Below are 115343 nucleotides of genomic sequence, written 5' to 3'. Positions count from 1 at the left end.
TTTTGACTCCTTCCTCTGCAGAAGGCACAACAGAGTTGTTCCACATTAAATATTTTGATGAAGATGCGTATTTGACACAAAGCGGACAGTTGTACATGGAAGCCGCGGCAATGGCGCTGGGCAAAGTGTATTCCTTTGGTCCAACTTTCCGTGCGGAAAAGTCCAAAACACGTCGTCACCTGATTGAGTTCTGGATGATCGAACCTGAGATGGCTTTTGTGGATCATGAAGAATCCTTGCGCGTACAGGAGCAGTTTGTAAGCCATATCGTGCAATCTGTTCTGAAAAATTGTGCGAAGGAGCTTGAAACCATCGGACGCGATGTTTCGAAGCTGGAGCAAATTCAAGGCGAATTCCCACGTATTACGTATGATGAGGCGATTGCCTTCCTTCAAGGTGAAGGTTTCGATATCCCATGGGGGGAAGACTTTGGTGCTCCTCATGAAACGGCGATTGCCGAAAGATATAACAAGCCTGTGTTTATTACACATTGGCCGACACACATTAAGGCATTCTATATGAAACCAGACCCGACCCGTCCAGAGGTTGTTCTGTGTGCCGATATGATCGCTCCTGAAGGCTACGGCGAAATTATCGGGGGTTCCCAACGGATTGATGATCCAGCATTGATGGAAGAACGTTTTAACGAGCATAACTTAGCTCGTGAAGCCTACCAATGGTATATGGATCTGCGCACATATGGTACCGTTCCGCATTCTGGTTTTGGATTGGGCCTGGAGCGTACAGTAGCATGGATTTGTGGACTCGATCATGTACGTGAAACGATTCCGTTCCCACGTATGCTGTATCGTTTGTATCCGTAACCGATGACCGGATCATTCGACAAGACATCAGCGGCAGAATGGGCGGAGGGAGTAGCCTTTGCTATGGAAGCCGGAATGGTCCAGATTCCCTACGCCCTGCTCAAGCATTATCGAACACTTCGGCTGGCAGATGGCGAAATGCTGCTACTGATGCAGTTGCTTGCCTTCAAACAAGCGGAACGTAATGAATTTCCGACATGGGAACAATTGCAGGCCCGTATCGGATGCACTGCGAATGAAATCGCACTCTATTTCAGTAAGCTCATGAAAGAAGGATTTTTGAGAATTGATTCCGTAGAAGACCGCAGTTCATCTGTACAATTCGAACGTTACAATTTGACGGGGCTGTATCGTAAGTTGGCAGAATGTATGATCGCCGAGCGTAACGAGCAGCACGATGAAGATGACATTTTGTTTGCCGGAAAGCCGGATTTACTGAATGGAATATCTGAATCCCCGCTTACAGAAGAACGGAATTTGTTCACGATTTTCGAGAAAGAATTCGGGCGACCATTATCACCGATGGAATACGAGACGATCACCAGCTGGGTGGATCAGGATCGGTATCCCGAGGAGCTTATTTTGCTGGCTTTGAAGGAAGCGGTATTTGCAGGGAAGGTACATTTCCGGTATATAGACCGCATTTTGCTGGAGTGGAGCCGAAACCGTGTCCGTAATGCACAGGATGCCAAAGAATACGCCCAGCGATTCCGTGGTGGCGGACGCAATTAATGTATCGGTCTAAGCCTTTTAGGTAGTAGACTTATATATGAAGGCTGTTACTGCAGATTGGCTATTGTGCAATGAGGACAACATGGAATATCGCCTGTGCGCGTGAGCTAAGCCGAAATGAAGACGAGTAAATAGGCTTTAATGATAGAGGACACACCATTCCGTCAGGAGGGTGTGTCCTTTTTAAATTATTTTTTCGAAATATGCAGGGGAAGGGAATTTCCTGGCGTCTATAGTATTGGGAAGGGGGAGAGCGTCATTGATATAGAGAGAATCATTGAACGAATACGGTCTGGTGACCGGCAGGCGTTCCGTGAGATCGTAGAGCTGTACAGCAAGCATGTATTTCATATCGCCTATTCGGTGCTGCATGACAGCAAGGAAGCAGAAGATGCCGCGCAGGAGGCATTCGTTCAGGTGTACAAGTCTCTCCCCCAGTACCGGAACGAAGGTTTTAAAACGTGGCTGAGCCGAATTGCGCTCCACAAAGCGCTGGATATTAAGCGCAAACAGGACAGACGCCCCGCAGAGCTAATAGACGTCGCACAATCCCTTGTACAGCTCCCTTCCCGGGATGAGGATGTGCTGGCTCGTCTCATCCGCGAGGAGCAAATTAAAGAACTATCGCAAAAAATCGCTCAGTTGCCCCAGCAACATCGGGATATTATTCAAGCCTACTATATGCAGGGCAAAACCTACGACCAAATTGCAGAAGAGACGCAGGTAGCTTTAAAAACGGTAGAGTCGAGACTCTACCGGGCGCGACTATGGATTCGAAACCACTGGAAGGAGGAGGAATGGCAATGACTGACCAACAGGATAAATCGTGGATTGAAGGGAAATCGAATGACTGGCATGCTTACATTGCAGGAACTTGCACGATAGAGGAATCTGCCCGGCTGGAAAGGCTCCTGCTGGAAGACGAACAGGCGCTGATGTTATATCTTGTTGCACTGGAGCAATTGGAGTCAACTATGAAAGATTATTCTGCCTGGATGGATACGGAGCGCTTCACAGATCAGGTAATGGCCGTTCTTCCCGAGCTAGAAGCTGAACCGAGTCAAGTTATGTTCAAAAAACGCCGCTGGTTTGAAAAACCTGTGTTTCACTATGTTGTCGCCGCAAGCCTAACGTTGATCTTGTTGTCCAGTGGAGCCTTTGACAAAATGATGCCGCAAACAGACGGAAAGCCGATTCCTCCAAAAGAACGCGTCTCTTACAGTGAAGAGGTCATGCGAGCTACCACGACCTGGCTCGATAAATTAAAGCCCTAAATCTTCGGATAAAGGGTGAGACGAAAAACTCAAAAACAACAACCTTCGGATGGGGACTTCATTAAAATCCCATAAATAGAAAGGAAGTGTAGCGATGCCTTATACGGAAAGAAGCAAGCTCTTGGCATTTCTATTGAACATCATTCCCGGTGTGGGACACTATTACTGGACCAGAAAAGCCAATGCGTTTGTATACACCATTTTGTTTTTCGGATGTCTGGCGGGAGGATTATTTTTTTCAGTGGTATCAAGAGACGAATTACCTTTATTGGCCAGTATGTTTGTTGCCGCTCTTTTTTGGGGACTGAGTATGCTGCATATTATTATTAGCTTGTTGCGTTATGATCCTCGTGCAGCTGCTGTTCCATATCCCCCTCATGTAGGACCTAATCCATATGGTTATTACTCGCAAAGTGGGCCTTATGGACAGGCTGGTTTAACAGGAGAGGTACCGGAGGAGGCAACACACGCAGATACGGATTCACCGGGGGCAGGAATGGGATATGGCCCAGGCTATAACCATTATCAACAAGGACACTATGGTATGGCAGGATCACCTGCTTTTCAAAAAGGATCGGACAATGAACGATTTTTTACGATTTTGCTGTCGTTCATTCCTGGATTGGGACACCTTCACTTGGGCCTGATGCAGCGTGGTTTGTCTTTTCTGCTATCTTTCTTTGGCTTTGGAGCGATCCTCGTTTTTATTACCAGCATTACAAACGAATCCGGATTTTTGGCGTTTGCGGGCGTGTTACCGATCATTTGGCTGTATTGCATGTTTGATGCGGTGCAGCATGTACATCGCAAACAAGCGGGAGAAATGCTTCAGGACCGTACTTTGTTTGAGGAACTGGAATATGGAAGAGTCGAGGGACGGCGGAGTAAAATGCTGGCTACCATTTTATCGGTATTTCCCGGTGCTGGACATATGTATATCGGTATGCAAAAGCGTGGACTCCAGCTCATGCTTCTGTTTTTAGGAGGCATCTATGTACTGGACGTGCTGCATCTTTCACTTTTTTTGTTCCTGATTCCGGTGGTCTGGTTTTATAGCTTTTTTGATGCGTTGCAGCAAGTAAGCCGTTATGGACGGGAGCCGCTGATCGACAAGCCTGTGATCGGTATGTTTGCACAATATCACCGCTGGGTAGGCTTGGGGTTACTATTGCTAGGAGCCTATTACATCTTAATCAACGTATTAGTTCCTACTTTGGAACGTCTGTTTCCGAATGGAGAGATTTATAATTTGGTTGACATGTATCTACGAACGATTATCGTATCCTTATTGTTGATCGGCGGTGGTATTTGGATGATGATCGGGAATTCCAAATCTAAACGAGTAAAGGAGAAGCAATAGAATGGATACTGAATTTTCAAAGAGTGAGGCTCCCTTTAAGGGAGCCCATCATCCTCAGAGCGATGGAGGAGGCTCCACAGGTATATTGGGTACATCATCTAACAAAAATAATTCCTCTAAAGCGTCAAACGCTCCGGCAGGGGTGTGGAAAGTCGGAAGGCTGTCCATGGGACTTTTCCTCGTCCTGCTGGGGAGCATAACGTTTGCCTCCAAGTTTTGGGGAGCGGGCATACTGGACCAGGCTTTGACCTGGTGGCCTGTCGTTTTTGTTTTGCTAGGTTTGGAAATTTTAATGTATACTGCTTGGAAGGGGACGCGTGAGCGTATTCGTTATGATGTATTCAGTATGTTTATTACGGCGGTATTGGTTTTTTGCTGTATCGGATTTGCCTTGGTCAGTTCATTGGGGATCACTCCGCAAGTCAGAGAAATAATGAGTTCGGTTCAGGAAACAAGGGTTCTCCCAGACTGGCATGAAAAACTGCCTGCCGAAGTGAACAAAGTGATTGTACAGGGAGAAGATCCTTATGCGGTCAAAATTGACGCAACCAGCTCACCGGAAGTGCATGTGTTCGGAAGTTATGTATACACAGGCAAAGAGGACGAAATAAAGGGTCAAGATTTATATCAGACCAAGCAAATCGGCGATACCTTGTATGTATTACTGGGTCAAATTCCGACACGGTTTATGCAGACTCAACAGCAGCTTGATGTTACGATTGCTGTACCTGAGGGAATTACGGTTACTGTGCGCGATAGCCGAGGAAATATAATTGAAAAATAGGGAGATTTTCCGGCTCCAACTTTACATTTTGTATCATTCACGCGATACTTGAAAAGGAAGCCTGAGATGTCATCCATGTCGCTAACTAATGGTGCATTTGCTTATCAGGCGAAACTTGATGGTGTGCAGTCGAATAGCGATTGTGATCGGAAATGAGGGAGAAAAATGATTTCGTTGAATCCTGATACGCTTACAGGGCGTGAAAATTATAAGCTGTTGACCGGAAGTATTATTCCAAGGCCGGTAGCCTTTGTAACGACTTTGAGCAGCGAAGGGGTGCTGAATGGTGCGCCGTTCAGTTATTTTTCTATCGTTGCTTCCGAGCCGCCACTGCTGTCTGTATCCGTACAACGTGTCGATGGAGTATCCAAAGATACAACACGTAATGCGATGGAGCATAAAGCTTTTGTCGTACATATCACAGACGAGGACAATGTGGGAGCGGTGAATGTGACGGCTTCCCGTCTGTCGCCGCAGGAGAGTGAGGTTACACTGGCAGGCCTTACCCCGATAAAAAGTACAAAAATCGCAGTTCCCGGTGTGACAGAAGCGAAAATACGCATGGAATGTATTCTGGAACAGGTGATACCGCTAGGAGGTAAGGAGGACACACCTGCTTGTGATCTGTTAATCGGACGCGTAGTGCAGTATCATTTATCCGAGGAAGCGTACCAAAATACGTATGTGATTGCTAAGGAGTTGCGTCCAGTAAGTCGGTTGGCTGGGAACAATTATGCGAAGCTAGGAGAGCAATTCACGCTGGAGCGTCCCCAATAGGGGGCGCTTTTTTTACAGCACGCCTTAAATTACATCGGAAGGATTCTTATTCATCACATTTCCTTTATGAAGGCAATGTTTAATCTGAATGTTGATATTATTGTGGTGTTTCGAGAGCCAAGTGTTTAAAATGAGTCCCTATTTTGTTGGAGTTCCCTGATGAAAAAACATTTGCCATTGACCATCGTTTAGTTTCCAAATGGAACTTCTTAATGACCTATTTCCATCGTCAATCGATTTAGTACAGTATGTTGAATGTACAAAATCTGACGACAACAACTTTATTTTAAAGTTGGTAATTATAAATGGTATGTAGTTCAAAGGAGCTCTATCATTTAAAAAAATTAATTGCAATGATTTGTCGTATTTTTTACCCGAAGAGCCATATTCAATATAATCATTAGCTAATAGCTTTTCAAAATCTTCTTTTCGATAATGCATTAACTGCTTTTCTAAATTCAATATAATCTCATGTAATTCTTTACTCACCTTATCACCTCAACTAAGATTTTATGTCACCACTAGGATAGGAAACTTTTTTAATAAAAAAGAGAACGTACCGTGCTTTTCGCTCAGGCCCCGTTCTCGATATTCAATAACCGCTTTTACTAATAATGATACACATCTTTGAGACTTATGAGTTTATTTACTTCAAAGTTTTCAGCAGCAGGGAGCGATACGTCGTTTCAAACAAAAATTCAAACGCCTCCAAATGCTTTTTAGCCTCAAATACATCACGGCCCCACGCATAAATGCCGTGGTTACGCAATAAAATTCCAGGCACCTGATCATTCAGTACACCAGACACCAGCCTGGCAATCGAGGCAATATCCGCGTAATTAGGCAGCACAGGAATATCAATCGCAGCATTTTCTTCCCAAATGTTAAAAGCCTTGATCAGCTCAATACCTTGGATAGGTACAGCGCTTTGCTCACCATAATATTCGGAAATCAGATTGTTAAACACGGTATGCACATGAAAAACTGCTCCACAGCCTGTCAGGCGGTAAATTTCGCAATGGATGAGCGTCTCTGCACTTGGCTTGAGGTTTGTGGCTTCTGCTGCTTTTCCGTATTGGTCTACGAACAGAAAATCCTCAGGAGTGCGTTTGGTCTTATCCTTGCCGCTGGCGGTAACTGCAAAATAAAATTGTTCGGGGTGAAAGTCACCGATTCGGATCGACAGATTACCGCTTGTGCCTGGGAACCAGTTGCGAGATGCGAATAGTTCTTTGACATCAGCGAGCTCTTCCAGTGCGCGGCGTTTTTCTTCCAATGAAATGTCTGCCAAGTTAAAACTCATTTACAGCACCCCTTGCTCCTGTTTTTGCTTTAAATCCTCGATAATGTCATCAAATGTTTCAAAGGGTACATGTGGTACGCCAAGTTCTTGACACTTTAAAGTCAGATGCGAACGGGAGTACACAAGATCGGCAATTTTAGCTCCTTCAAAATCGGTCAGACTGTCGCCGATCAAAATCCGTTCATATTGTTCGGGAGAGTATTGACGAATCACAGTCGTTTTACACATGCCGCAGTCATTTGTACACAGCTCCTCACATGGATGCGGCCACGTAATCTGGATGCGCTCCTCGGAAAAATCTGCTTTGTTGCAATAGATGTGGTCGTGTGGAATATCGAATGGTTTTAGCAATGGATCAATAAAAAAATCAATGCCGCCGCTGGTAACGAAAAATTCAATCTGCTGCTCCCGTACATAGTCCAAAAAGCGTGCAAAGCCCTCGCGTATACCAGCTTGTCCAAGTACATATGAGATAATTTCGCCCTTTTGCTCCGAAGGCATCAAGGCGAACATCGCACCTACGCCTTCACGAATGGATGTATGCCCATTTACGATCTGATGCATGATGGGCTCACAGCCTGCAGGCTGAAAATGCTTCATAATGGCGACAATATTATCGCTGTTCGTAATTGTCCCGTCAAAATCGCAAAAAATGACGGGCTTCTTTGCTGTGCTCATCGTTCGCCCCCCCACGTGTCAAGCGCAGATTGCAGCTCGGGGTGAGTACGGGCGTATTCTGCCAGCGGGACATTCTGCTGTACGGCTTCAATCGCCTGCACAAAGGCGCGCCCACCGGCTTCTGTACCTAGCGGATGGCCGTGAATCCCACCCCCGGCGTTGACAACAACGTCAGTACCAAAGTCACGTACAATTAACGGCACGAGGCCCGGGTGAATCCCTGCGGAAGGGACAGGCATGCTGGCCTTCAGCGGTAGATCAGGGGTGATCAGTTCATCGCGGATCGCCATGTTTTCCTCACGCGGCATCGTCACTGAGCCGTAGGGAGAAGGGAAGAGGACGAGGTCAGCGCCAGCCAGCCGCATAAGCTGACCAAGTAGAACGGACGCCGATATACCATAATGTGGCGACGGATAAGCAGCTCCCGCCAACGAAGGATGAGCAGCAATTGGCACCGAGACGGCGGGATCGCTGCTAAGTTCATGCAGCACATCGTAACCGTAGGCCAACACGTTAAACAGTAACGCGTTGGCACCCGCGTCGATGGCCTTGAGAGCTTGCGTCTTAAGCTGCGAGGTCGGCCCCGTTAAATTAGCCGCATACAGCAGCTTTTTACCGGTTTCGCGCTCAGCCGCTTCGGCAGCTTTGATGCAGGCTTCGACACGTTTCTCAATTGGTGTCAGCGCATTTTCAAACAAGATCTCGTCATCCTTGATCAGATCGACACCGCCCAGAGCCTGCCGGGTAAACTGTTCACGAAGTTCGTCCAAATCGAGGCCAATCACAGATTTGAAAATGCTCATGAGTAAGGGACGATCATGCACGCCGAGCTGCTCGCGCAAGCCGCTGATACCGAATTTCGGTCCCGGAAAAGCAGAGCGGAAGGCTTCCGAGAAACCCAGCTTCGTTAGCTTAATTCGGCCGTCCATCGAAATTTTGCCGAAGACTGTGACCAGCAGTGCGGGAATATCCCGGCTGAAGTTGACATCCGGGTAAGCGATGGTCAGGTCGGCGTACCGTTCACCAGGACCTCCATCGTGAATATCCACAGAATGAACCGAGCCAAGATGCTTTTGCATCGCGTCCCGTTTGGCTTGCGGGAGCTCAGTCCAGCTGCCCACCGTCATGCCGATGGCAATAGATTGGGCCTTTTGGTTAAAATCGGCTTTGTCATCGTATACCCGGTAGGTCGCCAAGCAATAGCTCATTCAATTCCCTCCTTGAGTACAGCTCCCATCTCGCGGGATCGTTCAGCGCACCGCTGCACCGCTGCAATCACCGTTTCATAGAAGTCACCTTTGTCCAGCATTTCCAATGCAGCTACTGTAGAGCCATTAGGAGACATGATTTTGTGGCGAAGGGCAGAAGGCTCCTCTCCGGTTTGCTGTACCATGCGTGCCGCTCCAAGCGCGGTTTGCACCGTTAGTTCGTGCGCTTGCTCAGGGGTCAAGCCACCACGAATTCCCCCGGCAATCATGGCTTCCATCAGATAGTAGACATAGGCAGGGCCGCTTCCAGATATCCCGGTCAAAACATCCATTTTTTCTTCCTCTATAACCGTCACCGTACCTACAGATTCGAACATCGTAAGCACATTTTTACGCTGGTTTTCGCTGATCTCTTTGGAAAAGCTAATGCCTGTAGCTCCCAGCCCAATCGAGCTAGATGTATTGGGCATCGTCCGTGCGATCGGCTGCTTGCGACCCAGTAATGTTTGCATCGTACGAATGGACAATCCAGCGATGACCGATATGATCAGCTGCTCATCAGACAGAAGTGGGCCGAGCTGTCCAAGTGCTTGTGCAGCATCCTTGGGCTTCATGGCAAGCACAATGACTGGAGAACGACGCAGAAGCTCGGTTTTGGCGGCATCCTCGGTTTGGTACAAGACTCCATATTGCTTTTGAAGTTCCTCAAGACGAGCCTGATTACTGCGGTTGATAACGGTAATACCACTACGTTTAACGACAGAACGAGCCGTCATTCCACGAATAATAGCCTCTGCCATTGATCCTGCCCCGAAAAACGTAATTTGCTCGTTAATTAAAACTTTCGTTTGTGATTCACACATAGATTCATAACCTCCAAGGATACGGATTGATTTTTGTTATTATTCCCTGATTTGTCCAGTACCGTACACGCGATATTTGGTTGAAGTCAAGGCAGGCAATCCCATTGGACCACGGGCATGTAATTTTTGTGTGCTGATTCCGATCTCGGCACCAAACCCGAACTCAAAGCCATCCGTGAAGCGGGTAGAGGCATTGTGGTACACGGCTGCCGCGTCCACTTCTTGCAGAAAACGCTCGACATGGGCTTGGTCCTCGGTGACAATACACTCAGAATGCATCGTACCGTAACGGGCAATGTGCTCCAGTACTTCGTCCAAATTGTCCACGACCTTGACGTTCATAATGTAATCATTATACTCGGTGCCATAGTCCTCTTCTGTGGCAGGAACAGCCCAAGGAGCCAATTCTCGTGTGCGTGCGCAGCCGCGTAGCTCGACCCCCGCATCACGAAAGCGTTCTGCCAATCCTGTTAAGTGTGCTTTTGCATAATCCGAGTGTACGAGCAGTGTTTCCATCGAGTTACACACGGACGGTCTTTGCACCTTGGCATTCAGTGCAATCGCTTCGGCCATTGCTGCATCCGCTGTAGCGTCCAAAAAGGTATGGCACACACCTGCTCCGGTTTCGATGACAGGTACGGTAGCGTTCTGAACAACATTTTGAATGAGTGAACGCCCGCCACGTGGAATAATTACATCCAGCAAGCCGTTCAAGGTGAGCATTTCGTTGACCGAGGCACGGTCTGAATCTTCAATAAGTTGAAGTGCCTCGCGTGGCACAGCTGTTGCGTCTAGTGCCTGCTGGAGTACTTCGATAATCTTGCGGTTGGAGAAGAGGGCGGCCGAACCACCGCGTAGCACAACCGGATTACCTGTTTTCAAGCACAGGCCCGCGGCATCCACGGTTACATTTGGACGCGCTTCATATATGATGCCGATGACACCCAGCGGCACACGTATCTTCTCAATTCGCAGACCGTTTGGACGTTCAATTTGCTCAAGGGTGTCGCCGACCGGGTCAGGTAGTGCCACAATTTGGCGTAATCCTTCGGCAATTGCCCCGATTCGGTCCTCGGTCAGCGTGAGGCGGTCGAGCAGCGATTCCGATATTCCCAATTCCCGTCCATGTTTCAGGTCATTATGGTTTGCTGCAATCAGCTCTTCAGTATGGTTTACTAGAGCTTCAGCCATAGCAAGCAATGCTTCGTTTTTCTGTGCTGTAGTCAGGCGATTCATGACCCCGGCACTTTTTTTGGCAAGATTCGCTTTGGTTCGTACTTCGCTAAACTGATTCTCCTCGGTTGTAACTGTGTTTGTCGTTAAATCACTCATGTTACGGCCTCCCTACATACATAATGTAATCCATTCATCCCTGTGAATCACCTCAAGCCGGTGAATGGGACCAATTTTGCCCACAACCTCACCGCTCGGTAATCCTTGTACCATTCGAAGCTGTTCATCGTCATAATTGACGATGCCACGTCCTAACACTTTATTTTCCGGTCCGAGCACCTCAACGACATCTCCGGCATGAAAGCTGCCCTCGACACGTCGTACGCCAACCGGAAGTAGACTGTGTCCTCCGTGAACCAGCGCGTCCTCGGCCCCTTCGTCTACATGCACCGCGCCCAGAGGGGTGGACATAAATCCAAGCCATTGTTTTTTCATCGGAAGTGAAGAGAGGTGAGTGTCAAAATATGTTCCCGGTCCGTGTCCTTCAACGGCTGCGTCTAGATCGCCATTCGCGCTTACACGTCCCACATATACAGGCACACCGCCGCGTGTAGCGACTTTGGCAGCTTCGATCTTGGATCGCATGCCGCCAGTACCTACAGACGATCCAGAACCTCCAGCTAATGCATAAATCTCCTCTGTAATTTCTTCGATACGTTCAAAACGTACGGCATTCGGATGCTTGCGCGGATCTGCCGTATATACGCCATCGGTGTCCGTAATGATAATCAGATGCTGAGCTTTGACCAGATTGGCAACCAGCGCGGACAGCATATCGTTATCGCCGAATTTCAATTCGTCAATTGATACCGTGTCATTTTCGTTAAAGATCGGGATAACCTGCTGGCGCAGCAATTCTTCTACGGTCATTCCGGCATTGTTCATCCGTTTGCGGATCAAAAAGTCACTACGGGTAAGCAGAACCTGCGCGATCACTAGGTCAAAATCTTTAAAAGCCTGCTCATAGGCCTGCATGAGAAGAGCTTGGCCAACAGCCGCTGCCGCCTGCTTTTCATGTAGCAGCTTAGGGCGAAACGGGTACCCAATCTCTCTGAATCCGGCGGCTACTGCGCCTGATGTAACCAGCAGCACTTCATAACCTTTTGCACGAAGCAAGCTGATTTCCCGGGCAAAATAAGCGATGGCTTCCCGATTCAAGCCACCTTCCACTCCAGTTAGAGAGCTGCTACCGATTTTAATGACGATACGTGTTGACATGACGTCCACTTCCTTAATTTTACTCTTTTTAATGCAAAAAAACTTCCATCCTTTGTATGCAAAGGACGAAAGTTTGTGCTTCCGCGGTACCACCTTCATTGATGATTCATGATCATCCCACTTGAAACCTGTTAACGGCAGGGGCCGCCTGATTGCGCAGGGCGCTCGGGGATAGGAGTTGGGAGAGAGTCCAGGTAAATTCTTGCAGCCTATCGGAATTTACTCTCTGAACAGGACCGGGTCTCTCTTAATAGTCCCTTCAACGCGCTAAATGATATTGGATACAGAATACCACGAAAAGACCAGGTTTGGCAAAGAAGTTGTAGCTGGAAAATACGGATTAACCAAACAGGTTTAGCTTGCCAATTCGATCAGCCGCCTCGGTCAGTCGAGCTTCTGAGCTCAGCAGCCCCGCTCGCACATATCCTTCGCCGCCACTCCCGAAGCCGATCCCTGGAGCGACAGCCACCTTGGCTTCCCGCAACAACAGATCGGCAAAAGAAGTAGAAGTATAGCCCTGCGGCACAGGCAACCAACTGAAAAAGGAGCCGCTTGGGCGTGTCGCCTTCCAGCCGATTTGCCCAAGTGCATCATAAAAAGCGTTACGGCGCGATTCATAACGGGCAACCAGCTCGCTTACGCAGTTCTGCGAGGCCGTCAAGGCTGTTGCTGCGGCTGCCTGAATGCCGCCAAACAAGCTTACATAAATATGATCCTGCAGCAGGTTAATCATCGAGATGATTTCGGCATTACCGAGCGCGAAACCAACACGCCAGCCCGCCATATTGTACGTTTTGGACAAGGTATAGAACTCAATCCCCACGTCTTTAGCACCCTTAGCCTGTAGGAAGCTTACCGGACGTTCGCCATCAAATCCAATAGCGCCATAGGCAAAATCACTGGCAACCACAATGCCGTTACGTTGCGCGAATTCAACCGTATCCTCGTAAAAGGAAAGTGGAGCAGTAGCCGAGGTAGGATTATTCGGATAGTTAAGGAACATTAGCTTAGCGCGGCGGCGGTCTTCCGCGGAAATGGCTTCATAGTCGGGCAGAAAACGATTCTCTTCCTTTAATGACAGAAAAGACATTTCCGCTTTAGCCAAGGCTACACCTGACCAGTAGTCCGGATAACCGGGATCAGGGACGAGACATACATCACCGGGATTGAGTAGGACTTGTGGGAGCTGAACCAAACCCGTTTTTCCGCCAAACAGGATGGCGACCTCACTTTCAGGATTGAGCGTTACACCGTAATCCTCCTGATAGCGCTGGGCAACGGCTTCCTTGAGAAAGCTATAACCGCGAAATGGCGAATATTTATGATATAGCGGGTTATCTGCTGATTCCTGCAAAGCTTTTACAATATGAGAAGGAGTGGGGGTATCGGGGTTCCCCTGTCCGAGATTAATGACATCATGCCCCGCCGCGATTTCACGGTTTACATTTTGTACAAGTGTGGCAAAAAATTGAGTGGGTAACTGTTTCATGACGTCAGAAGAAGGAATAGAAAAATGAGTCATCCATGTACACGACCTTTTGGAATAGTTTAAGAAATAATCTATCACGATTTTACCGAGCTGTATAGGGGGAATTAAGCTTGCATGGTTGCGTAATCCAGACTGATCGGGCTATGATGGGAGAAAATACCGGACAATGGGTCACGAGAAGCTCCGGCTCACAAGGAGGATGAAGGATTTTGACGTATCAGGAAGCTCAGCCGTTCAGTGTTGCACTCATACAAGCTCACATAGAGATAGGAAATCCCCCGGAAAACCGCAGTCATATCCGAGCTTTAATGGAACAAGCGATGAAAGCCGAACTGAAGCCGGATCTGATTGTCCTGCCAGAAATGTGGAACACAGGCTATGCCTTGGAGCGCATTCATGAGCTGGCGGACGAAGAAGGGACGGAGACTCGGGCATGGATAGCAGCATTTGCCGCCACCCATCAAGTGAATGTAGTAGCAGGGTCAATCGCAGAGAAAAAAAGCGACGGTCATGTGTATAATACGATGCTCGTTTTTGACCGAACAGGTAGAGAGGTTGCTTCGTATTCCAAAATTCATCTATTCCGACTTATGGATGAAGAAAAATATTTGCAGCCTGGCGAAGAAAAGGTTTTATTCGCACTGGATGATGGGATTCAGGCAGGTGCGTCGATCTGCTATGATATCCGGTTTCCTGAACTAGCCCGCAGTTTGGCCCTGTCGGGCGCAAATTTGTTGATCGTACCCGCAGAATGGCCTCATCCTCGGCTGCATCACTGGCGCATCTTGCTGACCGCACGTGCTATAGAAAATCAAATGTATGTCATTGCTTGTAACCGGGTAGGTCGCAGCGGAGATACTGATTTCTTCGGGCATTCGCTTATTATTGATCCATGGGGAGAAATCATTGCTGAGGGCGGAGAGCAGGAGGAGATTCTCACAGGAACGATTGAGTCTGGCTTGGTGCAGGACGTGCGTGGTCGTATTCCGGTGTTTGAAGATCGGCGTCCCTCACTGTATGACCGATAATCAGTGTAGAAAGGAATACTCCATGCTTAAGGAACGCATTGAATTTTTGTGTAAAAAGAAAAACCTGTCCCGTAAAGAGCTGGTAGACGGGCTGGTGACACCTGCACATTTTGCGAATATACTGGCCGACCGTTACCCGTTAGCAGAGGATCTGGCCGAGCAAATTGCTGGGCGTTTAGGTGTAAACCCATCGTACCTCTTACGTGCAGCGGCAGAGGATGAGGAAACGCTGGCTACAGCGGATAAGATTTTTACAGAGCTGTCCAAGCTGGCTAATCCTGCCACGGAAGGCTATGTGGATCAGCTGGAGGATCGCAACGATTCACTGGTAGTGGAAATGACGACTTATTTGATGAAGGCCGTTTATTACCAGCAATTAAATGACCCAACGGCCTATGAATATTTACATCAAACCTATTTGAATTTTTATTTGGAGAAGTTTGGTCGTTCGGATGAGGTGGAGCTGCCCGCACCGCTAAAAAAAGCAATTTTATTTTATAAAATCCAGTATCTCCGCTCTAAAAATCATTATTATGATGTGCTGAATAACGTTACGCAGTTAATCCGATTGGTGGAAGAGGGGACGGAAAACTGGCTCAATGCGCAAAACATTATGATGGAGGCCTGCATTCAGGTTAAGCAATTTGATCAGGCGAAGCAGGTATTCGAGCAGACGATGCGAAGGGTGTATGATGATCGGCTTTTTCACCGTTTGACGGGCCTGTATGTAGCTTACAGCGGATATTGTTTTGCCATGGGTTCTGTACAGGAAGCACTGTTAACGCTGTCTATGGCTGAGGCCAATCTAGTCTATTTGGAAAATGCGGCAGATATGCTCACGACCATCCTGAACAACCGGATTATTATGCTGACATCGATTGGAGAGCTGGACAAGGCATTGGAGGAAGTAGGGCGTTTTGAAGCGCTGGTGAGTCGGGAGCGGGAGGAAATGCAGCAGATGATGCTGCCCGTTACGCTGATATATCGTTGTGAGATTGCGTTTGTGCGGAAAAATTGGGGCCTTCTCTCACAGCATTTGGATCAGCTTCGCCAAACCAATCTGACAACAGATCAGCAAATGGGGCTTGATTTTTATGAAAGCCAGCTTGCGCTTGCTCAGGGAAATCAGGACGCCTTTTGGATGCATGCCTTGCAATGCTTGCCTTATTTTGAAGCTCTTCAGCATCCAGCGCGGCTTGAACAGTTATATGAAACGCTGGCTGTGGTGTCCGAGGACAGTCGTCGTTATAAAGAATCATCTGCGTATTATCGTAAACTGGTCTATCTTTTAAGAAAAAAATAGTCAGAAATCATTCGCTTTTCACAAAACTATCGGATAGATTGTTCGAAAGAATACTCGGAAGTGTGCAAAATTTTGTGCGAACCGTGCCAAAGTTCAAAAATAAACCGACAAAATACAGGTTGAAGCTCCTGTTTTTCCGGTTTTTTTGTATGTGCCAAAACGTATTGTGATGTCAGGAACCGTCTTCTATACTGAATTCATAAGGTACGACAATACAAAATACGAGGTGCAATCACATGATGAACTTTTTCGGTAAAAAGAAAAAACAGCAGGATGCGATAGAACAAGCAGACCAACTGATGAATAAAGGCCTGTCAGGCTTATTTATGAAAGGTCTAGTACCCAAAGAGCATCGGGAACAGATCAACCAAAGCCTAAATTCGGCAAGACAAGCTCAAACAGCGGCTAACGGTGGTTTGGCGATGGCAGCGACTGCGGTTATTATTTCGGTAACAGATACCGGGAAGCTCGTGAATTTTGATCCGATCGTAGTGCTAGTGCTAGATGTGACAGAAATTAACGGCAATCGATACCAAAAAACGTTGGAAACGCTCGTATCCAAGCTGCAAATCCCGCGGCCTGGAGATACGGTGGGTCTGGGAAGCAACCCGAAAAATCCATCAGAGCTGATCTATATGGGTCTGGTGACAGCGTAAAATGAATGAGGTGTTTCACCCTATCTTGCTGACATATATTTTAAACAGATGATTGAAAAGGGGTTTTGAAGGATGAAAGGATTTTTGAGTATGATCGGGGTACTTCTAGTGTTTGGTGTAGGCTTCTCACCATTCTTGGCTAACTACTTATGGAATGATCCATTTTTGATTATGGATGCTCCGTGGTATCGGCCGTTAATTTATACAGGCTTTGCGCTTATATTTCTACCTGGTATTATAGGTGCGTTTTTCGGAGGGGGTAAAGTCAAGAAGGGTGCTCCTGGGGTAGGGATCATTACTAGTGTTCAGCAAACAGGGACTTATGTAAACAATCAGCCGCAGGTAAAACTTGGGTTGACCGTAACCAAACAGGGAGAAGACAAATATGATACTGCTTTGACGACGATTATTCCTTTAACTTCCATGGCTCAATTTCAGCCAGGCTCGATCATTCCACTCGTAATATCGGAGAAAGACAAAAAGAAAGTAGGACTTGACCTGAAAGGGCAGGTGTCGCAGATGGATTTGCAAGCGTTAATGAATGAGCAAATGGTCAAGCAGGGCGTATCGCCCGAGCTGATGGAAATTGCCAAAACCGGTGAGCAGGCATATGCAAAGGTGCTGGATGTTACACCCATGGGTGAAGCGGGATCCGATAAAATTAAGCTTCAATTTACGCTGAGTGTAACGAAAAGCAACGGCGATACCTTTAATGTAACCACGCAAAAGGATGTTTTTTCTTCCCAACTATCCAAGCTGCAGCAAGGAAGCATTATAGAGGTCATTTATTCACCTCAAGATCCTTCGAAATTGGTCTTTAAAACACAAGTGAGTGAAGCCGAGGTACAGCAAGCATTTGGTTCTTCTCGATCATAAAAAAGTTTTTTATGATACCTGTTTCAGATACAGCCTATAGGTGTATTATAATAGTATCCCGACACCAGGAGGTTGATAACGATGGATAACCAAAGTAGATCCGAACTGGCGAATAGGGATGGCCTGTCACGGCCGAGAGGCTTAAATAGACAGGTTGTCGGAAACAACTATGAAATGGGCTATGATCAGGACAAAAGTCCACCACATCTAGGGAGACCCTGATCACAACAAGGCGAGGACAGACACTTTGGGATCACACAGCACATTGGAACTGAGGTAGGACATTCTTGGATACCAAGACTAGAGACCTTAAGGAAAGAAGTGATGCGGGATGGATAAAGTGGAGTTTCCGAGCAAGCGTAGAGTAATCAGGCGAGGCTGACATGAATTTCAAATGAACATGAAATGTGGTTCGTTGAAGACAGATGGAAGCAACATCGCAACAGTGTAATCGAACCCGTGATCTAATTGCAGTATTGAAAGTATAGGGGCGAAGCCCCAGGACCGTCTTCCTCTCTGGCTTGGGCTGGGGAGGAAGACGGTCCTTTTCACGTTCGAGGCTACTTTTGAGAAAGTTGCTCGACCGTTTCTCGGAAGGTATCAATAAAAGCTTCGGCAGCTTTAGACAAATAACGTCCGTTCCGGTAAGCAATGGCCAGGGTACGGCTGGGAGTAGGTTCGGCGAGTGGCAGCAATGCTGGAACAAACTCGCTACTGGCGGCCCGTGCGATAAAACGTGGGACGAGTGTCACGCCCATACCTGTCGCTACGAGCGATTGAAGGGTCTCCATATTAGTGCTTTCAAACACCACATTGGGTTCAAAGCCTGCTTGATGACATAGATCCATCGTCAGCTTGCGAAAGCCTTGCCCTTTTTTCAGGACGACAAAAGGCTCGTCTTTCAGTTCTTCCATATGCACTGGCAGCGGCTGGGTACCATTTTTACGCAGGGCTAGGGGATGACCCGGAGGAACAGCGAGATCAATCCATTCTTCACCGATGGGTACATAAGAAAGTGTAGGTTCTACTAAGGGAAGAGAGAGCAGGCTGAGATCTGTATCGCCACTTGCCGTTTTTTTCTCCAGATTCATGGATGAATCTTCGACTAACACGATTTCAATGTCTGGATGAGCCCTCTTGAATACAGGCAGCACATGCGGCAGCAAATGGGAGCCTGTGATAGGCATACTGCCAACGACGACCTTCCCTTTTCGCAGCTGAGAAATATCGTCCATTTCCTGCCGGAGCTGCTCGACTGCATCAACTATTTTTTTTGCCTTTTCTACAAAGCTTGCTCCTGCATGTGTTAATTCCACCGTGCTGGTGTTGCGTTGAAATAAAAGTACCCCAAGTTCTTTTTCAAGTTTGGACAATTGTTGGCTCAAAGAAGGCTGAGCAATATGCAGTTTTTCTGCTGCGCGTGAGAAGTTTTTTTCCGCTGCAATTTGCAGGGTGTACTGAAGCTGTCTGAATTCCATCGAATTTCATGCTCCTTATCTTATAAACTTTTCCTATTACATCATAGACTGATTATACAATAATAAAATTAAATGCCCAGTCCTGACGAATCTCATGTGTCACAAGTATTATATAGATGAAGCGTTTTGTCACAAATATCGTCTTTTAATATAGATAATGAATTCCTTTAACATTCTCCTGATAAAACATAATTAATCTTAGTTCTGGTTGTACAAAAAAGATCTGGGAGGAAAATGAATGCTAAAATGTTGGGGGCTACATACGAAAAAATCGGTGGCTGCACTCGTAGCGACGATGATGCTAGCAGTAAGCGGTGGGACGGCGATGGCAGTCGAAAAGGACACGTCGATTAAAAACGTAATTATTTTGATTCCAGACGGTATGGCTAATGACGCCACTGCACTGGCTAGATGGTACAAAGGATCCTCCTTAACGTTAGACAGCATGGCAAGCGGCATGGTGCGTACGCATTCTGCGGATGCTCCAATTGCCGATTCTGCTCCAGCGGGTACTGCTTTTGCCACAGGACATAAATCTCATACTGGGTATGTAGGTGTCCTTCCTGATGAAGCGACAATGCCTGGACAACAACCCAATGCAGGGGGTGACGCCAAAAAACCTGTAGCTTCCATTCTTGAGGCTTCCAAGCTGGCAGGAAAATCGACCGGAATTATTGCGACTTCCGAGATTATGCATGCGACACCAGCTGATTTTACCGCACATTATCCTGATCGTAAAAATTATGATGCACTCAGCATGCAGCAAGCCTACAACGGGGTTGACGTAGTGTTAGGTGGAGGCGGCAAGTTTTTGGAGGCAGCAGGGCGTAAAGATGGCCAAGATTTGGTAGCCCAAATTAAAGACCAGGGTTATGACTTTGTCACGACACCTGAAGGGTTGAAAAAATCGACCTCCAGCAAGCTCTGGGGCAGCTTTTCTCCCGAAGCCCTTGCGTATAACCTGGATCGCGATGCATCCAAGGAACCTAGTCTGGCGGAAATGACATCGAAAGCCATTGATGTGTTGTCCAAAAACGATAAAGGCTTCTTCTTAATGGTAGAAGGCAGTAAAGTGGATTGGGCCGCCCATGCAAATGATCCAACCGGAATTATTAGTGACGTGCTTTCATTTGACGATGCGGTGAAAGTGGCTGTGGATTACGCCAAACAAAACCAAAATACTGTCGTCGTAGCAGTGACAGACCACGGAAACGGTGGATTGACGATTGGTAGCAGCGATACAACTAGCAATTATGACAAAACGCCTTTAGCTGCTTTTATAGACCCGCTGAAAAAAGCGAAGCTGACGGGTGAAGGCTTGGAAGCCAAGCTGAATGCAGATCGCAGCAATATTAAAGAGGTGCTTTCCACGTATTTTGGCATCACCGATTTGACAGACGAAGAAGTGAAAACCATTAAAGATGCCAAAGAAGGCAGCATGAACTATGCTGTCGGACCGATCATTAGCAAACGTGCGAATATTGGCTGGACTACAGGCGGACATACAGGAGGCGATGTCGTGTTGTACACGTACGCGCCGAACGGAGACCGTCCATCCGGTGTAATCGACAATACGGATGTAAATAAGTATATGACACGTGTACTTGGACTGGACTTGGATACAGTCAGCAAGCAGCTTTTTGTTCCTGCAAAAGCCGCTTTTGAAGCTAAAGGAGCCAAGTTTACTGCGGATACGAAAGTCATTACAGTGACCAAAGGCAGTAACAAGCTGGAGCTTCCGGTATACAAAAATATTGCTATGCTGAATGGTAAAAATACCACGCTCAACGGTGTAGTTGTATTTAACGGTGTTGATTATTTTGTACCCCAGCAGGCAATTGATTTGATTCAGTAATATGCAGAATCATCGACAAGGGCTGTTTCTTCCATTAGAGGAAGAGACAGCTTTTTTGTGTGTTGAGCTAAATGTGTATTTTTTGAGGCGGAAGTTGAAGAAGGTTTTTATAAAATGGGATTTTTTGTGAAACTAGTCACGTTACATCTTCTTCGATATTGCTAGAATAATACATGTACGGTACAAGCCGCTGATGATGCGAAGTCCGGATGGACGAGGGAAGAAGGGATGAGTCACGGACGAATTATTACTGCGTCTGGCTGACGGCAAGGAATGGACGCATACGGAAATGATGGAGTTGCTGACACGTTTGGATGATGAGCCGACGCTACGGGCTCAACTGAGGCACCTGGCAGCTCGCACCAAATTGGAGCGCTATGGCAAAGGTGTTTTTTTACGGGGATTAATTGAATTCTCCAGTATATGTCGTCAGGACTGCATGTACTGTGGGCTGCGTGCTTCGAATAAACAGGCAGATCGTTACCGTTTGCAGCCGGAAGAAATTCTGGCCTGTTGTGCGGAGGGCTATGAACTCGGCTATCGGACCTTTGTGCTGCAAAGTGGGGAAGATTACTGGTTTACAGCAGCCCGGCTGACGAAATTGATTCGAGAAATTAAAAGCCGTTTCGCGGATGTGGCAGTCACACTGTCCATCGGTGAACGAGATGATGAAACTTATGAGCAATTATACGAGGCGGGCGCGGACCGTTTTTTGCTGCGGCATGAGACAGCTTCCCCCCGTTTGTACGCCAAGCTGCATCCGACGATGACGATGGAAAGCAGGCGCAGCCGTCTGCTGGCTTTGCAACGAATCGGCTTTCAGATCGGGGCCGGATGTATGGTGGGGTTACCAGGACAAACAAATAGTGAATTAGCAGACGATTTGGTCTATCTGCATAGCCTGTCACCAGATATGATCGGGATTGGTCCTTTTTTACCGCATAGCAACACGCCGCTTCGGGATGCCAGTCAGGGGAGCATGGAAAAAGCTCTCGATATTATTTCGTTATCCCGACTGGTTGTTCCAGATGCACTTATTCCGGCGTCCACGGCAATGGGAACGATTCATCCCCAAGGCAGGGAGAAGGCGCTTCAGGCAGGGGCAAATGTGGTGATGCCCAATTTGTCGCCACTGGCGGTGAGGCCTAAGTATGCGATTTATGAGAATAAAATATGTTTGGGAGATGAGTCTGCCCAATGTCGTCATTGCCTGGAACTGCGGATTCGTGGAGCGGGATTTGAAGTCGATATGGGGCGCGGTGATAGTTTGAGGGTGCAACGACAACTTATGAGATAGGAAACTTTGTGAGGCTATGACGGAAACATTGCAGTAACCATAAATAAGGAGATGGGTATACGTGAGTGGAGTACGGGAGAAAGTATCGGCGGATTTTATTAATGAAGCAGAGATTATGGCAGCAGTGGAGCAGGGGAAACAAGAGGCAACAGATCGACACCGTATTTTAGAAATTTTAGAAAAGGGGAGAGCCTGCCGGGGACTGAGTGCGAGTGAAGCGGCGGCTCTTTTACATGTGGATGATCCTGAATTATTGGAAGAGATGTTCAAATCTTCGAGGGCAGTCAAAGAGCAAATTTATGGCAACCGGATTGTGTTGTTCGCCCCTTTATATGTAAGCAACCACTGCGTGAATAACTGCGAATATTGTGGTTATAAACATACCAATGACAGCTTTACTCGTAGCCGTCTGACACCGGAGGAATTGGTGGAGGAGGTTAGAGTGCTTCAAGAACTGGGACACAAGCGACTCGTGCTGGAAGCGGGAGAAGACCCAGTTCATTGTCCCATTGACTATATCGTCGATTGTCTGCGCCAGATCTATGAGGTCAAGGTGGATAACGGCAGCATTCGGCGGATCAATGTGAATATTGCATCCACAACCGAAGAGGACTATCGGAAGCTGGCAGAGGTGGGCATTGGAACGTATATTTTATTTCAGGAAACGTATCATCGTGAAAGCTATCGTAAATTCCACCTGCAGGGACCAAAGCGGGACTTTGATTGGCACACTACGGCAATGGACAGAGCCATGCGTGCGGGTATAGATGATGTGGGGATCGGTGTGTTGTACGGTCTGTATGATTTTCGCTATGAGACCGTAGCGATGCTGAAACATGCCGAGCACTTGGAAGAAGCCTTTGGCTGTGGCCCTCATACGGTTTCAGTTCCACGATTGCGTCCGGCTGAAAATGTAGATCTGGAGCGATATCCGTACCTGGTCAACGATGAGGATTTTATGAAAATTGTATCCGTTCTTCGACTGGCTGTCCCTTATGCTGGAATGATCCTGTCCACGCGCGAGGAGCCGGAATATAGGGACCGCGTCATTGGTCTAGGCGTGTCGCAGATTAGTGCAGGTTCAGCTACAGGCGTAGGGGCATATGCAAAACAGGAAACTGATGATAAGCCTCAATTTGAGGTGGGGGATCATCGCTCACCATCGGAAATTATTAAAAGTCTGTGCCGTGGCGGATATATGCCGAGCTACTGCACAGCTTGCTACCGTGAGGGGCGAACTGGAGATCGTTTCATGGAGCTTGCCAAATCAGGACAAATTCATAATGTATGCCAGCCGAATTCGCTGCTGACCTTCCAAGAATATCTGCTGGATTATGGGGATGAGGAGGCACGTGAACTGGGAGCTGCCGCTCTGCGAGAAAATCTGGAGCGTATACCACGTGAATCGACGCGCCGTTTGACGCTTGACAGACTTGAACGACTGGAAGCAGGCGAACGCGATTTGTATTTTTAGCAATTTATATTATTCGTAGTATCATTTCACGCTATGAAATCTCATGATTTATAATGAACTTGAAAATAAAAAGCAGTCGCGTTGAAATCAGCGCGACTGCTTTTGTGTGTCTGGAAAAAAATATGAATACCGAGATGAGGACTTTTAGGAATAACTGCCGGCCTCTACAGCTTGCTCCCATGCCAGCATAGCAGATGGGAAGCATTCAATAGCACGGGGAAAGACCCCCTGTACATAAGCGATGAAAACACCATAGTTCACAATCGGCACGCCGGCAGCTTTCGTTTCCGACATTCGATGAAGCATCGTACGCCGATTGAGCATGCATGCACCGCAATGAATAACCAGTGCATATTCGCTCAGATCATCAGGGAAGCTGGAGCCGGATGCATGCTCGATGATGAGACGTTTGCCTATCGTTTGGCGGAGCCAGCGGGGAATTTTCACTCGACCAATATCGTCAGATTGGCATTGGTGAGTGCAGGCTTCGGCAATAAGTACACGGTCTCCATCTTTGAGGCGATCAATGGCTCTTGCACCTCGTACCAGTTCGTCCAGATCGCCTTTATGACGGGCAAACAGGATGGAAAAAGAGGTGAGAGGCACATCTTTGGGCGTGTCAGCCGCTACTTTCATAAAAACCTGTGAATCGGTAATGACCAAGCGAGGCTTGCGTCCCAATCTCTCCAGTGTCAATCGTAGTTCATGTTCTTTGGTCACTACGGCGATGGCATCACTCTCTAGTGTATCGCGGATTGTTTGCTGTTGTGGCAGGATCAATCGGCCTTTTGGTGCAGCTTTGTCAATGGGAACGACCAGCACAACAACATCGCCGGGTGACAACAGGTCACCGACGATACGGAAACGATCCTCGTTTTGGGGGAGTGTATTCGTGATAGCCTTTTTCAGTTCCGTGTCTCCCCGGAGCAAAGATGCACTGAAAGGAATCAGGGTGAGATCCAGTTCAGTAGCCAGTTTTGTAGCCGTTTTATCTGATTCTGTAAGGGTATCTATCTTATTCAATACCCCAATAACAGGAATCTTTTTGATACGGAGCTTTTCGAGTAGCTCATGCTCGAATGATCCGACTCCAACGGTGGCGTCGATAACGAGAAGAGCCAGGTCTGTACTATTAAGTATTTCTAGCGTTTTGTTGCGGCGCAGCTCTCCGATCTCACCCTCATCGTCCAGTCCGGCGGTATCTACCAAAACAATGGGACCCGCTGGGAGCAGCTCCATCGGTTTGAAAACGGGGTCCGTGGTCGTTCCTCCTACAGGAGATACCACTGCGACGGGCTGACCAGTCAGGGTGTTCAGAATGCTGGATTTGCCTGCGTTACGGCGACCAAGCAGGACGATATGTGGTCGGTTGCTACGAGGGGTATCATTCATTCCCATGGTGAGTTCCTTCTTCCTGCCCCGGAATTCCGGGCTTGGTTACTGTATAGGGATGGCATAATTGGTCAATCCGCGAACGGGTCAGTAGGCCGCGATCTTCTGCAATATCCTCTGGTGTGCGACCTTGCACAATGGCCGTCGATGCAATGGAGGCAGCCTCATCATAGCCAAGCTCCGCGACCAGCGCAGAAGCCATCACGGCTGAGTTACGTAGATTTGTAATACAGCGTTCTTCACGCACGATCAGGCCACGCACACATCGTTCTTCGAATAGTCGAACCGCTCTGTTCAGAATATGTAGCGATTCCAGCAACGATTCGGCAATCAGCGGCAGGAATGCGTTTAGCTCCAACTGACCCGAGGCAGCGGCCATAGTGATAGCCGCATCTTCGGCTATCACACGCATGGCTGTTAGTCCTGCCATTTCAGCTATTACCGGATTGACCTTGCCAGGCATAATAGAGGATCCGGCCTGAACTGGAGGCAGAGTGTATTCGCCAATACCACCGAAAGGACCAGAGGCCAGTAGGCGAAAATCGCCAGATATTTTGTACAGATTCACGGCGGCTGCTTTGAGTAGACCGGACACCTCCACAAAGACATCCATATTTTGAATCGGATCCATCGGGTGGTCGCTGCGACTCAGTCCAAAGCCGGTCTCATCCGCCAGTTTTTCGACCATCCGATAGCTGTAAGCGCGGGGCGCGTTCATACCTGTGCCAATCGCCGTGCCTCCAATAGGGATTTCCCGCAGCCGCTCTTCGGCCTTATAGAGACGCCAGCGGTCGCGCGCTATAGCCTTTGCATAGGCACCAAAGCCCTGCCCGGCCATCATGGGCAGGGCATCTATTAGCTGAGTGCGGCCTAGCTTGAGTAGGTCGGCATATTCTGTTTCTTTGTGTTGTAAAGCATCCTGTAACGAAGACATTGTGTCACATAAAGGCCGAAGCAGCCGTATCGCTGCAATTCGTAGCGCTGTGGGATAGACATCATTCGTAGACTGACAGCAGTTCACATCATCCAGCGGATGTACAATTTCATACTGCCCTGGTCTGCCTCCTAGCTGTACGATGGCCAAATTAGCAATGACCTCATTTACATTCATATGGGTACTGGTGCCTGCGCCGCCTTGCATAGCATCCACGGTAAACATATGTTGGTGTCTCCCGGCGAGTATTTCATCACAAGCATATACAATGGCAGAGGCCCGTTGGACAGGAAGCCGTTTCTGCTCACCATTCACTTGAGCGGCTACTTTTTTTACCAACACAAGAGCGTGGATCAGGTTTTGGTTCACAGGCCTGCCACTGACCGCAAAATTGTTCATCGCGCGTGCGGTGTGAATACCGTAAAAGGCGTCTGCGGGAATTTCCATCTCTCCTAACGCATCCCGCTCGGTTCGCGTATTTGTAGGTAGAGGGAAACCTTCAGTCATAGACCTGTTGCCGGAATGCGTGTCATATGCAGCAGCTGACGTGCACTTGCAGCGCGTTTTTCCTCAACCCGGGCATGAACCAGATCTGGCTCGACCAGCTTGAGGGCTTGTGTTGGACATTTACCAATGCAGGCCGGTCCGCCGTCCACACCTTCGCACAAATCACATTTGCTGGCAATCATGCGTTCTTTGGGTTGCAAACGGCCTGACATATTGGTGTACAGTCCGTCTTGAACGACAGGCTGCCCGTTTCGATACTCGGGTACCATGGTAATCGCGCCGTAAGGGCAGGCGATCATGCAGGTTTTACAGCCAATGCAGCTTTCACTGTTAATGAGAATGCAGCCATCTGCGTTCGTAATGGAGCCGTTCGGACAAGCGTTAGCGCATGGGGCATCCTCACAGTGACGACACTGAACGGGTGCAGTGACTCCAAATGATTTAATAACCTTCAGACGAGGGTGAAAATGAAACTCATCATCTGGTGAGATAAAAGGGTTCTCCGCTGAATGTGCGATGACACATGCGATTTCACAGGTACGACATCCGATACACTGGTCGGGATCAGCTAAAACAAAACGGTTCATACAATTCGACTCCTCTCTAACTAACGACAAATATAATGTATACAGCATAAAAAACTTAACGTATTAATGAATGGAGTAATCCGTATCCCCTTTGATAGAAATAGTGCTACTGCGGCTTTGCTTGCCGGGCCCCCGTTGTTGGAAGGTCGTGTGCAGAAGATGATGCGACACATGACCCAGCGGCTCACCTAGAAATTCATCATAAAGTTTAATGATGTGAGGGTTCTCATGCGATTTTCGTACCTGGCGTGCAGCATCATGTCCATAAATGGAGGATTTACGTGCCCGATAAGCTTCAATTCGTTGCTTTTCTAACATGATCTTGGGTTGTCCCCCTCCACTGATACATCCGGCAGGGCAGCCCATCACCTCAATAAAATGATAATCACATTCGCCCGCATGGACACGATCCAGTAGCTGATAGGCATGCTGTAGCCCGGCGACGACCGCTACCTTGAGCTGTAGCTTGCCTACCTGAACCTCAGCTACTCGAATGCCTTCCTCACCACGTACAAAATCGAGTTGGAGCTTCGGCAGTTTTTCATTTGTCAGCAACTCGTAACCTGTACGGATGGCAGCTTCCATGACTCCTCCAGTGACTCCAAAAATGGAGCCTGCACCGGAATATTGCCCTAACGGTGAATCGAATTCTTCATCAGGCAGGTTTGCAAAATCAATTCCGCTCTGCTTGATCCAGTATGCAAGTTCACGCGTGGTCAGTACCTCATCTACATCACGGTAACCGTCAGATTCCATTTCGGGACGATCACATTCAAATTGTTTACAAGTACATGGCATGATGGCAACGCTGTATATATTCGCAGGTTCCACTTCGTCCAGTTGTGCGCCATAAGATTTGATAAGCGCTCCTAACATTTGCATCGGAGATTTGCAGCTGGATAGATGGTCTAGCAGATCGGGATATTCAATCTCGGCAAATCGGACCCATGCTGGACAGCAGGATGTGAACATAGGCAAGGGACCGCCTTCGGTCACGCGACGAATCAATTCCGTGCCTTCCTCCATGATGGTCACGTCAGCTCCAAAGTTGGTGTCATATACCCGGTCGAAACCAAGGCGGCGCAAAGCAGCAGCCATTTTCCCAGGCGTCAAGGTGCCGAACGGCATTCCGAATTCCTCCGCGAGTGAAACACGAATGGCCGGAGCACATTGGACGATCCGAAACTGTCCAGGTTTGGTCATCATATCGCTTACCTTATTCAAGTTGTAGCTATAGTAGGCAGCGAATAGCGGCTCTCTGATGTCGGCAGGCATATCGCGTTCTTGTATACGTTCCAGTCGTCTAGCGGCGCCTTCCTGTGGAGATGAACCTGCCCAGTCGGATGCGTATACGCTGCATATTTGTACACATTGACCGCAAATAACACATCGGTCTGCATTAACGGTTTGCGGTTCTCCAGGCAGTCCCTCTATGGCATCTACTGGACAAACCCCAGCACAGCGTCTGCATCCCGTGCAGAGCGTTGGGTCAATATGAATGACAGGGTCTGTGCAATCAGTCGTCTTCATACAAGGAGGTGAAGAGATCTTGTCTATTGTGGTTGACATGTTTTTCTACCTTTCTGCGGCTGATTTTGACCTTACAGGCGTGGGAAAAAGACTTCCCGCCGAGGCTCTGGAGGCGAGTCGGATATACCCTTGGCCAGCCGTAGGACATGATTCGGGCAGGCATCTACACATGCAGGCTGTCCTTTCTCTGTTTCCGCGCACAGATCGCATTTGCTTGCCGCGGTGCGGGGAAGGGCCACTCGATTTGCCCGGTGAGTCAGGCCGGACTGCGTCACAAGGTGTCCGGCCTGGTAGACCGGAGACACCTCAATTGCCCCGAAGGGGCAGGCCAAAACACAGGAAGTACAGCCGATACATCGATCCTCATCTATCATGACGACTCCGTCCTCCTGACGAATGGCCTGCACCGGACAGGCATGTGCGCAGGGGGCATTTTCGCAATGCCGGCATTGCACCGGCACATACGTATCTCCTGTACGAACAACATACACCTTGGGTATGACAGGAACGCTGACGGTTCCGACCGAAGCTCCTATACCGTTAGCCTGACTGTGAACGGCGAAGCACGCCAGTTCACAGGCTTTGCAGCCGATGCACTGCCCGGCGTCTGCGACTACAAAAGAAGAAGCAACAGCGCTTGTTCTACCGGCTGCTCCCATTCTACTCATCGAAGCTGACCGGGTATCAGTCGGACGGTGCATCATATTCCCTGTGCCGCTCATCTTGTCACCTTATCAGCCAAAACAGCTTCCTGGACGTTCATCTGTTTGCGAATCTGTTGGTACGATTCATGTACATCACGTTCGGCCTGAGCTTGGTCGGCGATTCGTTCCAGGCGGATGGCACAGTATTTTAATTCCGGGGTTTTGGATACCGGATCGAGAAAATCAGCGGTCAGCTCGTTGCATGCTCCAACCCACCAGTGATAGGTCATGTAGGTCGCACCTTGTTGCACACGGTCACTGATTTGTGCCCGAGCCATGATGCGTCCCCGGCGGGAGGATATGGCAACAATTTCACCATCCAGAATATTCAGATCTGCTCCGTCTTCCGGGCTAATCTGAATAAAGCCAGGCTCATCAGACAATTGGCGCAGCGCACGGCAATTGCCAGTCATGGTACGAACGGAGTAGTGGCCTACCTCACGGACTGTAGACAAGACAAGCGGGTATTTTGCATCCGGTTGTTCTTGTGGCGGACGCCATTCGCAGGCGAATAATCTGCCTTTGCCACTAGGTGTCGAAAATTGATTTCCTTTATACAAATACGGTGTACCTGGATGATCCTCAGTAGGGCAGGGCCATTGCACGCCGCCTTGCTGCTCCATTTTTTGGTAGCTGGCACCGGAGAATAATGGGCAGAGGCTACGCATTTCATCCCAAATTTCCTCTGTGTTTGCATAGGACATAGGGTAGCCCATGGCGGTAGCAACCTCGCTAATAATGGCCCAGTCTGGCTTTACATCACCCTGTGGCTCGACGGCCTTTCGGATGCGCTGAAAGCCCCGATCTGCCGAAGAATATACACCGTCATGCTCGCCCCAAGCAGTAGAAGGGAGGATGACATCGGCATGCAGCGCTGTTTTGTTCATGAAAATATCCTGGACCACGACAAATTCCAATTGGTCTAGGGCTTCACGCAACTCGGCGGCGTTCGGATCACTTTGTACAGGGTCTTCGCCGAAAATGTAATAAGCTTTCAGCTTGTTCTCCTTCAGGATGAGGTGTGGTACCTCCGTAAGTGGATATCCTTTTTTACGCGGCAGCTCAACACCCCATGCTTTTTCAAACTTTTTGCGAACCGTGGTGTCTGTTACATCCTGATAGCCAGGATACACATTCGGTAAAGCACCCATGTCACAGGAACCCTGTACATTGTTTTGTCCCCGTACTGGTCCGATACCCACATTCGGCTTGCCCAGATTTCCGGTCAACAGTGCAAGGGAAGCGAGCCCCTTTACTACGTCAACGGCCTGTGAAAATTGGCATACGCCCATTCCGTACAAAATGGTAGCGGTAGGGGCCTTTGCATATTCCCTCATAGCCGCCCGGATATCGGCCGCCTTGACCCCCGTAATGCCTTCCGCATATTCGGGAGTATATTTTTTAATGCTGTCTACATATTCGGCAAAGCCTTCTGTGTTTGCTTCCACATATCGTTTGTCGTACAGTCCTTCATGCACAAGTACATGACCAAAAGCGTTCACCAAAGCCATGTTCGAACCGCCCTTTAAGGGTAGCCACATATTCGAGATACGAGCTGTTTCGGTCATGCGCGGATCGCATACAATAATTTTGGCGCCTCTTTGCTTGGCAGCTACAATGCGTCTTGCGACGATCGGATGTGTTTCGGGTGCATTATATCCAAATACGAAAATGAGATCAGAGTGTTCAATTTCAGGAATAGAGTTGGACATAGCTCCATCTCCGAGCGAGTAAGTCAAACCTGCCACAGAAGGGCCATGGCATACACGAGCGCAATGGTCAATATTGTTCGTGCCAATGACCGCCCGCATGAACTTTTGCATGACATAATTGGCCTCATTTCCCGGACCACGTGCGGAGCCCGTTCCCATAATGGAGTCGGGTCCGTATTTTTCCTTAATTGCTGACAGCCGTTCGGCAGTATATTGAATGGCTTCCTTCCACTCCACTTCCTCCATAACTCCATTTTTGCGAATCATGGGCTTGCGCAAGCGTGCAGTCAGAATTTGCGGGTCATTCAGAAAATCCCATCCGTAGTGTCCTTTTAGACACAACGTTCCTTCATTCGTACGACCACCAGCCGGCTCTGCGCCAATTACCTGTCCTTTTTCCACCAGCAAATGAAGCTGACAACCGCTCCCGCAGTAGGGACATACGGTCAATACCTTGTCTGCCATAAGTGCAGCACCTCTTTTATATGAAATAGATGAAACTCGAAACATAAAAAAAGCCAATACAAAAATGCCGCTTTACGCTGCATCCTGTACTGGCTTATCCGCGAGCGAGGAGACAAGGCTCCTTCCCGCTAATCCAACCGGTGTATGTGTTGTAGTTCTAGAGTAATGATAATGTGTCCGTCTCCATGGACGGAGGGGCAGACCTCCCAAGTATAAGTGAAGGGACTGCCGAGTGTTTTTTCGGCTTCGTTCATAAACTCCTTTTCCAGATAGGGACGAAGGACGTCCCAATATTCTCTGACCTTGTCCTCAGCCCCTTCATGAACGAGGATTTCGGACAGATTAGACAATGTACCTCGAATTTCTACCGTAATCCGGAGCGGCGAATCCAGTGAAACCTTGACGTTGTCCGGTCCTTTTCCCCGGTAGTGTTTGACAATACATACGGCCAACTTCCTGATGCGCTCACGGTATTCCAATTCGGTATTCAACATCTGGACACTCCGCTTCGAATCAAAATAAAGGCGTACTTGCCGCGCATGCCAGACAGCCTGTGTAACTAGTTTAGAACAAGACGTAACCGTCCCGACCAAAGTGGTCTGCCCAGCACGGCGTATCACTCTTCTATGGTAGAACAGGTTGGCCCGGAAAGATGTGAAATTCATTACACTGAACCAAAATTTTACATGGATTAGCCCCCTCTTGAAGCAGCTTTACCTCTATGGTTTGTATGATGCTTCTCGTTCTATCGCATTGCTTGTACAGTTCTAATACAAAAGCAGTAGATGAATTTATCATTATTACATTGAACGAAAATGCTAGTCGAACACCAGAAAATATAAATATGTTATCCAAAATAGGTGATATCGTACGTGATTCTGCAACTACCATGATATGTGTGGGATTGGAAGTGGTATTCGTGAACATCATCTTCAGGTTATGCGAATTCCGGAAGATTAGTTGCTAAGAGGAATACTGGGTACGCTAAATCATCAATCCAACGCTAATTTGTCTGTACACAAACCAACAGATCCTAAGCAGATCGCCCAAGTCATTGTCTGTTACAAACACCCGACGAACAGCGTTGGTTTTCAAGTCGAGACCCATAATAAAGTGGCAGCAAAGCAATTTATCGCACTGTACAATCGCTTTCATCATGGGGTAAAGTGCGGGTTCAAGATGTAGAATCTATGCGAAATTCAGTTGTAGAAGGGCAACTTAAAGGTCGCCAAATGAAGAAATTACTGCAACGTGTGGCTGAACATAAAGCCGCAAGTCAAGCCATGTATAAATAAAGAGAAGAGGTCCGTGCTAGAATGCATGGGCCTCTTCAAACCTTTAATAATTGATTTTATAAAACTTTACTGTTTAACCAGAACGGATAAATCGCCTTCAAAAACTTGCTCCTCTTTGTGGTTGAAAGTCGACAGCATTACAGTAACGAGTCCTGTTCCATTCCTCATCTCTTTTACTCCAATCACTTCAACGATGGTGTACAATTCGTCGCCTGGATATACTGGCTTAATAAATTTAATATTATTCATAGCAGTTCCAGCAATAACCTCATCACCGTAACTCCCTGTTTCAACCCAAAGCTTAAAAGAAACAGCTAATGTTTGAATTCCTGAAGCGATAATTCCATTAAACCTGCCTTTTAATGCTTTCTCTTCATCTAAATGCATATATTGCGGGTCAAACTCCCTTGCAAATCTGGTAATATCCTCTTGAGTTAATTTCAAAGACTTGGTTTTAAATACTTGTCCGATATAAAATTCATGAAACCGCATTATTACACCTCTTGATTAAATTATTTGCTTATTTATAGAGTAGCATAATATCACCAATCAAGTTAAACTGTCCGTTAGCTTAATGACGTATTGTCCGTCTACAAATTTATATTCACTGAACAATATTTCCCTTTAAAACTCGTAGCGTTATAGCAGCAAATTAATTTAAGATACAAGTATGAAAAGCCACTGATAATTCAGGGGCTTATTTTGCGTCTTGAGGAGGTGACGAAATACATGGCAAAGATAAAATCCACATTGGATATACTACTGGATCTAACCAGATCGGTTCAAGAATTGACTGAGGTTATTTCTGCTGTAATTGCTTCACAGCCAGCACGCCGGAAAGAAATTCTTATAGGTTTGGATATTGCGGTAGGAAATGCATTAGCAGAGATACAAGCCCAAGAGGAAAAGAATCAAAAAGCAAATGATGATAGCTCAGGAAAAGTTTCCTGAACGGAGAGACGGGGGAAGAAGGTTGGATAAGTGGGAGTTTTTAAGTTCTGTACTGCTTTAGGAAGCAGCGATGTGACGTATTTTTATGGTGGGTGGTCGGGAGTATTGGGGGTGTTACTTGCTCTGGTCATTATTGATTATGTGACCGGATTATTTGTCGCTGCCGTAGAAGGTAAGAAGGGTACCGGACCAGGTTTAAAAAGCAAGATTGGTCTTATCGGTATAGCTCGAAAGGTATTTATTTTTGCAATGGTAGCAGTATCCCATCTAATTGATGGAGTCTTAGGCGATTCGCACCTATTCCGAGATGCGGTCGCCTATTTTTATATGGAAAATGAGCTACGGTCCATTTTGGAGAATGGTGGCAGACTCGGCGTTCCTATCCCGCCTGTGATCCGACAGGCCGTAGAAGTTTTAAAAAGTAAAAGTGGTAAGGAAGGAGAGAAAGAGGATGCAACGACGAAACAGCCGTAATGCCCAAGGAATAGACGTATCCCGTTATCAAGGAAAGATTGATTGGAAGGCGGTTAAACCGACGGTATTTCATTTGCCTACATTAAAGCAAGTCAGGGGCAAGTTATGTTGACCCAACATTCATTACAAATGCAAAAAAAGCCAAGAAAGCAGGCGTGTTGTTGGGGGCCTATCATTTTTTAGATGCCACCAGTGTTGACACAGAGAAAGCGGATGCACGGCATTTTGCTGATGTGTAGGATCAGGTTGGAGGTGCCAAAGCGCTGGAGCTTCCTGCGGTGATGGACTACGAAAACAATCCTGGCAAGCTCTCCAAACACTTATTAGTGCTGTAGCATTAGCCTTTCTTTTGGAATTGGAGCGCCTGACAGGACGAAAGCCAATCATTTACACGGGTAGTGCCTTTGCCGCCAATTTTAACGCCTCATTGGGCGGTTACCCATTATGGATAGCCCGGTATAGTGACACTCGCGTCCCAAGCGACACAGTGACATGGAAACGTTGGGATATTTGGCAATACAGCGACAGCGGCAAGGTAGCTGGGATAAAAGGGAACGTGGACATGAATGAGTTTGACGGTACAGCGGACGAGCTGTGTAAGCGATTCAGCGCTGTTGTCCCTGCACAAGAGACAGAATCCGTTACACCCGGCATATTCTGCGTCAATGGCAAAGAAGCGGGGAGAGCACTTCTACATGGCTCCAGAACTTATGTACCGTTGCGGTCTTTGGCAGATGTATTGGGCTTTTCTTATCACTGGGACAACACCCGTAAGGAAGCGTATTTAAACAGAGCCAAGCTGCAAACTGTCCAACTTGTAGACGATACGGCTTATGTGCAACTCAAGCCAATTGCAGAAGCTTACGGGCAGTAGTGTCCTGGGATTCAAAAAATAAAATCGCATCGTTGAAAACGAAAGGGGAAAAGTAATCATGCAATCAATTATCGAAACTGTGCAACCTTACGTAAATACCATCTCCACAGCCGCTGTGGGTGTGCTTACAGCGTTTGTTTTAGGAGGTCTGAACAAAACTCAAAACTAAGGTTAACGTGTGGCTAGAAGCGCGTACTACGGCGGCACAGAGGGAAATAATCCATAAAATTGCTGGGGAGGGCTTTGCTTTTGCTCAAACAGCATTTAAAGAAGCTGGAGGAGAACGTAAGCTTCAGGAGGCTTTGCAGTATGCTTCACTTACTCTTTCCAGTCAAGGTATCGTAGTATCCCAAGTAGAGTTAAAATCCGCGATTGAGAAGGCATATCTGGAGTATAAGGCCAAAACAAAAGTGGCACTCGCTACTGACGCACAGCCAAACGAGGAGGCAACACGGCAGCAGCTAAGGAAGCTGTATCGGGTCTTGCCGCGAAGCTTAATGATTTTTTGGCTCAGGCTACAGTAGAGGTATCATCCGGTCAGGTTCAGACAGCAACTGAGTCTATTCAAGAACCAACAGAATCAGTACAAGCGCCTGCTACGGAGCAAGACTAATACGGCTATAGTTACAAAGTAAACACTAAACAGATAAGGAAAGCCGGAAAGATAGCGTAAACTTGCTTCTTTCCGGCTTTTTGGCATAGTTCAACAGAATGATTACTTGTTCAGCAGTATGAAGTTATTGATAAAACCCTCTTCTTGTATGAAAATGGGGGTTTGAATTTTCGATGTGAAATCATAATAATATACGCCGCGTCTTTCTGCCTGATTTTTCTGAGAAGTGCTGCCCAAATAATAGACCCCCTTGCCATCCGGGGACATATAGACAAATTGGCGGGATAAAAAGGGCAACTTTATTTTGGTACGTTTACCTGTTGCAATATCAACCAGACTATACTCGGGATTGCCGTGATTAATGAAACGAGTGGTTATGAGGAGCAGCTTATCATTACTGCTGGACATTGAAGTTATTTTCTCTTTTTTTAGTGTGACGATAGAACGCTCTTGCTTGGTAACGTTATTGATTTCTGTAACCTTGTTGTCCGGGGGGACCATAATGGTCTGTGTTCGGTCTGAGATGTCACCTTGTTTATCTCGCTCCCTCTCCGAATACTGTGAATTGTAAATTGTATTTTTTTCTGAATTATAGGCTATAGACCAAGTGATATTATCTTGGTTTTCATCATGCATAAATTTCATGGCGTGCGTTGTTTTATTGTAGAAAATAGTTTTAAGTATACGTTCTCCTTTTTTGACCGCAACCAGAACGAGTGGGCCATCTGGAGTAGTTGGTACGATACGATTGATGGCAAACAAATTATCGGTAAGCTGTTCGATTTTTTTGGTATTCAAGTCATACGAAAATAATTGGTCTCCCTTATCACCAACATCGGCAGAGTAATAAATTTTGTGATCAGGCAAGGACACTACAGAAAGCGGGTATTGAGAGGTATAAGGAACATCGGCCAGCTTGGTCAATTTTTTGCTGTTTAAGTCGTATGTCATAACTCGCATAACCATGCCTTGATCTGTGTTCTTCCCATTCACATACTCTGTATAAGTCATGGATAGATACTGGCCTTTCCCGGCCGACACTACTTTTTCATTTGATTGGGCCTTTTTGGGTACAGATGATTCTGCTGGTGGGGTAAAAGAGGGAGAGCAGGATGACAATAAAGCTGGCACGAGCAGGGAAAGTATAAAGAATCTAAAAAATTTGTAGCTACTTGTTCTCAACACGAAGCATCCTTTCTGAGATAAGTGATGAATCAAACTGAAGATGATAACGAAAAGGGAAAGGATAGGACGCGAGATCCTATCCTTTTTTGGTATAAAGATCTTAAAAATCATAGGAATATCTTGCTGAAAATGAGACGTACGAAGGCCATTCTAAACCTAACTTCTCTACACCCGTTTTCCAAATATCAATGACTGCATCTGGAAGACTCCCGTTATCAGCTTTATAAAAATTAGCTACGGCATTATTATCATAATTCCTTACCCGAATTTCTGTCCCGAAGTCGGGATTATCAATGGCTCCTTTTGTTGCACAGTCACCTCTTTGGAGTCTATTGGAATTTTCCCCATACGTGTCTGTGAAGTTTGTTCCTCTCCCTGTGCCTCGAACATAGCCACTAGATGTTCCGTTAATTTTAATTTCATTATCATGATCTCCATATGTATAAGTCCCAGGTGATTTGCGTGTACCGCGTGGTAATGCTTGAAGTGAAACATTATTAGTAGTAATCGCATTTTCTTTTTGATCAGGCAAGATAATATCTTTGATAAAACCTTCGCCATCATAAATTACTTTTAAACCAGGCTGAGGGTCAGGGTTATCAATATGATATACCGGTAGTGATTTGGTTGCTTCATCGATCTCTTTATCCTGTTGTTTTTCTTTTTCTAGCTCAGCCTGTTGTTCAGCAGTCAGTGGAGCAATAGCAGCTTTAGATTTTTGCTGTTCAGGTACCGGAGTTCCTTTTTCCAATACAACCATGTTATTGTTCTCATCGTATTGAATGATGGTACCCGCTAACATGCGGTCAGGGATTTTATCTCCTTTTTCGGCATTGGAGGTAGCTGGATAGGCGACCCCAAAAGAAATGAGTAGCGTTGCAGCTAGAAAAGCTTGTGGTAGAAATTTTACTTTCAAACAAAACGCCTCCTTGAAATATTTGTAAATACAAAGCCAACGTAAAGGAATCTACTAATATTGTCAACCTTTTTATGGCATATATGAATATATTTAATATTTTTTAAGATGGGTATAGGCTGCGGAGAGTGTTCTTTACGTCATTTCATGCCACCGATTATGCCGAAGTTCTTTAATAAAATGCAAAAGAAATAAAGGTTATTGACAACTGTTAAATTATGGACAACAATAGAATGCAATAATATAAAAGTTTTGGAATTTCTGTATGAAGGGTGGATATGACATGAAGCATACACCTACGATTAGAGCAGAATTAGACGGATATTTAAAACAAGAAGGTTTGAGTCTATCGCAATTTGGGCAAGTTGCAGGCATGAATAGGGGGGCGCTAAGTGCCATTGTGACAGGAAACAAGCCTATGTCTGTTAACCAGCTTGATCTAATTACTGAGGCGATGGGTTTACCGGAAGGCCACTTTTACGACTTATTTATAGAAAACTACATCATCGACACGCCCCCGAATATGAGACGAATCGAGCCATTTTTGTATCGTTGTGCGGAGTTGGACAAGTTGGATGCGATCCGTCGAGTGGTAGGAGCCATCATGGACAATCTACTTTATTCGCCCAAACTGTTTGACATTGCAGAAACCCTATTCGCTCAAGGACGCCATGCTGCGGTGCTGCTGCTCTATGAGAGTGTAGCAGAAGCAGAGAAGTACCAACATTCTGAACGTCTGGCAGTCTGTCAATATCGAATATTTACGATTCAAATTGGAGATGATCAAAGTCGGAATATGAAGGCAGCTATACTGTTTGAGCCTTATGTCGAGCGTTTGGATGAAATAGATCAGCTTGACGCATTGAAGGATTTGGCAAACGTATATAGGTCATTACGTAAATGGGACAAGGTAGACGAAATGGCAAGGCAAATGAGAGCTAAAGCGGAAATCCAGTATAGTTTACAACACCAAGAAAAACGAAAGTTTCTAGATGATGAAAAGAGAACAAGAGGGCCGTTATTTGGATACATTGCTTATGCTGACCTGTTGTGTGCTAGTGTTTGTGAAGCTCAAGGCGATTATCAACAAGCTCTACAATATACATACGCCTATGCGGATTTAGACTGGGTTAAAGAGGATGACGAGGACACAAAACACTGGGTAAACCTGTTCAGTCACTGGGCGGTAGGAAATACTTACGTATATAAGCTGTTGTCAGGAGAAATAAGCCTGCTGAACGATTATGTTGAATATATTGCTACAACATCAGCCGCTAACGAGAATGAAAAGCTTTCAAAACTGCTGAATGTTATAATCGCAGCAAACCAGTTTAGCATAGATGTAGACGATATACTCAAACGATTTGAAACGCTAATTGCGACTTTTTCACAACAACCATCATCAGATGATATGTATACCCGACAAGTGATACCGGATTATATCGCGTGGTTTGGTTACGAGTTAGGTTTTTATTATTTATACCGAGGGAAGTACATTGATGGCTTTAAATATTTGATGAATGCAATGGTAAAGTCACATATAATAAATAATGAAACTTACTTTATAAACTGTATGGGGTTGTTTGTTCGTTTTCAAGCCCATGCAGTTCCTGAAACTAAAGCTGAGTATTTCAATTTTATTGAAAGGGTGTGGGAAAACAATGTTCAAAAAAATGGTACTTTTAGTCATCGCGGCTAGCTTTTTGTTTATTGTTACTATGCCGGACCAAGCCTTTAACCACCACCATAGTATTCAGCCTAACGTTACCATTGGAGGATTTTAAAGAAAAAGCTCTGCTAACCTTATGGTTGGCAGAGCTTTCTTCAGTGTAGGAATTACCACACGATTTACTCGAATACTATTTCTGAAGTGATCAGCATGAACTATACATATAGAGTGTCAAAGTCGGATATAGAACTTTTTGCAGATGCGTTAGGCCAGGTAAGAGTATATGTAGTACAGCCGTTGAGCAATGAGTTGATAACGGTCGTTGACTACGGCGGAGTAGTGGAAAAGTTTTCGCCTGATGCAATTAAGATTAACGAGTCGTATTTCTTTCGTAAGCAGTTTGAATTTAGAGTAGATCTTAAAGAACCTACCAAATTGTAATCGGTAGCCTTAAAGGTAGACCATAACAAAAAATAGGAGAGGAAAAGGATGAAGAAAAGAATATTTCTGTTCTCGATTTTATCTTTAGCTATAGCAACTACGGTAGGTGCTGCTTCAGCTTCACCAAGTATAACTAGCAAAAACACCATAATTAATCAAAGATCGGGGGGAAGCGCAACTGTAAAAGAATCCTTTAGTGTCCCTAAAGGATGGGGTCATGTTAAACTTCGTATGAAGAATCACTCTGATCATCCAGTAAAGGTAAGTTTAACTCACAGCGGTTCAAACAAACTATATATTGAAGGATTAGTAATCGCTCCTCACGACACAGTGACTTGGAAATCTACTGACCAAGGTTTCAGCGACGGTTTGCGTTCTGGAGACTACATACTTCAGTGGAGAGGCAGCGACTATAAAGTTAATGGGGAAACATGGGGGGTAGCTGATTCACAGCCTGGAAATCTCTAAGTTATCCTAGCTATACAACTGTCCTTCTAGCCGTTTGGTGAGGAGGGCTAATTATGCGTTTGTTCAAGCCAACAAGTGAATTAATCCCCTTAATTGTTCGGTAGAGCTTTTTTTCATTGATCAGTTTGAATTTAGAGTGGATGTGAATAAGGACTCCGCTGGTATGTAACCAGTATGGAGTCCTTTGGTGTTTATTATTTAGTTGAATACTCACTTACTTCAACGTAAGGATTTTGTTGAATATTACGTAGTCTTTACGGTTGCTGAATGGTCCCTTGTTGTTATTGTGCTTATCAATGGCAAAGAATGAAGGACCTCTACCAGTATCCTTTGCGTCATACCAAGCGGTGAAAGCATTCAATTCTTTTTTACTCAGATCGAATTCTTTATCAAACCCATTACCCATGGTTACAGTAAGAATAGCGCGGTCACCAGTTGCTTGAGAGGCCTCATCTGTATCGGACGAACCAGGTGTTGTAGACGGATCTGGTGTTGGTGTTACCGGCAAATTATTGTACATCTCGAAGGCTCCAAGTGAAAATAGAGAATTACCATTATTACTAGTGATGTTCAAACGGTATTTTTTATATTTTGTTTTATTGGTAAATGAAATTCTTTTTTCTCTTTTTCTTTCCAGTTAGTAATATTTTTTTGTGTATCGAGAATGACCCGTGAAACACCGTCCGACCCTTCGAACATCCAATCTTTTGGCGATTCGGTTAAACTAGATCTACGTGGAGCCAACACATATTTGTTGACAACTACAGGACTTTCAAATTCATAAGCAATCCAGCGTGGATACTTCGCCACGCCTCATAATATAGTATTGAGAAGATTTAATATAATTCCAAGTAATAACAGGGGAGTAGGATCGATCTTGGGTAAGTCATCAGTTAGATAAATATGCAAATATTTAGATTGTATTTATAGATTGGCAGGTTTATGTTTAGACACATTTCGAGGAATATACTTCCAAATATATACAGTAAAATAATGAAGCCTCTGTCACTCCACAAGGAGGAGGTCAAACTGACCCTGAGCAACTCTCAGGTAATCGCGCAATCATGGTATTGACCATGACTACCGGTTTGGACAAGGAATTTGACTTAAGCATGAAAGAGGTCAATGACTTTATCGCTTGGTTGAGAGCAGACAGGCTGGTACTGGATTGACTAAGCATTTTTTGTTAAGAAGCCCTTCCTTTAATCAAGACCTCGCATAGCCTATGGAGTATAGTACCCTAAAATAAAGGAGGCGTTACGTGTGGGGGAAATGAAAAGAGACTACGCGGGAATCACCGGAAGAGTTTGGACGTCGATAGCTGCTGTCTTGGCACTGTTCATTTTGCTGGTAATCATCTTGAAATTAATTCATTTATAAAGATTCTTAAGCTCCACCAGCAGCCACATTAGCTCCTGAGGAATGTATAAGGTTCGCCGTTCGACCCGTCCCCGACCTTAAAGAAGTTGGTGAAACAACAACGTTTTGAAAACAACAGAATGACCTTCAGCCGCTTTTCCGGAGTGGATAGGGGAATAACCCCTTAACTACGCCTGATCCACGCCGGAGCGGCTGAAATAAGTGGACTGTTTTTACTATTAAGAGCTGATAGAAATCAGTGCAAGGAACCGCCTATATTCACCTCATCTATTCTTATAGCCTTAACCTATCACTTCTATAGATATCATATCTTAGACCAATCAGACATCCCGTGGTATATTGTTGACATTCAAGAGAGAGCCGCTCAGCTTCTCTCCACTAGGTTCGAAAAACACAGGGGTGAATAATGATGAGTAAAAAGACTATGTTCGAGAAAATTTGGGATAACCATGTCATCTATCAGGAAGCAGGTAAGCCGAGTATTTTGTACATCGATCTTCACCTCGTACATGAGGTAACATCGCCACAGGCGTTTGAGGGATTACGTCTTAGCGGCCGTCAGGTACGTCGTCCAGAGCTTACGTTTGCAACGATGGATCATAACGTACCGACTAAGGACCGTTACAATATTACGGACCCGATTTCCAAGCAGCAAATTGATACATTAACTCAAAATTGCCGTGATTTCGGTGTCACACTGTATGATTTGGATACGGTGGATCAGGGTGTCGTTCACGTTATGGGGCCTGAACTTGGTCTGACTCATCCGGGCAAAACGATTGTTTGTGGTGATAGCCATACTTCCACACATGGGGCGTTCGGAGCACTCGCTTTTGGTATCGGAACCAGTGAGGTAGAGCACGTAATGGCAACACAATGTCTCCAGCAAGCCAAAGCCAAAACGATGGAAGTTCGCTTTGTAGGTACCCGCAAACCTGGTGTGACAGCAAAAGACATGATTTTGGGTGTCATCGCCAAATACGGTACAGATTTCGCTACAGGCTATGTTATTGAGTATACAGGTGAATCTATTCGCGAATTGAGCATGGAAGAGCGCATGACTGTGTGTAACATGTCCATAGAAGGCGGAGCCAGGGCAGGAATGATTGCACCGGACGAAACCACCTTCAACTACTTGCGTGGACGTCAACATGTAGCACAAGGAGACGCTTTCGAGCAAGCGGTTGCTGAGTGGAAAGAGCTTGTCACAGATGAAGGCGCTGAGTTTGATGTTGTGCTGGAGTTTGACGTAGATGCTTTGATTCCTCAAGTAACCTGGGGAACGAGCCCGGGTATGGGTACAGATATTTCCTCAACCGTACCGATTCCGGCAGAACTGCCAACCGAAAACGAACGTAAAGCGGCTGAGAAAGCGCTTGAATATATGGATTTGAAGCCAGGTACTCCGATCACGGATATTGCGATTGATTATGTGTTTATCGGCTCGTGCACTAATGGGCGGATTGAAGATTTGCGTGCAGCCGCTGAGGTTGCCAAAGGCTACAAGGTTTCTGACAAAGTAACGGCCATCGTCGTACCAGGTTCGGGACGTGTGAAAATTCAGGCTGAAGAAGAAGGACTGGACATCATTTTTAAAGAAGCAGGATTTGAGTGGCGTGAAGCAGGATGCAGTATGTGTCTTGCGATGAATCCAGACGTGCTGCAACCGGGACAGCGTTGTGCTTCGACTTCTAATCGTAACTTTGAAGGTCGTCAGGGACGCGGAGGACGGACTCATCTGGTATCTCCAGCAATGGCAGCCGCTGCGGCGATTCATGGGCATTTTGTTGATGTACGGGATTGGAAATTCAAGCAGGAAGAAGTAGTCCGCTAGGATACAGAGGAGGAATTACGATGGAAGCTTTCACAACATTAAAAGGAATTGTAGCACCTGTGGATCGGGTGAACGTGGACACAGATGCTATTATACCTAAGCAGTTTTTGAAACGAATCGAACGTACGGGCTTTGGACAGTTTCTGTTCTACGAGTGGCGGTTTGATGAAGCGGGCAATATCAACCCTGAATTTGAACCGAACAAGCCTCGTTATGCAGGGGCATCTGTGCTGATCTCTCGCGCTAACTTTGGCTGCGGCTCCTCACGTGAGCATGCGCCCTGGGCGATTATGGACTATGGGTTTCGTTGCGTAATTGCGCCGTCTTATGCAGATATCTTCTATAATAACTGTTTTAAAAACGGTATATTGCCGATTAAGCTATCTGAAGAGCAAGTAGAGGAATTGTTTCAGCGCACGGCCAAACATGATAACTACCAATTAAACATCGACCTGAATGATAAAACGATCACTGACGATTATGGTCTGCGAATTGAATTCGATCTGGATGAACATCGCCGTCAATTCCTGCTGCAAGGTTTGGACGATATTGGCCTGACACTCCAGCATGAATCTGAAATTCTGGCGTATGAACAAAAACGTGCTGCAAAACAAGGCGCATAAGGTTAATTTCCAGTTCAGTTTCAATACGAAGTCATATAGCTAGATCATTTGTTAGACAGAAAGCCCGTACTGGCAATTCTTTTGCCAACGGGCTTTTATCATGCTCAAAAAATAAATTGGAAAATAAGGGGTTGACGGTTCGACTCAGCATGGTATTGTAAATGTAAAATGGTTGAAGGACTGTGTCTGTGAGAAATACCAAAAAATACATATATAAGTTAGGGGAATGAGGATGAAGAAATATGGTTGGGTGATACTAGCGGCTATCTTGATTTGGTTGTGGCCGTCCTCCCCTCATGTGAATGCGGCTGGAGCAGATTTGTTTTTAGATGGCAAAAGGGTGGAAGCGCCTGCAGATGCCAAGCCTGAAATGGTCAATGGAAAAATTATGGTGCCGCTAAGAGTGGTTGGGGAGCAGCTTGGATATCAATTCAAGTGGGAACCACAATCCTATAAAATCTCAATTCAAAAAAATAGCACAGATATGTCTATGTATGTAGGCCGTACATCGGCTGATGTGAATGGAAAAACAGTTAGTCTGGATGCACCTCCTGTGCTTCGGGGTAGCTCGACCATGGTCCCATTGCGTTTTGTTGGGGAGCAAATGGGGCTAAAAGTAGATTGGAATAATAAAAGCAAATCCGTAAATCTCAGTCAAAAGGCTGCGACTCAACAAGCGAATAAACAGTCTCAATCTCAATCATCGTCGCAAACGTCAACACAGAGTACAACAAGCACCAATAAAACGTCTTTAGCAACAGCGACGACAATAAACCCAGTTGAAGCAGACAAGCATACTGAAGCCGCATCTTCACCAACCAAGCGGCAAAATACAGAACAGACCACAGCAAATGCGTTGCTTGTACAAAATATTACTTTTGAGGGTGAAACGTTAAAGATTTCTCTGAACAAAGATATAACCCCTAAAGTATCCAAAATGACGGGGCCTGACCGTATTGTTGTAGATTTACCGGAGGCTTCACTGGCCGCAGACTTTCTCCAGTCGTTCCCGATTCGTAGCGATGGCACACGGGCGTTGACGAATAGTGACAGCAAGGATGTACAGGAAATCAGATTCGCTCCTGCGGATGGAACAAAAGGGGGCGCACGTATCGTCATTGCCTTGAATCAAGCACATGATTACGATCTCTCTAAAAACAGCGCAGGTGAAGTCACCCTTCAGTTGCTTGAGAGTAGTGTGAACCCGGAGGTGATGGTACCAACGAATGTCGAAGGACGGCGAATCGTCGTCATTGATCCTGGACATGGTGGCAAGGACCCTGGAGCAGGTAGTGTGACTGGGCGACATGAAAAGGAATTTACATTGGCGGTAGCGTTAAAGGTCGAGCAGCTTCTGCAAAATGATCCTGACATTCAAATCATATTGACCCGTAATGGAGATACGTATCCCACGCTGGATGAACGACCACAACTCGCTAATAGTCAACAGGCTAGCGTGTTTGTTTCCATTCATGGTAACAGTATGCCAGCTTCTAATAACGGAAAAGCTAATGGGTCTGAAACCTATTATGCACGTCAGGAAAGTTTGAGCCTGGCCACGATCATGCACAAGCATCTTGTAGCAGCAACCGAGTTCAAGGATAACGGCATCAGGGTGGCAAACCATGTGGTGACGAGAAAATCACAAATGCCCGCTGTATTGCTGGAGTGTGGCTACCTTAGTAATCTATCAAATGAATCGGCCATGTTCACAGAAGAAACACAGCAGAAGATCGCCGAAGGTATTGTCGATGGGTTGAAGGAGTATCTTGGGACAGACACAGGAGCAACTGAATCACTTAACTAAGGATGTTTGCAATAAAAGCTACTTTCCACCTTGTAATGAAAATTCATGGGGGTGAAAGTAGCTTTTTTAATTTTTTCGGCTGTGACTTTTGACGGAAAGCAAATGATCTATATTTTTAGTCAAAATTCGACAAAAGTAGTTCTTTGGCACGTATATTTCTGTTATGATGGAATATATTCGCAACTTTTGGTGTGAGATAACGTCTAAAAGGTTGTCTGATATTACATAAGCGCGTATATCAGGTCGCCGCACCGGAGCATGTGGCAAAAAAATTATGAATGGAAGGGTGACGAATGAAGAAATTTGGTTTTTTGTTGTTATTATTTGTCTTCATGTGGGCGGTTCCGGGTTATGGACATGCGGCTTCGAGTGGAACACAAATCTATCTCGACGATCAACAGTTAAGTGTCCCTAGTGGTGCTAAGGCACAAGTAATTGGCGGAAGTACAATGGTCCCGCTACGCGTAATTTCTGAAAATTTGGGATATGACGTGACATGGAAGCAGCAGGCGCGAACCATAACGATTGAGAAGGACAGTACCTTGATCCGAATGATAATCGGAAGTAAGACGGCGACTGTCAATGGAAGCGACATTAGTCTGGATGCTTCGCCTCTGCTGCGTTCCAATTATGCCCTTGTACCGCTTCGTTTTATCGGCGAGCAAATGGGACTGGACGTAAAATGGGACAGCAGCTCCAAGTCCGTAAAATTATATACCCGCAGTAGCGGGTCTGGAAACGGGGAATTTACACCTCCCAAGTCCGGAAATAACAGTACAGGTACTGGAAGTGTAACTGCACCAACGAATAATGCAAACTCAGGTGTTACACAGGTGCAGGGAATCAGTTTCAGCCAAAACCGTTTAACTATCGCAACAGCCAGTGCCGTCAAGCCGAAAGCGTTTACGATGACAGGCCCTGATCGGGTAGTGGTGGATTTGCCAGCGACTGCGTTTGCTGACAATTTCGGAGACCAGCAAAAGCTGGATAGCAGCTTAAATGGTTCGCTGGACATTGAGAATGAAGCGGATGTGTCCGGTATCCGTTATGCTTTATTCCAAAAGGAACCTTCAACGGTGCGCGTTGTTATTGATTTGAAACATGCCATGAATTATACCGCATATAATGATGGCTCGAATCGTGTTATCGTCGATCTGGCTTCCAAAGATTCAGTGAATACCATGCCAGACGCAACGTTACCAGATGGCTCACAGCCGGATGACACACAGACATCACCAACGAACAGCAATGGTAAAAAGGTCGTTGTTATTGATGCTGGTCATGGAGCAAAAGATTCTGGAGCAGTTGGTGTTTCGAGAAAAAACTATGAAAAGACCTTCAACTTAGCGATGGCTCTGAAAGTAGAAAGCATATTAAAGCAGAACCCCAAACTTGAGGTTGTGCTGACACGCAGTGATGATACATTCTTGGAGCTTAAACAGCGCGTAAAAGTAGCTGAAAACCTTAATGCTAACGTGTTCGTGTCCATTCATGCTAACAGCAGCGGTAGCTCAGCTTCCAACGGTACAGAGACGTATTACCAGCGTAGTGCAAGCAAAGCGTTCGCCAACGTTATGCACAAGTACTTTGCACCTGCGACGGGCCTAACAGACCGCGGCATTCGTTATGGCAATTTCCATGTAATTCGGGAAACGACTATGCCAGCCGTATTGCTTGAAGTAGGATATCTGAGTAATGCAAAAGAGGAAGCCACACTGTTTGATGAAGATTTTCAAAACCGGGTAGCTCAAGGGATTGTAGATGGAATCACAGAGTATCTCGACGTAAAATAAATCTTCAACAAATCGCTTGTCAACGTCAAGCAAGGAGGGGGACATATGAACAAGAAAATCGTAATTGCAGGTCTGCTGGCACTGTTTGCCATTGCAGGTGCAGGGTGTGCCTCTAAGCAAACAACGGCTCCTGCGACTCCATCTCAGGAAACACAAACTTCTAATGCACAAAATAGCACACCCGAACAGACGACCCCTGATCCATCGGCTCAGTCTGCTGAAAATAATGGGGCGAGTCAAACACCTGCATCTCCGTCAACAGAGCCTACAAAGACCAAGACGGACACGGAAAATTCAGGAGATCGACAAACACAACAGATTACGGTGTACTATACGGATACTCAAGAGAACGGCTTGAAAGAACAGAAAAAGGAAATTACCTATCCAAGCGAGCTGGAAAAGTTGCAAAAAGCGTTTGAAGCTCTGCAAAAGAGTGGGGATTCTGCTCTAATTCCGTTGTGGTCCGAGAAAATTTCCGTGCATAAGATCAAATTGGATAACGGTGCATTGACTTTTGATATTTCCCTGCCGGACGAGGCTCGATTGGGAGCTGGCGGCGAGGAATTGGCTATCGATGCCTTGAAGAAAACAATGTTCCAATTCAAGGAAGTCAAAACGCTAGATTTGCTCGTAGATGGTCAATCTCTAGAGTCCTTAATGGGGCATGTAGATTTGGATCATCCCATGAGTCGCTAACCGATCAGACGGTATGAAAATTTCTTGGGAATTTGCACACTTTTCACGTGCAATCTGTGACAGATAATGATAATATAGGAGTGTATTTCTCGCCTATGCAGGCAGTCATGCACAAATAGTATTCGTTTCTTTCCGGATGATTATTTAGAGTGACCGTCTTGATGCGGGCTATCCCGTATCAAGACGTTTTTTTTGGTAGGAGGTAGGATTTCCGTGAATGCAGCAACCGCACGTCATATATTGGACACCATCGGTACGATGTTTCCGGATGCCCATTGTGAGTTGAACCATGACAATGCTTTTGAATTAACGATCGCCGTGTTATTGTCTGCTCAATGCTCCGATCAGATGGTCAATAAAGTAACGGCAGACCTGTTTCAAAAATACAACTCACCTGAGGATTACCTAGCTGTTCCTCTTGAGGAACTGGAGCAGGATATTCGCAGAATCGGCTTGTACCGAAACAAGGCCAAGCATATTCATAACCTCTGTCGTATTTTAATAGACCAGTACGGGGGAGAGATACCTTCGGAGCACGATCAACTGGTTAAGCTACCCGGTGTTGGCCGCAAGACGGCTAATGTCGTTGTATCTACTGCTTTTAATGTACCAACTATTGCGGTAGATACGCATGTAGAGCGCGTTTCCAAACGACTCGGCTTTGCAGGGTGGGATGATTCAGTGCTTGAGGTGGAAAAAAAGCTGATGAAGAGGGTTCCTAGGGATGAATGGTCTTTGACCCACCACAGGCTCATTTTTTTCGGGCGCTACCATTGTAAAGCTCAAAACCCTCAATGTCAGGTGTGTCCGTTGCTTGATGTATGCAGGGAAGGCAAGAAACGTATGAAAACGTCTCTTATCAGAAAAGATAAGGAACGTAGAGCTTAAAGACCCACAAAGGTAACAAGAGGGTTTAACCATTTATGTGTAGAAAAGGATGAAGAGTATGAAGTGCATTTCGGTATATACAGACAATTTTGAAGCATTCTCTGATATTTTTGAGCAAATTGTAACAACAGAATTTGCTGAAAACGAAGAGCGCGAGCTTGAGGGAATCACGGTTAGTCATTCCGGTGATGTACCTGAGCATTATCTGGAGCGTATGTCACAAAAGCCAGAAGTGGTCGTAATGAAGGATAAATCCCGTGGGATTACGATTTTACAGCATGGTCAAGTATTTGAAATTTTGCTGCCAGTGCTTGAGACTGCAGCCAATTAAGTTCAATTAGCGGACGACATGCGTTGCATGTTCCGGTATAGGCGGCTCGGCTGGTTTAACCAGCCCGAAGGCGCATATATACACGAACCTTGCAGACCATCCTGATGTGGATAGAGCCTCTTCCAATGAAGTGTGCATACATTTTGTACCCTGAATTATGGTGTCTCGTTCCGCATGTTCCAAAAGGTGAATGTACGTAATGAGCAGGCTCACCCGTTGTTTACATATCTTGCTTCGTCGTTGTCCCTTGAGGGCTTTGATAAATGCATTCGGTTGCCTAAATACTTATTCCTAATGATCCGTTTTGGACAGAATAAAATGAACTTTTTGTTATCATGTACGAAAACAGCGTTCCCTAAAGCCAGGTACTGGCGGGGAGCGCTGTTTAGTTTTTTTGATGTGATGATTCTCACAATGGCTTAGGAATGCTACAATATAGCTATTTGGTGCAGACAAGTGATAAGGAGTGGAACCGTAGCTTATGATGCAAACGATTACAGGGGATGCGGGAAAGTGGTTGGATACGATAGAACAGATACAGAATACACTGCGTAAAGCCGGGGATGAAGCGGGAGCGAAGGCGGTAGGGGATCTGCTGGAAAAAGCATATGCGCAGGAGCTGACCATTGCCTTTTGTGGACATTTTTCAGCGGGTAAATCGAGCCTGATTAACAGCCTGTGTGGTAAAACCGTCCTGCCATCTGGACCGGTGCCTACGAGCGCTAATGTAGTGTCCATCCGTTATGGACGTCCGAGAGCACTCATTCATCCAGCCCAAACAGCGGAAAATCCAGAGCCGGAAAGCATGGAAGCCTCCCTGTCCGAGCTTGCTGAGTATTGTAAAAATGGTGGAGCCTATGAATCGGTTCAAGTGTGGGAGGATGTTCCCATATTATCTAACGGAGGAGTGCTGCTGGATACACCCGGCGTCGATTCCACAGACCACGGACATGCGCTGGCGACACATTCTGCTTTACATTGGGCAGATATTGTTTTTTATGTAATGGATTACAACCATGTCCAATCTGAAAATAATTTGTCTTTTGCCAAAAGTTTATCGGATTGGGGCAAGCCGTTATATTTGATCATCAATCAAATCGATAAACACCGGGAGCGGGAGCTTTCATTTACACGTTATCGTAATGAGGTGGAGACTAGCTTTCACGCCTGGCAAGTTCATTATACGGACATCCTTTTTACTTCCTTGAAGGAGCAGAATCATCCATGGAACCAGTGGAAACAGTTGACGCACCTGATTCCGAAATTGCTGGAGCGAAAAACAGAGCTTTTGGCATACAGTTTAGTGTCCTCTATGCATCATTTGGTAGAGCAACATGTAGAGACTGTGCAGTCAGCTGAAGAAGAGGAACTGAACACACTGCTAAAAGAAGCGGGTGGGGAAGAAGCCATTTTGCGGCTGGATATAGAGCAGAAAACCTTGCAGCAAGAAGACGAACACTGGAAGATGCTTCCCGAGCAGGAGCGTAAACGGCTGCGTCAAGAGCTGGATCATCTACTGGAACACGCACATTTGACGCCAGCGGAGCTACGTGAAGCCGCAGGCGAATACTTAGAGAGCCGCAAGCCGGGCTTCAAAACAGGACTATGGTTTGCAGGAGGAAAGACTGAGCGAGAAAAGGAAAGCCGTTTGGAACGGCTGACAGGAATGCTGACTGATCAGGTGGAGGGACAATTGCTTCCTCATGTACGGGAGCTTCTGCGGTCTTGGGGTGACGGTCAGGGGTTGTGGACCTCTGCGATGGAGCAGGAGCTGGATGGCATCCGTCCTGTGATAGACCGGCAACTGGTAGAGCAGACGGTGAAGGAAAATGCGTTGTCGCCAGAGTATACGTTAAACTATTGCAAGGACCTACGCGCTGCTGTGACCGCCGATTGCCGCCGCAAGGCGCTGACGCTGCTAGACCGCCTGCTGGCCCAGCTAGCAGTGCGAGCCAAAGCCCGCCGCGCGGCTCTCGCAGAGAAGCACACTGCGCTGTTGGCGCAGGCGGAGGCGGCGAGCCGCTACAGCACTCGCGTGCAGGCCTCGGCTTCGTACGCCAACCTGTTGCGCAGCTTGCTGCCGCAGGCTCCCGCGCCAAGCGGGTTGCCCTGTGCGGACGCGCCTGCATCGGCGTCCGATACCGCCGCTGCTGCGGCGCCAACGGGCGTTGCGCGCCCAGGCATCGCTGGCCCGCGCAACGCATCGGCACAGCCGCTAGCAGGGACGGCGGCAGCACAGCCTGCCGCTGGAGGCCGCCGCACGCGGTTGGATGCAGCAGCGGCCCAATTGAAGGCTGCCGCTGCCCTCGTAAGTCCGTACCCTGCCATGCAAGCGGCGGTACGGGATTTACATGCCCGCGCCGCTGCGCTGGAGGGCGGGCAGTTTACGCTGGCGCTGTTCGGAGCGTTCAGCGCTGGGAAATCCAGCTTTGCCAACGCTTTGTTGGGTGAAGCTGTGTTGCCCGTATCGCCGCATCCGACGACAGCGGCGATTAACCGCATAATGGCGCCTGCAAGTGCTGAGCGCCATGCCACGGCTGACGTCCATATGAAATCAGTGGAGGCGTTGCGGGAAGATCTTAAATACTCATTTCGGTTATTAGGATTGGGAGAGCCAGAGGCAGCGGGCTGGCAAGAAGCCGTTCATGCTTTATCTCCGGAAGGCATCCATCCTGCGGGCAGGCCTCATTATAGTTTTTTAAAGGCTGCCGCAGCCGGATGGGAAGAAGCTGAAAGCTTGCTGGGACAACAGCTTCAGGTGAATTTAGAGCAGTATCGAGATTTTGTCGCGTCTGAGCACAAATCATGCTTTGTGGAGCATATTGACCTTTATTATGATTGCGCTCTGACCCGTCAGGGCATCGTGCTAGTGGATACGCCAGGAGCGGATTCTGTGAATGCACGGCACACAGGCGTGACCTTCAACTATATGAAGCATGCGGATGCTCTTGTATTTGTCACATATTATAACCATGCGTTTACGCAAGGCGACCGGCAGTTCCTGAATCAACTAGGTCGAGTCAAAGAGACCTTGGCACTGGATCAGACGTTTTTTATTGTTAATGCATCAGATCTGGCTTCTTCTGAAGAAGAACTGCATTCTGTTACCCGGCATGTACAGGAACAACTACAGGCGAATGGAATCCGAAAACCACGTATTTATCCGCTTTCCAGTATGCTGGCGTTGGAAGCTACCGAACAGGGAGAGGCTTCGCTGCGTTCAGCTTCACGTTTTGATGCATTTGAAGATGATTTCTCGGCATTTGCAGCCGAAGAGCTGGCAGGTTTGTCCATCGCTTCTGCTACGCAGGAACTGGCCCGGCTGCGGAAACGCATAGAGCAACATGCAGCCGATGCCCGCTATAGCGTGGAAGAACGGGAGATACGATTAGAGCGATTAACTCGCATCCGTGGGGAATTGGAGCATACGCTCCTAGGCCTGACTGATAGCAACGGTGCATCTGTGTTATCGGGCGAGACCGATGAACTGCTGTATCATGTACGTCAAAGGCTGTCCTATCGGACTGGAGAATTTATGGCAGAGGCGTTTCATCCATCTGTTCTGCGTGAAGGAGTAGGTGATCTTCGTTCGGCTTTTGCATCTTGTGGTCGTGAGCTGATGCGTTTAATCGAACTGGAGCTGTCTCAGGAATTACTGGCAACCACACTCCGGCTGGAAAAAACGGGACAAACTTTGGTGCACAAGGCTATACAACAGTGCGTAGAACACATGAACCATCAGTTGCCAGGACTAGATTGCACAATTCCTGAATCGAGAAAATGGGCTGTTCCCGAGCTGAAGGAAATTTCCCTGCAGGAGTCCATTCATTGGAAGGATTATTGGAATAGCTTTAAAAATCCAAAGCTATTTTTTGAAGGAACTGGTCGAGCGAATCTACAAACCAAACTGGAGCCGATATTACGCGAGCGAATCGGGGAAGCTGTGGATCAGCAACGTGAACGAATGTCTGCTTTTTACGTTACGCTGATGCAGGAGGAACAATTGTGGCAGAAAGCTCAGCTTCGAGAGCAAATGCTGGAGACGACTCGTGGCATGGAGCATGCCCTTATGGGCGGTGAGCAGCCACAGGTTTGGGAAGAACTTGCTGGCAAGATTGCGGCTTTGGAGTAAAGATAAATATGTTCACCAATGATTAAAGATCAGGACACCGGGTTGTGGGACAACCCGGTGTTTTATGCATGCTCCAAAAAGAAAGCAATACTGAGTAAATAGCCACATTCAATAATAAGAAAGCGATTTAATTTGTCTAATCAGCCACCAATTGGTAACCTGCCTGAATACGGCTCGTTATCCTCTTTGCCGCCTTGGAACGCGAATGGTAAACTTCACTAAGCCATATAACAACGTCGTGCAACTAATGGAGGGACATTGACATGGAAGTGCTCAGGCAACTGCAAGTTTTTTTTCGCGAGAGGAGACACTATCTGTTTCTTTCTATTTTATGCCTTGCGATAGCGACGGCTCTGGGACTGGTGTATCCGAACCTGCTCCAAAGGCTTATTGATAACGCTATCATCCCCGGTGACTTCGGGAAAGTTCCGGCGCTGGCTCTGACTGTGCTGGGAGTAGTCATCATCAAAGGGTTCATGCAATTTTTACATGGTTTTTTTGGTGGACGGCTAGGTAACTACCTGGCATACCGCCTCCGCAATGCTTGTTACGAAAAGCTGCAATTTTTGTCCTTTAGATATTATGACACGGCCAAAACGGGTGATCTCATGTCCCGACTGACTGGTGATTTGGAGGCAATTCGTAACTTTATTGGGTTTGGTTTTGCCCAACTCCTCAATGTGCTACTGATGGTCGTATTCGGCTCTATGATGATGCTGTATATTAACTGGCAGCTCACCCTCATTACGATGATCAGCATGCCATTGCTGCTCTTCGTCACATTCAAGTTTGAATCCCGGATTCATCCCACCTTTCAGGAAATGCGGATTGCCCTTAGCGCCTTGACGACAGCGGTCCAAGAAAATATAACAGGTGTGCGAACCGTCAAATCTTTTGCCCGCGAATCATATGAAGTTGAGAAATTTTCAGTACGTAATGAGCAATACAAAAGTAATCAAATTCAAGCTGCTTCCTTATGGAGTCGGTTCTTCCCTGCTATGGAACTAATTGCTTCTGTCAGTGTGGTCCTTCTGTTGGGCATGGGCGGGTATCTGGTCATTCAGAAGTCAATGACCTTGGGGCAGCTCGTCGCTTTCTTTAGCTTAATTTGGTATATTATCGGCCCCATCTGGAGCATTGGCTTTCATATCAATAACTATACGCAGTCCAAAGCATCCGGTGAAAGGGTCTTGGAACTGCTAAATCAGTCCATAGATGTAACCGATGAAGCCGGAGCACTTACACTCGATGCCGATCAGGTGGAAGGACATGTTACGTTTGAACATGTTACCTTTGCTTACGGAAATAAGCTTCCTGCTGTTGTTGACATTAATTTAGACGCACCGCCAGGATCAGTCATTGGAATTTTAGGAGGAACGGGGTCAGGGAAGTCTACCATTATTCAATTACTCATGCGTGCTTATAATGTGAATGCAGGAAGTATCAAGTTGGATGGCAAGGATATACGTCACTTGAAGATTCGCGATTTGCGTGCTCAAATTTCTTCTGTGTTTCAGGAGACGTTTTTGTTTTCGTCCTCTATACGTAATAATATTTCATATGGTTTAAGCCATGTCAGTATGGATGACATCATACGCGTTTCCAAACTGGCTCAGGCGCATGAATTCATAACTGAACTACCGCTGGGATATGACACTGTCGTTGGAGAACGTGGATTGGGACTATCCGGAGGGCAGAAACAACGGATCGCCATCGCGCGCGCACTACTCAAAAATCCGAAAATTCTGGTACTGGATGATGCTACCAGTGCGGTTGATATGGAAACAGAGCATGAAATACAGACCGGTTTTCAAGAGGTTATGCGTGGTCGAACAACATTTATAATCGCTCATCGAATCTCTTCGCTTCGCCATGCCAATGAAATTGTGGTGCTTGAGGAAGGACGAATCGTCCAGCGTGGAACACATGAACAGCTTATTGCTACTCCAGGTCCATATCAGGATGTGTATCATATTCAATACGCCGATTACATAGCTCAGGCTCCAGACGGTGTATCCGAAGGGCAGGTGAGACCATGAATATACCCGCAGAAAAAGCCAAACCGTTAAAAAAACCGACGAATGAGCGCTTTGTCTATCAAGATGATGATGTCATTGATAAACCGTTTAACTGGTCAGAATTCAAACGTTTGCTGGCATACATGAAGCCCTATGCCCGTCAGATTCTGCCGATCCTTCTGGTCATGATGATTCTTGGTACCATTACCAAACTGACGGTTCCTTATTTGATCAGTCTGGCCATTGATAAGGCAATTGCTCCCGCATGGCCTGCATTACCCAGCGTAAAGTTACTGCTGCTCATCACGGGTGCCGTGCTCTTGTTATATTTAATTCAATGGGCAGCCAGCACGTACCGCATTAAATTCACCAATATTATCGGTCAACGGGTTATTTACGATTTGCGTGAAGATTTGTTCAAGCATATTCAAAAGCTATCCTTTAACTTTTTTGATAAGAGACCGGCAGGTTCTGTATTAGTGCGCGTGACGAATGACATTAACTCGCTACAGGATCTTTTTACGAACGGTGCAGTGAATGTCCTGATTGACTGCGTACAGCTTATCGGAATTATTGTCATTTTGCTGCTTATTAACTGGAAGCTCGGTTTGGCAGTAATTGTGACCGTTCCGATCATGTTTTTGATCTCGACCAAGCTGCGCGTTCGCATCCGTCGCGCTTGGCAAGAAGTGCGTATGAAGAACTCGCGTATCAACTCTCATTTGAATGAGTCTATTCAGGGGATTCGTGTGACACAAGCGTATACGCAGGAGCAGGAAAACATGGCTTATTTCGACGACATGAACAGCTCTAGCAAAAAATCGTGGGATAAGGCTTCTGCCATGAATCAGGTTTTTGGCCCACTTATTGATATTACCGGAGGATTTGGTACGCTTGTGCTATTCTGGTTTGGAGCGCATTTAATTCAGACAGATCAGCTTACAGTGGGGCTGCTGGTTGCGTTTGCCAACTATGTTGGGAACTTTTGGGAGCCGATTAATCGGCTGGGCCAAATGTATAATCAGTTACTGGTTGCGATGGCTTCGTCAGAACGAATTTTTGAGTTTATGGATGAACAGCCGAATATTGCAAACAAACCGGGAGCAAAAGCCTTGCCACCCATTCGGGGTGACATCCAATTTGAAAAGGTCATTTTTGAATATGAGAAGGGACGTCAGGCGCTTAAAGGTATTAGTCTTTCCGTCGAAGCGGGTCAATCTATAGCGCTTGTGGGTCACACCGGCTCAGGTAAAAGTACAATTATTAATCTGCTCAGCCGTTTTTATGACATTACGTCAGGGCGGCTTACGATTGACGGTCAAGATGTGCGTGATGTCACGGTGGAGAGCTTGCGAAGCCAGATTAGCATCGTGCTTCAGGATACATTTATTTTTTCGGGGACGATACGCGATAATATCCGATTTGGCCGTTTGGATGCAACGGATGAGGAAATTGAAGCGGCTGCGAAGGCGGTCAATGCTCATGAATTCATTGTTCACTTGCCAGCTGGCTATGAAACAGAAGTAGAGGAGCGGGGGGGAATGCTGTCCATGGGCCAGCGACAGCTCTTATCCTTTGCTCGTGCCTTGCTGGCTAATCCGCGAATTCTTATTCTGGATGAGGCCACAGCCAGTATTGATACAGAAACGGAGTTGAAAATTCAGGAGGCTCTTCAGGTTTTACTGGAAGGCAGAACTTCTTTTATGGTCGCTCACCGTTTGTCTACCATTCGAAATGCTGATCATATCGTTGTACTGGATCATGGGGAAATCCAAGAAAGTGGTAATCATGAACAATTGATGAAAAAACATGGAATATATCGGGGGCTGGTGGAAGCACAGTTCAGATTTTTGTAAAAAAAAGATCAAAAAATCGCGTTTTTTGTAAATTTAAATGCCGAGCACTATTGCATTCTTGGAGCTAAACCCTGAAAATAAAGATGAAAAGAGATCAGAGCAATTTTCGTCAGAGGGGGAAGAGTTCAAGATGTGGGGTGCTCCTTTTTCTGCCAAGGCTAAGAAGATGCTGCTGCTGGGTAGCGGCGAATTGGGAAAAGAAGTCATTATTGAAGCTCAGCGGCTTGGCGTGGAATGTATTGCTGTTGATCGCTATGAACTGGCTCCAGCAATGCAGGTAGCCCATCGCTCTCACTGTCTGGATATGCAGGATGCTGAGGCGTTGAAGGCACTAATTCGTGAGGAAAAGCCCGACATAATTGTACCTGAAATCGAAGCTATTGCTACGGGTGCTTTGGAAGAATTAGAGCAAGAAGGATTTCACGTAGTACCAACGGCCCGTGCCGCCCGTCTTACGATGGACCGGGAAGGTATCCGCAGGCTGGCTGCCGAGAAATTACAGCTTCCGACTGCTGCCTATCGTTTTGCAGATAACTTTGAGCAGTTGCGGTCGGCGGTTCATGAGCTGGGCACGCCATGCGTGGTCAAGCCCTTGATGAGTTCGTCGGGTAAAGGGCAGTCTGTATGCCGGGCAATCGAAGATGCAGAATCCTGCTGGAATACGGCGCTGGAAGGCGCGCGTGCCAAAACTACACGTGTCATTGTTGAAGCTTTTGTCCCGTTTGAGAGCGAAATCACCTTATTGACCGTCAGATCGGTTTCGGGTACGACTTTTTGCCCACCGATTGGCCATATTCAGAAAGATGGGGATTATGTCGAATCCTGGCAGCCCCATGGCATGACGGACAAGCAGCTTTCGGAGGCGGAAGACATTGCCCGTACGATTACGGATGAACTGGGTGGTTACGGATTGTTTGGCGTAGAGCTATTTTTAACGACTGATGGCGTCATATTCAGTGAAGTATCCCCTCGTCCGCATGATACAGGTATGGTGACCATGATCACGCAGGATTTGTCGGAATTTGCACTTCACGTGCGGGCCATCCTCGGATTCCCAGTGCCATCTGTCACGTTGCTTACACCAGGAGCTTCAGCTACTTTGAAGGCAGAAGTGGCTACGCGGGATTTTGTAATAAGCGGTCTGCATGATGCATTATTGCTACCCCGGACACAGGTGCGAGTGTTCGGGAAGCCAGAAACCAAGCCGGGTCGCCGGATGGCTGTAGCGCTTAGCGCTGCAGAAGATGTGGAAACAGCACGGAAGACGGCCAAAGAAGCTGCTAATATGCTGAAAGTGGAGGTAAATCATGTCTAACAATGTGATGATTCCAGTACTGACAATTCGTTCCGTAGAGCTTGGCGATTGCGAAGCCGTAACAGGACTACTAAGAGAAGTCGGATACCCGATGACTTGTGGTGTAATGAAAGAAGTTATGGGAACAACGCGGGAGGACAGTCAAGCGAATATGATGGTTGCAGAAATGGATGGTCGTGTTGTCGGAGTAATCGGCATGCATACGGCTCAAAGCTTGGCTTATCCTGATCCTGCCGTACAAATCACCATGCTAGTCGTGAGCGGGGAGTATCGCGGCGAGGGCATTGGCAAGCGCCTGGTGGCTTGTGGTGAGGAGTGGGGACGTGCGCAAGGATGCTATCATTTATTCATTACTGGAGCGAATAACCGCATCAAACAAGTAGAGGCCCGGGCTTTCTACAACCGAATCGGCTTTGAAAAGCAAGGCTACCGTTTCAGCAAAAAGCTTAGATAATCAGCCTACAACAAGACAATTTAATACTTAAAGCCTCACTACTTTTAACTTAGTTCCGCATGGTTCATTCCGAGCGGGGCTATTTTTTTTCCAACTTTTATACCATTGATCCTGCTATAAAACATGATATACTGCTAGAGTAAAGATTACAAAGTTGTAACCGGACGCGTTCACACCAAGGCATTTATACAACAAGGAGATGACGAAATGAAGAATATGTTGAAAAAAACACTTGTGATGGGAAGTCTAAGCGCCATTTTATCCGCAGGATTCATCGTTCCGGCATCAGCTTCACCAGCTGACGATTTGACTGCCCAACTACAACAGTGGTTTCAAAATAACGGATATACCGTCAATATGTCCAACGGGACGACTACGATAACAAAGACCGTAATTAAGGATGCATCTGAAAAGGACAAGGCTAAAAACAAAACAGCAAATCCTTCATCCGGCAAGCAAACAACAACCAAACAAGGTAGCCAAAAGGCTTCGCAGTCTAGTAACAAGCAACAGGCCCAAAAACAAAACACAAATTCAGGCGCGGGTCAGTCTGCAGGGTCTGATGCACAACTCAGCAAGTCCCAATTTGCAGCTGAGGTTGTAAAGCTTGTAAACAACGAGCGCAGCCAAAAAGGTCTGAAGCCCCTTACATCTAATGCGAAGCTTACAGAAGTAGCCTTAGCCAAGGCGAAGGACATGAGCACGAACAATTACTTTTCCCATACATCTCCGACCTACGGTTCACCCTTTGATATGATGAAAAAGTTCGGTGTAACTTATACGTATGCGGGTGAGAATATTGCTATGGGACAACAAACACCACAAGAAGTAATGAAAGCTTGGATGAACAGTCAGGGACATCGTGAGAATATTTTGAAGGCAGAATATACGCAAATCGGTGTGGCTTACTACAATGGATATTGGGTACAAGAGTTCACACGTAACTAAGATGATAGTAAATACGTTCGAAACGTCATGCCGCTGTTATGAAAAGATAGTGGCATGACGTTAATCTGGAGACCCGCTGACACGTTCAGCGGGTCTTTTGGTGTCTCTTATTCCTCCACAGGCATAACCCTTGCTTTATACCAGAAAAGACATAAGGGACGTATTTATAGTATGATAGCAGCAAGTTGAATGGATAGCAGACTATTTATGGAAAGCTAGGTGAGCAAATGAGCTACGAAATTGTGCATGAAGGTGCCTTTGCTATGCTCAAGGTGCAGTTGAACCCCGGGGAAATGATTAAAGCGGAAATGGGAGCAATGGTTTCCATGTCTTCCAGTGTAGATATAAAGGGGACAGTAGACGGTGGACTGTTACGTGGTTTAGGCAGAATGCTAAGCGGAGAAAAATTCTTTTTTCAAGAACTGAGGGCAGCCCGTGGGCCGGCTGAAGTGTTGTTAGCCCCTGCCAGTATAGGTGATGTACAAGCGGTAGAATTGGATGGCACGTATAGGTTGATGGTCCAAAAGGACGGTTTTCTAGCTTGTACAGAAGGCATTGAGGTTAGCACCAAAATGCAAAACCTGATGAAAGGTTTATTCTCCGGTGAAGGTTTTTTTATCGTAGAAATCAGTGGTCGAGGTACGGTATTCCTATCCTCTTATGGAGCCATTCATCCCATTTATATCGCGCTAGGAGAGGAGCGTATTATTGATAATGCTCATCTGGTGGCATGGCCGGATTATATGGATTATAAAATTGAAAAAGCATCGAAAGGCTGGTTGTCCAGCGTAACGAGTGGAGAAGCGCTTGTATGCCGTTTTCGCGGTGAAGGAACGGTACTGATACAAAGTCGAAATCCGGGCAGTTTTGGACAATGGATCAAAAGTTTCATACCTGATAGCAAATAGTTTGATTCGTTTGATTAGAGAAGAGAGGATAAACTGTTCGCACAAGAAAGTATAATATAAGGGTGGCCATTTGCCATCCTTTTTTTGCATGTTCATGGGAAATTATATGTGACTCTAAGCATTTATTGCGCTTTTATTCCGAACGGTTTATTTGCAAAATGATATAAGAAGCTTTATGTTTATTTCACTAAGCTATCAGGAGGGAACACGAGTGAATTCATCAAAATGGATTTGGCGGTCTGTCGGTTCCGTTTCCATTGCCGCCACATTGCTATTATTGTACGGATTTATTACAGCAGTACAAAGTATCACGGCTCCAGAGCCAATGGTTAGCACGCAACCTGTACATTCCGGTTCATCGCAGACACAAACTGCGCCATCCGCTACTAATCAGACGGGAGAGTTTCGGGTAGCTGCCATTGGAGATTCGCTAGCCAAAGGCACGGGGGATGACTCCGGAAGTGGTTTTGTGCGTCGGTCGGTGAGCTTGTTAAATAATCAGGAAGGCCATAAGGCTCAGCTCATAAATAATCTGGGGATTAATGGACTGACGACTCAAGGACTATTGACCAAGCTGGATGAGCCTGGTGTTTCTTATGTGTTGAAAAAGGCTAACGTTATTATGGTCTCGATTGGCGGAAATGATTTATTTCAGGGGGCTCAGGCTGCCCAAACCGGCAAAGAGCCGCCTACACTCAGTGGTTTGCGTAAAGCTGTGCCTGATGCCGCCAAACGTCTGCAAAAAGTGCTGACAAAGGTAGGGAAAATCAATCCGAATGCTAAAATTATCTATGTCGGATTATATAATCCATTCAGTGATCTGCAGGAAATGAAAATTCCCGGTAATCTTGTGGTAACAGAATGGAATCTGGCTGCCATGGCAATTACCAACCAAAACAGCAATATGACTCTGGTTCCAACTTTCGATTTATTCCAGCAAAATTTGCCCGTCTATTTATCATCCGATCATTTTCATCCAAACGGACAGGGCTATCAGGCAATCGCTGAACGTATCGCGCAAGGGTTTGCAGTTGCAAACACGAAGGATGCCGATAAAGTGGATAATGAACAACAGTCTACAAGCATCCAACCTGCTGAAGTGAAAAAGGGAGGGAACAACTAATGAGCATCCAATCTGCTGACAAGAACGGGACTGGAATAACCGAAAATTCGACCTCAAGGGATGCAGTGTCCAGTTTCCATTCCGCCAATCAGGTTGGCAGCACAGGCAGAGACAGAAGCAATAACGAAACAGTTCTCTCTGTTCAGCACGTTAAGAAACGTATCAAACGCAAAATGATCATTCATGATGTAACATTCGACGTTCGTGCGGGTGAAATTTTCGGATTTCTCGGCCCTAATGGGGCTGGGAAAACGACGACTATTCGTATGCTGGTCGATTTAATTAAGCCTACGGAAGGGACGATTACTGTCTGTGGACATAATGTAAATCGTGACCCTGAGCAGGCTTTACGGCATATTGGTTCTATTGTGGAAAATCCAGAGGTGTACAGCTATCTGACAGGATGGGAGAATTTAGAGCATTTTGCCCGTATGCAGCCTGGTGTAGACGAACAGCGTATCCGCGAAGTCGTTGAGCTGGTTCGGCTCGATCGCCGTATCCATGATAAAGTAAGTACGTATTCTCTCGGAATGCGCCAGCGTCTTGGTATAGCCCAAGCCTTGCTCGGTAGACCGAAATTGCTGATTTTGGATGAACCGACGAACGGGTTAGACCCCAAGGGGATCAAGGAAATGAGAGCTTTTATCCGTTTGCTAGCGGCAGAAGGCATGGCTGTATTTGTTTCCAGTCATTTGCTTAGCGAAATCCAGCTGCTATGTGATCGGGTGGCAATTATAAGTCGGGGAAAGGTGCTAGCTGTAGGTGGTGTACGAGAACTGGTTGAGACGCACTCACATATGGCCGTATGGCAACTGGAGCCTCGTGATCAGGGTCTTGCCATATTGCAAAATTCTCCGCATGTGCAAATGATTACGAACGCCGATGAATTAATTGATGACAGTATTGTTGCAGGTAGCGGAGCCGATGCAATTTTTACAGAAATGGATGAAGAGCATATTGCGGAGCTGGTGACACAAATGACGGCTTCCGGTATTTCCGTTAAAGGTGTAACCAAAATCAACCCTACACTGGAGCAGCTATTCCTGAAAATGACGGAAGGTGAGATACTTGAATAACATTTTACCGCTCGTACAAAATGAAACACTCAAAATTATCAAGAAGAAACGATTTTATGTCATTTTACTAGTTTTACTTGTGCTTGTGCCGATTTTTACGTACGCTCAGATGAAAGTGGCAGAAAACAATCGCGAAAAATTCGGCAATGATTGGCGGCTTGAACTGCGTCAGGCGATTACCGATAATCAAAACTCGCTGGGAAGTGACCGGGTTCCCGAGGAATGGAAGACCTACCGTCGGGTCTTTGTGCAGCAGATGCAATATTATTTGGAAAATGATGTGAATCCGAATGAGCCGAGTGGTGTCACTTTTACCAGAGAGTTTATGGATAATTCGATAAATTTGTTCGTTCCGCTGTTGATTATGGCTATTGCCTCCGACTTGGTTTCAGGAGAACGGACGACAGGCACGATAAAAATGTTGCTGACCCGCCCAGTCAGGCGGTGGAAAATACTGCTGAGTAAGCTGCTGACATTGTACATGTTCGTTTCGCTCATCATTTTGGCTGTATTTGTAATTAGCTATGTGATATCAGGCTTGTTTTTTGGTTTTCGCGGTTTTAATGTTCCGGTATTTACCGGATTTCAAATTGTTGGATCGACGGTGGATTTGTCTGCTGTACATGCGATTCCACAATGGCATTATCTGATGCTGCAAGCCGGATTAATCTGGTTTGTCAGTCTTGTGGTAGCTTCGTTAGCCTTTATGGTATCTGTCCTGGTACGAAGTACGGCGGCAAGTATCGTGGTCATGATGGCTGCACTCATTTCGGGCACTATTTTGACAAACATGGCTTCGTCTTGGCAGAGTGCTAAATATTTATTTATGGTTAACCTCCAATTAACCGATTATTTATCTGGAAGCCCCGCCCCGATTGAGGGAATGACTTTACCCTTTTCTTTAGCTGTACTGGGCATTTGGGGGGCTGCGGCATTGATTGTTTCATTCGCCGTCTTTACGAAACGGGATATATTGAATTAAAATGGACAAGGTAAAAGAAAACATCTGTTTGCATTTTTGGTGAAAATCATCAAGAATAAGGCAAAACACGGTTACGATTAGACAAAGGGGGAGCATGAATGGTCGACAAAATCGACTTGTCTGCGGGAGCATCCGGCACACAAAGCGGAGCTTCAGAATATGGCGCGGACGACATTCAAGTGCTCGAAGGGCTTGTGGCAGTTCGCAAACGGCCGGGCATGTACATCGGGAGCACCAGTTCTTCGGGGCTGCATCATTTGGTTTGGGAAATTGTAGACAACGCGGTGGATGAACATCTCGCCAAGTTTTGCTCTCGCATTGATATTACAATGCATAAGGACGGTTCCATTACGGTATCAGACAACGGGCGCGGTATTCCTACGGGAATGCACAAAACGGGAATTCCTACGCCTCAGGTTGTATTCACCATTTTGCACGCCGGAGGTAAGTTTGGCGGTTCGGGATATAAAAAGTCCGGGGGTCTGCACGGTGTAGGTGCATCTGTAACGAACGCTCTTTCGGAATGGCTTGAAGTAGAAATTTACCGGGACGGCAAGATTCACCGTCAGCGGTTTGAATATTGGCAGGACAAGAAGGGCGTGGAGCATGTCGGGGAACCGACCACAGGCCTTGAAGTGCTGGGCAATACTAACAAGACGGGCTCGAAAATTACTTTTAAACCGGATATTCGTGTTTTTCAAGCAGGCATTCATTTTAACTACGATACGTTGGCTGAACGCCTTCAGGAGATTGCTTTTCTAAATTCGGGCCTTCGTATTCAACTTAAAGACGAACGCAGCGGAAAGTCAGATGAGTATTTTTATGAGGGTGGCGCAAGTCAGTTTGTTGCTTTTCTGAATGAGGGCAAGGATGTGCTGCATGACGTTATTCACTTTAATGCCGAGAAAGAAGACATTGAAGTAGAGATTGCCATCCAGTACAATGCGGGTTATACAGAGACGATTGCTTCGTTCGTTAACTCCATTCCGACACGTGGCGGAGGTACGCATGAAACGGGATTCAAAACCGCTTACACTCGTGTCATGAACGACTATGCGCGCAAAACGGTGATGTTGAAAGAAAAGGATAAAAACTTGGAGGGCAACGATCTACGTGAGGGCATGATGGCTGTAATCAGTGTCAAGATGGCTGAGGTTGAATTTGTCGGTCAGACAAAGGATCAGCTGGGTAGCGCTTCGGCACGGAGTACAGTGGATGCCATCGTATCTGAGCAGATGCAGCGTTTTTTGGAAGAAAATCCGCAGATAGCACAAACTTTGATCAAGAAGGCAGTTCAAGCATCCAGAGCGCGTGAAGCTGCACGTAAAGCTCGGGATGAGATGCGTTCCGGTAAAAAGCGCAGTGAAAGTTCCAATTTGAATGGTAAACTGTCGCCTGCGCAGTCCAAGGATTTTACACGTAATGAGTTGTTTATTGTGGAAGGCGATTCGGCTGGAGGATCAGCCAAGCAGGGACGGGATTCCAAAATTCAGGCCATCTTACCGCTAAAGGGTAAGCCGATGAATCCGGAGAAATCCAAACTGGCGGATATTATGAAGAATGATGAGTACCGTGCTATTACAGCAGCTATTGGTGCGGGGGTAGGAACAGAGTTTTCGCTGGAAGACAGCAATTATTCCAAAATCATCATTATGACCGATGCAGATACAGATGGTGCGCACATTCAAGTGCTGTTGTTGACGTTCTTTTATCGGTACATGAAAGAGCTTATTGATGCAGGACGCATATTTATTGCTCAACCGCCATTGTATAAAATAACTCGAAAGTCGGGTAAGCTCGAAACGGTGCGTTATGCTTGGACTGACGAGCAGCTTGATAATTATTTAAAAGAATTTGGACGGAATTTTGAGCTTCAGCGCTATAAAGGACTTGGGGAAATGAACCCTGATCAGTTATGGGAAACAACGATGAATCCCGATTCACGCACCTTGTTACGCGTTCAGATAGAGGATGCAGCCAAGGCTGAACGTAGGGTGTCCACTTTGATGGGTGATAAGGTGGATCCGCGCAAACGCTGGATCGTGGAAAACGTAGATTTCACGGAATACGTAGAGTAGTGCTATCAAAAGAGGTGTATACATGAGCTTATCGGAGCAGTTTTTGCCAGCTTTTCTGGAGGAAGTGGTCGGTGACCGCTTTGGCCGATATTCCAAATATATTATTCAGGATCGGGCGATACCCGATGTACGGGACGGATTAAAACCCGTACAACGTCGGATTCTTTATGCAATGTACGACTCGGGCAATACGCCGGATAAAGCATATCGTAAATCGGCCAAAACCGTTGGGGACGTAATGGGTAATTACCACCCCCACGGTGATTCGTCGATTTACGACGGCATGGTACGGATGGCACAGCCCTGGAAAATGAGTCACGTGCTGGTGGACGGTCACGGTAACTGGGGGTCCCAGGATGATGATCCGGCAGCAGCTATGCGTTACACGGAGGCTCGCTTGTCTCCGATCGCAATGGAAATGCTACGCGATATTGAAAAGCGTACGGTTTTGTTCAAGGACAATTTTGATAACTCGGCCAAAGAGCCTGTTGTGTTGCCGTCTCGTTATCCAAATTTATTGGTGAACGGTTCCAGTGGAATCTCGGCGGGATTTGCGACAGAGATCCCTACGCATAGTTTACGCGAAGTTATTGATGCCAGCATTGCTGTGATGGAAAAGCCGGAGATTGAGTTGGAAGAGATTATGACCTTTATTAAAGGTCCTGATTTCCCGACTGGTGGACTCATTATGGGTGGCGAAGGCATCAAGGACGCTTACCGTACGGGAAAAGGACGCATTTATATTCGTTCCAAAACGGAAATTCAGTCCTTGCGCGGAGGTAAGCAGCAGCTGGTCATTACCGAAATCCCATACCAGATCGTCAAATCAAGGCTCGTAACCGCCATGGAAAATATCCGTTTGGAGAAAAAAGTGGAAGGAATTGCCGAGGTTCGTGACGAGAGTGGACGAAATGGTTTGCGCATCGTTGTGGAGCTGAAGAAGGAAGCTGATGCAGAAGGAATTTTAGCTTATTTGCTAAAAAAAACCGACCTACAGGTGGCATATAACTTCAACATGGTAGCCATTGTGAACAAGGCGCCACATCAGCTTGGACTGAAGTCCATTTTGGAAGCGTATATCGCCCATCAACGCGAAGTTGTCACTCACCGTATCCAGTATGAACTGGAAAAGGCAGAGGATCGTGCCCATGTGCTAGAAGGTTTGGTCAAAGCACTGAACATTCTGGATGAGGTCATCGCAGCCATTAAAGCTTCCAAAAATCGCCAGGACGCGCAAAATAATTTGCAATGGATGTTTGGTTTTAGCGAACGTCAGGCTGATTCTATTTTGACTTTGCAGTTGTACCGTCTCACCAATCTGGAAATCACCACGCTTGAAAAAGAACTGGGTGACATCCAGAAAAAAATCGCGCAATATCGTTCTATTCTGGAAAGTGACCGTAAGCTGATCAGCCTGATTCGCAAGGAACTGTTGGAAATTCGCGAAAAGTACGGCATTGACCGTCGTTCAGATATCCAGGGCGAGGTAGAAGAGATTAAGGTAAACCTGGAAGTCATGGTAGGAGCAGAGGATGTGTTGCTGACACTCTCGAAAGATGGCTATGTGAAACGTACAAGTATGTTGTCATTCACTCGTTCAGGCGGGGAACGTTCAAGTTCCGGTGTTAAAGAAGGGGATTACGTTACCCAATTACTTGATGTGAATACGCTGGATGTATTGCTCGTCTTCACTCAGCGCGGACAATACTTTTTATTGCCTGTACATCAGGTGCCAGAGTATAAGTGGAAAGAGCCGGGCACTCCAATTGTCAACGTCATTCCGTTATCGAAGGAAGATCGTATCGTAAGTGTTATTCCGCTCAAAAACATTGAGGAAATCGGCAAAAGCCTGGTATTTGTAACCAAGAAGGGCCAAGTAAAGCGTACAGAATTGAAAGAATATGCTACAAAACGTTCTAGTGCCGTAGCCGCCTGCAAAGTAGCAGGGGACGATGAGGTATTATCGGTAACGTTAAGCGAGGGTACCCGGGATATTATGCTGATTACCCGCGCGGGAATGAGTATACGCTTCAAGGAGCAAGAGGTTAATGCGATGGGCCGCGTCTCGGCTGGTGTCAAAGGTATACAGCTGGCGGAAGGCGATGAAATTATCGCGGCGTTGTGGGTAGAAGAGGATGAAGGAGAAGTGTTGGTGCTGACCGAGTCTGGTTATGGTAAGCGTACGCTTCTGTTGGACTATCCTACACAGGGAAGAGGCGGCAAAGGTATCACCACCTTTGAGTTCAAGGAAGGCAAACGAGTACGTTCGAATGGAACTCGAATCGTGGCAGCTTTCTATTGCCGTGAAGCTGTTCAATTATTTGCAATCACAGCAGAAGGACAAACGATGTCCTTCCTTTCGGAAAAGGCTCCTTTGACCGACCGAAAGGATACAGGCAAGTTGCTGGCTCCAGCGGAGAAGAAGGACGAAATTGTGAATGTGCTGCTGCGTAGTGAGCCGCAAGCTTCACAGTCCATAGAATAATGGGAAAGTCAAGCGCTTTTTAGCTCGAAAAAGAGAGGTCCTCTCGTGCCATTCCGGCACGAATGAGGACCTTTTTGCCGTCATGGTGTCGAACCCTGACCAGCCTTCAAAACCGAGGTGAGACTTCCTTCCCCTTTTCATTTCTTGCTCCAAAAACGGCAGGAAACCGGGGCAGAATGGCGAAAATTTAATGTGATGAAATACAATCCGGACGGTGGCCCATACGTTAACTTTGATGCTTTTACTGACCCTGTTATTTAAAGGAGTGAGGCAAAATGCAAACGACTGAATTTGCGAAAATCTGGTCCAGAATGGCTAAGGATTATAAAGTTCATATGGAGCAGCAGCTGGCTCCATCACTAACGGAAGCTCAACTTACAGTGCTGGAGGTTTTGAACGAATACGGCCGCATGAAACCGTCTCAACTAATCCCATATCTCGCCACCACACCAGCCGCGGTTACGATGCTGCTGGATCGGATGGAGCGGAATCGACTGGTCACCCGTTTCAGAGACGTAAAGGACCGTAGAATTGTATGGATTGTTATCTCGGATCAAGGGAGAGAAGAAGTAGAGCGTGGATTGCGAATCCGGGATGATTTTCTGGGTTCTGCACTAAACCGTATTTCTCAGCACAATCAAAATTTGCTGGTTTATTTGTTGGGGAAAATTACAACTAAGGCGAAAACTTCAGTAATGACACGTGAGGCTGAGGGAGTAAAGGAACAAATAGAACGAGCAGAATAACTAGAATGGTGGATGCATGAAAGTAGCTGTACGCAGCAGATTATCATTTTAAGGAAATTAGGAGTGCGCGGATGAAATACCTATCGTGGTATTCATACCGCGCCTTTTTTGTGTTGAAGTATAGGTGGTATTTGGGTGAATGTTGACATTTACATAAGAGATGATAAAATAATAGTTATAAATAAATAACATTTCGCATGCAAAAAGTTGCTAGTTTATGTATATGGATTGTGAATTGGGGATTAGAAAGAAGGATGGTTCCAGTGAGTGACAGAGAGGAAGATAGACTTGAGGTGTACCGGATTATTCAATCGATAAGAGAGGTTAACAAAACGATATTTTATGCCTTCTGGAATGAGGAGCAGCATATGGATCTGACGGCCATTCAGCATATGGCTTTGGCAATTCTAAATAAACGTCCCAACATCGGGTTATCCGAGCTGGCAGACATAGCACATGTGGGAAGCAGCTCTATGAGTGGGGTGGTTGACCGCTTGACTAAGGCGGGATATATTGCTCGCGGGCGGCATGAGCATGACCGTAGATCCTTAGTGCTGACGCTTACGCCAGAAGGAAAAGATATCATGGAAAAAGTAGACGCCATGTGGATGGAGCGCGTCTTGCCCATTCTGGACATCCCGAGGGAGCAGCTAGAGATGGTCCTGGATATCCATAAACAAATGATCATGAAATTAACACCGAAGGGAATGAATCAACTTGAGCAGTCCTCAAATGACACTACCAGGTAATGTACGCAGAGCACCCATTGTGGCCGCTCTGTTGATTGGCGCGATTGTAGCGATATTAAATCAGACGTTGATCAGTGTGGCTTTACCGAAAATGATGAGTGATCTGAATATAGATGCAAATATAGCTCAGTGGCTTAGCACGGGCTTTATGCTCGTGAATGGGGTACTGATCCCGGTGACCGCGTTCCTGATTGCCCGTTTCTCCACTCGTAAATTGTTTATTAGTGCGATGACTATTTTTTCAATAGGCACGCTGTTATGTGCTATAGCGCCAGGCTTCAGCATATTGCTGATCGGTCGGCTTATTCAGGCCGCTGGAGCAGGTATCATGATGCCATTAATGATGGTCGTTATCTTGAACATCTACCCAATAGAGCGTCGTGGCCGAGCGATGGGAACCTTGGGGATTGCGATGGGTTTTGCTCCAGCCATTGGGCCTACCTTATCCGGTTATATAGTACAGCATTATGACTGGCGGGTATTGTTCTGGATCATCCTACCGATTTCAGTAATTTCGATTGTGATCGGATTTATTTTTCTGAAAAATGTAACGGAGCAGTCCAAGCCTAAGTTGGACATTCCTGGCATCATTTTGTCTACGCTCGGTTTCGGTGGACTGTTATACGGCTTTAGTGATGCAGGAACATCAGGTTGGGGAAGTATTCCGGTCCTGTCTACGCTTATCGTGGGGACAATTTCGCTTATTTTGTTTATTATCCGCCAGCTGAAGGTAGAGGAGCCTATGCTGGAGTTCCGTATCTTTAAATACGATGTGTACAGCTTGACGACAATCATTAATGTGATTGTGACGATGGCTTTGTACGCCGGTATGATATTGCTTCCGATTTATTTGCAAAATATTCGGGGGTTTACACCGCTGCAGTCCGGTATGCTAATGTTACCGGGAGCGATTCTGATGGGGCTCATGTCTCCTGTAACGGGGGCTATTTTTGACCGAATCGGAGCACGTTGGTTGTCTGTAATTGGCTTGCTGATCATGGCTATAACAACTTGGGAATTTACACGGTTGACCGAAACAACCACCTATATGACACTGTTAATTAATTATACGGTGCGGATGTTCGGGATGTCGTTACTGATGATGCCGATCCAAACGGCAGGGTTGAATCAGCTTCCGCAACGATTGAATGCACATGGTACGGCGATGAGTAACACGCTGCGTATGATTTCCGGCTCGATTGGGACGGCAATTCTGGTGACGGTGATGTCCACACAAAGCAGCAACCGTTTGACGTCGATTGTTACATCTGAGGGACTAACCGTGACGGATAAAGCGGGGATGCTGGCTGCAGGCAATCAAGCTACAATTTATGGGATTAACTCGGCTTTTATCATTGCAACAGTGTTGAGTGTGGCCGCTCTGATTTTAGCGTTTTTTATCAAAAATACGAATGCAAAAAACGCCCATTCCCGTCAACAGCTGGTAAACAGCAAGAAGGGGCAGTCCGTGGCTTCCTCGTCATAAAAGGATGAGATGACGCATTAATTTAATTTTCTGAAAAAAAGAACCTGCAATGCATGTTTGTTCACATGCGTTACAGGTTCTTTGTGCAAATGGGGATTGAGGATGTAGATATCCAGATAGAGCAGGGCTTTTCGGTTCAAATTTCAGACGTAATCATGTTCTCATAAAGCGACCTGGGCCATTCATTCCATGGAAATTGGACAGGAGGTAGCGAATGAAATCTCATATCGTCCTTGCTAACCGGATGCGGTGCTCCAGCGAGTAAGGACCAAAGCGCCAGCTGTTGACCGGGCCGACTCAGATTACCCCCATATTTTTGGTCACCGTAGAGGGGACAGCCGATCGCCTGCATTTGCACACGAATTTGGTGTGAGCGTCCGGTGTGCAACTTAATCTGCACGAGACTGAGTCCATCTGCTTGTCCGATTACGCGATACTCCAAAATGGCTTCCTTCGCACCAGCCGTGCCAGGCCGAACCGTTTGAACCGTGTTGGTTCGACTATCCTTTAGCAGGTAATGGGTCAGACGGCCTTGCGGGGCCGTAGGAACGCCATTCAGAACGGCTGTATACAGTTTGTGAAAATGACGACTTCGAACCGACTCTGACAGGCGAGAAGCAGCTTTGGACGTCTTAGCAAAAATCATGGCTCCACCTACAGGCCGATCCAGTCTGTGAACTAAACCCAAAAAAACGTTACCAGGCTTATTGTGTCTAATTTTTAAATCTTCCTTGAGTAAAGACAACAGATCAGGATCACCACTGGCATCCTCTTGCGTTGGAACATTGACAGGCTTTACAACCGCCAAAACATGATTGTCCTCATATAGGACAGGGATGTTCGACTGTGCATGTTCATGCCAAGTAAGTTCATTTTGAGTCATAAGAGGAATTTAAGCCTCCCAGCGTCCGAGAATACCACAAGGCAAATTCAATCCCGAGCGTGTGATCGGCAATCCGATTTCACCAGCGCTAATTTGGCCGCCGTACTTTTGTTGCATTGTCATGCTCAGCATGTTGCGCAATACAGTAGGCGAAATACCTGTAGTATAGGAGTTAATGAGCATGAACAGCGGTTGATCTGAAATGATGCTCATGCAGGATTCGAGAAACGGGTATAAGCTTTCTTCAAGCTTCCAAGTTTCTCCGTTCGGTCCGCGCCCGTAAGAAGGAGGGTCCATAATAATGGCATCATAACGGTTGCCCCGACGTTGTTCTCGTTGCACGAACTTGAATACGTCGTCCGTAATGAAACGTACCGGACGGTCAGCCAGACCGGACAATTGAACGTTTTCCTTTGCCCACTGTACCATGCCTTTGGCGGCATCCACGTGAACCACACTGGCTCCAGCATACGCAGCAGCAGTAGTGGCTCCTCCCGTGTATGCAAACAGGTTCAGTACAGAAATGGGTCTGCCTGCACCTTTGATTTTATCCATCATCCAGCTCCAGTTTGCTGCTTGCTCTGGGAAAAGACCAGTATGCTTAAAGCTGGTCGGTTTAATGTGGAATTTAAGCGGTCCATAGCTAATGGTCCAGCGCTCAGGGATAGGTTTTTTCATGTCCCAATTGCCACCACCGGAGGAACTACGGTGGTAATGTCCATGAACATTACGCCACTCGGCTGTTTCCTGGGCCAAAGGCCATATGATTTGCGGATCGGGACGACGCAGGACAATATCACCCCAACGTTCTAGTTTTTCACCACCGCCTGTATCCATTACTTCATAGTCTTTCCATTCTTGTGCTACATACATGTACAATCCATCCTTCAGCAGTCAATTCAGGATTCAGGCAGCAAGCTGCACAGAAATCCCCATATGGAGTCTATTGTACAACAAACCACAGCAACAATCGAATGATTACATAAATAAGTAAGTAGTCACTTGGTCTAAAATATTTTTTCTCGGATATACTTGTAATTATAGCGCTTCCATATTAAAATGAAGCCAATCCCACTTGTACGTACAACCATCCGTTTTTTATTATAATAATGAAAATGGAATGAATTGTACGTACATAATATTTTTTTATCAACACAGCTGAAATTCTACTTCATTAAACAGGCCTCTAATTAATTTGCTTATCCATAGGTTTTCAGCCAGCAGCCGCATGTCATGCGGCTGTTTTGCGTATATTTCCCCAAGATTAAACCTAGTTTTTGAAATTAACATTTGACAATGAGAATCATTATCAAATATTATTTGAGTAACAGGGAGTGAAAGCATCCCATATTTCAAATAAAGGTGAGGGATGAACTTGGGTAAAATCATGATTACTTATGCCAGTTTGACCGGTAATACAGAGGAAATTGCGGAATTGATCGCCGAGGGCGTCCGTCAGGCAGGACATGAGGCTGAGTTGAAGGCTTCGTATGATTGCAGCGCGCAAGAACTGCTCGCATATGACGGGTTCCTGCTGGGTGTATATACATGGGGAGATGGTGAGCTTCCTGATGAATTTTTGGATTTTTACGAGGAACTAGACGAACTTGATCTGTCTGGTAAAAAGACGGCAGTATTTGGTAGTGGAGATACATCCTATACGCAATTCTGTGGTGCAGTGGACTTGGTAGAGGAAAAAGTCAAAGAACGCGGCGCATCGGTCATTCAAGAGAGTCTGAAGATTGAATTCAATCCATTGGATGATGATAAGGAGAATTGCCGAGCTTACGGAAGACAATTTGCACAGGCTGGTATTGAAGTGTCCTGAGAAGAGAGTGAGGGATAGGTATGCGCAATAGCGATAGCTTAAGCGGCTTTCCTCTTCTGCACGACTATCAGCTGGAGGAGATGTGGAGAACTCCACAGCCAATCCGTCAATCACAGAGGAAAAGAGGGCGTGAGGGCTGGAATTGGCGGCAACGGGTTCAATATGCAGTAGGGCATGCGCTCAACGAATACTTTGGAATGGAAGTAAAGGTACGGCGGGAAGTCCCTGTCCAGTATGTGCTGGAGAAATGGTGGCCCAAGCAGTCAGACAGCTTTGAATCTTTGTTCCATTATTGGGATGTCAAAAATAAAGTGTCAGGTGAGTTGTCAAAAATTTGTGGCTTAAATAATGACTTGATGATGCCTGTGATGCTGTATGAACAATTTTGTACGTCCGTGCCTGAGTTAGAGGTCAATATTTCACTTATTGTTCAGGCTGCTTGGCAACTATCAGCAGAAACAGATCCCCTGCTCATTCAAAAGTACATCGTTGACTATAATCCTAACGTTATTAGTACATTCCAACATATGACAAATGTATTTTGTTATTATGCATTTGGAGCTCTTCCTCAGCTTATTGAGGTATACTGCCTGCTGGAAGGCAAGAAGGTCCGTTTCATTCCGGGACCTGTTTCTTTACAGCAATCTCTGGATTACGTACGGCTATTACGGGATTCCAAAGAGGATGTACATGGCACGACAGAACGCTGCCGTTGCGGAGGGTGCATAGGGAAGCAAGTTTCTCAGGGAAACAGAATGAATAAGAACACGAAGGAAGGGCAGGAGGCGAAAAACTGCAAACAACGGTTAGCTGTACCTACGCCTTTCTCTTAACATTATTGTGTAACCCTTTAATTGTAAACTATCCCTTTTCGTGAAAGAGCCTTGGAAACAAGGTTCTTTTTTATGAAAAAAATTATGAAAAAACTGAAAATTTATGTTGCCTGAATAGATAAATATATCTATAATATTTCAATGTACAATAGTTATATGAAAATATTTAAATATAAAAGACGGTTTGTGGACCATGGATCAGATTGTCCTATGTACATAAAATAAGTCCTGTCTTTTGCATGGCACGTTGCCATGTGTTTATTTACGTTCTCCATTTGGTTTAATGGCCTAATATTTCAATTTTAAAATATTAGCGTTGAATAATAAAAATTTTTTGGACAACAGGGGTGGAAGAAGTGAGTAAGAAAACTGTATTGCCAATCCTCATTGTACTGCTCGTTCTGAGCGGTGGAGCTATTGGCTACTATTATTGGTATCAAGCAACACACTTTGTTAAAAGTGACGATGCGCGCATTCAAGCCGATCAATATAAGGTAATGCCGCAAATCTCCGGAGAAATAAGCCACATTGATGTGGAAGAAGGAGATGTTGTTCAGCGTAATGAACCGATTGCCGAGCAGGATGTATCGGGGCTGGATGCGAGCATGATCAGCAAGTCCGTACTGCGCGCGCCGATCAATGGAACTGTCATTAAGATTTATTCGAAAGAGCATGAAATCGGATCGCCGGGTAGTGCTGTTGCAACTATGGTGGATATGAACAGCTTGTATGTATCCACGAATATTGAAGAAAATGACATTAACCGCATTAAACCAGGACAGCTTGTTGACATTACGCTTGATGCAGCAGGGGACCAGGTGATTCAGGGTAAAGTTCGTAAAGTAGGCGAAGCCTCCAACGCCGTGTTCTCACTCGTTCCTGCAGTAAACACAAGTGGTAATTTTAACAAGGTGACTCAGCGTGTGCCTGTAGAGATTGCTGTGAACAAGCCGAAGGATCTGAAGCTTATTCCTGGAACGAACGTGGAAGTAAAAATTCATACACCTTAAAAAGGAGGGGTCCATGTGGCTGCCAATGATATTGCTGCTGCTCCTTCGACAGATTCTTCCAAAGAACGCTGGCTTGCCTTTTTCGCTATCGTTTTAGGCGCCTTTGTCGCCATTCTGAACAACAGTCTGATCAATGTCGCCATTCCTAGATTGACGACGGATTTAGGATCTACGACGACACGTATTCAGTGGGTTATTACAGGTTACACGCTTGCATCTGGTGTAATCGTACCGATTACCGGATATATGGAGCAGCGCCTCGGATACAAAAAGTTTTTGATTCTAGCGCTCAGCGTATTTTCGCTGGGAACGGGAATATGTATTTTTGCATGGAGTGATTCTTCCCTGATCGCAGCACGGGTGCTGGCTGGTCTGGGCGGTGGTGTTATTATGCCGCTGAGTATGACGATTATTTACAAAATTATGCCGCGTGAACAAATCGGTATGTCCCTTGGTATATGGGGGATCGCCGCAATGGCAGCGCCGGCTGTAGGGCCTACGCTTAGCGGATATTTGATTGAGTGGTTTAACTGGCGGTTCTTGTTTATTGTCAGTGTGCCGGTTGCTTTATTTGCAATTTTAATGGTTATTCTTCTAATCAAAGAGCCGCCTAAAGTAGAGCCGAAGCCGTTTGATCTACCGGGCTTTTTGCTGGCCGCAACTTGTGCCGGAACACTCTTGTACGCATTGACCAACGGCCAGCGTGATGGCTGGACTTCTTTTGGAATTGTATCCCTGCTGTTTATTGCTTTCTGGGCACTTGTTTTTCTGATCTATGTAGAAAGCGGCAAGGATAATGCTGTAATTGAAATCTCATTATTCAAGAATTCAAAGTATACGATTAGTGTTATTGCCTCTAGTCTGGTCATGATGGGGATGTACGGAGGAACGTTCCTAACACCGTTGTTTTTGCAAAATATCCAGCGTGTGTCACCGATTGATACTGGTATTATCCTCATTCCACAGGCCATTGCCATGGCGGCTATGATGCCTATTGCCGGGAAGCTGTTCGATAAGTTCGGAATTGTGCCTTTGGGGCTTGTGGGCCTGACGCTAACCAGCTTTATGACCTATCATCTTCACCAGCTTACGCCAGATACTTCGCATGCCTGGTTGGAAACCGTAATGGCATTACGGGGTCTGGGAATTGGTATTTGCATGATGCCATTATCCACGGTCGGTATGAATGCCGTTCATCCGAGCAAGGTAGCCAATGCATCTACAGCATCCAATCTGGTACGTACTGTAGCTGCATCTATGGCGATTGCAGTGCTAACCGCCATTATGCAAAGCCGTTCGGCTGCTCATGCCCAGCAAATTTCGGAGTCCATTACACCAGACTCGGCTCATACGCTACAAGCGACATTGGGCAGCTCATGGATGTCATCCATAAGTAGTTTAATCACACTAGATGCCACATCAAGAGGGATTGGGGATACGTTCCTCATTTCATCCATACCGCTGTTTTGCACGATTCCACTAATCTTTTTGTTTATTCAGAGGAAGAAAGCAAAGACACAGCCGGAAGCTTAATCAAGGAACTATAAAATACGACTGGATGGCTTACATTATTTCCACGGACAGAAAGAAAGGGAATTATCATGAAAATATTGAGAGTAGAAAGTACATTAGCGGCTTTAGTGCTCGGCGGCGCAGTGCTGGCAGGCTGCTCCAGTAATAGCGGGGCGGCTCAGGATATGGTCGTTCCGGTTAAAATCAGCCAAGCACAGCAGGGAATTATCGGACAGGGGAATATTTATACAGGAACGGTTACACCATCGGAGACGGTGAACATCGTGCCTAAAGTGGGCGGTAAAGTGGTTGAACTGCCTGTGGATATTGGCTCCGAGGTTAAAAAGGGTCAAGTACTGTTCAAGCTTGATGATAAGGACATGCGGAATAATGTTGCGAAAGCCCGCGCCGCAGCAGCTGCGGCAGCAGCCGGAGTAAGCACCGCTCAAGCATCCCACGAATCTACGATGGTTCAGGCAAACTCGGGCTTAGTGCAGTCCAAGAGTGGCGTGATTCAATCCCAAAGTGCAATCAATCAGGCACAGGGAGCTATTAATCAAGCCACTACAGCCGTAGAACAAGCAACACATGGTGTCTCCTCGGCAGCCAATACGGTGAAACAAACGCAGCAAGCTTTGGCAGATGCACAGAAGAATGTAACACGTACACAAAGTCTATTTGATGCAGGTGCGAGCACCCAAGCTCAATTAGAACAAGCCAAAACAGCAGTCGTGAATGCGGAAGCGGCTTACAATAATGCACAAAATGCGCAGGCTAACGCGCAAGATCAGCTGGTAGCTGCGCAGAAGGCTCTAACTACAGCTCGCAACAGCTATGATTCAGCAAAAAATAGCTACAGTAATGCAAATAGCGGTTACAGTAATGCGCAAAATCAGCTCAAAGTATCTCAAAATACTGCGGTTATCGAGTCCAGCCAACAATCTCTTAAGCAGGCTCAGCTGAATGTGAACATTGCTCAGGATGCATTGGATGACACCGTTGTTACATCACCGATCAATGGTATTGTGGGCACGAAAAATGCAGAAGTGGGCGAAATGGTATCCGCTCAGTCTCCTGCGCTGGTCATCGCTAATCTGAGTACGGTCAATATATTGATCTATGTTCCAGCGGAGCAGATCAACAATGTAAAAGCAGGTGACAAGGTACAGGTTCGTGTTGCAGCTTCCAACATTGTAACAACAGGTACAGTTAAAAATGTAAGCCCGTTGGATGCAAGTGGAAAAGGCTATCCTGTAAAAATCTCAGTAGCGAATCCAGACACGAAACTGAAATCCGGCATGTTGGCTGATATCAGCTTTGTCGCTGCCAATGCACAAGAGGGCATTGTGGTTCCTACTGCGGCAGTTCAAAAGGATCAAGGTAAAGAATATGTATATGTTGTAAACGGAGACCATGCGAAACGTAAGGAAGTGAAGACTGTTCAGACGGCAGGTTCACAAACACTCGTTACCAGTGGCTTGAGCAATGAGGAGAATGTGATCGTGAATAATCTGGCATTGCTGTCCGATAACTCACCGATTACAATTAGCCAATAATTAGGCTCTAAACTTACGTACTATATAATAGTAGAAGTTTATTATGAATATGCAAAGACAGCCTGCTTAGCGGGCTGTCTTGTTTTTATTTCATTCAGCAAATTTTACATAGGATTAATGTCGATATGGGACTATTTTTGACGAACATTGGTAGAATAGGATAGACTAAATTGGAAATAGATAGTTTACGAGATCTCAGACAAGCGATCGGAGGAATTGTAAGATGGAAGTGAAATTGGTAGTGGATTATGAAGCTTATGAGAATGGCCAAACGATGGCTAAATCTATTGAGGAACTGGCAGCCAAGCCGGAGAGCGCGCAAGTTACAGATCTCATCATTGGAGATTGGGGCGGCGCCTATGAAAGTTCACCAGAGGATTTTATCCCAGTGTTAGTGAAACTCAAAGATCAATTCCCTAAGATACGCAAACTGTTTATTGGTGATATGGAATACGATGAGTGTGAGGTTTCCTGGATTAACCAGACGAATCTGTCCCCATTGTTAGAAGCGTTTCCAGCATTGGAGTCCTTTCATATCAAAGGTAGCCAGGACCTGAGCTTGGAGCCGCTTCGTCATAACCATCTTCAAGAATTGGTTATTATCTGTGGTGGTCTGCCTGTGAGCGTTCTTGAGCAAATACGTAATGCTGAACTGCCTGAACTGCGCAAGTTGGAACTGTATTTGGGTGTCGAGAACTATGGCTTTGACGGTAGCCTGAAAGATATTTTGCCGTTTTTAGACAGCAATCCTTTTCCCAAACTTACATACTTGGGACTCAAAGATAGTGAAATACAGGATGAAATTGCAATTGCAGCAGCTAATGCTCCTGTGATTGGACAATTGGAAGTGCTGGATCTCTCACAAGGTACGTTGTCTGATAAAGGTGCAGAAGCACTACTGGCTAGTGAAAGTATAAAAGGGCTGAAGCATCTGGATTTGAGCTATCATTATATGTCTAGTGAAATGATGCAACGTTGGAAAAGCTCAGGTCTATCTGTGAACGTGGAAGATCAACAAGAAGCGGATGAGGAAGATGATTGGCGCTATCCATCACTGACTGAGTAATTTGTACAAATGGATTTCTAAAACGGACTGTTTTCAAAATTAAATTGATCTAAAGTGAGGCGGCTCTATGGTTAGGATGTCAGACTGTAATGTCAGCGAGCCGTTTATCTTGTTCGGTAATCCGGGAAATCGTCGAACTACTGGGCTGCAGGAGGCGAGAAGCAGATTAATGCTTCCGCCCGCTCTGGAGGTTTCCTATAAGAATGTGCTGGAAGCTATTCGGCAGAAACAAGGTCTGAGCGAGCTGATGTTGCGAATAGCTGCACGAGCTACGCAAGATAGCGTGAATGGCAGTTCCTTTGTGCAAGAGAGCATTGATCTGTTACTGGCGGGGCAGATGGACAGTGGCCCGCTGCTTCGCCTGGATGCACCGGGCGAAAGCTTTGAGGTAGAGCGTGAGTTGATTGCTCTGGGTGCCTCGGATGGTGAGGGAGACGATTCTCTGTTGCCATGGCCCGAATGGACACAAGGCACAGGTATATCGGCGGCAGAAGCGCGATGTCTGCAGGAGCAGCACGGTCGTATTTGGCACCCGGCACAATGGTTCCGGGGCTATTGCCGTCTGCTGGCCTGGCTACGGGATGAAGTGGCTCTGCTCTGGCCCTCGTCACACTGGATGAACGACCCGGCGGAAGTTGCCGTGATGTTCGACAAACGGCGTTGTAGCGCCGATTTAGGCAAGGCAGATATAAGGGTTCCACCAGTGCTTGCATCTTCAGGTGGTGCATTTCGTGATGTTGTCGATCTGCACACGGCAATGAAGGAGAGCGGGTTTCACCGCGTATTTGTGAAAATATTTTGTGGGTCCGGTGCTTCTGGTGTCATGGCCTATCAGGTACATCCCCACACACACGCGGAACTGGCAGTGACCACGATTGGAACGGAAATCATACACGGACAGCGCGTGTATTATAATGCCGGACGATTGCGTCGTTATACGGATAAGCAGGACATTCATGCTATCCTTAACTGGCTATGCCTGGAAGGGGTACATGTGGAGCGCTGGATTCCCAAAGCGACCTTGAATGGGCGTGTTTATGATGTGCGCCAACTCGTGTGCGGATCAGAAGCTTGCCATGCGGTTTTACGTTTGAGCCACAGCCCTATTACGAATTTGCATTTGCGTAATGAGCGGCTCTCGCTGAAGGAAGCCGGATTACCGCAGAATACGGTGGAATCGGTCCAGCTTACGGCGAAAGCCGCTATGAGTGTTTTTCCAGCCTCCATGGTTGCTGGACTGGATGTGCTGGTTCCGGCTCATGGTGGTCATCCCTATGTGTTGGATGTTAATCCGTTCGGTGATTTGCTGTACCGGGTTGAGCATCAGGGTTGGAATCCGTATGAATGGGAAATGCAGCACCTCGCTAATAGGAGCGTGGGTACGGAAAGGAAAGACAGATATGACTGATATGAATCAAATTGTCGGCTCTCATGATATTGTCATGATTACGCTTGATACTCTGCGTTATGACGTAGCAAAGCTGGAAGAAGAGAACTGTCCGAATTTGTGCGGCTCCGGGTCGTGGGAAAAGCGCCATACACCGGGTAGCTTTACCTATGCTGCACATCATGCTTTTTTTGGCGGATTTTTGCCGACTCCAGCGAATACAGATAAGACTTCACATATTCGTCTGTTCCACACCAAGGATACGGGATTGCGTACGCATTCACATACGTGGCTGTTCGATGCCCCGGATATTGTGTCCGGGCTAGAGGGTGAAGGTTATCGGACCATCTGTATCGGCGGCGTTATTTTTTTCACAAAGAAAAATAAGCTTGCCAAGGTGCTGCCTGGATATTTCCAAGAAAGCTACTGGCGTATGAACTTTGGTGTTACCAACCCCCGTTCGACGGAGAATCAGGTGAATCATGCTCTGAAACTGTTGGAAAATGCAGACCCGTCACAGCGCTTGTTTTTATTTCTGAATGTATCAGCGATCCATGGGCCTAATCATTATTTTGTGAAGGGCGCAGCCAAAGATTCAGTGGAGTCTCAACGGGCAGCCTTGCGGTATGTGGATGGTGAACTTGGACGTTTGTTTGATGCTTTGCGAAATCGGGGCAAGACGTTTTGCATGGTTTTTTCCGATCATGGTACAGCTTATGGGGAAGACGGCTATGAAGGACATCGTCTGGCGCATGAGGTAGTCTGGAATGTGCCTTACCGCGAATTTATTTTATAGAGCAAATAGAAGTATAGATTGCACTGGTAAAATATCAAGAAATCAATCCAGCGTGAGGAAGGAGCAGAAATGAAAGCCATAAATCTGAATCACTCGCATCCAGCGGATGCGCCAGCCCCGGAGATAGACACAAACTTAGCACCGTCTAGGTTTCAGTGGCCTGAAACTCCTGCTGAATGGGCAAGCACAATCCGTGAAGCTCCTTACCGCTCCTATCTGTACTCTTACCCGCATAAAACGGCCTATCGTCCGTTTGATACACCACTCTTATTACAGGAGTTGTGGGAGAAGGAGGAGTTAGAAAGCTATTTTTTGTATATGCATATTCCATTTTGCGCGGCTCGCTGTGGGTTTTGTAACCTGTTCACTTTGCCGGACAAGCGTCTGGATGTACATAAGGAGTATGTGGATGCACTAGAAAGACAAGCCAAGCAATGGGCACCCATTATGGGGCGTCGACCTTTTTCACGTTTTGCGATCGGCGGCGGTACACCGACCTTACTGGAGGCTCCTTTGGTGGAGCGCTTGTTTGACATTGCGGAAAATATTATGGGACTGGACCCTAAGCGAGCTTCTATTTCGGTGGAGACCTCTCCCGATACTGTGACTGAGGACAGGTTGGAGGTGCTCAAGCGCCGCGGGACAGATCGTGTCAGTATGGGAATTCAGAGCTTTGTGGAATCAGAAAGTGCCGCCATATACCGACCTCAGAAGCCCAAACTTGTTAGAGAAGCACTTGAGCGGCTGGTGGAATACAACTTTCCTTTGCTGAACGTAGATCTGATCTATGGCTTGCCTGGTCAAACGGTGGAAACCTGGCTGTATTCTTTAGAGGAAGCCCTGTCTTACTCGCCAGGAGAAATATTTCTTTATCCGTTATATATTCGAGAAAATACGATTTTAAAGCCAGGCTATACCGGGCTGGATCATGATATTCGCCTTAGCTTGTATGAAGTGGCGCGCGAACGGCTCAAACAAGCAGGATATGTACAATACTCCATGCGCCGTTTTGCAAAAAATGATGGTATATCCAGCAAAGAGCTTTTGCCCTACAGTTGCCAGGAGGAAGGTATGGCTGGTCTGGGGTGTGGTGCACGCTCCTATACACGCAATGTCCACTATGCCAGCCGTTATGGGGTTAGTGCAGCAGCTACCCGTAGCATTATCGCAGATTATGTTGCTGCGGAACGTCATGATCTGGCTGACTACGGCTTTATTTTAAATGTGGATGAGAGTAAGCGACGCTTTATCTTAAAAGCGCTTCTTCATCGGGAAGGTTTGGAGCTATCAGCCTATGCAGAGCGCTTCGGTGTATCCCTGTCGGACGATTTTACAGGAATGTCGTTGCTGTTGGAATCCGGTATGGCTGTCGTCGAGGAGGGTACGCTGCGACTTACAGAGGAAGGAATGGCCTATTCCGATGCGATTGGGGACTGGATGATCTCCACATCAGTACGTGAGCGCATGGAAGGATATGTAGGCGCATGAGAGCGACCTTATATTATCGTGGTTCGTTGACCTCGTGTAACTATGCTTGCCCTTATTGCCCGTTCAGTAAAAACGTTGATAGTCGGGAAACGTTGAACAAGGATCGGGTCCAGTTGGAACGTTTTGCTGATTGGGTACGGGAACAGGGCGTTTTGGGGCATCGTCTCTCTATTTTTTTTAATCCGTATGGAGAAGCCTTGATTCATTCCTGGTATCGCAAGACCATGATTGAGTTTTCCCACATGGCGCATGTGGAAAAAGTGGCGGTACAGACGAATCTCTCGACGAAGCTGGATTGGACGAAAGAACTGAACGCGGAGACTGCTGCGCTGTGGGCTACATATCACCCTGGAGAGACGAAAGAGCAAGTTTTTATATCGCAGGCTATGAAGCTATATGAACTTGGTATTTCCTATAGTGTCGGTACCGTCGGGTTAAGACAAGCCTTCCCAGCTATTCGTTCCTTAAGATCGCAACTTCCAAGGGATGTTTATTTGTGGGTCAACGCCTACAAGGATCGACCCCATTATTATACAGATGCTGAAGTCACTGAATTAACTGCGATCGACCCCTATTTTCAATGGAATTTAAAGGATTATAGCAGTCAGGGACGGGCATGTCGCGCCGGTGAAGATGTATTTTATGTCCAGGGTGACGGAAGAGTAAAACACTGCTATCAGGATCGACGGGTGCTTGGACACTTATATAGGGATGGTCTTGAGGGTCTGAGTGGCAAACGTCCGTGCCGGATGAGAGAATGCGGCTGCTATATCGGCTATATTCATATGGAAGAGCAGCCGTTTCGGGAAATGTACGGTAGTAGCTTACTCGAAAGAGTGCCGCAAGTACAGGTATCTCCGGTTCCATCATTTAGCAGACAGGCTATTCATAGAGATAATGAATCCATATAGCAAGGGGTGTCCACTTCTAAATGTAATACTACAGCACCTTGATCTATTAGAGAAACGATCAACAAATGAACCGACCCTTGCCATCAAGCAAAGGTCGGTTCATTTGTTTTATAATAACTCTATACGACTGTTCTATGCGAAATAATCAAGTTTGGACAATAGCAGTAATTTCTTCATCCAGATCCAATCTGATTTGTTCGCGATAGGCACGAATATTGTATTCGGAATATAGGTATCTCAGAATGGCTTCTATCATATTGGCTTCCACCAGATATTGACTGCGGCCCTGTACATGGACTTCTGCTGAATAACCTGTATCCTCTTCCCAGCTTAGTTCTACTGTCACATCCGTGGGCTGGACACCTTTACGTTCAGCCATATGCAAGCAAATAGCGTTGACAATCTCATCCATACTCAAAATCATAGCTTAGTAACGTCCTCCGCGGGAATCATCTGGTCTGCGACGATTTTTAATAGCACGGTAGATACCTACTCCGACAGTGATCAGGACGTAAATGGCCAGAACGTTAACGGCAAGGCCAAGCAAGCTGCCCAATGCGCCCATGTTGCCGAACAATCCGCCGAAGAGCATACCTGCCAAACCGCCCAGCATCATACCTTTCAGAAATCCGCCGCCACCGCCAAGGAATCCACCGGTTCTGCTTGTATTACCAGCAGTTGCCCCTGACTTGGCTCCGCTATCTGACTTATTAATTCCATTGCTGTCATTCGCCTTGCTTGGTGTAGATTGGTATGATTTAGGTCCGGATTTAAACCCGCCGCCTCGCCTTGCGTCAGCTGTAGATGGTGCGATCATAGCAATGAGTAGGGTAAAAGCCATCATCAGCATCATCATATTTTTCAAAGTGAATGTTTTTTTCATGTAAATATAATCCCCCTTAGTAAATTTGTTTATAGGTCAAACAACCGCTTACCAGTAATACGAATGGCATGGAAAAGGGTTTCAAAGAATTTTAATTTTTAAAAAATTAAATAATAACGTCCCATAAATCCTATGCATGGATTGGCTAAAACATTCAGCTTTGCGGCTTAAGTGAAAACGGATTAGTGTCAGCACTGACATCACCGGCAAGCAGCATACGCAGAACCATTTGGCACCATTCCAGACCTGCTTTAGCATTCAAAAGTCCTTTTTGTACTAAAATATAGTCACCAAAGTTCTTACTGCCAAAATGTAAATTCTCTGCAGGAATATCGTTCAGGATATCCTCAAGATGGTGGATTTTCTGAATAAAATGACGTTTGCGTTCCTCCAGCATACGATTGGCACTACTTTTGTCCGTTAACCAAAGACAGAACAGTCGAAGACTTAATTCATCCCGTGTAACCGGAGCAGCTAACGCTTCCTGGGACCATTGCTGAAGCATATGGATTCCCTTGTCGGTAATGGTATACATTTTCTTATCAGGCTTGTCGGACTGCTGAATCCAACGGGAGGCTAGCAGTTCCTTGCTCTCCATACGGGCCAGTAGCGGATAGATCTGACTGTGCTTGGCCTGCCAAAAAGGCTGGATACGCAACATCAGATCATAGCCGGAGGATTCCTCTCTTGCGAGAAGCCCCAACAGACCATACGATAGTAAATTCATAGATCTTATCTCCTTCATCCATCATAGTAACGGTTGTAACAGCACTGCGGCAGCTATTCTGCAGCTTCATGAAAAGTGTACACTGAAACTGTATGGTTTGACAACTTTCAGTCAGGTCGTTCACAGGTTAGCCAAAATTGACTCTTGTCATTCTCCACGTATATGTGCTTTTTTTCATAAAAAAGGGTAGTTTAAGCTCGTATGTACGAGCTTAAACTACCCTGGTAACCTTCTGCCGAAGCGTATCCTATTTACTGTTCATTTCCATCAACGAGAAGTGTTAACGCTCCTGTATCTGGATGAATAACCATGCCGTGAACGGGGGCATTAGGAGGGAGAAGCGGGTGATTTTTAATAAGCTTCACGGTAGTTCTTACCCCTTCTTCAATGTTGTCAAAACCTTTTAACCATTTATTTAGCTTAATTCCTGAATTTTCTAATGTATTCAGCACTTCCTGAGAAATTCCGCGATCGAGCATTTCATTGACCATGTGGTCTGCATTTAATGCAGCCATGCCGCACTCATAATGACCTACAACGACGACTTCGTCTGCTCCCAGCTCATACAGGGCGACTAGCACACTGCGCATTACACTTCCAAAGGGCTGTGAAATAATAGCACCCGCATTTTTGATGATTTTCACATCACCGTTGCGCAGGTTCATGGCTTTCGGGAGTAACTCCGTTAGCCGTGTATCCATACAAGTGATAATGACCATTTTTTTATTGGGGAACTTGCCCGTTCTATAGGCCTCGTATTCTTTGTTTTCTACGAAAACACGATTGTACTCTAAAATTTCTTTGATGTGATTCACGATTGTTCCCTCCAGATTCTATTAAAGTTTGATATGTACAGCCCAACGTTTATTTTAGGTCTTAGGAGCTGGTCGTACATGTTGTGTGTTGATTATACTTTTTAATATAAGTATCATCAAGTATAGGTATTGTAAAGTTTTATCCATTTTAAGTTAAAGAGGTGACCTCAAATATGGCGCAACAGACGTTGGATCAATTGACGGCTTTAAAGGAGCTTTCACACAAAATCAGTAGTTATGGCGAAGCAGTAGGTCTGCTGCACTGGGATTTACGAACTGGTGCTCCGCGCAAGGGTGTTGACATTCGGTCGGAGACGTTGGGTATGCTGTCCACTGAAATGTTCAAGCTGATGATCTCGGATGAAATGGGACAATTGCTGCAATTTTTTGCCACAGTAGATAAGCTGGAGCAACTGGAAGACAATGATCGCAGATTGGTGGAGGAATGCCGTAAAAATTATGACCTGAATCGTTCGGTTCCGGCAGACCGATACCGGGATTATAGCATTCTCGCAGCGCAGGCAGAGAGCAAGTGGGAGGACGCAAAGGAACATAGCGATTTTGTCGGATTTGAACCCTACTTGTCTAAAATCGTAGACATGAAGCGTGAATTTATCGGCTACTGGGGGATTAAGGATACAGAGTATGACACGCTTTTGGATCAATATGAGCCGGGGATGACGGTTGAAAAACTGGATGCTGTGTTTGATCGTCTCAAAAAGCGCCTTGTGCCACTATTGTCTAAAATTCAGGCTTCACCGAACCAGCCGGATAAGAGCTTTTTAGATGGTGTGTTTGATGTGAAGCAGCAGGAGAAGTTCAGCCTGTTCATATTAGGTCAGATGGGGTATGACTTTGACGCAGGTCGCTTGGATGAGAGCGTACATCCTTTCGCAACAGGATTAAATCCAGGTGATGTGCGTATAACAACACATTATCTGCAAGATGATGTAACTAGTGCTATTTTCAGCTCGTTGCATGAAGGAGGCCATGCGCTGTACGAACAAAATATTGCTCCTGAGCTAGCAGGATCACTACTGTCGGGAGGAACCTCTATGGGGATTCATGAATCCCAGTCCCGCTTGTGGGAAAATAAAATCGGACGCAGTCGTGCTTTCTGGGATCGGTATTACGATGATTTGCAAAAGCATTTTCCTGATCGCTTGGCAAAGGTTACGGCAGATCAATTCTATCGGGCAGTCAACCGTGTGGAAAATTCACTGATTCGTATTGAAGCGGATGAGCTAACATATAATTTACATATCATTATCCGTTATGAAATTGAAAAAATGTTGTTTAATGAAAAGCTGGATGTGAAGCGTCTCCCTGAGGTGTGGAATGCGAAATATAAGGAATACCTAGGGTTACTTCCACCGAATGATGGACTGGGCGTACTTCAAGACGTTCACTGGTCCGGTGGTGATTTTGGCTATTTTGCTTCCTACTCGCTTGGCAATATGTATGCAGCACAAATTTTGGCGACATTACGCAAAGAGTTACCAAAACTAGATGAATTAATCGCTGCTGGAGAACTTGAGCCGATCAAGCAATGGCTGACCGAACGTATTTACCGTTACGGCAAGAGCCGGACGCCTTCCGAGTTGATTGTAGCCATTACAGGTGAAGATCTGAACCCGGATTATCTCGCCGACTACCTGGAAGAGAAATATACCTCCATATACAAGCTGTAAATCATATGCCATCTTCCCCACGTTCCCGGGCGAACGTGGTTTTTTTTTTTGTGCAATTAACCAATATATCGACAACCGCATAACAATATATGAAGTCAACGGATGTAAAAAGGTGGGGAGGGAATAAGGATGAAAAACGGCGCTCGTTTCAAAGCTGTGGTGGCTGCGGCACTACTCGGATTACTGTTGCTCAGTGGGTGCACCCCCAAAGGGGGGGAGCAGACAATTGAGATCAGACTAGGCGAGGTAGCCCGTACGGTCTTTTATGCGCCGCAGTATGTAGCCTTGAGCCAGGGAATGTTTGCTCAGGAGGGACTGGATGTCCAATTGGCAACGATTCCCGGGGGGGACAAGGCGATGACGGCGTTGTTGTCCAACCAGGCGGATATCGCGCTCATCGGCGCGGAAACATCTATTTATGTGTATCAGCAAGGAGCAGAGGACCCTATCATTAATTTTGCCCAACTGACACAGAAGGATGGAACCTTTTTGTTTGCCCGTCAAACGCAAGATAACTTTGCATGGGAAAAGCTGAAAGAACAAAATTTTTTGGGGCAACGCAAGGGCGGAATGCCGCAAATGTCACTTGAATTTACGCTTCGCAAACACGGCATTGATCCTCATAAGGATCTGAAGCTGATTCAAAATATTGATTTTGCTAATGTTGCCTCTGCTTTCGGCTCGGGTACAGGGGATTATGTACAGCTATTTGAGCCACAGGCATCTATTTTTGAAAAGGCAGGTCGTGGGCGGGTAGTTGCCTCTATCGGTGTGGAGAGCGGCGAATTGCCGTATACGGTATATATGGCTAAGCAAAGCTACCTGAAGGCAAATAGCGAGGCTGCACAGAAATTTACAAATGCTGTATATCGGGCACAACAGTGGATTGCTACGCATTCACCTGAACAGATTGCCGAAGCAATCACGCCCTATTTTAAAGATACAGATTTAGCTATTTTGACGAGTAGTATCAAGCGATATAAGGAACAGAGCACCTATGCTTTGAACCCGATGATTGAGGAAAAGGAATGGAAGAACTTACAGGATGTCATGACCTCGGCAGGGGAGCTTAAAAGTCCAGTTGCACTGGATAAGCTAGTGAACCCAAGTTTTGCACAACAAGCGATTTCGTCAAATTCTACCGGAAATACTGAACCGCCTGTGAAAAAGAGCACAACTGAATCTACGGATGCAGGTGTCGATGCTGGAGGTTCGTCATGATGGAGGAACGGAGTGATCTAACTTCGGACGCGACAAGACCGATGGTGAGACTGGAGCAAGTGACGCATGTCTATGTAACGGATCGTGAAGCTTCGCTGGCGGTTGAGAATATTGATTTTTCCGTAGAGACAGGGGAGTTTGTCAGCTTGGTCGGCCCAAGCGGCTGCGGCAAAACGACGATCCTGTCCATGATCGCAGGGCTACTGCGTCCAGCGGCAGGCCTAGTCATGTTGCAAGGTCAGCCGGTAAGTGGGCCGAGTCCAGAAGTTGGTTACATGCTGCAGCAGGATTATCTGTTCCCGTGGCGGACGATCATGGAGAACGCATTGTTGGGTCTGGAACTAGCCAACAGAGTAGATGAAGCTGCACGTGAGCAGACAAGGCTGTTACTGGAAGGCATGGGTCTGGGAGGGAAGGAGCATCTGCATCCATCCCAGTTGTCTGGGGGAATGCGCCAGCGCGTGGCGCTGGTACGGACGCTGGCGACCAATCCGGGATTGCTGCTGCTGGATGAGCCGTTCTCCGCGCTGGATTATCAAACCAAGCTACAGCTGGAAGATCTGATTGCGGAAACCTTGCGCGAGCGGAGGAAGACGGCTATTTTAGTCACACATGATTTGGCCGAAGCCATTGCGGTCAGTGACCGGATTATAGTGATGGGTCGAAATCCTGGTCATGTCCGACGTACCTTCGAAATTCCGGGTTGCATCCGAGAAGCTCAGCCTTTTTATGCACGCGAGCAGCCGGGTTTTAATGAGCTTTTTCATGAAATATGGGGTGAACTGGAGGCTTCGGGAGCAAAGGAGTGAGTTAACGTATGAAGGACGAAGCGGATCAGCTTGAGCAACGTTGGATTCAAGGACTACATCAGGCGTATTTACGCAGCAGGCGTTCGCAACGATGGTTAGTGACAGGGGTACAGACAGCTATTTTACTGCTTTTGTTTGTATTATGGGAAATTGCAGGTCGATTGAAGTGGATTGATGTACTGCTGTTCAGCTATCCGAGCAAAATTTTCACCCAGATCGGTAAGGATGCGGTCAGTGGTGAATTATGGGGACATGTAGGTGTCACCGTGGGAGAGACGATGGCGGGGTTTTTACTGGGTACACTGTTTGGTACGTTGCTGGCTGTACTTATTTGGTGGTCACCGTTTTTGTCGAGGGTGCTTGACCCCTATATGGTCGTGTTCAACAGTATGCCTAAGGTGGCGCTAGGTCCAATTTTTATCGTTATGTTTGGGGCGGGATTTACTGCTATCCTAATGACAACCCTCTCCATTACGGTCATCATTACGACACTAGTCGTATACAACAGCTTTCAGGAAGTCGATTCGAATCTAATCAAAGTGGTTCGCACGTTTGGCGGATCACGCCGTGATACGTTTCAAAAGGTGATTTTGCCTGCATCCTTTCCTGCAATTGTCTCTACACTAAAAGTGAATGTGGGTATGGCATGGGTTGGCGTGATTGTTGGTGAATTTCTGGTGGCTAAAAACGGCTTAGGCTATTTGATTATCTATGGTTTTCAGGTATTCAATTTCACGCTGGTTATGTCCAGTTTGTTGATCATTGCTGTCGTAGCTACTCTGATGTATCAGGCGGTCGTGTATGTGGAGCATCGCCTGCTTTCGGGTCGTCCTCATCGGTAATAATAAAAGTTCTGAACATTTGTGTAAAACGTGAAAATAAAGTACCATGAAAAATGAAAATACTTAAAATTTATGAAAATGCTAAAACAGATTTCATCCAGAGAGGACAGAATTTTTTCATGGGCTTTCGTACGATTAAAACGGCTATTGCCGCATTAATGGCCGTACTTATTGCGGAGGGTTTTGGCATTCATGGTGCTACCTCAGCAGGGCTTTTAGCGATATTGGGGGTGGATGTCACACGCAAGAGAAGTCTCCGTACTATTTCGGCGAGATTTTTTGCATCCGTCGTGGGGCTTCTTTTTGCTTGTGTTTTGTTTGTAGTATTCGGATTCCATGATTGGGTACTGGCATTATATATTTTAACGGCGTTTCCAGTCATTGTACGGGTGGGCTTTAAAGAAGGGATTGTCACCGGTTCGGTCGTGGTTTTTCGCGTATTCAGCGGCGGCGTGATTGATATGGAGGTACTGCTGACCCAGCTAGGTCTGCTAGTGATTGGACTGGGTTCCGCAATGATTGTCAATTTAGCCTATATGCCGGGTTCTGATAATACCATGCAACAAATTCGGCAGGAGGTAGATCGGACATTTTCTGTTATATTCAGAAATATGGCCAATACGCTGCGTAGTCCAGCATACATATGGGATGGCAAGGAAGTTATTGAAGCGAACAGCGTGATAGCCAAAGGGGTCACTGAGGCGGGGCGTTCCTTGGAAAATCAGATGCTTCGTCCCCAAGAGGGCTGGAATGTGTATTTTTATATGCGAAAAGAACAGCTGGATTCGATCCAAAACATGATGCAGTTGATCGCACAAATGTATCAGCATATGCCGCAGGCCAAGCTTCTGGCTGAGCTGTTCGACCAGCTTAGCAATGACGTTTTGGCTGGACATTATACGGGACAGACCGAGAAGCTGCTGGAGCAGGTTCGTGAAGAATTTAAAGCCATGGAGCTTCCCGCAACCCGGGAGGAATTTGAGATTCGTTCGGCATTATTACAGCTTACACATGAGCTTCATCAGTATTTGAAAATTGCGAAAAAGGACAAGGCCCCTACTCCAGTAAGAAATTAGAGTAAAGGCCTTGAGCGGCTACTATCCATGACGGACAGTAGCCTTTTCTTGTTCAGTGTCGGTAGAAGCCGGATGGTTTAAAGTCCGTTTGTGCCGAATTCGGTCTGTGATCCATAAGACAGCGGTGATCAGGCAAGGATACAGCATAGCCCATCCGACAAAGGGGAAAACGACCGCTGTAGAGATAAACGATATCCAACTAATGGCAACGCCCCAGCGACTACCACGTAGAAGTTTAATTCCTGCTGCGCAACCGCCGAGATAGGTCAGAATAAAGGTGGCGTTCGGGAACTGGATCAGGTTAGTGAGTGAAACAGTACCACTACCGTACAACACCATAATGATCACGAAGCAGACGCTAAGAAAAGCAATGCCTCCGATAGGGGTGTGGAATCGTTGGGATAACATGCCCATCCAGCGAAAGGCCTGTCCTTGCCGGGATAAAGCATAAGCGACACGTGAAGCGGCACCCACATAAGCAATAATAGTAGCGGTACAAATAAAGATACCCGTCAAGCCTGCAATTATCGCGCCCCATGGCCCAATAGCCCGACTAATCACCCATACGAGCGAAGCATCCGAACCCCCTGCAAGGTAACTTTGTGTGCCCACAGTAGCCAGCGCTGTTAAGAAATAAAGCAAACCAACAATGACGGCTGCAATGGTCACACCTCTAACGGCCGCCCGCCGGGGATTAGTGAATTCCTCTGACATATGGGACACGGCCTCCCAACCGATAAAGCACCAAAACAGAATCGCGGCCGCTTGACCGACGGAGAGCCAGCCATGTGGAGCAAACGGGGTGAAGTGGATTGTTTTCATCTGAGGAAGTGCTGCGGCAATGGCGAATATAAGGACAGCAACGATAGCTATGACGACTGCGATCTGAATACGTCCCGCGACCTTCATGCCGATCCAATTGATGATCAGGCCCACCGCCAGCATAGCAGCGGCTAACATCATGCGGCTTTCCTCTCCCCAGCCCATGGCTGCGGTCATATAGCCGGCTCCGGTGAGTGCGGCAACAGGAGCCCCAATCGGAACTGACATGAGAAAAAACCACCCGATATAAGCACCGGCACGTGGTGAAAAGGCCAACGTGACAAAATGCGATACTCCACCCGCATTCGGGAATTTGGCGGATAGAAGACCCATAGAAAGTGCCATTGGCAAGATGAGCAGGGTCATAAAACCCCATGCCAGCAGCGATGCCGGTCCCGCCATTTGGGCGGCAAGACCAGGCACAATCAATATTCCCGAACCCAGTACAGCTCCGATATAGAGTGCAATGGCCTGTGGAAGACCAATGGTGGATTGAAGTTTACTTTCACTTGTCATGCAGAAAAGCCTTCTTTCTATTGTTATTTTCTCCAGCTTATCAGATAATCAATCTATCGGAAAAACGGAATATAACGATTGCTTGCATCGAAAAAAACGATTGAAGGAGCGGATTATGGAATCGCGGCATTTGTTTACCTTTTTAAATGTAGTTGAGGCAGGCAGTTTTACGCGAGCAGCGCGTATACTGGATTATGCACAGTCGAGTATCACTGCTCAAATTCAAACGCTGGAGACTGAGTTGGGTACGCCGCTTTTTGATCGCATTGGCAAGAAAATCATGCTGACGGATGCCGGGCGACGTCTGCTGCCCTATGCGCAGGAAATTTCCAAGATGCATGCTATGGCTAAGGATGCGCTTCGTTCAGAAACGGAATTGGCAGGCACGCTGAAAATAGGAGCACCAGAGTCTCTGGCCGCTTTTCGTCTACCGAGTTTGATCCGTGAGTACAGGGAGCGGTATCCGAAGGTTAAAATTGTCCTCAAACCCGGCGAATGCTGGGAATTACGCGATTTGATCCGTTCCGGTGAGCTGGATTTGGCTTTTTTGCTTCAGCCCGAGACAGAGGATAGAGAACTGAATGTCACCACGCTTATTCACGAGCCGATGGCCTTGGTTGCGCCACTCGAGCATTCGCTGGTTACCTATACCCAGGTAGAGCCTGCCGACTTGAAGGATGAGACCATTTTGCATACAGAGGCAGGATGTACGTACCGTATCCTTTTTGAGCAGTATCTGAATAAACACGGTATTTTTTCAGACCCTAGCCTGGAATTTTGGAGTATTGAAGCCATCAAGCAGTGTGTCATGGCTGGGCTGGGTATTGCGTTGCTCCCGCTAGTAACGGTACAAAATGAGCTGCGAGAAGGTAAAATGGCGCGTTTAGCCTGGGATGACAGTGAACAGCAGGTGGCTACTCAGGTCGCTTATCACACGAAAAAGTGGAAATCCCCGGCTCTTAGCGAATTTTTACAGATCGTTGAGCAGCATGTAACACATTGGCGTGCATGAGTTCAAGCCATCACGGCATATGCTTATACAAATAATATTTTTTCCTTTTCGCCTATTCACTCAACATTCGCCCACAACCTGCATACATATGTATGGAATGATTGATTGTATGGAGGAGGTTCAAGAATGGCATTAAGTCATAAAAATCGTAGAGAGATTATTACCAAAGCGATCTGTGGTAAAGGTCGCAGATTCTCTACCGTAACCCATACCGTAACTCCGCCGAATAATCCGACGAGCATTTTAGGGGCATGGATTATTAACCACCAGTATGAAGCTGTGGCGGCGGGGGACGGCATTGAGGTCGTCGGGACGTATGATATCAATATTTGGTACTCATACGATAAAAACTCGCAGACCGATGTTGCCAAGGAAACGGTGTCGTACGTAGAAAATGTGCCGCTCTCGTATCTTGATCCGAAGCACCGGGCGTCTACAGTGGAAGTATCCGCCGAAGCTACACAGGAGCCGAGTTGCGTCGAGGCCAGTGTGTCTTCTGGAGGTGGCAGCGTAATGATCCGGGTCGAGCGGGAATTTGCGGTGGAGCTGGTGGCGGAAACGAAGATTGTTGTAGAAGTATTCCCGAATGGCAGCAGCGATGATTTTGACAAAGACTTTGATTTTGGAGCGGAAGAGGGGGACTATGAGGAGCTCGACCCCGACCTCATTGACGACGAGCTCTGACAGAAGCAACCAAAAAGAGGGCCGCTTTACTCTTGCGCCGGCTGATTCTGCGCAGGGGGCAAAGGCCCTCCTTTTTTGTTGTTGCGGGTTGAAATTGGATTGAAATCCGTACGTAGTTCGTAGGGGGGATATAATGCAGCAGCCAGGACAGGCGCTCATACGCTTCAGGCAGATGCCAAATGATGAAAAAAAGCGTAGACTGGAGCGTTCAGGCATAGCGGTGCAGTGGATGGATAGCAGTATAGCAGATTTTGCGATAGGCTACGCGGTGCAAATCCATCAACTGCGAGTATTGGAGATTCGTAGGCGTGCCATCGAAGGCCCTTCCAAAGTCCGCGCATACGATCTGTCTGAACTGGATCAACATTCACCGCTCTATGTCCGGATGGAGCGGCTAGCTGTACGTGCGTTGTATACACTGGGTTTGGACAGTGGTGAGGTGATACTGACGCCGCTGGGGGAGCGCAGCTGTCAGGTGCGTGAAGTCTCGGCACAGCCATGGTTGAACGATAGACGTTTGGCCGCGCTATATGAAATTGCTGCGCGCGAAGGGGATGTTGAGGGTGAGAATCTTTCAGCGCAACGAGGGAAAGATCGACTACTCATCGGAATGGACCCTGAATTTGTGCTGATTCGTATGCCAGAGGGACGGGTCGTGCCGGCCTCAAGATATTTGGGTCGTCTCGGCATAGCCGGCTGCGATGCTGTTACGCGTCGAGGACGAACGCTGTATCCAGTCGCTGAGCTTCGTCCTGCTCCGAGTGGAGATCCGGACCGTCTGCTGAAGCACCTGCGTCAAGCTTTTGCAACCGCAGCCCGGCGCATTACCGACCGCACACTCATCTGGCAGGCGGGGGGGATGCCGCAACCGGGTTTTCCACTGGGCGGACATCTGCATTTCAGCGGGGTTGCGCTAAACGGTGCCTTGCTCCGGGCACTGGATAACTATTTGGCACTGCCTTTGGCGCTACTGGAAGACAAGCGTGCGGCCCGGCGCAGACCGCATTATGGCAATTTGGGTGATTTTCGACGTCAGTCGTATGGAGGCTTTGAATATCGTACACTGCCCAGTTTTCTTATCTCGCCACAGCTAGCGAAAGGTGTGATTGGTATGGCGTTTCTCATTGCTACTCAATATCCGCGTTTGCAACGTAGGCCGCTGGGTGAAGAGGAGGCTCACAGAGCCTTTTATGAAGGAAATCAATTTGTGCTTAAGGAGTATATGGAACCTCTTATTTTGGATATGGTTTCACTGGAAATATACTCGCAATATGAAGCTTATGTAGCGCCATTGCTGGACAGCCTCCGCAAGGGGAAGCAGTGGGATGAATCACGGGATTTGCGCCCCTTTTGGAAGCTTACGTAAAATCAAGTGTCGACACCAGGAATGGTTTCATGTTATCGACTGTCATTTTTGATATAATGAGAGATAATTATAAGTTTAAACGGAACAAAGTGTGGGGGTTAGTAAACGGTATGTCTAAATATACACCGATGATTGAGCAGTATTTATCCATAAAAGAGCAGGCTAAAGATGCATTTTTGTTTTTCCGTCTGGGAGATTTTTACGAGATGTTTTTCGATGATGCAATTCTTGCATCCAAGGAGCTGGAAATTACACTTACGGGTCGTGAGGGTGGCGCCACGGAAAAAATTCCGATGTGCGGCGTGCCTTATCATTCAGCGGAAAATTACATACAGCGCCTCATTGAGAAAGGTTATAAAGTGGCCATCTGTGAGCAAATGGAGGAAGCCTCAGCTACGAAGGGAATGGTGCGGCGGGATATTGTCCGCGTTGTGACCCCGGGTACAGTAATGGAAGGCAAGGTGCTGGGTGATAAATCCAACAACTACATGGTATGTGTCACAGAGACGGACGGGATGCTGGCTCTTGCGGCGTGCGACTTGTCAACAGGTGAATTGTATGTGACCTCTGTGCCTGATTCGAAAGAATGGCTACTAGATGAAATAAACATTTATGAGCCGTCCGAAATGTTGGGGGATGGTCATCTGCTTGATTTTGTGGCTTCCCGTATGTCCCCCGTTGGACGGCGTGTTGTGTATACGGCCTGGGACAAATCCAAGGATGATTTGGTTCGGGATCAATTTGGCGAAGCCACGTGGGCAAGGCTTACGGAGGAACGCAGACGGTGCGTATCACGCTTGATTTCCTATTTGAATGAAACGCAAAAAAGATCGTTAGGCCAATTGACCCAAATCTCCGTATATGAGCCAAACCATTTTATGATTCTGGATCCATTTACCCGCAGGAATCTGGAACTGGTGGAGACAGTACGTGAACGCTCCAAGAAAGGCTCGCTGCTGTGGCTGTTGGATCGCACAGAGACTTCCATGGGAGCGCGTCTGTTGCGTCGTTGGATCGACAAGCCGTTGTTGAGCGGCAGTCTTATTGAGGAACGCTTGGAGGCGGTGGACAAGCTATACCACCAGTTTATTTTCCGAGAGGATGTACGTGCTCAGCTTAAAGAGATTTACGATCTGGAGCGTCTGGTTGGGCGGATTGCCTTTGGTAGTGCTAATGCACGTGATCTGATCGCTCTCAAGCTGTCGCTGGTCCGAATTCCTTCTTTACGCGAATTGTGCGCTGAATCTCCTTCGAAGACGCTGAGACAGATTGCACAAACGCTGGATAGCTGTACAGACCTGTGTACATTGATTGAGGAAGCGGTGGCGGATGAACCGCCGATTTCCGTAAGGGATGGAGGTCTTATTAAGGAAGGCTACCATCAGCGTCTGGACGAACTGCGCGAGGCGAGTGTGAACGGTAAACGTTGGATCGCTGAGCTAGAGGCCAAGGAACGTGCAGCAACCGGCATTCGGTCACTTAAAATTGGATATAACAAAGTATTTGGTTATTATATCGAGGTGACCAAATCCAATTTGGCCTCATTACCAGAAGGTCGATATGAACGCAAACAGACGTTGGCGAATGCGGAACGGTATATTACACCGGAGTTGAAGGAAAAGGAATCTCTAATTCTGGAAGCCGAGGATAAAATGGTTGATCTGGAGTATACGCTTTTCTCCGAGCTTCGCAGTAAACTAAACGCTGAAATTCCCCGTTTGCAAAAGCTGGCAGAGCAAGTGGCTGAAATTGACGTGTATCAGTCGCTGGCATCGGTTAGCGCGGAACGGGGATTCGTGAAACCTGAGCTGACTACAGGATATGATTTCGTAGTGGAGCAGGGTCGCCATCCCGTGGTGGAGGCTGTAATGAAAGATGGCGGTTTTATCGCCAACAGCACGGTATTGGAGGAAGCGGATGCGCATATTCTACTTATCACCGGGCCGAACATGGCTGGGAAAAGTACGTATATGCGTCAGGTCGCACTTATTGCAATTATGGCTCAAATTGGCTGTTTTGTCCCTGCTGCACGTGCCAAGGTGCCGATGCTGGATCGCATTTTCACACGGATCGGCGCAGCGGATGATCTTATCGGCGGGCAGAGTACGTTTATGGTCGAAATGGCAGATATCCAAGTAATGACGGACAAGGCAACTCCGCGAAGCTTGATCATTATTGATGAACTGGGACGAGGTACGTCTACCAGTGAAGGAATGGCAATTGCACAGGCAGTCATCGAATTTGTCCATGACACGATCGGCTGTAAGGCACTGGTATCCACGCATTTCCATGAGCTGGCGCATTTGGAGCAAGGCCTGTCTTCGCTGCGAAATTACTCTATGGCCGTGCAGGAAAGCGGCGACAAAGTGAATTTCCTGCGCAAGCTCATACCGGGAGCGGCTAGCAGTAGCTATGGTATTTATTGTGCTCGGCTTGCAGGCTTGCCCAATAACATTATTGAGCGAGCGAATGGACTGCTGAATGGTTTTGAACAGGCAGCGGCTCAAGTAACGGCAGGTACCGAGATAGTAGTAGGAGGGAAGGAAGGGACTGATCTTCGTACAGTTTCAGGGACAGAGGATATTTCTTCTTTGACCAAATATAATTCAGGCCAGACATTGCGAGAAAGCGGAGAAACTGCATCATCAGCTCAGTCTTTATCACAGCAGGCGACCCTGGTAAAAGAAGATACTCTACAGACTGTGGAGGATTCCAGCAGGTTGGAGCAAGGAGCAACCGAAGTGGTACAGCTGTCCATTTTTGGAGAGCAGGAGCTTGCCACCTCCAAGCCCCACGCAGAGACAGTAGAGACGAATCCAATTGTGCGCCAAATTTTGCGCAAGGTGAAGAATGCTGATGTCATGAATATGACTCCTTTACAGGCAATGCAGCTATTAAATGATCTTAAAAATAAGGCCAATGGCCTGTAGTTAAAATAAGTGACATTATTCTTATTTTTCATCGCACTTTGAAGTCAGGAGGAGGTTAAAAGGATGTCTAAAATTCGGGTACTGGATGAACATATTGCGAACCAGATTGCTGCCGGTGAGGTCGTGGAGCGTCCAGCCTCCGTCGTGAAGGAACTGGTGGAAAATGCGATTGATGCAGGCGGTACGCGGGTGGACGTATGGGTAGAAGAGGGCGGCTTGCAAAGTATCCGGGTGACGGATAATGGAAGTGGCATTGAGCCTGAAGACGTGGAAACGGCATTCTATCGGCACGCGACAAGTAAAATTGGACATGGTCGCGACCTGTTTCAGATCACAAGTCTCGGCTTTCGGGGAGAGGCGTTGCCAAGTATTGCGGCAGTATCGAAAGTAGAGTTGCTTACAGCAGCCGGAGATGACGGGCGTGCCCGTAAATTAGTGATTGAAGGCGGTAAGCTGTTGCTTCACGAGGATGCTGCTAGTAGGCAAGGGACGGATTTTACCGTACGGGAGCTGTTTTATAATACACCTGCAAGGCTGAAATATATGAAAACAATCCAGACCGAGCTGGGACACATTTCGGATGTATTGTACCGAATGGCGCTTTCGCACCCGGAAGTGGCCTTCACATTGCGGCATAATGGCAATACATTGCTGCAAACGCTGGGCAATGGTGATTTGCTGCAGGTGATTGCCGCTATTTACGGAACTTCTGCGGCGAAATCCATGCTGCTACTAGAAGGAGAGAGCCTGGATTACCGAATTAGTGGCTATGTCAGTCGCCCAGAGTGGACGAGATCAAATCGCAATGCGATCTCGACAGTAGTGAACGGACGTTTTGTGCGTAGCTACGGGCTTAATCAGGCGTTGCTCAAGGCATATCATACCTTATTGCCGATCAATCGTTTTCCGCTGGCTGTGATCCAACTGGAAATGCATCCTTTTTTGGTGGATGTTAACGTTCATCCTGCCAAGCTGGAGGTAAGGTTTAGTAAAGAAGCTGAACTGTTTCAGCTGGTTGAAGATTCGGTAAAAGCTGTCTTAGGGCAGCAAGTGCTGATTCCGAAGGCAGTCAAGCGCGAGATCGGTGGCAAGGACAGTGGCTCGTTTGTGCAGGAGCAGTTTCACTTCTCGAAGGGAAATGGTGCGGAAGGGGATGCTCCTTCCGGCAAAGACCGGGGGGGAGCACTGCCACCTTCCGTGACTTCGCCGGAGAGCCAGGAATCGCGCCAATCCAATTACTTGAACAGGAACGAAGAGAATAACAGGGGTAGCCAGGAGCGTGAGCAACGTCCGAGCAGGGATAGTCTCTCAGCCATTGGACGGGCAAACAATCTTTCAGGTAAAAGTATTAATGATGATGAACTGGATGCAGATTTTGTGGAAGAAAACAACGGGAGTGAAGTTAAAGGGGAAGTGCCGCTTCCTGATGGGGCGACCGTACAGTCGTCCGAAGGAGATAATGCCGCAATAGGCACAACTACCTTATACAGCGGAGGGATACAGGAAACAGCTGCTTCTACTGCTTACCCATCTTCTATGCCGCCGATTGCAGGACAAGCTACAGATTCCCGTCATTTCGCGGATCAGAAGCCGCGCCAGCAACGTCTGGATGCGGAGCAATTGGCAGCAGTGTCGGGAGAAGTTCCAGAGCTGCCTACTTTTCCTGAACTGAATTTAATCGGTCAGCACCATGGGACATATCTGATTGCGCAGAACGACCAGGGCTTGTATTTAATTGATCAACATGCCGCACATGAACGAGTCAATTATGAATTTTATTATGAAAAATTCGGCAATCCCGAGTCAGTATCGCAGGAGCTGCTACTGCCAATTACACTGGATTTTACGCCTTCCGAAACGGAAAAGTTGAAAACAAGGCTGCACTGGTTTGAACAGGCAGGGGTGTATCTGGAGCATTTTGGCGGTCAAACCTTCCGTGTCAGCTCTTACCCGTACTGGCTTCCCCAAGGGGAAGAAGCGGATGTCATTGAGGAAATGGCCGGATGGGTGCTGGAGGAAAGAGCCATTGATCTTGCTAAGCTGCGGGAAGCAGCCTCAATCATGTGCTCCTGCCGGGCTTCGATTAAAGCAAACCAGAAGCTGACTGATCGGCAGGCTATTGTGCTGCTAGAGCGTTTGGCAGCGTGCAAACAACCTTATACTTGCCCTCATGGGCGACCTATTGTGGTTTCCTTTTCCACATATGATTTAGAGAAGCTGTTTAAAAGAGTAATGTAAGGGAGTATATATATGTTGCAGGATCGGGAAAACCGTGAAGAAGAGCAGTCGAGCCTACGGGAAAAGCAAGTCGAATTACTCGTCACGACAGGGGATTCCCCCTCGGCTGAGGTTGTGGAGCGAGCGAAGTTGCTTGCAGCCGATTTAGGGGCGCTGTATGCCCCTCGTCGTGGCATATCGGTAGCTAAGCTAATTGCGGCTCACAGAGTCCGTCAAGCGTTGGTTCTGGTGCAGGGCGGAGTAAGGCTGATTAGCCCAGAACAACCACCGATGGCTTTTCACCCCAGTATGGGCTTCATTCGCGCCAAACGGGTATTAAAGGGTGAACCTGACCCGATGTTGACGGCTGCCCGGATCGTCCCGGGTGATACCGTGCTGGATTGCACTGCAGGACTTGGTACGGATTCTCTTCTATTTTCAATTGGAACGGGAAGCTCTGGACAAGTCACGGCTGTGGAGAGTTCTTTCCCCGTCTACGCTTTAATCAAGGATGGAATGAGGCATTACCGTTCCGGCAACGCTGAAGTAGATAAAGCCTTTTCCAACATTGACGTTCGTTTTGGTCATCATTTGGACTATTTGCGTAGTTTGCCGGATCGCAGTATAGATATTATTTATTTTGACCCTATGTTTCGTGATCCGTTGCTCGATTCCAGCGCAATTGGTCCATTGAGAGGGTTGGCAAATCCAGACGCGTTGAGTGAGGAAAGTATTGTTCATGCGAAACGGATTGCACGAAAAACAATTGTATTAAAAGAAAAACGGGGTAGCGGGGAATTTGCCCGCCTCGGCTTCCGTGTAGAGCAGCGGGGCACAACGAAAACAGTGTACGGAGTGATCGATATTGACAGTGGCACCTAAGCCTAAACTACTCGTTCTTGTTGGCCCGACTGCGGTTGGCAAGACGAAACTAAGCATTGAGATGGCTCGACAATTTGACGCGGAAATTATTTCCGGGGATTCCATGCAGGTATACCGTCATATGGACGTTGGAACTGCCAAAATTTCCGAACAGGAAATGGAAGGAATCAAGCACCATTTAATTGATATTCATGAGCCTGAATACCCATATTCAGTAGCCCAATTTCAGGAGGACTGTCGTCGTCTCATACCTGATATTCAATCTAGAGGAAAGCTACCGTTTATCGTAGGCGGAACAGGTTTATATGTAGAATCAGTCTGCTATGAATACCAGTTTTCCGAGGTAGGGGCTGACGAAGCTTTTCGTCAGGAGCAGCTGGACTATGCCGAACAGTTTGGAGCTGACGCGCTTCATGCGCGACTACAGGCGGTTGATCCCGAAAGTGCACTTCGTTTGCATCCTAATGATCGTCGTCGTGTCGTTCGGGCACTGGAAATTTACCATGTTAGCGGAACGACACTTAGCTCTCAACTTGCCAGTCAAAAAAAGGAATCTCCCTACCAACTCTGCATCGTAGGTTTGACAATGGATAGGCAAATGCTATATAAACGTATTGAAGACCGAATTGACGGGATGCTCGATCAAGGGCTTGTGGCTGAGGTAACCTCCTTAATGGAACGGGGAGTGCGAAGCGATGCCATCTCCATGCAAGGTCTAGGCTATAAAGAGATATCCTCCTACCTGCGGGGAGAGGTGTCTTTGGAAGAGGCGGTGACTTGGCTAAAACGGGATACGCGTCATTTTGCGAAGCGACAGCTCTCGTGGTTTCGCCATATGAAGGATATCCAGTGGGTAGATGTCACTGATTTCGGAAATTTTTCTGCTCATGCAGCCCAAATACACAAAATTATAGCAGGAAAGTTCCGGACAGACCTTGAATATACTTCAAAACAATCCAAATGATTATTGGGGGTACGGCTAAAATGAACAAGTCCATTAATATCCAAGATACGTTTCTGAATCAATTGCGCAAGGATTCTATACCTGTAACGGTATACCTCATCAATGGATTTCAGGTGCGAGGGACGATTAAAGCATTTGACAATTTTACGATTGTGATCGACTCGGATGGAAAGCAGCAGCTGATTTACAAGCATGCCATCTCCACCTTTACACCGCAACGCAATGTATCGCTTGTACAGCAGCAGGATAGCGCTAGCGATAACTGATTACGGCTTGACGGTCGTCCGGGTTCATGAAACTTTTCAGGCGTCCGTCTCGTCTAACTGTATAGGAATGTGACCGGGAGCAACCTGATCAGGGTTGTTCTTTTCATTCCGTTTACTTTCAAGCTGCCGACAGCAAGCTTTAAGCTTATGTTAGGTACCATATGATTATTCGCGAAAGGGAGTCAGGGGAATGCCAAACGATTCATTGTCCAGATCCGGCAATCGCAATAGAAACACATCTAAAGAGAAGCCGAAGGGCAAGAAAAAGAAAATTACAGGTAAGCGAATTGGATGGACGCTGTTTATTACCGCGGCGGTAGCTATATTTTGCGCACTTGGTGGCTATTTATTTGTCATGGTAAATGGCGAAAAAATTTACGATGCGAACAAGGACAAAATCACAGTGAATGAGACATCAAAGGTTTATGACCGCAACGGTGTGCTCATGGGTGAGTTGTCTGTGCAAAAAAGTGATCCTGTCAAAAGTGAAGAAATACCAGACTTGCTCAAAAAAGCTTTTATTGCAACCGAGGATAAGCGTTTTATGGAACATCAAGGAGTTGATATTTGGTCTATCGGCCGGGCAGCCGTTAAGGATATCGTGGCCCGTTCGGCAGTGGAGGGCGGCAGTACGCTAACTCAGCAGCTGGCCAAAAACTTGTTTTTGACACGCGACAAAACCTTTTTCCGTAAAGCGACAGAGGTGTCCATCGCAATGGCGCTGGAGCGGAGGTTGACTAAAGATGAAATTATTACTCTCTACTTAAATCGGATTTGGTTTGGACGCTCCTATTCTGGAATTAAGGCAGCGTCGGAAGGTTATTTTGGGCAAACCAACTTAAAAGAATTAAAATTGTGGCAAATTGCTACACTGGCAGCTATTCCGAAAGGGCCATCCAAGTATAATCCGATCAGTAACCCGGAGAACTCGAAGGCACGACGTGCGGTGGTTCTCCAGCTGATGTTTGAGCAGGGGATGATTGGAAAGCAAGAGATGGAAGAGGCCAAGGCTGTAAATTACAATTACAAACAACCAGAAAAAGTTCAAAAGTATCAAAATTTTATGGAATACGTCATGGATGAGGCAGAGGATGCACTGCCAGGAGTTAGCGGCAATGATCTGATTATTGGCGGTTACAAAATTCATACCACAATGGATGCCCAGGCTCAAAATGCGCTGGATCAGGCGATGGCAGATGATGACATGTTCGAAAAAAGTCCTGACGATCAGCCGGTTCAAGCTTCGATGGTCATTATTAACAACCAGACAGGTGGAATTGCCGCTATGGCACCCGGACGGGATTACAAAAAGGGAACCTTCAATCGTGCGACACAGAGCCGCAGACAGCCAGGATCGGCCTTCAAGCCGATTGTAGCCTATGCGCCAGCTCTCGAATCCGGTAAATTTACGATGGATACTCCTTTGAGTAACGAACGCCAGAGCTTTAACGGATACAGTCCGAAAAACTTGCATGGTTACTCGTCGACCATCAGCATGCTCGACGCGATTACGAAGTCTGAAAATATTCCGCCTGTATGGTTGCTGAACCAAATCGGTGTGGAAAAAGGGGTTCAATTTGCCGAGAGCGTAGGCATTCCGATGGACAAAAACGATCACTCACTTGCTATCGCATTGGGTGGATTAAGCAAAGGGACGAATACCCTTGAAATGGCGCAGGCGTACAGCTCATTTGCCAATAAAGGACAATTCCAAAAGGCTTATTCTATTAAGCAAATTAACAATAGTGATGATCAAGTAGTTTATACTCATGAAGAGGAAACTAAATCTGTAATGAGTGAAAAAACGGCTTATGAAATGACAAAAATGATGCAAAATGTAGTCAATAGCGGCACAGGTCGCAAAGCACGCATTGACTGGCCTGTAGCCGGTAAAACGGGTACGACCCAAAGTGGAATTAGCGGTAACAGTGGTAACCGGGACATCTGGTTTGTCGGTTATACGCCAGAATATACCGGAGCAGTATGGATGGGTTATGATAAGCCGGACAGTAAACATATGCTCAGAAACTATAGTGGGCAGTCGGCAGCCTTTTTCGGAAGGGTCATGGGTGAAGCTCTCAAGGGGCATCCGGTTACGCAATTCAGCGAGCCGAAGGGATATGAACCACCAGTTGAGCAGAAGCCAGAAGAGCCGGTTCAGGCTACCGCTCCAAGCGGACTGAGCGGGTCTTATAGTCAGGACACCCAAATTGTATCGTTGTCCTGGAATGCGGCAGAGGGAGACAATGTACAATACCGTGTTTATCGTAAAGAGTCTTCCGAAGGAAGCTTCAGGACGATTATGGAGGCGATGAGAGGCACGAGTGGCGAAGATACGTCTCCTGTAGCTGGAAAAACGTATCAATACTATGTCGTAGCTTATGGAGCGGATGGTAAAGAATCCGCAGCTTCGAATACGATTAGTGTAGAAATTTCGACAGAGACTACTCCGATAGATCCGCAGCTAGGAAATGATCCTAATCAGGATGGAACTGTACCGGATAATGGCGAGAATATAGATGGTCAGGACGGCACAGACCAGGGGAATACGACTCCTGGAGGTACTGATAACGGTACTGGTTCTGACCAAGTTCCAACGTCTCCTGGAGGTAACAATGGAAATGGTACTGGAGGCACAGGCAACAGTAACGACAATTTTGGGAACGGAAACGATACAAATACGGGGAATGGTCAGACGACTACGCCGGATTCAGGTATAACTGATGAAAATACTATGACCAATCCAGAAAATACAGATGCATCTACCACAGGTGCTATTATGGATGGAAGTCAGGAAAGCAAATCCAACGGTCATTCAAACTCCAATCGTGGACGTCACAACCGGGATTAGCAAATATGTTTGATGTAAGATGATATTGGCTTCAAATCAAAGGTATTTTCGGACTGTTTTGACAGTCTGAAAATACCTTTTTTGCTGTAATACAGGGGTTGTTTTTGAGTGTACAGTTTAAATATGGTAAGCTGGTTTTACCAATGTTGGAGAGGAACATCATTTATGAAGCGCAAATTCGGAGACCGGGCCAACTGGCGCAGAATCACCAATCGCAAGTTTGCTTGCCGGTATGTAGAAAGTGACGCGTTTACAGGATATATGACCCTGTATACCATTTTGAGTCTCAAGGAGCCGTTATGGAAGAGTTACGGTGGTCATACGTTTTGCATAGCCGATAAAGGATATTCCTGGCTGCAATATTATCCAAAAGGTGAGCACTATGTGGTGACTGCTATGTTTGACAATCGGGAGCAAATCGTTGAATGGTATATTGATACCTGCCGAAATCAGGGTGTGACCGATCAAGGAGTCCCTTGGTTTGACGATCTGTATTTGGATGTTGTGGTGCTTAAAAACGGTGAAATCTTCCTGGTGGATGAGGATGAATTGGAGGAGGCATTACAACGGGGGCATATCTCAACGCAAGAGGCAGAATTGGCTAACCGTACAGCGGCTGATGTGTTACATCAGATAGATGCCCACGTGTTCCCTTATTTTAAAATGTCGCTGAAACACCGAGCAGAATGGTTTCACAACGGTGATTTCAAGAGAGAACGGTGAAAGTTTTGCAGTGGATTAAAGACATCGGGCCCAAACGTCCTGAGTTGAAAAGCAGGCAGAGTCGCCTTAAGAAAATATCTATGGTAACCAAGCGTCTTGTACTTTCTTTGATAATTTTCATTTTGATCGGATTGGTATGGGCAGGAATCCGAGTGTGGAACATGAATACGGCCGCCTCTACCACTCCGCTCCAGCAAGTGCAAATTGGTATCGTATTAGGTGCTTCTATGTGGGGGGCTGAGCCCAGTCCTGGATTGAAGGAAAGGCTGGAAGAAGCCTTGCGCTTATACCGCAACGGGACGGTACAGCATCTAATTGTAAGTGGTGGACTGGATAAACCCGATTTTCCGTATACGGAGGCTGAGGGCATGCAACGCTATTTGGTAGATAGAGGGGTCCCTGTACAGTATATTGTGTTGGAAAACCATGCGACCAGTACTTACGAAAATCTGCTCTATAGCCAGCGCATTATGAAGGAATATGGATGGACCTCTACCGTGATCATCACACATAGCTATCATGGACCTCGGGCGATGGAGATTGCTCAATTCTTAAAGTTTGATCATCCTCAGATGGCTCTGACGGAATCTAAAGTGCTGAATATGCCAATTCATCAATCAAGAGAAGTATTGGCATACGCTAAATGGACGCTGCAACGGTGGTGGATCAGCGCTCAAACTTGGGTTGCCTGAATTAAAGAAAAGGCTTTGTGCACGTTCCCGTTGCTTTTATGCTAATAAGGACATGCCAGACCGAATACATTAATAGGGTAAGCTGTGCCTGAAGAAATGTTGAGGTGATGGATGCATGAACGGACGGGGAATCGCCGCGGGCAAGCGGTCGGAGGAGAGACCTTCCAGACAAATTAATGTCGTGCTGCGTAGCCCGGAGCCGATAGCTTCGGTGACTGTGGACGAGACGGAAGCAGTGGCTTCAACCAAGTCACAGGCGCTACCGCAGTATCTCAGTCTTTATCAGGAAATTCAGAAAGAACTCGATCATCTCGTCGGCTTGGATAACATCAAAGACCTGGTATTTGAGGTATATGCCTTTTTGCAAATCGCCCATATGCGCACGGATGCAGGACTGTTGAGCAATGCACACGTGTATCACATGATTTTCAAAGGAAATCCAGGTACAGGGAAAACGACAGTGGCCCGCATTATCGCTAAAATGCTGCAAAAAATGGGGGTACTGAGCAAAGGTCATCTGATTGAGGTGGAGAGGGCTGATCTGGTCGGTGAGTATATTGGCCACACGGCGCAAAAAACGCGAGATCTGGTAAAGAAATCTCTTGGCGGCGTGTTGTTCATTGATGAGGCTTACAGTTTGGCACGCGGAGGGGAAAAGGATTTTGGAAAAGAAGCGATTGATACCTTGGTAAAGTCCATGGAAGATCAAAAAAATCAATTTATTTTGATTCTCGCTGGATACTCGGGGGAAATGGACTTTTTTTTACGAACGAATCCTGGTCTTCCTTCTCGCTTTCCAATCCAGTTGGATTTTCCTGATTATACTGTGGATCAGCTCATCCAAATTTCCGAGATGATGGCCAAGGAGCGGGATTATATTCTCATGCCTCAGTCCATAATTAAAATGAAGGAGCATTTGCTAAACGAGCGTAATGACAGTCTTCATGCGTTTAGTAATGCACGCTATGTTCGTAATGTGATTGAAAGAGCGATTCGGCACCAAGCTGTCAGGTTGCTTAATCAGTACAGGAGCGGGCAACCCGGCAAACAGGAATTGATGACGCTGCGTCCAGAGGATTTGAAAATGGATAAAAGATAGGCGATAATAGGAATCTGAATCACATCGAATGCTATGACATCGAACGGGGGCCGGCCTGAACATCAGGTCGGTCTCTGTTCGAGAGTTGACATGAAAATAAAGGAGCAAACAATATGGCGAACTCCACTCATGATACACAAACCGAAATGCAGGACAAGGCGGTTCTGGTCAGTCTGATTACGGATGAAGTCAAACGATCTGGTATTAATACGGAATACTCGTTGGATGAGTTGGTGAAACTGGCTGAGACAGCGGGAGTTGAGGTACTGAGCGTCCTGACACAGAATAAGGAAGCCAAGGACTCAAAATGGTTTATTGGTAAAGGAAAAGTAGAGGAATTACGTGCAGTTGCTGAAGAATTGGGAGCGAATACAGCTATTTTTGATCAGGAGCTCTCGGGGGCCCAAGTACGGAATCTGGAAGAAAGTCTGGATCTCAAAATTATTGACCGGACGCAGTTGATTCTGGACATTTTTGCTCAACGTGCAAAAACCCGGGAAGGTATTATTCAGGTTGAACTGGCACAGTTGTCATATTTACTCCCCCGTTTGTCTGGACATGGCAAAAACCTCTCGCGTCTTGGCGGCGGAATCGGAACACGTGGTCCTGGTGAAAGCAAGCTGGAGACAGACCGTCGTCATATCCGTGACCGAATCAGTGATCTGAAACGCCAACTGGAGGAAGTGACCCGTCACCGGTATTTGCACAGGGAGCGCAGACAAAAGAGCGGTATTGTTCAGGTTGCACTTGTTGGCTATACCAATGCGGGCAAATCGACGCTGTTGAAGCAACTGACAGCAGCCGATGTATATATTGAGAACCAACTGTTTGCGACGCTGGATCCTACCTCCAGAACAATGGAACTTCCGAGTGGAAAAGAAGTTATTCTTACGGATACGGTCGGTTTTATTCAAAATCTTCCTCATGATTTGGTTGCTTCCTTCCGGGCTACTTTGGAGGAGGCGAATGAGGCACATCTCATTTTGCATGTCGTGGATGCGTCTTCGGATATGCGGGACGAACAGATGAAAGTTGTAGAGACGATCTTGCAGCAGCTAGGGGCTGCGGACAAGCCTCAGATCGTATTATTTAACAAAAAAGATGCCTGTACCCCTGAGCAACTCGAAATGCTTCCTTCCGGAGAGGGTTATTTGAAAATCAGCGCTTTTGATGAAGGGGATTTGCTGGGCATTCGTGAACTGATTCAAGAGCATCTGAGTGGTGATACGCTGAGATTTCGCATTCCTGCGGAACGTGGTGATTTAACATCGGTGCTTTATCGAATTGGAGATGTACTACTGACAGAGTATGATGGCAATGATGTCATTTATGAAGTTGAAATTCAAAGAGGCGAGTACGAAAAGTATGGTCATGCGCTCAGCGAGTTCACAGAAGGTTAACATCTAATGATGTTTTTGGGTCAATAAAATGATAATGCTCATCGTTCAAAGTGAACAATAATATAACATGAATAGCCTAAGGCTGCGTAAGAGAGAGGGTCAAGAAAGTAAATGGTAGTTTTTAGTCCAGAAATACAGCAAATTCAGGAAACGGCAGAACATAAAATACAAGAACGTATACAGCACATAGATCATATTGTAGATTCAAATCAGTGGAAGGTAATTCAGGCATTCCAGCGGAAGCAAGTGAGCGATTTCCACTTTGCGGGTTCGACGGGATATGCTTACAATGACCGGGGACGTGAGGTGCTGGAAGAAGTCTATGCGGAAGTGTTCGGTGCGGAGGCAGCGTTGGTGCGTCCGCATTTTGCTTCGGGTACTCATACAATTGCCACTGCTTTATTTGGTGTGCTGCGTCCAGGGCATGAACTGTTATACATTACTGGGAGGCCTTATGATACCCTGCACAAAGTGATTGGTAAGCCTGGCGACGGAACAGGATCATTGCAAGATTTTGGCGTTACTTATGGGGAAACCTCACTAACAGCGGAAGGTAAAGTGGACTGGGAAGCGGTGGAGTCTGCGATCCATGCCAATACCAAAGTGATCGGTATTCAGCGTTCACGCGGTTATGATTGGAGAGCTTCGTTTAGTGTAGCAGATATTGAAGAAATGACAGCACGTGTGAAGGAAATAAAACCTGACGTCATTGTCTTTGTTGACAATTGCTACGGTGAATTTACCGAGAAGCTGGAACCTACTCAAGTCGGTGTCGATTTGATGGCAGGTTCGTTGATTAAAAATCCCGGTGGTGGCATTGCAGAAACGGGTGGATATATCTGCGGCAAACAAAAGTATGTAGAACTGGCATCCTACCGATTAACTGCACCTGGAATTGGTGGAGAAGTAGGAGCCATGCTAGGTACTACACGAGGCATATTTCAGGGACTATTCCTTGCTCCAACACTGGTTGGGCAAGCGGTTAAAGGGAGCGTATTCGCAGCTGCGGTCTTTGAAGAGATGGGATTTGAGACCAAACCTGCCTGGCATGAAGAGCGTACGGATTTGATTCAGGCTATTTCTTTTAGTGGACCAGAGCATCTAATTGCTTTTGTACAGGGCATTCAGCGTGCGGCTGCTGTGGATAGCCATGTGGTGCCGGAGCCGTGGGATATGCCGGGTTATGAGCATCCAGTTATCATGGCTGCAGGTACGTTCATACAAGGGGGAAGTTTGGAACTATCCGCAGATGCTCCTATTCGTGAGCCTTATATTGGTTACATGCAGGGGGGGTTAACCTACTCTCATGTTAAATTTGGAGTGCTTATGGCTCTGCAAACGATGAAAGAACGTAAATTATTGTGAGTTTTTCTAACATGTCATTGACACTTTGCATCAGCTAAATGTACAATAAGGTGTATAATAGATCACTGGAAGGTTGATGACAAATGGGCGACGAAATTCGTAGAAATATGGCCTTATTTCCAATAGGTATTGTCATGAAGCTAACGGACTTGTCAGCGCGTCAGATTCGTTATTATGAACAGCATAACTTGATAGTTCCTGCCCGTACATCGGGAAACCAACGTCTTTTTTCTTTTAATGACGTAGAGCGTCTGCTTGAAATTAAGGCGTTGATCGAGAAAGGTGTTAACATTGCGGGAATTAAACAAGTCATGAATCCGGTTACGAAGGAATCGGAGGAAGCTACGGTTATTACTGCAGATACGGAAGTTAAACGCCGTGAAATGTCTGATACTCAGCTTCACCGCTTGCTGAAACAACAACTTGTTGCAGGCAAAAGACCAGGACAGGTATCCCTGATCCAAGGTGAATTATCACGGTTCTTCAATAAGAGATAATGCTTTGACTTACCTCTTGGTATAAGGTTGCCTTACTTTAAAACCAGGTCTCATCATTTAAGTAATTTATAGAACAACTGATTCGTATATAGTCGTTACAGAAAGGGAGAGGTTAGAGTGAGTTATAGCAGAGAAGATATCCTTCGGATTGCGAAAGAGGAAAATGTTCGTTTTATTCGTTTGCAATTCACAGATTTGCTGGGCACTATTAAAAACGTTGAAATTCCGGTTAGTCAACTGGAAAAGGCATTGGATAATAAAATGATGTTTGACGGATCTTCCATAGAAGGTTATGTGCGTATTGAAGAATCTGATATGTATTTATATCCGGATTTGGACACTTGGGTTGTATTCCCTTGGGTAACCTCGGATCGTGTAGCTCGTTTGATCTGCGATATTTACAAGCCGGATGGAGTCCCGTTTGCAGGTGACCCACGGGGCATCTTGAAACGTGTACTTAAGGAAGCCGAAGAGCTGGGATACACTTCGATGAATGTCGGACCCGAGCCTGAATTCTTTTTGTTCAAAACGGATGAAAAAGGCGAGCCGACTACAGAACTGAATGACCAGGGTGGGTATTTTGACCTGGCTCCGATGGATCTGGGTGAAAACTGCCGTCGTGAAATTGTACTTAAGCTTGAAGAGATGGGCTTCGAAATTGAAGCATCCCATCATGAAGTTGCACCTGGTCAGCATGAGATTGACTTTAAATATGCAGACGCGATTAAAGCTGCGGACCAGATTCAAACGTTCAAGCTCGTTGTTAAGACGATTGCTCGTCAGCATGGTTTGCATGCTACCTTTATGCCAAAACCTTTGTTTGGTGTAAATGGCTCTGGTATGCACTGCAATCAATCGTTGTTTAAGGACAATGAAAACGTATTTTATGATGAAACGGACGAACTCGGATTAAGCCAGACGGCCCGCCACTATATGGCTGGTATTCTGAAACATGCACGTGCAATGGCAGCGATCACGAATCCAACGGTAAATTCTTACAAACGCCTCGTACCAGGCTATGAAGCGCCTTGTTATGTGGCTTGGTCTGCAAGCAATCGCAGTCCAATGATTCGGATTCCCGCATCTCGTGGTCTGAGCACTCGCGTCGAAGTTCGTAACCCTGATCCGGCAGCGAATCCTTATTTGGCCTTGGCAGTGATGCTGAGAGCTGGTTTGGATGGTATCAAACGTCAGTTGGCTCTGCCAGCTCCGATTGATCGTAACATTTACGTGATGTCTGAAGAAGAGCGGATTGAAGAAGGCATTCCAAGTCTGCCTGCAGACTTGAAAGAAGCTTTGTCTGAACTTATTCGGAGCGAAGTTATCTCTGACGCACTGGGTGACCATGCATTGGCCTACTTCTATGAGCTTAAGGAAATTGAATGGGATATGTATCGCACCCAAGTACATCAATGGGAACGTGATCAATATCTGACGCTTTACTAAAATGGGAAATCCCTTGGCGCTCTAAGCGTTGAGGGATTTTTGCTTTGGGGGTAGTATATGGATATTATGAAGTTGAATTATAAAGCGCCCCCAAATTGCCCCCAAACTTTTTATTATCGAAATAAATTCTCAGTAAAAGACT

At 46.6% G+C, this 115343-nt stretch carries 101 protein-coding genes and 3 pseudogenes (1 of these 104 only partly in view); 76 read left to right on the top strand and 28 right to left on the bottom strand.

Annotated features, from left to right (window positions below; all coding sequences use genetic code 11):
- The 7 genes from asnS to NSS94_RS14010 form a co-directional block, all read left to right on the top strand.
- On the top strand, window positions 1-824 hold the 3' portion of the coding sequence (asnS, locus tag NSS94_RS14040; protein ID WP_029517376.1) for an asparagine--tRNA ligase. It extends 472 nt beyond the left edge of the window; 824 of the gene's 1296 nt are visible here — the last part of the coding sequence; the start codon falls outside the window, past its left edge; the stop codon is at window positions 822-824.
- A gap of 3 nt (window positions 825-827) precedes the next feature.
- Window positions 828-1556, top strand: coding sequence for a DnaD domain-containing protein (locus tag NSS94_RS14035; RefSeq protein ID WP_049816981.1), 729 nt, complete (start codon window positions 828-830; stop codon window positions 1554-1556).
- A 141-nt stretch (window positions 1557-1697) separates the two neighbouring features.
- A complete protein-coding gene (locus NSS94_RS14030) occupies window positions 1698-2363 on the top strand; it encodes an RNA polymerase sigma factor (protein ID WP_341039503.1) in 666 nt (221 codons plus the stop codon).
- A complete protein-coding gene (locus NSS94_RS14025) occupies window positions 2360-2830 on the top strand; it encodes a hypothetical protein (protein ID WP_341039501.1) in 471 nt (156 codons plus the stop codon). The genes NSS94_RS14030 and NSS94_RS14025 overlap by 4 nt, the downstream gene beginning before the upstream one ends.
- Window positions 2831-2924: 94 nt before the next feature.
- Window positions 2925-4190 (top strand): multi-tm2 domain protein, encoded by a 1266-nt coding sequence (locus NSS94_RS14020; RefSeq protein WP_340885717.1) that lies wholly within the window; start codon window positions 2925-2927, stop codon window positions 4188-4190.
- Between the two features lies 1 nt (window position 4191).
- Window positions 4192-4974, top strand: coding sequence for a hypothetical protein (locus tag NSS94_RS14015; RefSeq protein ID WP_069011514.1), 783 nt, complete (start codon window positions 4192-4194; stop codon window positions 4972-4974).
- Between the two features lie 165 nt (window positions 4975-5139).
- Window positions 5140-5751 (top strand): flavin reductase family protein, encoded by a 612-nt coding sequence (locus tag NSS94_RS14010; RefSeq protein ID WP_069011515.1) that lies wholly within the window; start codon window positions 5140-5142, stop codon window positions 5749-5751.
- A gap of 138 nt (window positions 5752-5889) precedes the next feature.
- Here the strand turns inward: NSS94_RS14010 and NSS94_RS14005 are convergent, their stop codons facing one another.
- The 8 genes from NSS94_RS14005 to NSS94_RS13970 form a co-directional block, all read right to left on the bottom strand.
- A complete protein-coding gene (locus NSS94_RS14005; RefSeq protein ID WP_318627176.1) occupies window positions 5890-6240 on the bottom strand; it encodes a nuclear transport factor 2 family protein in 351 nt (116 codons plus the stop codon).
- A 157-nt stretch (window positions 6241-6397) separates the two neighbouring features.
- The gene (locus NSS94_RS14000; protein WP_029517383.1) at window positions 6398-7054 is read right to left on the bottom strand and encodes a methylthioribulose 1-phosphate dehydratase; all 657 of its coding nucleotides are present in this window, start codon (window positions 7052-7054) and stop codon (window positions 6398-6400) included.
- On the bottom strand, window positions 7055-7732 hold the full coding sequence (locus tag NSS94_RS13995) for a 2-hydroxy-3-keto-5-methylthiopentenyl-1-phosphate phosphatase (protein WP_341039499.1): 678 nt from the start codon (window positions 7730-7732) through the stop codon (window positions 7055-7057). It lies immediately after the preceding gene.
- The gene (locus NSS94_RS13990; RefSeq protein WP_341039497.1) at window positions 7729-8940 is read right to left on the bottom strand and encodes a 2,3-diketo-5-methylthiopentyl-1-phosphate enolase; all 1212 of its coding nucleotides are present in this window, start codon (window positions 8938-8940) and stop codon (window positions 7729-7731) included. Before NSS94_RS13990 ends, NSS94_RS13995 begins: the two co-directional genes overlap by 4 nt.
- The gene (proC, locus tag NSS94_RS13985) at window positions 8937-9803 is read right to left on the bottom strand and encodes a pyrroline-5-carboxylate reductase (RefSeq protein WP_029517386.1); all 867 of its coding nucleotides are present in this window, start codon (window positions 9801-9803) and stop codon (window positions 8937-8939) included. The genes NSS94_RS13990 and proC overlap by 4 nt, the downstream gene beginning before the upstream one ends.
- A 39-nt stretch (window positions 9804-9842) precedes the next feature.
- Window positions 9843-11135, bottom strand: a complete 1293-nt coding sequence (locus tag NSS94_RS13980) for a glutamate-5-semialdehyde dehydrogenase (RefSeq protein WP_341039496.1) — start codon at window positions 11133-11135, stop codon at window positions 9843-9845.
- A 12-nt stretch (window positions 11136-11147) separates the two neighbouring features.
- Window positions 11148-12353: a glutamate 5-kinase gene (proB, locus tag NSS94_RS13975; RefSeq protein WP_069011518.1), complete on the bottom strand. Its 1206-nt coding sequence runs from the start codon at window positions 12351-12353 to the stop codon at window positions 11148-11150.
- 241 nt (window positions 12354-12594) lie between these two features.
- A complete protein-coding gene (locus NSS94_RS13970; protein ID WP_165146862.1) occupies window positions 12595-13776 on the bottom strand; it encodes a pyridoxal phosphate-dependent aminotransferase in 1182 nt (393 codons plus the stop codon).
- A gap of 176 nt (window positions 13777-13952) precedes the next feature.
- On the opposite strand from NSS94_RS13970, the gene NSS94_RS13965 reads away from it, so the two are divergent.
- From NSS94_RS13965 to NSS94_RS13945, 5 genes are all read left to right on the top strand, one after another.
- Window positions 13953-14771, top strand: a complete 819-nt coding sequence (locus NSS94_RS13965) for a carbon-nitrogen family hydrolase (protein ID WP_341039494.1) — start codon at window positions 13953-13955, stop codon at window positions 14769-14771.
- A gap of 22 nt (window positions 14772-14793) precedes the next feature.
- A complete protein-coding gene (locus tag NSS94_RS13960; RefSeq protein ID WP_029517391.1) occupies window positions 14794-16074 on the top strand; it encodes a helix-turn-helix domain-containing protein in 1281 nt (426 codons plus the stop codon).
- 236 nt (window positions 16075-16310) lie between these two features.
- Complete coding sequence (locus NSS94_RS13955) at window positions 16311-16730, top strand: hypothetical protein (RefSeq protein WP_029517392.1); 420 nt, start codon at window positions 16311-16313, stop codon at window positions 16728-16730.
- A 72-nt stretch (window positions 16731-16802) separates the two neighbouring features.
- On the top strand, window positions 16803-17606 hold the full coding sequence (locus NSS94_RS13950; RefSeq protein ID WP_165146856.1) for a hypothetical protein: 804 nt from the start codon (window positions 16803-16805) through the stop codon (window positions 17604-17606).
- Window positions 17607-17687: 81 nt separating this feature from the next.
- Complete coding sequence (locus NSS94_RS13945; protein ID WP_165082404.1) at window positions 17688-17828, top strand: hypothetical protein; 141 nt, start codon at window positions 17688-17690, stop codon at window positions 17826-17828.
- A gap of 338 nt (window positions 17829-18166) precedes the next feature.
- Here NSS94_RS13945 and NSS94_RS13940 read toward each other — a convergent pair whose 3' ends face one another.
- Complete coding sequence (locus NSS94_RS13940) at window positions 18167-19084, bottom strand: LysR family transcriptional regulator (protein ID WP_029517394.1); 918 nt, start codon at window positions 19082-19084, stop codon at window positions 18167-18169.
- A gap of 238 nt (window positions 19085-19322) precedes the next feature.
- Between NSS94_RS13940 and NSS94_RS13935 the strand changes: the two genes are divergently transcribed.
- The 3 genes from NSS94_RS13935 to hydG all read left to right on the top strand — a co-directional run bounded on the left by NSS94_RS13935 (window position 19323) and on the right by hydG (window position 23710).
- Window positions 19323-20939, top strand: a complete 1617-nt coding sequence (locus NSS94_RS13935) for an alkaline phosphatase (protein ID WP_341039492.1) — start codon at window positions 19323-19325, stop codon at window positions 20937-20939.
- A gap of 256 nt (window positions 20940-21195) precedes the next feature.
- Window positions 21196-22236: a [FeFe] hydrogenase H-cluster radical SAM maturase HydE gene (gene hydE, locus NSS94_RS13930; protein ID WP_274385934.1), complete on the top strand. Its 1041-nt coding sequence runs from the start codon at window positions 21196-21198 to the stop codon at window positions 22234-22236.
- A 61-nt stretch (window positions 22237-22297) separates the two neighbouring features.
- Window positions 22298-23710, top strand: a complete 1413-nt coding sequence (gene hydG, locus NSS94_RS13925; protein ID WP_013310651.1) for a [FeFe] hydrogenase H-cluster radical SAM maturase HydG — start codon at window positions 22298-22300, stop codon at window positions 23708-23710.
- Between the two features lie 144 nt (window positions 23711-23854).
- Here hydG and hydF read toward each other — a convergent pair whose 3' ends face one another.
- The 8 genes from hydF to NSS94_RS13885 form a co-directional block, all read right to left on the bottom strand.
- Complete coding sequence (hydF, locus tag NSS94_RS13920; RefSeq protein WP_165146850.1) at window positions 23855-25108, bottom strand: [FeFe] hydrogenase H-cluster maturation GTPase HydF; 1254 nt, start codon at window positions 25106-25108, stop codon at window positions 23855-23857.
- Complete coding sequence (locus tag NSS94_RS13915; protein WP_341039490.1) at window positions 25095-26543, bottom strand: aspartate ammonia-lyase; 1449 nt, start codon at window positions 26541-26543, stop codon at window positions 25095-25097. Before NSS94_RS13915 ends, hydF begins: the two co-directional genes overlap by 14 nt.
- Window positions 26540-27130 carry a 4Fe-4S dicluster domain-containing protein gene (locus NSS94_RS13910; protein ID WP_013310648.1) on the bottom strand — a complete coding sequence of 197 codons (591 nt, stop codon included), beginning with the start codon at window positions 27128-27130 and terminating at the stop codon, window positions 26540-26542. Before NSS94_RS13910 ends, NSS94_RS13915 begins: the two co-directional genes overlap by 4 nt.
- A gap of 63 nt (window positions 27131-27193) precedes the next feature.
- Window positions 27194-28660, bottom strand: coding sequence for a [FeFe] hydrogenase, group A (locus NSS94_RS13905; protein ID WP_341039488.1), 1467 nt, complete (start codon window positions 28658-28660; stop codon window positions 27194-27196).
- Window positions 28661-28731: 71 nt separating this feature from the next.
- Window positions 28732-29328, bottom strand: coding sequence for a 4Fe-4S dicluster domain-containing protein (locus NSS94_RS13900; RefSeq protein WP_341039487.1), 597 nt, complete (start codon window positions 29326-29328; stop codon window positions 28732-28734).
- Between the two features lie 50 nt (window positions 29329-29378).
- Window positions 29379-31541 (bottom strand): formate dehydrogenase subunit alpha, encoded by a 2163-nt coding sequence (gene fdhF, locus NSS94_RS13895; protein WP_029517400.1) that lies wholly within the window; start codon window positions 31539-31541, stop codon window positions 29379-29381.
- Window positions 31542-31669: 128 nt separating this feature from the next.
- The gene (locus NSS94_RS13890; protein ID WP_239645200.1) at window positions 31670-32206 is read right to left on the bottom strand and encodes a hypothetical protein; all 537 of its coding nucleotides are present in this window, start codon (window positions 32204-32206) and stop codon (window positions 31670-31672) included.
- 696 nt (window positions 32207-32902) lie between these two features.
- Window positions 32903-33328, bottom strand: a complete 426-nt coding sequence (locus NSS94_RS13885) for a MaoC family dehydratase (RefSeq protein WP_029517401.1) — start codon at window positions 33326-33328, stop codon at window positions 32903-32905.
- Between the two features lie 237 nt (window positions 33329-33565).
- On the opposite strand from NSS94_RS13885, the gene NSS94_RS13880 reads away from it, so the two are divergent.
- From NSS94_RS13880 to NSS94_RS13865, 4 genes and pseudogenes are all read left to right on the top strand, one after another.
- Entirely contained in the window at window positions 33566-33787 is a 222-nt protein-coding gene (locus NSS94_RS13880; protein ID WP_039271168.1) for a hypothetical protein, read from the top strand.
- A gap of 72 nt (window positions 33788-33859) precedes the next feature.
- The gene (locus NSS94_RS13875) at window positions 33860-34261 is read left to right on the top strand and encodes a phage holin family protein (RefSeq protein ID WP_341010988.1); all 402 of its coding nucleotides are present in this window, start codon (window positions 33860-33862) and stop codon (window positions 34259-34261) included.
- A pseudogene (locus NSS94_RS13870) lies at window positions 34239-34871 on the top strand (glycoside hydrolase family 25 protein); the annotation flags it as partial. The gene NSS94_RS13875 and the pseudogene NSS94_RS13870, both read left to right, overlap by 23 nt.
- A gap of 440 nt (window positions 34872-35311) precedes the next feature.
- Entirely contained in the window at window positions 35312-35659 is a 348-nt protein-coding gene (locus NSS94_RS13865; RefSeq protein WP_341039484.1) for a phage holin, LLH family, read from the top strand.
- A 191-nt stretch (window positions 35660-35850) separates the two neighbouring features.
- Here the strand turns inward: NSS94_RS13865 and NSS94_RS13860 are convergent, their stop codons facing one another.
- The gene (locus NSS94_RS13860; RefSeq protein WP_341039482.1) at window positions 35851-36699 is read right to left on the bottom strand and encodes a hypothetical protein; all 849 of its coding nucleotides are present in this window, start codon (window positions 36697-36699) and stop codon (window positions 35851-35853) included.
- A 334-nt stretch (window positions 36700-37033) separates the two neighbouring features.
- Window positions 37034-37849, bottom strand: a complete 816-nt coding sequence (locus NSS94_RS13855) for a hypothetical protein (RefSeq protein ID WP_341039480.1) — start codon at window positions 37847-37849, stop codon at window positions 37034-37036.
- Window positions 37850-38132: 283 nt separating this feature from the next.
- Between NSS94_RS13855 and NSS94_RS13850 the strand changes: the two genes are divergently transcribed.
- The 3 genes from NSS94_RS13850 (at window position 38133) to NSS94_RS13840 (ending at window position 40427) form a co-directional block, all read left to right on the top strand.
- Window positions 38133-39548 carry a transcriptional regulator gene (locus NSS94_RS13850; protein ID WP_341039478.1) on the top strand — a complete coding sequence of 472 codons (1416 nt, stop codon included), beginning with the start codon at window positions 38133-38135 and terminating at the stop codon, window positions 39546-39548.
- 180 nt (window positions 39549-39728) lie between these two features.
- Window positions 39729-39959: a hypothetical protein gene (locus NSS94_RS13845; protein WP_029514980.1), complete on the top strand. Its 231-nt coding sequence runs from the start codon at window positions 39729-39731 to the stop codon at window positions 39957-39959.
- A 48-nt stretch (window positions 39960-40007) separates the two neighbouring features.
- The gene (locus NSS94_RS13840) at window positions 40008-40427 is read left to right on the top strand and encodes a hypothetical protein (protein WP_069010667.1); all 420 of its coding nucleotides are present in this window, start codon (window positions 40008-40010) and stop codon (window positions 40425-40427) included.
- Window positions 40428-40621: 194 nt separating this feature from the next.
- Here NSS94_RS13840 and NSS94_RS13835 read toward each other — a convergent pair.
- A pseudogene (locus tag NSS94_RS13835) lies at window positions 40622-40920 on the bottom strand (SPRY domain-containing protein); the annotation flags it as partial.
- A gap of 77 nt (window positions 40921-40997) precedes the next feature.
- A complete protein-coding gene (locus NSS94_RS13830; RefSeq protein WP_341039476.1) occupies window positions 40998-41237 on the bottom strand; it encodes a hypothetical protein in 240 nt (79 codons plus the stop codon).
- 239 nt (window positions 41238-41476) lie between these two features.
- Between NSS94_RS13830 and NSS94_RS13825 the strand changes: the two are divergent.
- From NSS94_RS13825 to NSS94_RS13715, 23 genes and pseudogenes are all read left to right on the top strand, one after another.
- A pseudogene (locus NSS94_RS13825) lies at window positions 41477-41595 on the top strand (fibronectin type III domain-containing protein); the annotation flags it as partial.
- Between the two features lie 621 nt (window positions 41596-42216).
- Window positions 42217-43641 carry a 3-isopropylmalate dehydratase large subunit gene (gene leuC / locus NSS94_RS13820; RefSeq protein WP_029514977.1) on the top strand — a complete coding sequence of 475 codons (1425 nt, stop codon included), beginning with the start codon at window positions 42217-42219 and terminating at the stop codon, window positions 43639-43641.
- A gap of 20 nt (window positions 43642-43661) precedes the next feature.
- Complete coding sequence (leuD, locus tag NSS94_RS13815; protein WP_341039474.1) at window positions 43662-44264, top strand: 3-isopropylmalate dehydratase small subunit; 603 nt, start codon at window positions 43662-43664, stop codon at window positions 44262-44264.
- A 232-nt stretch (window positions 44265-44496) separates the two neighbouring features.
- On the top strand, window positions 44497-46071 hold the full coding sequence (locus NSS94_RS13810; protein WP_341039473.1) for an N-acetylmuramoyl-L-alanine amidase: 1575 nt from the start codon (window positions 44497-44499) through the stop codon (window positions 46069-46071).
- Between the two features lie 293 nt (window positions 46072-46364).
- Complete coding sequence (locus NSS94_RS13805) at window positions 46365-47864, top strand: N-acetylmuramoyl-L-alanine amidase family protein (RefSeq protein ID WP_341039471.1); 1500 nt, start codon at window positions 46365-46367, stop codon at window positions 47862-47864.
- 45 nt (window positions 47865-47909) lie between these two features.
- The gene (locus tag NSS94_RS13800; RefSeq protein ID WP_029514971.1) at window positions 47910-48560 is read left to right on the top strand and encodes a GerMN domain-containing protein; all 651 of its coding nucleotides are present in this window, start codon (window positions 47910-47912) and stop codon (window positions 48558-48560) included.
- A 213-nt stretch (window positions 48561-48773) separates the two neighbouring features.
- Window positions 48774-49448, top strand: a complete 675-nt coding sequence (gene nth, locus NSS94_RS13795) for an endonuclease III (protein ID WP_341039469.1) — start codon at window positions 48774-48776, stop codon at window positions 49446-49448.
- Between the two features lie 58 nt (window positions 49449-49506).
- Entirely contained in the window at window positions 49507-49779 is a 273-nt protein-coding gene (locus NSS94_RS13790; RefSeq protein ID WP_013310628.1) for a hypothetical protein, read from the top strand.
- A 481-nt stretch (window positions 49780-50260) separates the two neighbouring features.
- On the top strand, window positions 50261-53911 hold the full coding sequence (locus tag NSS94_RS13785; RefSeq protein ID WP_341039467.1) for a dynamin family protein: 3651 nt from the start codon (window positions 50261-50263) through the stop codon (window positions 53909-53911).
- A 263-nt stretch (window positions 53912-54174) separates the two neighbouring features.
- Window positions 54175-55950: an ABC transporter ATP-binding protein gene (locus NSS94_RS13780; RefSeq protein WP_029518158.1), complete on the top strand. Its 1776-nt coding sequence runs from the start codon at window positions 54175-54177 to the stop codon at window positions 55948-55950.
- Window positions 55947-57785 carry an ABC transporter ATP-binding protein gene (locus NSS94_RS13775; RefSeq protein WP_029518157.1) on the top strand — a complete coding sequence of 613 codons (1839 nt, stop codon included), beginning with the start codon at window positions 55947-55949 and terminating at the stop codon, window positions 57783-57785. Before NSS94_RS13780 ends, NSS94_RS13775 begins: the two co-directional genes overlap by 4 nt.
- A gap of 130 nt (window positions 57786-57915) precedes the next feature.
- On the top strand, window positions 57916-59100 hold the full coding sequence (gene purT, locus NSS94_RS13770) for a formate-dependent phosphoribosylglycinamide formyltransferase (RefSeq protein ID WP_318627360.1): 1185 nt from the start codon (window positions 57916-57918) through the stop codon (window positions 59098-59100).
- A complete protein-coding gene (locus NSS94_RS13765) occupies window positions 59093-59554 on the top strand; it encodes a GNAT family N-acetyltransferase (protein ID WP_013310623.1) in 462 nt (153 codons plus the stop codon). Before purT ends, NSS94_RS13765 begins: the two co-directional genes overlap by 8 nt.
- Window positions 59555-59761: 207 nt before the next feature.
- A complete protein-coding gene (locus NSS94_RS13760) occupies window positions 59762-60502 on the top strand; it encodes a CAP domain-containing protein (protein ID WP_029518155.1) in 741 nt (246 codons plus the stop codon).
- Window positions 60503-60729: 227 nt separating this feature from the next.
- Window positions 60730-61410, top strand: coding sequence for a TIGR00266 family protein (locus NSS94_RS13755; protein ID WP_341039465.1), 681 nt, complete (start codon window positions 60730-60732; stop codon window positions 61408-61410).
- Window positions 61411-61585: 175 nt separating this feature from the next.
- A complete protein-coding gene (locus NSS94_RS13750) occupies window positions 61586-62533 on the top strand; it encodes a GDSL-type esterase/lipase family protein (protein ID WP_341039463.1) in 948 nt (315 codons plus the stop codon).
- Entirely contained in the window at window positions 62533-63609 is a 1077-nt protein-coding gene (locus NSS94_RS13745) for an ABC transporter ATP-binding protein (protein ID WP_029518152.1), read from the top strand. Before NSS94_RS13750 ends, NSS94_RS13745 begins: the two co-directional genes overlap by 1 nt.
- A complete protein-coding gene (locus NSS94_RS13740) occupies window positions 63602-64591 on the top strand; it encodes an ABC transporter permease (RefSeq protein WP_029518151.1) in 990 nt (329 codons plus the stop codon). The genes NSS94_RS13745 and NSS94_RS13740 overlap by 8 nt, the downstream gene beginning before the upstream one ends.
- 98 nt (window positions 64592-64689) lie before the next feature.
- Entirely contained in the window at window positions 64690-66669 is a 1980-nt protein-coding gene (gene parE, locus NSS94_RS13735; RefSeq protein ID WP_039271190.1) for a DNA topoisomerase IV subunit B, read from the top strand.
- A gap of 22 nt (window positions 66670-66691) precedes the next feature.
- Window positions 66692-69154, top strand: a complete 2463-nt coding sequence (gyrA, locus tag NSS94_RS13730) for a DNA gyrase subunit A (RefSeq protein WP_341039460.1) — start codon at window positions 66692-66694, stop codon at window positions 69152-69154.
- Between the two features lie 275 nt (window positions 69155-69429).
- Window positions 69430-69900, top strand: coding sequence for a MarR family winged helix-turn-helix transcriptional regulator (locus NSS94_RS13725; RefSeq protein WP_341039458.1), 471 nt, complete (start codon window positions 69430-69432; stop codon window positions 69898-69900).
- Between the two features lie 263 nt (window positions 69901-70163).
- On the top strand, window positions 70164-70649 hold the full coding sequence (locus NSS94_RS13720) for a MarR family winged helix-turn-helix transcriptional regulator (protein WP_341039457.1): 486 nt from the start codon (window positions 70164-70166) through the stop codon (window positions 70647-70649).
- Window positions 70633-72135: a DHA2 family efflux MFS transporter permease subunit gene (locus NSS94_RS13715; protein WP_341039456.1), complete on the top strand. Its 1503-nt coding sequence runs from the start codon at window positions 70633-70635 to the stop codon at window positions 72133-72135. The genes NSS94_RS13720 and NSS94_RS13715 overlap by 17 nt, the downstream gene beginning before the upstream one ends.
- Window positions 72136-72271: 136 nt before the next feature.
- Here NSS94_RS13715 and NSS94_RS13710 read toward each other — a convergent pair whose 3' ends face one another.
- Together NSS94_RS13710 and NSS94_RS13705 are read right to left on the bottom strand one after the other, a co-directional pair.
- On the bottom strand, window positions 72272-73018 hold the full coding sequence (locus tag NSS94_RS13710) for an RluA family pseudouridine synthase (protein WP_341039455.1): 747 nt from the start codon (window positions 73016-73018) through the stop codon (window positions 72272-72274).
- Window positions 73019-73027: 9 nt separating this feature from the next.
- Window positions 73028-73891 (bottom strand): class I SAM-dependent methyltransferase, encoded by an 864-nt coding sequence (locus NSS94_RS13705; RefSeq protein ID WP_028540694.1) that lies wholly within the window; start codon window positions 73889-73891, stop codon window positions 73028-73030.
- A 496-nt stretch (window positions 73892-74387) separates the two neighbouring features.
- Between NSS94_RS13705 and NSS94_RS13700 the strand changes: the two genes are divergently transcribed.
- The 10 genes from NSS94_RS13700 (at window position 74388) to NSS94_RS13655 (ending at window position 85405) form a co-directional block, all read left to right on the top strand.
- The gene (locus NSS94_RS13700) at window positions 74388-74846 is read left to right on the top strand and encodes a flavodoxin (RefSeq protein ID WP_039271202.1); all 459 of its coding nucleotides are present in this window, start codon (window positions 74388-74390) and stop codon (window positions 74844-74846) included.
- A gap of 20 nt (window positions 74847-74866) precedes the next feature.
- Window positions 74867-75679, top strand: a complete 813-nt coding sequence (locus NSS94_RS13695) for a hypothetical protein (RefSeq protein WP_341039454.1) — start codon at window positions 74867-74869, stop codon at window positions 75677-75679.
- A 356-nt stretch (window positions 75680-76035) separates the two neighbouring features.
- Window positions 76036-76689, top strand: a complete 654-nt coding sequence (locus tag NSS94_RS13690) for an HlyD family secretion protein (protein ID WP_069010635.1) — start codon at window positions 76036-76038, stop codon at window positions 76687-76689.
- Window positions 76690-76704: 15 nt separating this feature from the next.
- Window positions 76705-78222 (top strand): DHA2 family efflux MFS transporter permease subunit, encoded by a 1518-nt coding sequence (locus NSS94_RS13685; RefSeq protein WP_061831583.1) that lies wholly within the window; start codon window positions 76705-76707, stop codon window positions 78220-78222.
- A gap of 68 nt (window positions 78223-78290) precedes the next feature.
- Window positions 78291-79757 carry an efflux RND transporter periplasmic adaptor subunit gene (locus NSS94_RS13680; protein ID WP_341039453.1) on the top strand — a complete coding sequence of 489 codons (1467 nt, stop codon included), beginning with the start codon at window positions 78291-78293 and terminating at the stop codon, window positions 79755-79757.
- A gap of 223 nt (window positions 79758-79980) precedes the next feature.
- The gene (locus tag NSS94_RS13675; RefSeq protein WP_341039452.1) at window positions 79981-80823 is read left to right on the top strand and encodes an STM4015 family protein; all 843 of its coding nucleotides are present in this window, start codon (window positions 79981-79983) and stop codon (window positions 80821-80823) included.
- A gap of 67 nt (window positions 80824-80890) precedes the next feature.
- The gene (locus tag NSS94_RS13670; RefSeq protein ID WP_341039451.1) at window positions 80891-82231 is read left to right on the top strand and encodes an STM4014 family protein; all 1341 of its coding nucleotides are present in this window, start codon (window positions 80891-80893) and stop codon (window positions 82229-82231) included.
- Window positions 82224-83006, top strand: a complete 783-nt coding sequence (locus tag NSS94_RS13665; RefSeq protein ID WP_069010631.1) for an STM4013/SEN3800 family hydrolase — start codon at window positions 82224-82226, stop codon at window positions 83004-83006. Before NSS94_RS13670 ends, NSS94_RS13665 begins: the two co-directional genes overlap by 8 nt.
- A gap of 69 nt (window positions 83007-83075) precedes the next feature.
- The gene (locus NSS94_RS13660) at window positions 83076-84494 is read left to right on the top strand and encodes an STM4012 family radical SAM protein (protein WP_165146812.1); all 1419 of its coding nucleotides are present in this window, start codon (window positions 83076-83078) and stop codon (window positions 84492-84494) included.
- Window positions 84491-85405, top strand: coding sequence for an STM4011 family radical SAM protein (locus NSS94_RS13655; protein ID WP_341039450.1), 915 nt, complete (start codon window positions 84491-84493; stop codon window positions 85403-85405). The genes NSS94_RS13660 and NSS94_RS13655 overlap by 4 nt, the downstream gene beginning before the upstream one ends.
- Window positions 85406-85550: 145 nt before the next feature.
- Here NSS94_RS13655 and NSS94_RS13650 read toward each other — a convergent pair whose 3' ends face one another.
- The 4 genes from NSS94_RS13650 to NSS94_RS13635 form a co-directional block, all read right to left on the bottom strand.
- Complete coding sequence (locus NSS94_RS13650; RefSeq protein ID WP_013310599.1) at window positions 85551-85829, bottom strand: YxcD family protein; 279 nt, start codon at window positions 85827-85829, stop codon at window positions 85551-85553.
- Between the two features lie 3 nt (window positions 85830-85832).
- Window positions 85833-86288: a hypothetical protein gene (locus NSS94_RS13645; protein ID WP_341039449.1), complete on the bottom strand. Its 456-nt coding sequence runs from the start codon at window positions 86286-86288 to the stop codon at window positions 85833-85835.
- A 154-nt stretch (window positions 86289-86442) separates the two neighbouring features.
- A complete protein-coding gene (locus tag NSS94_RS13640) occupies window positions 86443-87015 on the bottom strand; it encodes a PadR family transcriptional regulator (RefSeq protein WP_341039448.1) in 573 nt (190 codons plus the stop codon).
- Between the two features lie 251 nt (window positions 87016-87266).
- Window positions 87267-87830: a beta-class carbonic anhydrase gene (locus NSS94_RS13635; RefSeq protein ID WP_029518130.1), complete on the bottom strand. Its 564-nt coding sequence runs from the start codon at window positions 87828-87830 to the stop codon at window positions 87267-87269.
- Between the two features lie 173 nt (window positions 87831-88003).
- Here NSS94_RS13635 and NSS94_RS13630 point away from each other — a divergent pair, with 173 nt between their 5' ends.
- From NSS94_RS13630 to NSS94_RS13610, 5 genes are all read left to right on the top strand, one after another.
- Window positions 88004-89521 (top strand): carboxypeptidase M32, encoded by a 1518-nt coding sequence (locus tag NSS94_RS13630; RefSeq protein ID WP_341039447.1) that lies wholly within the window; start codon window positions 88004-88006, stop codon window positions 89519-89521.
- Between the two features lie 129 nt (window positions 89522-89650).
- Window positions 89651-90742 carry an ABC transporter substrate-binding protein gene (locus NSS94_RS13625; RefSeq protein WP_029518128.1) on the top strand — a complete coding sequence of 364 codons (1092 nt, stop codon included), beginning with the start codon at window positions 89651-89653 and terminating at the stop codon, window positions 90740-90742.
- A complete protein-coding gene (locus NSS94_RS13620) occupies window positions 90739-91551 on the top strand; it encodes an ABC transporter ATP-binding protein (RefSeq protein ID WP_069010621.1) in 813 nt (270 codons plus the stop codon). The genes NSS94_RS13625 and NSS94_RS13620 overlap by 4 nt, the downstream gene beginning before the upstream one ends.
- Window positions 91552-91559: 8 nt before the next feature.
- Window positions 91560-92393, top strand: coding sequence for an ABC transporter permease (locus tag NSS94_RS13615; RefSeq protein ID WP_029518126.1), 834 nt, complete (start codon window positions 91560-91562; stop codon window positions 92391-92393).
- Between the two features lie 119 nt (window positions 92394-92512).
- Window positions 92513-93469, top strand: a complete 957-nt coding sequence (locus NSS94_RS13610) for an aromatic acid exporter family protein (protein ID WP_029518125.1) — start codon at window positions 92513-92515, stop codon at window positions 93467-93469.
- 21 nt (window positions 93470-93490) lie between these two features.
- Here NSS94_RS13610 and NSS94_RS13605 read toward each other — a convergent pair whose 3' ends face one another.
- Entirely contained in the window at window positions 93491-94807 is a 1317-nt protein-coding gene (locus tag NSS94_RS13605) for an amino acid permease (RefSeq protein ID WP_029518124.1), read from the bottom strand.
- 115 nt (window positions 94808-94922) lie between these two features.
- Between NSS94_RS13605 and NSS94_RS13600 the strand changes: the two genes are divergently transcribed.
- From NSS94_RS13600 to glnA, 16 genes are all read left to right on the top strand, one after another.
- Window positions 94923-95819 (top strand): LysR family transcriptional regulator, encoded by an 897-nt coding sequence (locus NSS94_RS13600; RefSeq protein ID WP_029518123.1) that lies wholly within the window; start codon window positions 94923-94925, stop codon window positions 95817-95819.
- 126 nt (window positions 95820-95945) lie between these two features.
- Window positions 95946-96503, top strand: a complete 558-nt coding sequence (locus NSS94_RS13595) for an outer spore coat protein CotE (RefSeq protein ID WP_013310588.1) — start codon at window positions 95946-95948, stop codon at window positions 96501-96503.
- A gap of 133 nt (window positions 96504-96636) precedes the next feature.
- On the top strand, window positions 96637-97869 hold the full coding sequence (locus NSS94_RS13590; protein ID WP_340932399.1) for a putative amidoligase domain-containing protein: 1233 nt from the start codon (window positions 96637-96639) through the stop codon (window positions 97867-97869).
- Window positions 97870-97979: 110 nt separating this feature from the next.
- Window positions 97980-100799, top strand: coding sequence for a DNA mismatch repair protein MutS (gene mutS, locus NSS94_RS13585; protein WP_029518121.1), 2820 nt, complete (start codon window positions 97980-97982; stop codon window positions 100797-100799).
- A gap of 63 nt (window positions 100800-100862) precedes the next feature.
- Window positions 100863-103037, top strand: a complete 2175-nt coding sequence (gene mutL, locus NSS94_RS13580) for a DNA mismatch repair endonuclease MutL (protein ID WP_341039445.1) — start codon at window positions 100863-100865, stop codon at window positions 103035-103037.
- A gap of 12 nt (window positions 103038-103049) precedes the next feature.
- Window positions 103050-103898, top strand: coding sequence for a class I SAM-dependent methyltransferase (locus NSS94_RS13575; RefSeq protein WP_341039444.1), 849 nt, complete (start codon window positions 103050-103052; stop codon window positions 103896-103898).
- Window positions 103882-104862 carry a tRNA (adenosine(37)-N6)-dimethylallyltransferase MiaA gene (gene miaA / locus NSS94_RS13570; RefSeq protein ID WP_341039443.1) on the top strand — a complete coding sequence of 327 codons (981 nt, stop codon included), beginning with the start codon at window positions 103882-103884 and terminating at the stop codon, window positions 104860-104862. Before NSS94_RS13575 ends, miaA begins: the two co-directional genes overlap by 17 nt.
- A gap of 20 nt (window positions 104863-104882) precedes the next feature.
- The gene (gene hfq / locus NSS94_RS13565) at window positions 104883-105128 is read left to right on the top strand and encodes an RNA chaperone Hfq (RefSeq protein WP_029518117.1); all 246 of its coding nucleotides are present in this window, start codon (window positions 104883-104885) and stop codon (window positions 105126-105128) included.
- A 190-nt stretch (window positions 105129-105318) separates the two neighbouring features.
- Complete coding sequence (locus NSS94_RS13560) at window positions 105319-107979, top strand: PBP1A family penicillin-binding protein (RefSeq protein ID WP_341039442.1); 2661 nt, start codon at window positions 105319-105321, stop codon at window positions 107977-107979.
- A 165-nt stretch (window positions 107980-108144) separates the two neighbouring features.
- The gene (locus NSS94_RS13555; RefSeq protein WP_029518115.1) at window positions 108145-108702 is read left to right on the top strand and encodes a DUF402 domain-containing protein; all 558 of its coding nucleotides are present in this window, start codon (window positions 108145-108147) and stop codon (window positions 108700-108702) included.
- Complete coding sequence (locus tag NSS94_RS13550; protein WP_341039441.1) at window positions 108699-109394, top strand: YdcF family protein; 696 nt, start codon at window positions 108699-108701, stop codon at window positions 109392-109394. The genes NSS94_RS13555 and NSS94_RS13550 overlap by 4 nt, the downstream gene beginning before the upstream one ends.
- Before the next feature lie 115 nt (window positions 109395-109509).
- Window positions 109510-110493, top strand: a complete 984-nt coding sequence (locus NSS94_RS13545; RefSeq protein WP_341039440.1) for an AAA family ATPase — start codon at window positions 109510-109512, stop codon at window positions 110491-110493.
- A gap of 113 nt (window positions 110494-110606) precedes the next feature.
- The gene (gene hflX / locus NSS94_RS13540; RefSeq protein WP_029517891.1) at window positions 110607-111893 is read left to right on the top strand and encodes a GTPase HflX; all 1287 of its coding nucleotides are present in this window, start codon (window positions 110607-110609) and stop codon (window positions 111891-111893) included.
- Window positions 111894-112004: 111 nt separating this feature from the next.
- Complete coding sequence (locus NSS94_RS13535; protein WP_341039439.1) at window positions 112005-113258, top strand: methionine gamma-lyase family protein; 1254 nt, start codon at window positions 112005-112007, stop codon at window positions 113256-113258.
- Between the two features lie 83 nt (window positions 113259-113341).
- A complete protein-coding gene (locus NSS94_RS13530; RefSeq protein WP_007430683.1) occupies window positions 113342-113755 on the top strand; it encodes a MerR family transcriptional regulator in 414 nt (137 codons plus the stop codon).
- 117 nt (window positions 113756-113872) lie between these two features.
- A complete protein-coding gene (gene glnA / locus NSS94_RS13525; RefSeq protein WP_013310575.1) occupies window positions 113873-115201 on the top strand; it encodes a type I glutamate--ammonia ligase in 1329 nt (442 codons plus the stop codon).
- Window positions 115202-115343: the final 142 nt, after the last annotated feature.

Origin of the sequence: Paenibacillus sp. FSL L8-0644 (genome assembly GCF_038008165.1) — a bacterium.
GTDB classification, from domain to species: Bacteria; Bacillota; Bacilli; order Paenibacillales; family Paenibacillaceae; genus Paenibacillus; species Paenibacillus polymyxa_D.
Note: the sequence above shows the minus strand (reverse complement) of the source record. Positions and strands in the feature narration are given on the sequence as shown.

Coding starts and splice junctions, on each gene's coding strand:
- NSS94_RS13880 (WP_039271168.1), top strand. CDS start 33,566: ATGGCAAAGATAAAATCCACATTGGATATACTACTGGATCTAACCAGA.
- NSS94_RS13645 (WP_341039449.1), bottom strand. CDS start 86,288: ATGAAAAAAACATTCACTTTGAAAAATATGATGATGCTGATGATGGCT.
- NSS94_RS13805 (WP_341039471.1), top strand. CDS start 46,365: ATGAAGAAATTTGGTTTTTTGTTGTTATTATTTGTCTTCATGTGGGCG.
- NSS94_RS13545 (WP_341039440.1), top strand. CDS start 109,510: ATGAACGGACGGGGAATCGCCGCGGGCAAGCGGTCGGAGGAGAGACCT.
- NSS94_RS13780 (WP_029518158.1), top strand. CDS start 54,175: ATGGAAGTGCTCAGGCAACTGCAAGTTTTTTTTCGCGAGAGGAGACAC.
- NSS94_RS13910 (WP_013310648.1), bottom strand. CDS start 27,130: ATGAACCGTTTTGTTTTAGCTGATCCCGACCAGTGTATCGGATGTCGT.
- NSS94_RS13595 (WP_013310588.1), top strand. CDS start 95,946: ATGGCATTAAGTCATAAAAATCGTAGAGAGATTATTACCAAAGCGATC.
- NSS94_RS13665 (WP_069010631.1), top strand. CDS start 82,224: ATGACTGATATGAATCAAATTGTCGGCTCTCATGATATTGTCATGATT.
- NSS94_RS13995 (WP_341039499.1), bottom strand. CDS start 7,732: ATGAGCACAGCAAAGAAGCCCGTCATTTTTTGCGATTTTGACGGGACA.
- NSS94_RS13970 (WP_165146862.1), bottom strand. CDS start 13,776: ATGACTCATTTTTCTATTCCTTCTTCTGACGTCATGAAACAGTTACCC.
- NSS94_RS13715 (WP_341039456.1), top strand. CDS start 70,633: ATGACACTACCAGGTAATGTACGCAGAGCACCCATTGTGGCCGCTCTG.
- leuC (WP_029514977.1), top strand. CDS start 42,217: ATGAGTAAAAAGACTATGTTCGAGAAAATTTGGGATAACCATGTCATC.
- NSS94_RS13900 (WP_341039487.1), bottom strand. CDS start 29,328: ATGAGTAGAATGGGAGCAGCCGGTAGAACAAGCGCTGTTGCTTCTTCT.
- proB (WP_069011518.1), bottom strand. CDS start 12,353: ATGAAGGTGGTACCGCGGAAGCACAAACTTTCGTCCTTTGCATACAAA.
- NSS94_RS13725 (WP_341039458.1), top strand. CDS start 69,430: ATGCAAACGACTGAATTTGCGAAAATCTGGTCCAGAATGGCTAAGGAT.
- NSS94_RS13940 (WP_029517394.1), bottom strand. CDS start 19,084: ATGGAATTCAGACAGCTTCAGTACACCCTGCAAATTGCAGCGGAAAAA.
- NSS94_RS13860 (WP_341039482.1), bottom strand. CDS start 36,699: ATGACATACGACTTAAACAGCAAAAAATTGACCAAGCTGGCCGATGTT.
- NSS94_RS13605 (WP_029518124.1), bottom strand. CDS start 94,807: ATGACAAGTGAAAGTAAACTTCAATCCACCATTGGTCTTCCACAGGCC.
- NSS94_RS13670 (WP_341039451.1), top strand. CDS start 80,891: ATGGTTAGGATGTCAGACTGTAATGTCAGCGAGCCGTTTATCTTGTTC.
- NSS94_RS13680 (WP_341039453.1), top strand. CDS start 78,291: ATGAAAATATTGAGAGTAGAAAGTACATTAGCGGCTTTAGTGCTCGGC.
- fdhF (WP_029517400.1), bottom strand. CDS start 31,541: ATGGCAGACAAGGTATTGACCGTATGTCCCTACTGCGGGAGCGGTTGT.
- NSS94_RS13530 (WP_007430683.1), top strand. CDS start 113,342: ATGGGCGACGAAATTCGTAGAAATATGGCCTTATTTCCAATAGGTATT.
- NSS94_RS13615 (WP_029518126.1), top strand. CDS start 91,560: ATGAAGGACGAAGCGGATCAGCTTGAGCAACGTTGGATTCAAGGACTA.
- NSS94_RS13890 (WP_239645200.1), bottom strand. CDS start 32,206: ATGAATTTCACATCTTTCCGGGCCAACCTGTTCTACCATAGAAGAGTG.
- NSS94_RS13620 (WP_069010621.1), top strand. CDS start 90,739: ATGATGGAGGAACGGAGTGATCTAACTTCGGACGCGACAAGACCGATG.
- NSS94_RS14030 (WP_341039503.1), top strand. CDS start 1,698: ATGATAGAGGACACACCATTCCGTCAGGAGGGTGTGTCCTTTTTAAAT.
- NSS94_RS13705 (WP_028540694.1), bottom strand. CDS start 73,891: ATGTATGTAGCACAAGAATGGAAAGACTATGAAGTAATGGATACAGGC.
- mutL (WP_341039445.1), top strand. CDS start 100,863: ATGTCTAAAATTCGGGTACTGGATGAACATATTGCGAACCAGATTGCT.
- NSS94_RS13695 (WP_341039454.1), top strand. CDS start 74,867: ATGCGCAATAGCGATAGCTTAAGCGGCTTTCCTCTTCTGCACGACTAT.
- NSS94_RS13840 (WP_069010667.1), top strand. CDS start 40,008: ATGAAGAAAAGAATATTTCTGTTCTCGATTTTATCTTTAGCTATAGCA.
- NSS94_RS13560 (WP_341039442.1), top strand. CDS start 105,319: ATGCCAAACGATTCATTGTCCAGATCCGGCAATCGCAATAGAAACACA.
- NSS94_RS13640 (WP_341039448.1), bottom strand. CDS start 87,015: ATGAATTTACTATCGTATGGTCTGTTGGGGCTTCTCGCAAGAGAGGAA.
- leuD (WP_341039474.1), top strand. CDS start 43,662: ATGGAAGCTTTCACAACATTAAAAGGAATTGTAGCACCTGTGGATCGG.
- NSS94_RS14010 (WP_069011515.1), top strand. CDS start 5,140: ATGATTTCGTTGAATCCTGATACGCTTACAGGGCGTGAAAATTATAAG.
- NSS94_RS13765 (WP_013310623.1), top strand. CDS start 59,093: ATGTCTAACAATGTGATGATTCCAGTACTGACAATTCGTTCCGTAGAG.
- NSS94_RS13590 (WP_340932399.1), top strand. CDS start 96,637: ATGCAGCAGCCAGGACAGGCGCTCATACGCTTCAGGCAGATGCCAAAT.
- NSS94_RS13630 (WP_341039447.1), top strand. CDS start 88,004: ATGGCGCAACAGACGTTGGATCAATTGACGGCTTTAAAGGAGCTTTCA.
- NSS94_RS14025 (WP_341039501.1), top strand. CDS start 2,360: ATGACTGACCAACAGGATAAATCGTGGATTGAAGGGAAATCGAATGAC.
- NSS94_RS13845 (WP_029514980.1), top strand. CDS start 39,729: ATGAACTATACATATAGAGTGTCAAAGTCGGATATAGAACTTTTTGCA.
- NSS94_RS13575 (WP_341039444.1), top strand. CDS start 103,050: ATGTTGCAGGATCGGGAAAACCGTGAAGAAGAGCAGTCGAGCCTACGG.
- NSS94_RS13610 (WP_029518125.1), top strand. CDS start 92,513: ATGGGCTTTCGTACGATTAAAACGGCTATTGCCGCATTAATGGCCGTA.
- NSS94_RS14015 (WP_069011514.1), top strand. CDS start 4,192: ATGGATACTGAATTTTCAAAGAGTGAGGCTCCCTTTAAGGGAGCCCAT.
- NSS94_RS14020 (WP_340885717.1), top strand. CDS start 2,925: ATGCCTTATACGGAAAGAAGCAAGCTCTTGGCATTTCTATTGAACATC.
- NSS94_RS13790 (WP_013310628.1), top strand. CDS start 49,507: ATGAAGTGCATTTCGGTATATACAGACAATTTTGAAGCATTCTCTGAT.
- NSS94_RS13905 (WP_341039488.1), bottom strand. CDS start 28,660: ATGAAGACGACTGATTGCACAGACCCTGTCATTCATATTGACCCAACG.
- NSS94_RS13535 (WP_341039439.1), top strand. CDS start 112,005: ATGGTAGTTTTTAGTCCAGAAATACAGCAAATTCAGGAAACGGCAGAA.
- NSS94_RS13850 (WP_341039478.1), top strand. CDS start 38,133: ATGAAGCATACACCTACGATTAGAGCAGAATTAGACGGATATTTAAAA.
- NSS94_RS13760 (WP_029518155.1), top strand. CDS start 59,762: ATGAAGAATATGTTGAAAAAAACACTTGTGATGGGAAGTCTAAGCGCC.
- hydF (WP_165146850.1), bottom strand. CDS start 25,108: ATGGGAATGAATGATACCCCTCGTAGCAACCGACCACATATCGTCCTG.
- gyrA (WP_341039460.1), top strand. CDS start 66,692: ATGAGCTTATCGGAGCAGTTTTTGCCAGCTTTTCTGGAGGAAGTGGTC.
- NSS94_RS13935 (WP_341039492.1), top strand. CDS start 19,323: ATGCTAAAATGTTGGGGGCTACATACGAAAAAATCGGTGGCTGCACTC.
- parE (WP_039271190.1), top strand. CDS start 64,690: ATGGTCGACAAAATCGACTTGTCTGCGGGAGCATCCGGCACACAAAGC.
- mutS (WP_029518121.1), top strand. CDS start 97,980: ATGTCTAAATATACACCGATGATTGAGCAGTATTTATCCATAAAAGAG.
- NSS94_RS13675 (WP_341039452.1), top strand. CDS start 79,981: ATGGAAGTGAAATTGGTAGTGGATTATGAAGCTTATGAGAATGGCCAA.
- NSS94_RS13700 (WP_039271202.1), top strand. CDS start 74,388: ATGAACTTGGGTAAAATCATGATTACTTATGCCAGTTTGACCGGTAAT.
- NSS94_RS13710 (WP_341039455.1), bottom strand. CDS start 73,018: ATGACTCAAAATGAACTTACTTGGCATGAACATGCACAGTCGAACATC.
- NSS94_RS13960 (WP_029517391.1), top strand. CDS start 14,794: ATGCTTAAGGAACGCATTGAATTTTTGTGTAAAAAGAAAAACCTGTCC.
- NSS94_RS14035 (WP_049816981.1), top strand. CDS start 828: ATGACCGGATCATTCGACAAGACATCAGCGGCAGAATGGGCGGAGGGA.
- NSS94_RS13660 (WP_165146812.1), top strand. CDS start 83,076: ATGAAAGCCATAAATCTGAATCACTCGCATCCAGCGGATGCGCCAGCC.
- NSS94_RS13775 (WP_029518157.1), top strand. CDS start 55,947: ATGAATATACCCGCAGAAAAAGCCAAACCGTTAAAAAAACCGACGAAT.
- NSS94_RS13945 (WP_165082404.1), top strand. CDS start 17,688: ATGGATAACCAAAGTAGATCCGAACTGGCGAATAGGGATGGCCTGTCA.
- purT (WP_318627360.1), top strand. CDS start 57,916: ATGTGGGGTGCTCCTTTTTCTGCCAAGGCTAAGAAGATGCTGCTGCTG.
- NSS94_RS13625 (WP_029518128.1), top strand. CDS start 89,651: ATGAAAAACGGCGCTCGTTTCAAAGCTGTGGTGGCTGCGGCACTACTC.
- hfq (WP_029518117.1), top strand. CDS start 104,883: ATGAACAAGTCCATTAATATCCAAGATACGTTTCTGAATCAATTGCGC.
- proC (WP_029517386.1), bottom strand. CDS start 9,803: ATGTGTGAATCACAAACGAAAGTTTTAATTAACGAGCAAATTACGTTT.
- NSS94_RS13745 (WP_029518152.1), top strand. CDS start 62,533: ATGAGCATCCAATCTGCTGACAAGAACGGGACTGGAATAACCGAAAAT.
- NSS94_RS13655 (WP_341039450.1), top strand. CDS start 84,491: ATGAGAGCGACCTTATATTATCGTGGTTCGTTGACCTCGTGTAACTAT.
- NSS94_RS13980 (WP_341039496.1), bottom strand. CDS start 11,135: ATGAGTGATTTAACGACAAACACAGTTACAACCGAGGAGAATCAGTTT.
- NSS94_RS13785 (WP_341039467.1), top strand. CDS start 50,261: ATGATGCAAACGATTACAGGGGATGCGGGAAAGTGGTTGGATACGATA.
- NSS94_RS13915 (WP_341039490.1), bottom strand. CDS start 26,543: ATGACTGAAGGTTTCCCTCTACCTACAAATACGCGAACCGAGCGGGAT.
- NSS94_RS13800 (WP_029514971.1), top strand. CDS start 47,910: ATGAACAAGAAAATCGTAATTGCAGGTCTGCTGGCACTGTTTGCCATT.
- NSS94_RS13955 (WP_029517392.1), top strand. CDS start 16,311: ATGATGAACTTTTTCGGTAAAAAGAAAAAACAGCAGGATGCGATAGAA.
- NSS94_RS13810 (WP_341039473.1), top strand. CDS start 44,497: ATGAAGAAATATGGTTGGGTGATACTAGCGGCTATCTTGATTTGGTTG.
- NSS94_RS13950 (WP_165146856.1), top strand. CDS start 16,803: ATGAAAGGATTTTTGAGTATGATCGGGGTACTTCTAGTGTTTGGTGTA.
- NSS94_RS13650 (WP_013310599.1), bottom strand. CDS start 85,829: ATGATTTTGAGTATGGATGAGATTGTCAACGCTATTTGCTTGCATATG.
- hflX (WP_029517891.1), top strand. CDS start 110,607: ATGGCGAACTCCACTCATGATACACAAACCGAAATGCAGGACAAGGCG.
- NSS94_RS13600 (WP_029518123.1), top strand. CDS start 94,923: ATGGAATCGCGGCATTTGTTTACCTTTTTAAATGTAGTTGAGGCAGGC.
- NSS94_RS14000 (WP_029517383.1), bottom strand. CDS start 7,054: ATGAGTTTTAACTTGGCAGACATTTCATTGGAAGAAAAACGCCGCGCA.
- NSS94_RS13750 (WP_341039463.1), top strand. CDS start 61,586: ATGTTTATTTCACTAAGCTATCAGGAGGGAACACGAGTGAATTCATCA.
- NSS94_RS13885 (WP_029517401.1), bottom strand. CDS start 33,328: ATGCGGTTTCATGAATTTTATATCGGACAAGTATTTAAAACCAAGTCT.
- NSS94_RS13555 (WP_029518115.1), top strand. CDS start 108,145: ATGAAGCGCAAATTCGGAGACCGGGCCAACTGGCGCAGAATCACCAAT.
- NSS94_RS13755 (WP_341039465.1), top strand. CDS start 60,730: ATGAGCTACGAAATTGTGCATGAAGGTGCCTTTGCTATGCTCAAGGTG.
- NSS94_RS13990 (WP_341039497.1), bottom strand. CDS start 8,940: ATGAGCTATTGCTTGGCGACCTACCGGGTATACGATGACAAAGCCGAT.